Annotated in this window: 113 protein-coding genes, 1 tRNA gene and 1 pseudogene (2 of these 115 cut by a window edge); 70 read left to right on the forward strand and 45 right to left on the reverse strand. The window is 67.3% G+C overall.

From position 1 onward, the window contains the following. From B7R22_RS01385 to B7R22_RS01415, 7 genes are all read left to right on the forward strand, one after another. A protein-coding gene (locus B7R22_RS01385) for a sensor histidine kinase (RefSeq protein WP_116410031.1) crosses the window boundary here: on the forward strand, nucleotides 1–227 show its 3' portion. Its footprint begins 1,513 nt before the window's first position; only the last 227 of its 1,740 coding nucleotides appear in the window; its start codon lies beyond the left edge, outside the window; the stop codon is at nucleotides 225–227. Beyond that, nucleotides 224–976 (forward strand): response regulator, encoded by a 753-nt coding sequence (locus B7R22_RS01390; protein ID WP_116410032.1) that lies wholly within the window; start codon nucleotides 224–226, stop codon nucleotides 974–976. The genes B7R22_RS01385 and B7R22_RS01390 overlap by 4 nt, the downstream gene beginning before the upstream one ends. A 257-nt stretch (nucleotides 977–1,233) precedes the next feature. Further along, on the forward strand, nucleotides 1,234–2,259 hold the full coding sequence (locus tag B7R22_RS01395) for a carbohydrate ABC transporter permease (RefSeq protein WP_116410033.1): 1,026 nt from the start codon (nucleotides 1,234–1,236) through the stop codon (nucleotides 2,257–2,259). Next, nucleotides 2,256–3,077, forward strand: a complete 822-nt coding sequence (locus B7R22_RS01400; RefSeq protein WP_116410034.1) for a carbohydrate ABC transporter permease — start codon at nucleotides 2,256–2,258, stop codon at nucleotides 3,075–3,077. The genes B7R22_RS01395 and B7R22_RS01400 overlap by 4 nt, the downstream gene beginning before the upstream one ends. Nucleotides 3,078–3,125: 48 nt before the next feature. Further along, entirely contained in the window at nucleotides 3,126–4,505 is a 1,380-nt protein-coding gene (locus tag B7R22_RS01405; protein ID WP_116410035.1) for an ABC transporter substrate-binding protein, read from the forward strand. After that, nucleotides 4,502–5,368: a glycerophosphodiester phosphodiesterase gene (locus B7R22_RS01410; RefSeq protein ID WP_172582139.1), complete on the forward strand. Its 867-nt coding sequence runs from the start codon at nucleotides 4,502–4,504 to the stop codon at nucleotides 5,366–5,368. The genes B7R22_RS01405 and B7R22_RS01410 overlap by 4 nt, the downstream gene beginning before the upstream one ends. Before the next feature lie 123 nt (nucleotides 5,369–5,491). Continuing rightward, on the forward strand, nucleotides 5,492–7,558 hold the full coding sequence (locus tag B7R22_RS01415) for a cation:proton antiporter (RefSeq protein WP_116410037.1): 2,067 nt from the start codon (nucleotides 5,492–5,494) through the stop codon (nucleotides 7,556–7,558). A gap of 129 nt (nucleotides 7,559–7,687) precedes the next feature. Here the strand turns inward: B7R22_RS01415 and B7R22_RS01420 are convergent, their stop codons facing one another. The 7 genes from B7R22_RS01420 to B7R22_RS01450 form a co-directional block, all read right to left on the reverse strand. Beyond that, complete coding sequence (locus tag B7R22_RS01420) at nucleotides 7,688–8,602, reverse strand: MetQ/NlpA family ABC transporter substrate-binding protein (RefSeq protein WP_116410038.1); 915 nt, start codon at nucleotides 8,600–8,602, stop codon at nucleotides 7,688–7,690. 66 nt (nucleotides 8,603–8,668) lie between these two features. Beyond that, a complete protein-coding gene (locus B7R22_RS01425; protein WP_116410039.1) occupies nucleotides 8,669–9,430 on the reverse strand; it encodes a methionine ABC transporter permease in 762 nt (253 codons plus the stop codon). Beyond that, complete coding sequence (locus B7R22_RS01430) at nucleotides 9,427–10,578, reverse strand: methionine ABC transporter ATP-binding protein (protein ID WP_253258816.1); 1,152 nt, start codon at nucleotides 10,576–10,578, stop codon at nucleotides 9,427–9,429. Before B7R22_RS01430 ends, B7R22_RS01425 begins: the two co-directional genes overlap by 4 nt. Then, nucleotides 10,535–11,923, reverse strand: a complete 1,389-nt coding sequence (locus B7R22_RS01435; RefSeq protein WP_116410040.1) for an LLM class flavin-dependent oxidoreductase — start codon at nucleotides 11,921–11,923, stop codon at nucleotides 10,535–10,537. The genes B7R22_RS01430 and B7R22_RS01435 overlap by 44 nt, the downstream gene beginning before the upstream one ends. 78 nt (nucleotides 11,924–12,001) lie before the next feature. Then, nucleotides 12,002–12,238: a hypothetical protein gene (locus B7R22_RS01440; protein ID WP_116410041.1), complete on the reverse strand. Its 237-nt coding sequence runs from the start codon at nucleotides 12,236–12,238 to the stop codon at nucleotides 12,002–12,004. 143 nt (nucleotides 12,239–12,381) lie between these two features. Then, nucleotides 12,382–12,747: a type II toxin-antitoxin system death-on-curing family toxin gene (locus tag B7R22_RS01445; RefSeq protein WP_116410042.1), complete on the reverse strand. Its 366-nt coding sequence runs from the start codon at nucleotides 12,745–12,747 to the stop codon at nucleotides 12,382–12,384. An 11-nt stretch (nucleotides 12,748–12,758) separates the two neighbouring features. Beyond that, nucleotides 12,759–12,962: a hypothetical protein gene (locus B7R22_RS01450; protein ID WP_116410043.1), complete on the reverse strand. Its 204-nt coding sequence runs from the start codon at nucleotides 12,960–12,962 to the stop codon at nucleotides 12,759–12,761. A 111-nt stretch (nucleotides 12,963–13,073) separates the two neighbouring features. Between B7R22_RS01450 and B7R22_RS01455 the strand changes: the two genes are divergently transcribed. Continuing rightward, nucleotides 13,074–13,520 (forward strand): DUF4440 domain-containing protein, encoded by a 447-nt coding sequence (locus B7R22_RS01455; protein ID WP_116410044.1) that lies wholly within the window; start codon nucleotides 13,074–13,076, stop codon nucleotides 13,518–13,520. A gap of 48 nt (nucleotides 13,521–13,568) precedes the next feature. Here B7R22_RS01455 and B7R22_RS01460 read toward each other — a convergent pair whose 3' ends face one another. The 6 genes from B7R22_RS01460 to B7R22_RS01485 all read right to left on the reverse strand — a co-directional run bounded on the left by B7R22_RS01460 (nucleotide 13,569) and on the right by B7R22_RS01485 (nucleotide 21,041). Then, nucleotides 13,569–14,666: a diacylglycerol/lipid kinase family protein gene (locus B7R22_RS01460; RefSeq protein WP_116410045.1), complete on the reverse strand. Its 1,098-nt coding sequence runs from the start codon at nucleotides 14,664–14,666 to the stop codon at nucleotides 13,569–13,571. A gap of 38 nt (nucleotides 14,667–14,704) precedes the next feature. Beyond that, nucleotides 14,705–15,502, reverse strand: coding sequence for a ferritin-like domain-containing protein (locus B7R22_RS01465; RefSeq protein ID WP_116281482.1), 798 nt, complete (start codon nucleotides 15,500–15,502; stop codon nucleotides 14,705–14,707). A 149-nt stretch (nucleotides 15,503–15,651) separates the two neighbouring features. Then, nucleotides 15,652–16,344 (reverse strand): lysophospholipid acyltransferase family protein, encoded by a 693-nt coding sequence (locus B7R22_RS01470; protein WP_116410046.1) that lies wholly within the window; start codon nucleotides 16,342–16,344, stop codon nucleotides 15,652–15,654. Then, nucleotides 16,344–17,906, reverse strand: coding sequence for a lactate racemase domain-containing protein (locus tag B7R22_RS01475; RefSeq protein WP_116410047.1), 1,563 nt, complete (start codon nucleotides 17,904–17,906; stop codon nucleotides 16,344–16,346). The genes B7R22_RS01470 and B7R22_RS01475 overlap by 1 nt, the downstream gene beginning before the upstream one ends. Continuing rightward, nucleotides 17,899–20,229 carry an HAD-IB family hydrolase gene (locus tag B7R22_RS01480; protein ID WP_367379170.1) on the reverse strand — a complete coding sequence of 777 codons (2,331 nt, stop codon included), beginning with the start codon at nucleotides 20,227–20,229 and terminating at the stop codon, nucleotides 17,899–17,901. The genes B7R22_RS01475 and B7R22_RS01480 overlap by 8 nt, the downstream gene beginning before the upstream one ends. Further along, nucleotides 20,226–21,041, reverse strand: a complete 816-nt coding sequence (locus B7R22_RS01485) for a hypothetical protein (RefSeq protein ID WP_116410048.1) — start codon at nucleotides 21,039–21,041, stop codon at nucleotides 20,226–20,228. Before B7R22_RS01485 ends, B7R22_RS01480 begins: the two co-directional genes overlap by 4 nt. 82 nt (nucleotides 21,042–21,123) lie before the next feature. On the opposite strand from B7R22_RS01485, the gene B7R22_RS01490 reads away from it, so the two are divergent. From B7R22_RS01490 to B7R22_RS01500, 3 genes are read left to right on the forward strand one after another with little or no spacing between them, the layout of a single operon-like run. Next, nucleotides 21,124–21,894 (forward strand): SDR family NAD(P)-dependent oxidoreductase, encoded by a 771-nt coding sequence (locus B7R22_RS01490; RefSeq protein ID WP_116410049.1) that lies wholly within the window; start codon nucleotides 21,124–21,126, stop codon nucleotides 21,892–21,894. Nucleotides 21,895–21,946: 52 nt separating this feature from the next. After that, nucleotides 21,947–22,711, forward strand: coding sequence for a lysophospholipid acyltransferase family protein (locus B7R22_RS01495; RefSeq protein WP_253258817.1), 765 nt, complete (start codon nucleotides 21,947–21,949; stop codon nucleotides 22,709–22,711). Next, nucleotides 22,708–24,375: an FAD-binding oxidoreductase gene (locus B7R22_RS01500; RefSeq protein WP_116410050.1), complete on the forward strand. Its 1,668-nt coding sequence runs from the start codon at nucleotides 22,708–22,710 to the stop codon at nucleotides 24,373–24,375. Before B7R22_RS01495 ends, B7R22_RS01500 begins: the two co-directional genes overlap by 4 nt. Nucleotides 24,376–24,455: 80 nt before the next feature. Here the strand turns inward: B7R22_RS01500 and B7R22_RS01505 are convergent, their stop codons facing one another. Next, on the reverse strand, nucleotides 24,456–25,217 hold the full coding sequence (locus B7R22_RS01505) for an endonuclease/exonuclease/phosphatase family protein (RefSeq protein WP_253258818.1): 762 nt from the start codon (nucleotides 25,215–25,217) through the stop codon (nucleotides 24,456–24,458). Between the two features lie 215 nt (nucleotides 25,218–25,432). On the opposite strand from B7R22_RS01505, the gene B7R22_RS01510 reads away from it, so the two are divergent. From B7R22_RS01510 to B7R22_RS01525, 4 genes are all read left to right on the forward strand, one after another. Further along, on the forward strand, nucleotides 25,433–27,130 hold the full coding sequence (locus B7R22_RS01510; protein ID WP_116410051.1) for a TolB family protein: 1,698 nt from the start codon (nucleotides 25,433–25,435) through the stop codon (nucleotides 27,128–27,130). Between the two features lie 270 nt (nucleotides 27,131–27,400). Further along, nucleotides 27,401–27,988 (forward strand): MOSC domain-containing protein, encoded by a 588-nt coding sequence (locus B7R22_RS01515; RefSeq protein WP_253258819.1) that lies wholly within the window; start codon nucleotides 27,401–27,403, stop codon nucleotides 27,986–27,988. Nucleotides 27,989–28,085: 97 nt separating this feature from the next. Continuing rightward, complete coding sequence (locus B7R22_RS01520) at nucleotides 28,086–29,060, forward strand: TIGR03557 family F420-dependent LLM class oxidoreductase (protein ID WP_116410141.1); 975 nt, start codon at nucleotides 28,086–28,088, stop codon at nucleotides 29,058–29,060. Nucleotides 29,061–29,106: 46 nt separating this feature from the next. Further along, nucleotides 29,107–29,859 (forward strand): dienelactone hydrolase family protein, encoded by a 753-nt coding sequence (locus B7R22_RS01525; protein ID WP_116410052.1) that lies wholly within the window; start codon nucleotides 29,107–29,109, stop codon nucleotides 29,857–29,859. 130 nt (nucleotides 29,860–29,989) lie between these two features. Here B7R22_RS01525 and B7R22_RS01530 read toward each other — a convergent pair whose 3' ends face one another. After that, nucleotides 29,990–30,769, reverse strand: coding sequence for an FAD-binding oxidoreductase (locus B7R22_RS01530; protein WP_116410053.1), 780 nt, complete (start codon nucleotides 30,767–30,769; stop codon nucleotides 29,990–29,992). Then, a complete protein-coding gene (locus B7R22_RS01535; protein WP_116410054.1) occupies nucleotides 30,738–31,331 on the reverse strand; it encodes a molybdopterin-dependent oxidoreductase in 594 nt (197 codons plus the stop codon). The genes B7R22_RS01530 and B7R22_RS01535 overlap by 32 nt, the downstream gene beginning before the upstream one ends. A gap of 84 nt (nucleotides 31,332–31,415) precedes the next feature. Between B7R22_RS01535 and B7R22_RS01540 the strand changes: the two genes are divergently transcribed. Then, entirely contained in the window at nucleotides 31,416–32,522 is a 1,107-nt protein-coding gene (locus tag B7R22_RS01540) for a hypothetical protein (RefSeq protein WP_116410055.1), read from the forward strand. A 66-nt stretch (nucleotides 32,523–32,588) separates the two neighbouring features. On the opposite strand, the gene B7R22_RS01545 is transcribed toward B7R22_RS01540, so the two are convergent. From B7R22_RS01545 to upp, 9 genes are all read right to left on the reverse strand, one after another. Further along, nucleotides 32,589–33,992, reverse strand: coding sequence for a cryptochrome/photolyase family protein (locus B7R22_RS01545; RefSeq protein ID WP_116410056.1), 1,404 nt, complete (start codon nucleotides 33,990–33,992; stop codon nucleotides 32,589–32,591). Then, a complete protein-coding gene (locus B7R22_RS01550; RefSeq protein ID WP_116410057.1) occupies nucleotides 33,992–34,483 on the reverse strand; it encodes a MarR family winged helix-turn-helix transcriptional regulator in 492 nt (163 codons plus the stop codon). The genes B7R22_RS01545 and B7R22_RS01550 overlap by 1 nt, the downstream gene beginning before the upstream one ends. A gap of 288 nt (nucleotides 34,484–34,771) precedes the next feature. Beyond that, entirely contained in the window at nucleotides 34,772–35,587 is an 816-nt protein-coding gene (locus tag B7R22_RS01555; protein WP_116410058.1) for an NAD-dependent epimerase/dehydratase family protein, read from the reverse strand. Next, nucleotides 35,584–36,048, reverse strand: coding sequence for a MarR family winged helix-turn-helix transcriptional regulator (locus tag B7R22_RS01560; protein WP_216363345.1), 465 nt, complete (start codon nucleotides 36,046–36,048; stop codon nucleotides 35,584–35,586). The genes B7R22_RS01555 and B7R22_RS01560 overlap by 4 nt, the downstream gene beginning before the upstream one ends. 73 nt (nucleotides 36,049–36,121) lie before the next feature. Beyond that, nucleotides 36,122–37,381 (reverse strand): DEAD/DEAH box helicase, encoded by a 1,260-nt coding sequence (locus B7R22_RS01565; RefSeq protein ID WP_172582140.1) that lies wholly within the window; start codon nucleotides 37,379–37,381, stop codon nucleotides 36,122–36,124. A 123-nt stretch (nucleotides 37,382–37,504) separates the two neighbouring features. After that, complete coding sequence (locus tag B7R22_RS01570) at nucleotides 37,505–39,121, reverse strand: AAA domain-containing protein (protein WP_147305262.1); 1,617 nt, start codon at nucleotides 39,119–39,121, stop codon at nucleotides 37,505–37,507. Between the two features lie 337 nt (nucleotides 39,122–39,458). After that, the gene (gene fdhA, locus B7R22_RS01575) at nucleotides 39,459–40,682 is read right to left on the reverse strand and encodes a formaldehyde dehydrogenase, glutathione-independent (RefSeq protein WP_116410062.1); all 1,224 of its coding nucleotides are present in this window, start codon (nucleotides 40,680–40,682) and stop codon (nucleotides 39,459–39,461) included. Nucleotides 40,683–40,805: 123 nt separating this feature from the next. Beyond that, entirely contained in the window at nucleotides 40,806–41,549 is a 744-nt protein-coding gene (locus B7R22_RS01580) for a winged helix-turn-helix domain-containing protein (protein ID WP_116410142.1), read from the reverse strand. A 371-nt stretch (nucleotides 41,550–41,920) separates the two neighbouring features. After that, nucleotides 41,921–42,553: a uracil phosphoribosyltransferase gene (gene upp, locus B7R22_RS01585; RefSeq protein WP_116281497.1), complete on the reverse strand. Its 633-nt coding sequence runs from the start codon at nucleotides 42,551–42,553 to the stop codon at nucleotides 41,921–41,923. 64 nt (nucleotides 42,554–42,617) lie between these two features. Here upp and tadA point away from each other — a divergent pair, with 64 nt between their 5' ends. The 4 genes from tadA to B7R22_RS01605 all read left to right on the forward strand — a co-directional run bounded on the left by tadA (nucleotide 42,618) and on the right by B7R22_RS01605 (nucleotide 46,675). Continuing rightward, nucleotides 42,618–43,100 carry a tRNA adenosine(34) deaminase TadA gene (gene tadA, locus B7R22_RS01590; RefSeq protein WP_301182583.1) on the forward strand — a complete coding sequence of 161 codons (483 nt, stop codon included), beginning with the start codon at nucleotides 42,618–42,620 and terminating at the stop codon, nucleotides 43,098–43,100. 152 nt (nucleotides 43,101–43,252) lie between these two features. Next, a complete protein-coding gene (locus B7R22_RS01595) occupies nucleotides 43,253–44,728 on the forward strand; it encodes a hypothetical protein (RefSeq protein ID WP_147305263.1) in 1,476 nt (491 codons plus the stop codon). 109 nt (nucleotides 44,729–44,837) lie between these two features. Next, entirely contained in the window at nucleotides 44,838–45,941 is a 1,104-nt protein-coding gene (locus tag B7R22_RS01600; RefSeq protein WP_116410065.1) for a DUF4397 domain-containing protein, read from the forward strand. A gap of 5 nt (nucleotides 45,942–45,946) precedes the next feature. Next, nucleotides 45,947–46,675, forward strand: a complete 729-nt coding sequence (locus tag B7R22_RS01605; protein WP_116410066.1) for a class F sortase — start codon at nucleotides 45,947–45,949, stop codon at nucleotides 46,673–46,675. Nucleotides 46,676–46,719: 44 nt separating this feature from the next. Here the strand turns inward: B7R22_RS01605 and B7R22_RS01610 are convergent, their stop codons facing one another. The 3 genes from B7R22_RS01610 to B7R22_RS01620 all read right to left on the reverse strand — a co-directional run bounded on the left by B7R22_RS01610 (nucleotide 46,720) and on the right by B7R22_RS01620 (nucleotide 49,895). Continuing rightward, nucleotides 46,720–47,682: a cation diffusion facilitator family transporter gene (locus tag B7R22_RS01610; RefSeq protein ID WP_116410067.1), complete on the reverse strand. Its 963-nt coding sequence runs from the start codon at nucleotides 47,680–47,682 to the stop codon at nucleotides 46,720–46,722. Nucleotides 47,683–47,782: 100 nt separating this feature from the next. Continuing rightward, the gene (locus B7R22_RS01615; RefSeq protein WP_116410068.1) at nucleotides 47,783–48,454 is read right to left on the reverse strand and encodes a potassium channel family protein; all 672 of its coding nucleotides are present in this window, start codon (nucleotides 48,452–48,454) and stop codon (nucleotides 47,783–47,785) included. After that, nucleotides 48,447–49,895 carry a TrkH family potassium uptake protein gene (locus B7R22_RS01620; protein ID WP_116410069.1) on the reverse strand — a complete coding sequence of 483 codons (1,449 nt, stop codon included), beginning with the start codon at nucleotides 49,893–49,895 and terminating at the stop codon, nucleotides 48,447–48,449. Before B7R22_RS01620 ends, B7R22_RS01615 begins: the two co-directional genes overlap by 8 nt. Nucleotides 49,896–49,958: 63 nt before the next feature. Between B7R22_RS01620 and B7R22_RS01625 the strand changes: the two genes are divergently transcribed. The 4 genes from B7R22_RS01625 to B7R22_RS01640 all read left to right on the forward strand — a co-directional run bounded on the left by B7R22_RS01625 (nucleotide 49,959) and on the right by B7R22_RS01640 (nucleotide 54,655). Continuing rightward, on the forward strand, nucleotides 49,959–50,456 hold the full coding sequence (locus B7R22_RS01625; RefSeq protein ID WP_116410070.1) for an ArsR/SmtB family transcription factor: 498 nt from the start codon (nucleotides 49,959–49,961) through the stop codon (nucleotides 50,454–50,456). 261 nt (nucleotides 50,457–50,717) lie between these two features. Continuing rightward, entirely contained in the window at nucleotides 50,718–54,098 is a 3,381-nt protein-coding gene (locus B7R22_RS01630; RefSeq protein ID WP_216363346.1) for a S8 family serine peptidase, read from the forward strand. Nucleotides 54,099–54,239: 141 nt separating this feature from the next. Beyond that, the gene (locus B7R22_RS01635) at nucleotides 54,240–54,461 is read left to right on the forward strand and encodes a helix-turn-helix domain-containing protein (protein ID WP_116281506.1); all 222 of its coding nucleotides are present in this window, start codon (nucleotides 54,240–54,242) and stop codon (nucleotides 54,459–54,461) included. A 95-nt stretch (nucleotides 54,462–54,556) separates the two neighbouring features. After that, nucleotides 54,557–54,655, forward strand: a complete 99-nt coding sequence (locus B7R22_RS01640; protein WP_003792170.1) for a 30S ribosomal protein bS22 — start codon at nucleotides 54,557–54,559, stop codon at nucleotides 54,653–54,655. Between the two features lie 38 nt (nucleotides 54,656–54,693). Here the strand turns inward: B7R22_RS01640 and B7R22_RS01645 are convergent, their stop codons facing one another. After that, the gene (locus B7R22_RS01645) at nucleotides 54,694–55,446 is read right to left on the reverse strand and encodes an HAD family hydrolase (protein ID WP_172582142.1); all 753 of its coding nucleotides are present in this window, start codon (nucleotides 55,444–55,446) and stop codon (nucleotides 54,694–54,696) included. A 75-nt stretch (nucleotides 55,447–55,521) separates the two neighbouring features. Here B7R22_RS01645 and B7R22_RS18730 point away from each other — a divergent pair, with 75 nt between their 5' ends. The 3 genes from B7R22_RS18730 (at nucleotide 55,522) to B7R22_RS01655 (ending at nucleotide 57,001) form a co-directional block, all read left to right on the forward strand. Then, a complete protein-coding gene (locus tag B7R22_RS18730) occupies nucleotides 55,522–55,791 on the forward strand; it encodes a glutaredoxin family protein (protein WP_172582143.1) in 270 nt (89 codons plus the stop codon). Then, complete coding sequence (locus tag B7R22_RS01650) at nucleotides 55,788–56,087, forward strand: Dabb family protein (RefSeq protein WP_116410072.1); 300 nt, start codon at nucleotides 55,788–55,790, stop codon at nucleotides 56,085–56,087. Before B7R22_RS18730 ends, B7R22_RS01650 begins: the two co-directional genes overlap by 4 nt. 140 nt (nucleotides 56,088–56,227) lie before the next feature. Further along, nucleotides 56,228–57,001: a UPF0758 domain-containing protein gene (locus B7R22_RS01655; RefSeq protein WP_147305266.1), complete on the forward strand. Its 774-nt coding sequence runs from the start codon at nucleotides 56,228–56,230 to the stop codon at nucleotides 56,999–57,001. Between the two features lie 131 nt (nucleotides 57,002–57,132). Here the strand turns inward: B7R22_RS01655 and aspS are convergent, their stop codons facing one another. Then, on the reverse strand, nucleotides 57,133–58,461 hold the full coding sequence (gene aspS / locus B7R22_RS01660; RefSeq protein ID WP_116410074.1) for an aspartate--tRNA(Asn) ligase: 1,329 nt from the start codon (nucleotides 58,459–58,461) through the stop codon (nucleotides 57,133–57,135). Between the two features lie 34 nt (nucleotides 58,462–58,495). Continuing rightward, a complete protein-coding gene (locus B7R22_RS20040; protein ID WP_301182584.1) occupies nucleotides 58,496–58,627 on the reverse strand; it encodes a hypothetical protein in 132 nt (43 codons plus the stop codon). A gap of 151 nt (nucleotides 58,628–58,778) precedes the next feature. Here B7R22_RS20040 and B7R22_RS01665 point away from each other — a divergent pair, with 151 nt between their 5' ends. The 7 genes from B7R22_RS01665 (at nucleotide 58,779) to B7R22_RS01695 (ending at nucleotide 64,326) form a co-directional block, all read left to right on the forward strand. Beyond that, nucleotides 58,779–59,423 carry a histidine phosphatase family protein gene (locus tag B7R22_RS01665; RefSeq protein ID WP_116410075.1) on the forward strand — a complete coding sequence of 215 codons (645 nt, stop codon included), beginning with the start codon at nucleotides 58,779–58,781 and terminating at the stop codon, nucleotides 59,421–59,423. Nucleotides 59,424–59,426: 3 nt separating this feature from the next. After that, entirely contained in the window at nucleotides 59,427–60,047 is a 621-nt protein-coding gene (locus B7R22_RS01670) for a TlpA family protein disulfide reductase (protein WP_253258820.1), read from the forward strand. A gap of 3 nt (nucleotides 60,048–60,050) precedes the next feature. Then, nucleotides 60,051–60,794 (forward strand): cytochrome c biogenesis CcdA family protein, encoded by a 744-nt coding sequence (locus B7R22_RS01675; protein ID WP_437184124.1) that lies wholly within the window; start codon nucleotides 60,051–60,053, stop codon nucleotides 60,792–60,794. Then, on the forward strand, nucleotides 60,778–62,481 hold the full coding sequence (gene resB / locus B7R22_RS01680) for a cytochrome c biogenesis protein ResB (RefSeq protein ID WP_437184125.1): 1,704 nt from the start codon (nucleotides 60,778–60,780) through the stop codon (nucleotides 62,479–62,481). The genes B7R22_RS01675 and resB overlap by 17 nt, the downstream gene beginning before the upstream one ends. Nucleotides 62,482–62,490: 9 nt before the next feature. Then, complete coding sequence (gene ccsB / locus B7R22_RS01685; protein ID WP_253258821.1) at nucleotides 62,491–63,579, forward strand: c-type cytochrome biogenesis protein CcsB; 1,089 nt, start codon at nucleotides 62,491–62,493, stop codon at nucleotides 63,577–63,579. 97 nt (nucleotides 63,580–63,676) lie between these two features. Further along, nucleotides 63,677–63,970: a type II toxin-antitoxin system Phd/YefM family antitoxin gene (locus B7R22_RS01690; protein ID WP_147305267.1), complete on the forward strand. Its 294-nt coding sequence runs from the start codon at nucleotides 63,677–63,679 to the stop codon at nucleotides 63,968–63,970. After that, nucleotides 63,970–64,326, forward strand: a complete 357-nt coding sequence (locus B7R22_RS01695) for a hypothetical protein (protein WP_253258822.1) — start codon at nucleotides 63,970–63,972, stop codon at nucleotides 64,324–64,326. Before B7R22_RS01690 ends, B7R22_RS01695 begins: the two co-directional genes overlap by 1 nt. A 45-nt stretch (nucleotides 64,327–64,371) precedes the next feature. Here the strand turns inward: B7R22_RS01695 and B7R22_RS01700 are convergent, their stop codons facing one another. Beyond that, nucleotides 64,372–65,109, reverse strand: a complete 738-nt coding sequence (locus tag B7R22_RS01700) for a helix-turn-helix transcriptional regulator (RefSeq protein ID WP_116410077.1) — start codon at nucleotides 65,107–65,109, stop codon at nucleotides 64,372–64,374. 170 nt (nucleotides 65,110–65,279) lie between these two features. On the opposite strand from B7R22_RS01700, the gene B7R22_RS01705 reads away from it, so the two are divergent. From B7R22_RS01705 to B7R22_RS01725, 5 genes are read left to right on the forward strand one after another with little or no spacing between them, the layout of a single operon-like run. Beyond that, complete coding sequence (locus B7R22_RS01705) at nucleotides 65,280–66,251, forward strand: ABC transporter substrate-binding protein (RefSeq protein ID WP_116410078.1); 972 nt, start codon at nucleotides 65,280–65,282, stop codon at nucleotides 66,249–66,251. After that, nucleotides 66,251–67,198, forward strand: coding sequence for an amino acid ABC transporter permease (locus tag B7R22_RS01710; RefSeq protein WP_116410079.1), 948 nt, complete (start codon nucleotides 66,251–66,253; stop codon nucleotides 67,196–67,198). Before B7R22_RS01705 ends, B7R22_RS01710 begins: the two co-directional genes overlap by 1 nt. Next, nucleotides 67,195–67,983: an amino acid ABC transporter ATP-binding protein gene (locus B7R22_RS01715; protein ID WP_116410080.1), complete on the forward strand. Its 789-nt coding sequence runs from the start codon at nucleotides 67,195–67,197 to the stop codon at nucleotides 67,981–67,983. The genes B7R22_RS01710 and B7R22_RS01715 overlap by 4 nt, the downstream gene beginning before the upstream one ends. Next, a complete protein-coding gene (locus tag B7R22_RS01720) occupies nucleotides 67,980–69,161 on the forward strand; it encodes an aminotransferase class V-fold PLP-dependent enzyme (RefSeq protein WP_116410081.1) in 1,182 nt (393 codons plus the stop codon). Before B7R22_RS01715 ends, B7R22_RS01720 begins: the two co-directional genes overlap by 4 nt. Further along, nucleotides 69,158–69,592 carry a Rid family detoxifying hydrolase gene (locus B7R22_RS01725; protein ID WP_116410082.1) on the forward strand — a complete coding sequence of 145 codons (435 nt, stop codon included), beginning with the start codon at nucleotides 69,158–69,160 and terminating at the stop codon, nucleotides 69,590–69,592. The genes B7R22_RS01720 and B7R22_RS01725 overlap by 4 nt, the downstream gene beginning before the upstream one ends. A 68-nt stretch (nucleotides 69,593–69,660) precedes the next feature. On the opposite strand, the gene B7R22_RS01730 is transcribed toward B7R22_RS01725, so the two are convergent. Then, nucleotides 69,661–70,698 (reverse strand): o-succinylbenzoate synthase, encoded by a 1,038-nt coding sequence (locus B7R22_RS01730; protein WP_116410083.1) that lies wholly within the window; start codon nucleotides 70,696–70,698, stop codon nucleotides 69,661–69,663. Nucleotides 70,699–70,817: 119 nt separating this feature from the next. Here B7R22_RS01730 and B7R22_RS01735 point away from each other — a divergent pair, with 119 nt between their 5' ends. Both B7R22_RS01735 and B7R22_RS01740 read left to right on the forward strand, forming a co-directional pair. Further along, entirely contained in the window at nucleotides 70,818–72,119 is a 1,302-nt protein-coding gene (locus tag B7R22_RS01735; protein ID WP_116410084.1) for an AMP-binding protein, read from the forward strand. 76 nt (nucleotides 72,120–72,195) lie between these two features. Further along, complete coding sequence (locus tag B7R22_RS01740) at nucleotides 72,196–73,152, forward strand: 1,4-dihydroxy-2-naphthoate polyprenyltransferase (protein WP_437184126.1); 957 nt, start codon at nucleotides 72,196–72,198, stop codon at nucleotides 73,150–73,152. Here the strand turns inward: B7R22_RS01740 and B7R22_RS01745 are convergent. Continuing rightward, a complete protein-coding gene (locus B7R22_RS01745) occupies nucleotides 73,149–73,469 on the reverse strand; it encodes a DUF4229 domain-containing protein (protein ID WP_116410085.1) in 321 nt (106 codons plus the stop codon). The two genes, B7R22_RS01740 and B7R22_RS01745, sit on opposite strands and share 4 nt — an antisense overlap. Nucleotides 73,470–73,571: 102 nt before the next feature. Here B7R22_RS01745 and B7R22_RS01750 point away from each other — a divergent pair, with 102 nt between their 5' ends. The 3 genes from B7R22_RS01750 to B7R22_RS01760 all read left to right on the forward strand — a co-directional run bounded on the left by B7R22_RS01750 (nucleotide 73,572) and on the right by B7R22_RS01760 (nucleotide 77,113). Then, nucleotides 73,572–73,937, forward strand: coding sequence for a PLD nuclease N-terminal domain-containing protein (locus tag B7R22_RS01750; RefSeq protein ID WP_116410086.1), 366 nt, complete (start codon nucleotides 73,572–73,574; stop codon nucleotides 73,935–73,937). Continuing rightward, a complete protein-coding gene (locus tag B7R22_RS01755; protein ID WP_116410087.1) occupies nucleotides 73,934–75,931 on the forward strand; it encodes a thiamine pyrophosphate-binding protein in 1,998 nt (665 codons plus the stop codon). Before B7R22_RS01750 ends, B7R22_RS01755 begins: the two co-directional genes overlap by 4 nt. Before the next feature lie 360 nt (nucleotides 75,932–76,291). Beyond that, nucleotides 76,292–77,113 (forward strand): PPK2 family polyphosphate kinase, encoded by an 822-nt coding sequence (locus tag B7R22_RS01760; RefSeq protein WP_116410149.1) that lies wholly within the window; start codon nucleotides 76,292–76,294, stop codon nucleotides 77,111–77,113. A gap of 61 nt (nucleotides 77,114–77,174) precedes the next feature. Here B7R22_RS01760 and B7R22_RS01765 read toward each other — a convergent pair whose 3' ends face one another. Together B7R22_RS01765 and B7R22_RS01770 are read right to left on the reverse strand one after the other, a co-directional pair. Next, nucleotides 77,175–78,389: an isochorismate synthase gene (locus tag B7R22_RS01765; protein ID WP_116410150.1), complete on the reverse strand. Its 1,215-nt coding sequence runs from the start codon at nucleotides 78,387–78,389 to the stop codon at nucleotides 77,175–77,177. A gap of 207 nt (nucleotides 78,390–78,596) precedes the next feature. Next, entirely contained in the window at nucleotides 78,597–79,568 is a 972-nt protein-coding gene (locus B7R22_RS01770; RefSeq protein WP_116410088.1) for an aldo/keto reductase, read from the reverse strand. A gap of 95 nt (nucleotides 79,569–79,663) precedes the next feature. On the opposite strand from B7R22_RS01770, the gene B7R22_RS01775 reads away from it, so the two are divergent. From B7R22_RS01775 to B7R22_RS01785, 3 genes are all read left to right on the forward strand, one after another. Next, the gene (locus tag B7R22_RS01775) at nucleotides 79,664–80,425 is read left to right on the forward strand and encodes a class I SAM-dependent methyltransferase (RefSeq protein WP_253258824.1); all 762 of its coding nucleotides are present in this window, start codon (nucleotides 79,664–79,666) and stop codon (nucleotides 80,423–80,425) included. Further along, nucleotides 80,422–81,522, forward strand: a complete 1,101-nt coding sequence (locus B7R22_RS01780) for a polyprenyl synthetase family protein (RefSeq protein ID WP_116410089.1) — start codon at nucleotides 80,422–80,424, stop codon at nucleotides 81,520–81,522. The genes B7R22_RS01775 and B7R22_RS01780 overlap by 4 nt, the downstream gene beginning before the upstream one ends. A gap of 127 nt (nucleotides 81,523–81,649) precedes the next feature. Next, nucleotides 81,650–83,011 (forward strand): FAD-dependent oxidoreductase, encoded by a 1,362-nt coding sequence (locus tag B7R22_RS01785; protein ID WP_116410090.1) that lies wholly within the window; start codon nucleotides 81,650–81,652, stop codon nucleotides 83,009–83,011. 272 nt (nucleotides 83,012–83,283) lie between these two features. On the opposite strand, the gene B7R22_RS01790 is transcribed toward B7R22_RS01785, so the two are convergent. Beyond that, nucleotides 83,284–83,772 (reverse strand): YajQ family cyclic di-GMP-binding protein, encoded by a 489-nt coding sequence (locus tag B7R22_RS01790; protein ID WP_116410091.1) that lies wholly within the window; start codon nucleotides 83,770–83,772, stop codon nucleotides 83,284–83,286. A gap of 65 nt (nucleotides 83,773–83,837) precedes the next feature. On the opposite strand from B7R22_RS01790, the gene B7R22_RS19425 reads away from it, so the two are divergent. Then, entirely contained in the window at nucleotides 83,838–84,770 is a 933-nt protein-coding gene (locus tag B7R22_RS19425) for a lytic transglycosylase domain-containing protein (protein ID WP_216363347.1), read from the forward strand. An 85-nt stretch (nucleotides 84,771–84,855) separates the two neighbouring features. Here B7R22_RS19425 and B7R22_RS01800 read toward each other — a convergent pair whose 3' ends face one another. Beyond that, complete coding sequence (locus B7R22_RS01800) at nucleotides 84,856–85,875, reverse strand: LacI family DNA-binding transcriptional regulator (protein WP_116410092.1); 1,020 nt, start codon at nucleotides 85,873–85,875, stop codon at nucleotides 84,856–84,858. Nucleotides 85,876–86,098: 223 nt separating this feature from the next. Between B7R22_RS01800 and B7R22_RS01805 the strand changes: the two genes are divergently transcribed. From B7R22_RS01805 to arfB, 7 genes are all read left to right on the forward strand, one after another. Then, nucleotides 86,099–86,180: transfer RNA gene (locus B7R22_RS01805), tRNA-Tyr, on the forward strand. Between the two features lie 130 nt (nucleotides 86,181–86,310). Further along, nucleotides 86,311–87,723, forward strand: a complete 1,413-nt coding sequence (locus B7R22_RS01810; protein WP_116410093.1) for a dihydrolipoyl dehydrogenase family protein — start codon at nucleotides 86,311–86,313, stop codon at nucleotides 87,721–87,723. 87 nt (nucleotides 87,724–87,810) lie between these two features. Then, nucleotides 87,811–88,011, forward strand: coding sequence for a hypothetical protein (locus B7R22_RS01815; RefSeq protein ID WP_116410094.1), 201 nt, complete (start codon nucleotides 87,811–87,813; stop codon nucleotides 88,009–88,011). Nucleotides 88,012–88,021: 10 nt separating this feature from the next. Then, complete coding sequence (locus B7R22_RS01820) at nucleotides 88,022–89,053, forward strand: aldo/keto reductase (RefSeq protein ID WP_116410095.1); 1,032 nt, start codon at nucleotides 88,022–88,024, stop codon at nucleotides 89,051–89,053. 64 nt (nucleotides 89,054–89,117) lie between these two features. After that, complete coding sequence (gene bla / locus B7R22_RS01825) at nucleotides 89,118–90,086, forward strand: class A beta-lactamase (protein WP_216363348.1); 969 nt, start codon at nucleotides 89,118–89,120, stop codon at nucleotides 90,084–90,086. Between the two features lie 309 nt (nucleotides 90,087–90,395). Then, on the forward strand, nucleotides 90,396–91,208 hold the full coding sequence (locus B7R22_RS01835) for an aldo/keto reductase (protein ID WP_216363349.1): 813 nt from the start codon (nucleotides 90,396–90,398) through the stop codon (nucleotides 91,206–91,208). 9 nt (nucleotides 91,209–91,217) lie between these two features. Further along, entirely contained in the window at nucleotides 91,218–91,640 is a 423-nt protein-coding gene (arfB, locus tag B7R22_RS01840) for an alternative ribosome rescue aminoacyl-tRNA hydrolase ArfB (protein WP_116410097.1), read from the forward strand. Between the two features lie 106 nt (nucleotides 91,641–91,746). Here the strand turns inward: arfB and B7R22_RS01845 are convergent, their stop codons facing one another. After that, nucleotides 91,747–92,412, reverse strand: coding sequence for a response regulator transcription factor (locus B7R22_RS01845; RefSeq protein ID WP_116410098.1), 666 nt, complete (start codon nucleotides 92,410–92,412; stop codon nucleotides 91,747–91,749). Nucleotides 92,413–92,560: 148 nt separating this feature from the next. Between B7R22_RS01845 and B7R22_RS01850 the strand changes: the two genes are divergently transcribed. Together B7R22_RS01850 and B7R22_RS01855 are read left to right on the forward strand one after the other, a co-directional pair. Next, nucleotides 92,561–92,839: a GlsB/YeaQ/YmgE family stress response membrane protein gene (locus B7R22_RS01850; protein ID WP_116410099.1), complete on the forward strand. Its 279-nt coding sequence runs from the start codon at nucleotides 92,561–92,563 to the stop codon at nucleotides 92,837–92,839. A gap of 254 nt (nucleotides 92,840–93,093) precedes the next feature. Beyond that, entirely contained in the window at nucleotides 93,094–93,402 is a 309-nt protein-coding gene (locus B7R22_RS01855) for a hypothetical protein (RefSeq protein WP_116410100.1), read from the forward strand. A gap of 62 nt (nucleotides 93,403–93,464) precedes the next feature. Here B7R22_RS01855 and B7R22_RS01860 read toward each other — a convergent pair whose 3' ends face one another. The 3 genes from B7R22_RS01860 to B7R22_RS01870 form a co-directional block, all read right to left on the reverse strand. After that, on the reverse strand, nucleotides 93,465–93,857 hold the full coding sequence (locus tag B7R22_RS01860; protein ID WP_116410101.1) for a hypothetical protein: 393 nt from the start codon (nucleotides 93,855–93,857) through the stop codon (nucleotides 93,465–93,467). A gap of 185 nt (nucleotides 93,858–94,042) precedes the next feature. Further along, entirely contained in the window at nucleotides 94,043–94,738 is a 696-nt protein-coding gene (locus B7R22_RS01865; RefSeq protein ID WP_253258825.1) for a response regulator, read from the reverse strand. Then, a complete protein-coding gene (locus B7R22_RS01870) occupies nucleotides 94,735–96,348 on the reverse strand; it encodes a sensor histidine kinase (protein ID WP_116410102.1) in 1,614 nt (537 codons plus the stop codon). Before B7R22_RS01870 ends, B7R22_RS01865 begins: the two co-directional genes overlap by 4 nt. Nucleotides 96,349–96,401: 53 nt before the next feature. Between B7R22_RS01870 and B7R22_RS01875 the strand changes: the two genes are divergently transcribed. The 7 genes from B7R22_RS01875 (at nucleotide 96,402) to B7R22_RS01905 (ending at nucleotide 103,170) form a co-directional block, all read left to right on the forward strand. Further along, entirely contained in the window at nucleotides 96,402–97,367 is a 966-nt protein-coding gene (locus B7R22_RS01875) for an ABC transporter ATP-binding protein (RefSeq protein WP_216363350.1), read from the forward strand. Then, on the forward strand, nucleotides 97,364–98,269 hold the full coding sequence (locus B7R22_RS01880) for an ABC transporter permease (RefSeq protein ID WP_116410104.1): 906 nt from the start codon (nucleotides 97,364–97,366) through the stop codon (nucleotides 98,267–98,269). Before B7R22_RS01875 ends, B7R22_RS01880 begins: the two co-directional genes overlap by 4 nt. Nucleotides 98,270–98,348: 79 nt before the next feature. Next, entirely contained in the window at nucleotides 98,349–99,443 is a 1,095-nt protein-coding gene (locus B7R22_RS01885) for an ABC transporter substrate-binding protein (protein ID WP_116410105.1), read from the forward strand. Between the two features lie 147 nt (nucleotides 99,444–99,590). After that, nucleotides 99,591–100,259: a response regulator transcription factor gene (locus B7R22_RS01890; RefSeq protein WP_253258826.1), complete on the forward strand. Its 669-nt coding sequence runs from the start codon at nucleotides 99,591–99,593 to the stop codon at nucleotides 100,257–100,259. Further along, nucleotides 100,256–101,218 (forward strand): sensor histidine kinase, encoded by a 963-nt coding sequence (locus B7R22_RS01895; RefSeq protein WP_116410107.1) that lies wholly within the window; start codon nucleotides 100,256–100,258, stop codon nucleotides 101,216–101,218. The genes B7R22_RS01890 and B7R22_RS01895 overlap by 4 nt, the downstream gene beginning before the upstream one ends. A 233-nt stretch (nucleotides 101,219–101,451) precedes the next feature. After that, a complete protein-coding gene (locus B7R22_RS01900; RefSeq protein WP_116410108.1) occupies nucleotides 101,452–102,732 on the forward strand; it encodes a COG4705 family protein in 1,281 nt (426 codons plus the stop codon). 147 nt (nucleotides 102,733–102,879) lie between these two features. Continuing rightward, nucleotides 102,880–103,170, forward strand: a complete 291-nt coding sequence (locus tag B7R22_RS01905) for a hypothetical protein (protein WP_116410109.1) — start codon at nucleotides 102,880–102,882, stop codon at nucleotides 103,168–103,170. A 42-nt stretch (nucleotides 103,171–103,212) separates the two neighbouring features. Here the strand turns inward: B7R22_RS01905 and B7R22_RS01910 are convergent, their stop codons facing one another. Genes B7R22_RS01910 through B7R22_RS01920 form a run of 3 tightly spaced genes read right to left on the reverse strand, consistent with a single transcriptional unit; the run spans nucleotide 103,213 to nucleotide 106,816 of the window. Further along, entirely contained in the window at nucleotides 103,213–104,253 is a 1,041-nt protein-coding gene (locus tag B7R22_RS01910; RefSeq protein WP_116410110.1) for an ABC transporter ATP-binding protein, read from the reverse strand. Then, nucleotides 104,253–105,773: an ABC transporter permease gene (locus B7R22_RS01915; protein WP_116410111.1), complete on the reverse strand. Its 1,521-nt coding sequence runs from the start codon at nucleotides 105,771–105,773 to the stop codon at nucleotides 104,253–104,255. The genes B7R22_RS01910 and B7R22_RS01915 overlap by 1 nt, the downstream gene beginning before the upstream one ends. Further along, nucleotides 105,773–106,816, reverse strand: coding sequence for an iron ABC transporter substrate-binding protein (locus B7R22_RS01920; RefSeq protein WP_116410112.1), 1,044 nt, complete (start codon nucleotides 106,814–106,816; stop codon nucleotides 105,773–105,775). The genes B7R22_RS01915 and B7R22_RS01920 overlap by 1 nt, the downstream gene beginning before the upstream one ends. A 160-nt stretch (nucleotides 106,817–106,976) precedes the next feature. On the opposite strand from B7R22_RS01920, the gene B7R22_RS01925 reads away from it, so the two are divergent. The 6 genes and pseudogenes from B7R22_RS01925 to B7R22_RS01950 all read left to right on the forward strand — a co-directional run. Then, a complete protein-coding gene (locus tag B7R22_RS01925) occupies nucleotides 106,977–107,795 on the forward strand; it encodes a sensor histidine kinase (protein WP_116410113.1) in 819 nt (272 codons plus the stop codon). Nucleotides 107,796–107,915: 120 nt separating this feature from the next. Next, nucleotides 107,916–108,092, forward strand: a pseudogene (locus tag B7R22_RS01930) (response regulator transcription factor); the annotation flags it as partial. 119 nt (nucleotides 108,093–108,211) lie between these two features. Beyond that, a complete protein-coding gene (locus tag B7R22_RS01935; RefSeq protein WP_116410114.1) occupies nucleotides 108,212–108,970 on the forward strand; it encodes an ABC transporter ATP-binding protein in 759 nt (252 codons plus the stop codon). Further along, nucleotides 108,967–110,391, forward strand: a complete 1,425-nt coding sequence (locus B7R22_RS01940; RefSeq protein ID WP_116410115.1) for an ABC transporter permease — start codon at nucleotides 108,967–108,969, stop codon at nucleotides 110,389–110,391. Before B7R22_RS01935 ends, B7R22_RS01940 begins: the two co-directional genes overlap by 4 nt. Continuing rightward, nucleotides 110,388–111,002: a VTT domain-containing protein gene (locus tag B7R22_RS01945; RefSeq protein WP_253258827.1), complete on the forward strand. Its 615-nt coding sequence runs from the start codon at nucleotides 110,388–110,390 to the stop codon at nucleotides 111,000–111,002. The genes B7R22_RS01940 and B7R22_RS01945 overlap by 4 nt, the downstream gene beginning before the upstream one ends. Before the next feature lie 7 nt (nucleotides 111,003–111,009). Beyond that, on the forward strand, nucleotides 111,010–111,667 hold the 5' portion of the coding sequence (locus tag B7R22_RS01950; RefSeq protein WP_116410116.1) for an ABC transporter permease. Its footprint extends 119 nt past the window's final position; the window shows 658 of its 777 coding nt (coding positions 1–658); the start codon lies at nucleotides 111,010–111,012; the stop codon falls past the right edge of the window.

The following is a 111,667-nucleotide window of genomic DNA, read 5'->3' on the forward strand; positions in this document are numbered from 1 at the left end:
CCGACAACGGACCGGGCATCGACGACGTCGGCCGCGCCTTCGAGCGGGGCTACTCGTCGAAGGCCGCCGGGCCGCACGGGCGTGGATTCGGCCTGGCGCTGGTGGGCCAGAGCGTTCGGCGCCTGGGCGGCAGCATCGGCGTCGAGGCGGACGGGGGCGCCGTGGTGACGGTCACGCTGCCGCGCGGCGCTGCCCGGCAGTCCGTTCGCGAGACGACGCCCGGATGACCGCCGCTCCCGTCAGGGTGCTCGTGGTCGACGACGAGGAGATCACGGCCAGCGCCCATGCCGCCTACCTCGGCCGCGTCGGCGGGTTCGAGGTGGCGGGGATCGCGCACACCGGTCAGGAGGCCATCCGGCAGCTCCGCACCGCGGCAGCACGCGGAACGGAGCATCCGGCCGACGCGGACCCGCGGCATCCAGAACCACGGCCGACGCCGATCGACCTGATCCTGCTCGACATGAACCTCCCCGACATGTACGGGCTCGACCTCTGTCGCCAGATCCGCAGCGCCGGGCTCGAGATCGACGTGATCGCCATCACGGCGGTGCGTGAGATGGCGGTGGTGCGGGCATCCGTGTCGCTCGGCATCGTGCAGTACCTGATCAAGCCGTTCGCCTACGCCACATTCGCCGAGCGGATGCGCAGCTACCTCGACTTTCGGCACACCTTCGACGGTGACCGCCCGGTGGCGACACAGGGTGACGTCGACAGCACGTTCGGGGCCCTCCGTTCGGCGGCGCCGGTCTCTTACGACAAAGGCCTCTCCGAAGGAACGCTTCAGGTCGTGGTGTCAGCGCTCGCCGCGGCTCCCGCGGCGCTGTCGGCGAGTGAAGTGAGCGAAGCGGCGGCCGTGTCGCGTGTCACCGCCCGGCGCTACCTCGAACACCTGGTCGCGTCGGGGGCGGCGGAGAAGACCTCCCGCTACGGGACCCCCGGGCGCCCCGAGGTGGAGTACCGGCTCATGCGGAGCTGAGCGCGCCGGCTGTCCCGACTGCCGTCGCGCCGGTCGTCGTGCCCGCCTGCCGTCGCGCCCGCCCGTTCTACCGCCCGCAGCATCCGGCATCCTCCAGAACTGGTTGCCGCAGGGCAACCTCTCGATGAATTCCCCGGGTGAATCTAAACAGGGGGTGACCGCTCTGCAATAGGTTCGTTCAAGCCGTTTCCTCACCCATTCGGGGGACAGTCTCCGTCTAGCGTGGCTGACGAACTGAACAGCGAAGGTGGTTGCAGATGACGTCGACAGCGACGCGCCCAGCGGCGGGTGAGACATCCGGGCAGGCGGAGACGGGGCCCGGCGCGCGGCCCGGCACCGTGCCTCCCGCGAAGCGGAACGTACCCGATCCGGCCGAACGGGCCCGGGCACGAAAGCTCCAGTCGCGGCGCACGCAGGCCCGCAACTGGCTGCTCTTCGTGCTGCTCGCCGGCCCGAACATCGCCCTGCTCATCGCTTTCACGTACAAACCGCTGCTGCAGTCGTTCTACTACTCGACGCTGCAGTGGAACATCGGCTCGCAACGCGCCATCAACGTCGGGTTCCGCAACTACACCGACTGGCTGACCGATTCGACGACCCCGCAGGTGATCGGGGTGACCGTCGTCTTCACCCTCGCCACGGTCGGTGGCGGCATGGTGATCGGTCTCGGGCTCGCTCTGCTGCTCAACCAGAAACTCAAGCTGCGGGGGCCCGCCCGGACGATCATCGTGGCCCCCTATGTGCTCTCGGGCGTAGCCGTCGGCCTCCTCTGGCTGTTCGTCTTCGACCCGAACTTCGGCATCGTCGCAGCCGTGCTCGGGGCCATCGGCCTGCCGTCCCCGGCCTGGTACAACGACCCGCAGTGGGCGCTGGTGATGGTCATCATCGTGCAGCTCTGGAAGAACGTGGGCTACATCGCGCTGATCTACCTGGCGGGGCTGCAGGCCATCCAGGCCGACGTGCTCGAAGCGGCGGCTCTCGACGGCGCCGGACCGGTGCGGACTTTCCGGCGCATCATCCTGCCCCTGCTCGGCCCGACCTCGTTCTTCCTCAGCGTCACCACACTGCTTTCCTCGCTGCAGAGTTTCGACATCATCCAGGCGATGACGAAGGGCGGCCCGCTCGAGGGCACCACCACGATGATGTACGAGATCTACCGGGAGGGCTTCGTCGCGGGCCGGGCCGGGTACTCGTCGGCCGTCGCCACCATCCTCTTTGTCGTGCTGATCATCGTGACGCTGGTGCAGCTGCGATTCGTCGAACGAAAGGTGCACTACTCATGATGCGCAGATTCCCGATCGGCGGCTACATCGCCCTGCTGGTCGCCGTCGCCGCGATGGTTCTCCCTCTGGTCTGGATGCTGCTGGCCAGCTTCAAGGGCCAGACGGAGATCTACTCCCTTCCGATCCAGTGGCTGCCGTCGTCGTTCGCACCGACGAACTACAGCGACGCGCTCGGCGTGGTGCCGTTCGGGGCGTTCTTCGTCAACAGCGCCATCACCACGGTCGTCGGGGCCGGGATCAAGATCATCCTGGGGCTGATGACGGCCTACGCCCTGGTGTTCATCGAGGTGCCCTTCAAGAAGGTGTTCTTCGCGATCGTGATCTTCGCGCTGCTCGTGCCGCAGCAGATCGTGATCATTCCGAACTACACGCTCGTCGCGAGCCTCGGCTGGCTGAACACCTACCAGGGCATCATCGTGCCCGGCCTGGCGAGTGCGTTCGGCACGTTCCTGTTCCGGCAGCACTTCCTCTCGCTGCCGCCCTCGGTGCTCGAAGCGGCCGCGCTCGACGGCGCGGGCCACCTCCGGCGGCTCTGGGCCTTCGTCGTGCCGATGTCGACCCCGACCATCGCGGCGGTCGCCCTCGTCTCGGTGGTCACCGAGTGGAACGAGTACCTCTGGCCGTTGCTGGTGGTCGACCGCCCGAACATGATGACCCTCCCGATCGGCCTCACCCTGCTGCAGAACACCGACGGCATCACGAACTGGGGCGTGCTGATGGCCGGAACGGTGCTGGTCACCCTGCCGATCCTCATCGTCTTCTTCGTGATGCAGCGGAAGATCGTCGCCGGCCTCACGGCGGGCGCGGTCACCGGTTAGCTCCCCCCAACTTCTTCCCACCCCGCCCTCTTACAGAAAGACAGAACCATGACGCCTCGTTTCGACCTCTCGAATGCCTTCCCCAACGGCGTGACACGCCGCAACGTGCTGGCCTTCGGGGCCGCGCTCTCGGGCACGGCCCTCCTCGCCGCCTGCGCCGGGCCGTCCGTGGGCGGTGATGTCGGCTCTGCCGCCTCCGCCACTCCGGCCCAGGACTGGACGAACATCAAGCCGGCCTCCTCGATCACCTGGTGGACCAACCACCCCGGCAACTCGATGGCGACGGAGCAGACCATCATCGACGGCTTCCAGGCTGCGAACCCGGGTATCGTCGTCAACATGGTCACGGCCGGTGCGAACTACGACGAGATCGCGCAGAAGTTCCAGGCGGCATCCGGAACCGACAGCGTGCCCGACCTGGTGGGCGCGAGCGATGTGTGGTGGTTCCGCTACATGATCAATGAGCAGATCATCCCGCTCGATGACCTCGCGGCGCACCTCAACGCGAACACCGACGACTTCAACAGCACCCTCTACGGCGACTACGAGTACAACGGCAGCCACTGGGCGATGCCCTACGCGCGGTCGACCCCGCTGTTCTACTACAACAAGTCGCTCTGGAGCGCAGCAGGCCTCCCCGACCGCGCACCCGCGACCTGGGACGAGTTCGACGAGTGGGCTCCGAGGCTCAGCGCAGTGATGAACGGCGCGGCACCGCTCGGCATCGGCAAGGGCACCTCCTGGGCCGCGTGGTGGTTCTGCAACATCATGTGGGGCAAGGGTGGCGCCTACTCCAGCGACTGGACCATGAAGCTCGACCAGCCCGAGACCCTCGAGGCGGGGGAGTACCTCCGAGCGATGATCAACGAGAAGAAGAGCGCCACGGTGTCGGCGACCGATTCCGCGGCCGACTTCGGAGCGGGCCTCAGCGCCTGCACCGTCGCCTCGACGGGTGCACTCACGGGCATCCTCAAGTCGTCGACCTTCGACGTCGGTACCGGTTTCCTGCCGGCCGGCCCGAAGGGTGCGTTCACGCCGACGGGCGGAACGGGCATGGCGATCCCGGCGGGCAAGACGCCCGAGCAGCAGCTCGCGGCCGGCATGTTCCTGAAGTACCTCACCGATGCCGAGCAGACGGCGACGTTCTCGGCGGCGACCGGCTACATGCCGGTGCGCACCTCGGCGATGGAGGGCGCCACGATGAGTGCGATCTACACGCAGAAGCCGCAGTTCCGCACCGCGGTCGATCAGTTAAAGAACGCGCGCTCGCAGGACTGGGCGCGCTCGTTCGTGCCGTCGGGTGACAAGTACCTCACCACCGCGCTCGAGCAGATCATGCTGCAGAACTCGGCTGCATCCGACGTCTTCCCGAAGGCGTCTGCCGACATCACCACGTCGTACGAGCAGAACGTGGTGCCGTACCTGTGACCCCGTTGGTCGTCGCTCCCCGGGTCATCGCCCACCGCGGCGCTTCGTCGGTCGCCCCGGAGAACACCATCGCCTCCTTCGACGCCGCGCTCGCGGCGGGTGCCGACGCCATCGAGGTCGACCTGCAGCTCACGGCCGACGGGGTCGCGGTGGTCATCCACGACGACCGCCTCGACCGCACGACCGACCTCGTCGGTGACGTGGAGGGGACGGATGCTCGTTCCCTCGCCTCCGCCGACGCCGGAACCTGGTTCGCCCCGGCGTTCGCGGGTGCCCGCGTGCCCACCTTCGACGACCTTATCGCCTGGGCCGCCCGGCACCCGGGTATCGGATGGCTGCTGGAGTTCAAGGGCCGCTGGGAGGAACGTTCGCTCGCGCCGGAGCTCGAGAAGGTGCGCCTGGCCGGGATGGTGGCACGCACCGTCGTGCAGAGTTTCGACGTCGACACGGTGCGGGCGCTGGGGGCTACGGCTCCGGATGTGCGGCTGGAGGTGCTCGTGTCCGAGCTGCCGGGGTTGCCCGCCCGACGCGAGTGGATGGGTGCTGCGGCTGCGGCCGCCGTCGCCCGGCCCGGCGCGGTCGATGCGGAGGCAGCAGCGGTGGCTGCGGCTGCGGCGACTGCGGAGCTCGTTCGGCTGCTGGGCGAGCTGGGTGCCGCCGGGTGCAACCCGTACGGGCTGCTGCTCGTCGAGCATCCGAAGCTCGCCGCCGATCTCCGGGCGGCCGGCTTCTCGGTGACGCCCTGGACGCTCGATGAGCCCCGACAGTGGGAGCTCGCCGTGTCAGCGGGTGTCGACGGGATCATCACCAACCGGCCCCAGGACCTCGTGGCGTGGGCGGAGGGCGTGGGCACGGGCGCCTGAGCCTGTGCCGCGCGCCGCGGCGGGTGCGGGCGGGCCGCCGCGCCCGCCCGGGAGGCCCTCTGCTCGCCGGCTCCGCGCGGAGTCCGGGCATCCGGAGTCCGGGCGTGACAGGCTGGTGACGTGATGGAACTGTTGATCGCGGGGGTGTTCGCCCTCCTGGGCATTGCCGGCGCCGCCCTGCTCGGGCCCAAGGTGCGGATCGCCTCGCCGCTCGTGCTCGTCGCGCTCGGAATCGCGGTGAGCTTCCTGCCGGTGGTGCCGGCGTTCCAGGTGGAGCCGGAGCTGATTCTCGCGGGCGTGCTGCCGCCGCTGCTCTACTCCGCGTCGGTCTCGATGCCGGCCATGAACTTCCGCCGGGAGTTCGCCGCGATCAGCGGGCTCTCGATCGTGCTGGTGATCGCCTCGTCGGTGGTGCTCGGGCTCTTCTTCGCCTGGGTGATCCCGGGGCTCGACCTCTGGTGGGGAATCGCGCTCGGCGCGATCGTGAGCCCCACGGATGCGGTGGCCACCTCGATCGTCAAGAGATCGCCTGTCTCCTCCCGTGCGGTGGCGATCCTCGAGGGCGAGAGCCTGCTGAACGACGCGACGGCCCTCGTGCTGCTGCGCACAGCCATCGCGGGAGCCGCCGCCTCCGTCTCCCTCTGGGGCACGATCGGAGAGTTCGCCTTCGCGGTCGCCGTCGCCGCAGCGCTCGGGTTCGTGGTGGGCCGCCTGAACCTGTTCGTGCGCGCGCGCATCCAGAACGCCACCGTCGGCACGGTGATCTCGTTCACGGTGCCGTTCCTGGCGTCGATCCCGGCCGAGCTGCTGGGCGCATCCGGTCTCGTCGCCGCCGTCGTTGCCGGCCTCGTGACCGGCCGCCTCGGGCCGCGGGTGCTGTCGCCGCAGAGCCGCCAGTCGGACACTCAGAACTGGAACACCGTCGAGCTGGTGCTCGAGGGCGCCGTCTTCCTCCTGATGGGGCTCGAACTCTCGTCGATCTTCGCCGATGTTGGCCAGGAGCGGCTCGGCGTCGGACCGACCCTGCTGATCGCGCTCGGCGCCCTGTTGCTGACCATCCTCGTGCGGGCCGGGTATGTCGCACCGCTGCTGCGCGGGCTGAAGAAGCGGTCGGAGCGCACGGCGAGCATGAAGCCGCGCCTGACCCAGATGGCATCGGCGCTCGCCGACCCGGCCGCCGCGGCGGAGCGCGCGTCGGGGATGATCGAGGCAGCGCGTGCGGGGCAGGGCGCGGAGCGGCTGCGCGCCCTCGGGGCGGGTGCGGCCGATGCCGGCGATGGCGGTGTGCAGCCGGCGGAAGGCGTATCGCAGGGTCTGTTCACACCGCCGGGCGCCGCCACTTCGCAGGCCCCCGGCGCGGGATGGGCGCCGGGGGAGGTCGTGGGTGGGCCCGGCTTCGGACGGGGCGCGCCCGCACGGAACGGCGGACCGACCTCCGACCTCGCTCTTCGCGCCGACCTCGGCGACCGCGCCCGACGGCGCATCAAGCGGCGGTTGCGGAGGCGCCGCCCACCGACCGTCGCCGACATGACCCGGTTCACCACACGCATCACCCGCACCCTGGCCGACATCGACTACCTCGTGCAGGCGCCGCTCGGCTGGCGCGAAGGCGCGGTCGTCGTCTGGGCCGGCATGCGCGGAGCGGTGACGGTCGCGGCGGCACAGACCCTTCCGCAGGACACCCCGAACCGCTCGCTCCTCGTGCTCATCGCGTTCGTCGTCGCTGCCCTGTCTCTGCTGATCCAGGGCGGAACACTGCCGCTGGTCATCCGGTGGCTGAAGCTCGCACCCGTCGACGCGGAGCTCGCCGCCGACGAACGGGCCCGCCTGTTCACGCTGCTCAGCGAGACGACGCTGGATGATCATCCGGAGGCCGTGGACAGTACGACCACGACCTCGGGGGATTCGGATGACGTGCCGGACGCAGACGCCGATGCCAACGCCGACCGTGCCCCCGTCACGGGCGACGGGACGGCAGGCGGCGACGGTGCGGGTGCCAAAGGCGGGGCCCCGCCGCCCGCGCACCGCACCCCGAAGCAGCAGGCGCTGGCCCTCATCGCGGCGAAGCGCACCGTGCTGCTCGATGCCCGCGACGACGGCACCTTCAACGCCGACACCCTCGACGCGGCCCTCTCCGCCCTCGACGCCGAGCAGATAGCCCTCCAGCTCCAGGGCGCTCCCACCGCCTGACCCGCCCCCACCGCCTCCAACTCGAATCAGGGAGTCGAAATCCGCCCTGAACCAGCGGTTTTCGGGCGGAAATCGACTCCCCGATCAAGGTGAGGGAGGTGGGAGGAGGGGGCGGGGCGGGCAGGCGGGTCAGGGGGCGGTGAGGGGGAGGAGGATGCCCGCGACCGACGGGTCCGTGGCGAGGAAGTCCTGCACGGCCGGGTCCTGGAACGCGGCGACGAGCTTCTTGATGTTGTCGGTGTTTGTGAAGTCCGAGCCGATCGTGAGCTGCCCGGCGAACTCGTCGGGTGCCTGCGGGGCGAAGATCTGCTTCGCGATCGGGATGTTCGCCGCCAGGTAGTACTCGGTGTAGCCGACGGCCGCGTCGAGGTCGGGCAGCGACCGGGACTGGGCGGCGAAGTCGAGCAGCGTGAACTTCAGGTTCTTCGGGTTGGAGGCGATGTCGTCCTGGGTGGCCGTGCCCTTGCTCGTGCCCGGCTTCAGGGTGATGAGGCCGGCGCTGTCGAGGATCCACAGCCCTTGCGCCTCGTTGGCCGGGTCGGAGTACAGCGAGATCGTTCCGCCGTCGGGAATCTGCGAGACGTCGGTGTACTTGTCGCTCCAGAGCCCGAAGCCCCAGCGGAACACCGGCGTCGCCGCCTCCTCCTTGAAATCGGGGTTCGACTCGAGCACCTGCCCGAGCCAGAGCTTGTGTTGGTACACGGTTGCAGCGACTTCGCCGTCACTCACCGCACGGTTGATCGTGTTGCTGTCGCTCAGGCCTTTGAACTGCACGTTGATGCCGTACTTCGGCGCGACGTTCGTGGCGACGAAGTTCACCAGCGCCTGCTCCGAGGCGTTGCCTTCGGCGGTGGCCACATAGAGGGTTGCGCCGGCAGTGTCGTTGGCCGAGGCGGAGGGGCTGAGCAGGGGGATGGTGATCGCGGCGGCGACGCCGACGACGACCACTGCGGCACCGGCGACAATGGGCCAACGGCGGCGTTTCTTGAGCTCGAAACCGAGATCGGAGTCGGGGCCGGAGCTGGTGGAGGGTGTTTCAGACATGGGGGTAGTACCTCTCGTGGATGCTGTGAGAAAAGAAGGAGAAAAAAGGTGGAGCGCGTACCGGGCCTACGCCGGTGACGCCGCGTTCGCCGCTTCGATGTCGGTGCGCGCGATGCGCCGTGCATACCGCCGCCCGCTGGCCGTGGCCGCGTGCGGCGTGGTCATTCGCACCAGCCGGTCGCCGGTGACCTGCACCAGCGCGACGGTCGCAACGAGGATGATGATCGTCGCCCCCATCACCGTGTTGTCGAACCGCTGGTAGCCGTACGTCACGGCCACGTAGCCGATGCCGCCGGCCCCGATCGTGCCGGCGATGGCCGAGTACTCGATCATCGCGATGGTGTTGATCGTGAGCCCGCCGATCAGCGACGGGATCGCCTCGGCGAGCTGCGCGGTGCGGATGATCTGCAATCTTGATCCGCCTGAGGCCTTTGCCACGCGCACCAGCGACGGCGGAACGCTCCGCAGCGAGTTCTCGACGATGCGCGTGAAGAACGCGATCCCGGCGATCGACATCGGCACGACAGCGGCCGCGATCCCTATGTTCGTGCCGGTGATGAACCGCGTGAATGGCACGATCGACGCCATCAGGATCAGGAATGGAAGCGATCGCCCGATGCTGACGATCCAGCTCAGCACCTGGTGGAGCGCCGGGTTCTCGAACAGCCCGCCGGGCGCGAGGTTGTGGATGATCGAACCGAGCGGGATGCCCACCACCACCACGATCGACATGACGATGCCGACCATGATCAGGGTCTCGCCGAGCGCAGGGAAGACGAGCGCGGGGATGTCCGCGAGCGGAACCTGGTTGTTCGCGAGCACACTCATGCGGCGACCTCCGCCGGCTCGCGAACGGTCGCGGACGCCTCCGGGCCGGGAGCAGTGGCAGCATCGCCGATTCCCGCGGGGGAGGCCGCGGCCGCAGTTGTGTGCGACACGTCGCCGGCGCGATCGCTCTGCCGGGCATCCAGACCCAGCGCCGCAGCCGCAGCCACGACAGCCGCCGAGTCCGACGCCCGCAGCCCGATCGTCGCGTTGCCGACGACCGAACCGTTGATCGTCTCGATCGACGCCCCCAACAGCGAGACCGGAGTCGACAGGGCGCTGGAGAGCCGCGTGACCCAGTCGGTCGGCACTGCCGACGACGTGTAGCTGACCACCCAGGCCGCCTCGTCCCGGCCGCCGACCAGCGGCACCCGCACCGGGTTCAACGCCAGCCCGAGCGGCGACGACGCGTCGCGCAACAGGTCGACGACCCGCCCCGACTCCACGATGTGCCCGTGGTCGAGCCGCGCGACCGAGTCGGCGACCTTCAGCACGGTCTCCATCTCGTGCGTGATGAACAGGATCGAGAGCCCGAGGTCGTCGCGCAGCTCTTTCAGCAGCGTCGTGATCGAGGTCGTCGATTCGGGGTCGAGCCCTGAGGTGGCCTCGTCGGCGAGCAGGATCGACGGCCGGAGCGCGAGGGCCCGCGCAATCCCGACCCGTTGACGCTGTCCGCCCGAGAGTTCGTGCGGGTAGTGGTTCGCCCGCGACGACAGCCCGACCCGGTCGAGCAGCTCAGCGACGCGCTTCTTCGACTCCCTGGCGGTCACGCCGAGGTAGCCGAGCGGCAGGGCGACGTTCTGGGCAGCGGTGCGCCGGCTGAACAGCCCGTCGGACTGGAAGATCGTGCCGATCCGGCGGCGGGCGATCCGGAGCTTCTCCTCCGAGAGGGCGGAGAGGTTCTCGCCGTTCACGACGACCGACCCTGAGGTGGGCCGCTCCAGCAGGTTCACGCACTGCGCGAGGGTCGACTTGCCGGCCCCGCTCGGCCCGACGACCGCGAAGATCTCGCCCGCAGCCACGCTGAAGTCGAGGTTGTCGAGCACGGTGACCGCCGAGGGTCCCTGCCCGTAGACCTTCGTGAGCTTCTCGAGCGCGATCATCAGGTCACGACCGGGCGCCCGCGGGTTGCCCCACGCGGTACTGCGCACCGAGGTGCTCGGAAGGCAGCCGGTCGCCCCGGCCGTGCAGCTTGTTGCGGAGCGTTCCCTCGACGTATTCGGTCGGGTACGCGCCCCGCGCCTGCAGCTCCGGGATGATGAACTCGACCACGTCTTCGAACGTACCGGGAGTGATCGCGTAGGCCAGGTTGAAGCCGTCGACGTCGGTGTCGCGCACCCACTCCTCGAGGTGGTCTGCGACTTCGGATGCCGACCCCACGATGAACGGACCGAGCCCACCGATCGCCCCGAGCTTCGCGATGTCGCGCACCTTCCACTCGGCTCCGTCGTTGCCGGGTCCCTGGAAGTTCGCCACCGCTGACTGGATCGCGTTGCTCTTCACATTGCCGATCGGCTCGTCGAGGTCGTACTGCGAGAGGTCGATGCCCATCCAGCCCGACATGAAGACCAGTGCGCCGTCTTCGCTGGCGTACTGCAGGTAGTCCTGGTGCTTCGCGTGCGCCTTCTCGCTCGTCTCGTCGGTGATGATCGTCAGCAGCGTATAGATCTTCGCCGAATGACGGTCGCGCCCGGCGGATTCGAGGGCGTCGCGGATGTTCTTCACCGTCTCACGCAGCAGCTCCTTCGTGGGTGAGGCCACGAAGATCGCTTCGGCGTTGCCGGCGGCGAACCGGATGCCGCGGGGCGAGGCTCCCGCCTGGTAGATCACGGGCGTGCGCTGGGTCGACGGCTCCGACAGGTGGATACCCGGAACCGTGTAGTTCTTGCCGTAGTGCCCGATCTCGTGCACCTTCGCCGGGTCGGTGAACACACCCGTCTCCCGGTTGCGGATGACGGCGTCGTCCTCCCACGACCCCTCCCACAGCTTGTACAGCACCTCGAGGTACTCATCGGCCACGTCGTAGCGGTCGTCGTGTTCGAGCTGGTCGTCGTGCCCCATGTTGCGCGCGGCGCTCGGCAGGTAGCCCGTGACGACGTTCCAGCCGACCCGGCCCTTCGTCAGGTGGTCGAGCGTCGACATACGGCGCGCAAACGGGTACGGATGCTCGTAGGCCGTGCCGGCGGTGATGCCGAATCCGAGGTGATCGGTGACTGCAGCCATCGCGCTGACCAGTAGGATCGGATCGTTCACCGGAACCTGCGCCCCGTGCCGGATCGCCGCTTCGTTCGAGCCGCCGTACACGTCGTACGTGCCGAGTACGTCGGCGATGAAGATGCCGTCGAACCTGCCGCGCTCCAGTAGCTTCGCGAGCTCAGTCCAGTAGGAGAGCTCCTTGTAGCGCCACGACTGGTCCTGGGGGTGGCGCCACATGCCCGACGACTGGTGGGCGACACAGTTCATGTCGAAGGCATTGAAGCGGATCTGCTTGGTCATAGAGACATCCTGAGTGAAGCCGCGCCGTCGCGCATCCGCCCGCGTTACACGGCGTCACAAACCAGACCCCCGAGCGGGCTACGCCTCGATGTCGCCCGCAGCGATCGCGTCGGCGTACTTGCGCACATCCGGGCCCGGCTCGTAGTCGATGAACCGATCCTTGAGGCGCTCGTTGAGGGCGGCGTAGATCTCGTCGGACGGCTTTCCCTGCATGCTGCCGTTCAACTCGACGACGGCGTCGCGGAGCACGTTGTCGGAGTCGGTGAGGACTTTGGCGCGGGCTTCGTCGTTCCAGCGGATCTCTGATGCGTTCATGTCTCCGACGCTACCCGGCCGCGCCCGCCGAGGAACCCCCCTTGCGCACGGGCAGGCCGAGTGTCGGCTGGTTCGGGTGGCCCGGATGAGAAGATTCTCACGCCCCGAATCCGCGGCGCCGCACTCGGCTCGTGAGGATGTTCTTACCCGGCGAGGCGCCCGGCGATCGCCGACAGCTCCCTCAGCTCGCCGCTCGCCACCGCCATGACGAGGTCGTAGGCGTCGTTCTCGGTGAGCGTCAGCGGCGCCCCGTTCACCGCCAGGAAGACGGCGGTGCAGGCGAAGCCGAGTCGTTTGTTGCCGTCCACCAGCGCGTGGTTGCCCACCAGGGACTGGAGCAGGGCGGCGGCTTTTTCGTACAGACTCGGATATGCGTCCTCGCCGAGCACCATCGTCTGGGGCCTGGCGAGCGCCGCCTCGAGCAGACCGAAGTCCCGTACGGCCGGGGGTGCGCCGATGGCGGCGCCGGCTATCAGCACGGCTTCGCCCAGCGTCAGGTACACGGTCACAGAAGTGAAGGTTACTCGCCCAGTCGCTTCAGAGTGGTCTTGTAGCGCGCGAGCGTGTCTGTCAGGGCTGCGTCCAGTTGGCTGGCACGATCCCGGCCCTCCAGGTAGGAATGGATCGCCTCGACCACCGTCTCCTGCATGGACCGACCGTCGTGTTCGGCGCGAGCGCGGAGCCGTGCCGCGTCGGAATCCGTGAGCCGCAGTGTCATCGCCATGGTGAGACGATATCACTCTGATACCGCCGCAACAAGATGCTCTGGCCCGCCGGCGGTGTGCCTCTGCCGGGGGACTGGCGTGCCCCGACGGGCGCGACGTACGGTTGATCGATGGATGAACGTGGGGAGCTTCCGGCCGAGCGCCCGGAGCACGAGTTCTGCGGCGGTGCCGCCCCGGGCAAGGTGGAGGAGCTGACGCGCGCCGAGCATGTCGAGCAGGCGGTGATCGCGTGCGAACGACGGCTGCTCGATCCTGCGGTGCGGCTGGACCCGGATGCGGTCGAAGCGCTGCTCGACCGTGAGTTCCGGGAGATCGGGCAGTCGGGGCGGCTCTGGTCGCGGCCGGAGATGGTGGCGGCGCTCGCGACCCTCGACATGTCCTCGACGCTCGATGCTCACGAGTTCTCGGATCCGCGCGTCGAGACCCTTGCCCCTGAACTGTACCTGCTCACCTATCTGCTCCGGAGCGGATCCGGCCTCACCCGCCGCTCGTCGATCTGGCGGGAGTCGGACGGCAGCTTCCGCTGCGTGTTCCACCAGGGAACCCGCCTGGCCTGACGTCGCGCTCCCGTTCCCGTTCGGGAGGAGCTCAGCCGATGTGCCGCCCTATTCGGCTGACGTGGGCTGTGTTCCTCCCGAACGGGAAGATGCAGCCCCCGCCTCGGCAGTGGGCAGGCTTGAGGCCGGCAGCGCCGCGCCGCCCACCGAACCGCGCACGCGCAGCGCGCCCACCTCGATCCACGCCGTGGCCGACGTCACCCGGCCGAGGTACTCGCCGTCGATCTCGAAGTCCTGCGCCTCGGTCACGGCGAACGTGATCGCGCTCGCCCGCGCATGGCGCACCGACGAGGTCGTGACCGGGGCCGATCCGTCGGCTGCGGCTCGCGCAGCGGGCTTCCGGGGGAGATACGTGGTGTTGGTGCGCCAGAACCAGTGGATCGCCCGGGCCCATTCGCCGGCCCCGAGGGGGCTCAGCACCACTACGTCGAGCTGGCCGTCGTCGATGAGGGCGCCGGGGATCATCCGGATGCCCGCCGGCAGCACGCCCGCATTGCCGAGCACGATCGTGTGTGCCGGAGTCTCGGGCAGCGGGGCGCCGTCGAGCGTGTAGCTGAGGTCGAAGCGGCGATTGCGCACGAAGGAGTCGAGGATGGCGCCGACGTACCCGGTCCAGCCTAGCGTGTCCTTGCCCTTCGGTGAGGTGTTGACCACCATCTGGGCGTCGACGCCCATGCCCGCCATAACGGTGAACGCGCGGCTGATCGTCTCGCCTGAGTCGAGCACGGCGTCCACCCGGCCGACGTCCACCGTGCGGACCGTCTCGCTGAACGCTGCCCGCAGCGCCTTCCGGGCGTTCACGAACGGCAGGCCGATCACGCCGAGCGGCAGGCCGAGGGCCCGGGCGAAGAGGTTGGTCGTGCCGGTCGGCAGGATCCCGAGCGGAACCTGCTGGTGGGTCAGAGCCTGGGCGACAGCGCTGACCGTGCCGTCGCCGCCCGCGGCGATCACCACGTCGGGGGAGGACTCCAGCAGGCGGAGTGCGGCGACGTGGCCCGGATCCTCCACCGTGGTGGCGGCCCAGAGCGACAGAGCCCAGCCCTTCTCGGCCTCCATGGCGGCGACCATGGCGCGGAGTCGCTTCTCGTTGACCTTCGTCGGGTTGTAGACGATCGCAGCCGTCGGCCCAGGCCTTTCGGCAGGCACTCCCCCCGGAGCGGACACAGCAGCGCTCAACTCACCGGTCAGACCGCGGCGATGCCGTGGCCGTCGAGCGAGTCGGCCACGATCGTGAGCCCCTTGAGCCCGGGCATCTTGGCGATGTGGGCGTCGATCGCGTTGATGGCCTTGCGACCGTCGATGCCACCGAAGATGTGGCCCATCACGTGCTTGACCTCGGTCTGGTCCATGATCGTCGACCCGACGGGGCCCCAGAACTTGCCGAGGGCGAACCGCGCGAACTTCTGGGCGAGCAGGCTCTTGCCGAGGCGCTCGCGGGCCTGGGTCGCATAGAAGGCCACGTGGCGTGCCTCCTGCATCGCGATGCGCTTCAGCAGCTCGGCGAGAACCGGGTGGCCCTCGATCTCGGCCAGTCGCTTGTAGGCGGCAACGGCCGACCACTCGTTGGCGGCGCCCCAGATCATGTGCACTGCGATGAAGTCCTTGCCCACCAGGTTCGAGAGCACCGACTGCTTCACGGGATCGATGCGATCCTTCCAGCCGAGCTTTAGGCGCTTCGACTTCAGTTCGTCGAACTCGAGCTCGATGTCGTGCATGCGGAGCACGTCGGCGAGGGCCTCGCCGTGCCAGAACTCCTCGCGGTTCCACATCGTCATGAACCCGGTCACGTCTTTGTCGCGGTGCGAGGGGGTGACGAGCATGTCGCGCATGTAGCAGACCGTGTGGTACTCGACATCGGCCATGTACCGGATGACGCGGAGCGTGTCGTCCGGCAGCGGATTCGTGCGGAACGTCTCGAAGTCAAGGTCTTCCCAGGCGACGTTCTTCGACGTCTTCGTGTAATTGTCGATGTCGAAGGCCATGGGCGCTTGAGGCTGTGCACGTTGCCGGGCGGTGCCTCATCCTCCTGTTTCTGAAAGTGCCAAGTTCTGGCAGTCGGGTTCTTCCTATTGTGCGGGGTGAATCTGAAAATTGTAGCCACGCCAGCTGAACAGCGTCATTTCTGAAGCTGCTACTGCCACACTCGGCGTCTGGTCGCGCCGGTCGGTGTCGCTGTGGCCTTCCACATCCGCCGCCAGCCGGCCTCTGGCCGTCCCTCGGTTTCCCGGGGCACAGCTCCGTCGGCCGGTGATCTCCTAGCGCCGTACCAGCCTCGAGACTCCTCGGCCAGCCCGACCTCGATCGCCTGGGCGATGCTCTCGGTCACTGCGGATGATTCGTCGCCGGAGCCCGCTCGGATTGGTCGGGAGAACAGTACGGAGACGCGGGGTCGCCCGGGTTCGACCGTGATTCGCCACGGCGGGAGGGCCCGGAAGGTGCCGAGGAGTGCCACCGGCACGAGCGGCACGCCGGTGCGGATGCCGAGAGCGGCCGCCCCGAGGTCGAGCGGAGCGAGCGATCCATCGTCGGTGCGGGTCTTCTCGGCGAAGAGCAGCACACTGGTACCGCTCTTCAGCAGGGCGGAGAGCCGGCTCGCCGACCGGAGGCTGAGGGCCTGGTCCACGAGGCCCCGGATGCCGCTCCGCGGTTCGACGGCAACCGAGACCAGTCGCGGCACGACGCTTCGCAGGGCATTCCGCACCAGCGCCTCGTCGAGCTGGGACGGGTGGTTCGCCACGAAGATGAACGGACCGCCCTGCTCCGTCACGTGTTCGAGACCGTACACGGACGGCGTGACGGCGAGCCGGATCGCGAGCCCGGGCATCAGCTGACCTCGGAGATGCTCACCGGTGCACCGTGCACGTAGGTGATCGCGGGGGCGAGCCCGACCGAGTCCGAAGCCATCTCGAGGGCGTCGGCGAGGGTCGAGGCGGATTTGAAGCCGAGGCGCCTGGTCGAGCCGTGGTCGCCGCCCACAAAGATGACGTCGCCGAGGTGCGCGATGGCCGGAGCCGCGGAGTACCAGGCGTGGAACGGGTGCAGCGCATGGTTCGACGAGCTGGTCTGGTAGACGTGCCGGTACCACGGGTCGGCCGCGAACTTCTCCTCGAACTGCTCCGAGATGACGGCCGGGTCGGTGCTCTGGGTCAGCACCTCGGCGAAGAAGTCGATGTAGGCGGGGTCGTGCAGCGGGTGGAACCAGGGGGTCAGCGGGTGGTAGAAGATCGCCGTTCCGCCGGCCCGCACCACGGGCTCCGCGGTGGCCCCGCTGAAGATCTGGCCGAGTCCGAGGGCTGCGGCCGTGACGGGGTTCAGGCTCGACCCGATGGTGCCCGGGTTCGGGATGCCGAACAGCGCGACATCCGCCGGGCGGTCGAACTGGGCGACCTGCTGCTGGGCGAGGAACGCCTCGGTCAGCGGATGCACGGAGCTGGGCTTTCCCGCGACCACCGAGGTGACCCCGTAGCCGACTCCCGAGACCTGCGCGAGGCCGATCCGGGCGCGGGCGGGGAGGATGCGCGTGGCGGCCTGGAGCCCGGCGGAGAGGGCGCGGTCGGTGAGGCTCCACTCCCGCTCGCGCTTGCTGAGGAAGGCGGAGGCCGGGCCGGTGGGCTCCGGGGTGAGGGTGACGTCGACGGTGAAGACGCGCGCCTTGTCGCCGATGGTGTCGACGAGGTCGTCGAACGCGTCGGTGTTCGTCGCATCAGAGCTGGCAGCGCTGGCCGCCGTCCCCGCTGCGAACGATCCCCGGGCCCGCGCCGTCTTCGCACCGATCAGCTTGGTCGCGACGGCCGCAGCGCCCTCGTTGCCGACCGCCGTGGCGAGGCGCACCGAGATGACCAGGTCGCTCGACGCGACCCGCGCGTTGACCTCGATCGGGGTTCCGCCCGGCAGTTCGCCGACCACCTCGAGGTTCTCGTCTTCGGCGTCGTGGCTCCGCACGTGGTCGGGCGCGAACGAGGCGTACACGCGCTCGCCCAGCACGCGCTGCAGGTCGTGCGCGGTGAGGCGGCGCCTGAGCCCTGTCGCCGCGATGAGCTCGACGTCGTCGACGCCGGCTGCCGCCGCCCGTTCCAGAACGAGTTCGATGACGCGCTGCCGCACATCCGGAGCCGTGCGGCTCGTCACCGGCTGCGAGAGGTCTTCGAACACGATCGTGACGCGGGAACCACGCTTCAGAAGCGCGCTGAGCGGTTCGCTGTCGACAGGGGTGTCGAGTGCACGGCCGATCGCCTCATCGAGCGAGCGGATGCCCTGCAGCGCCTCGGGTGGGTACAGCACGCTCGCGTCGATCGGGAGTCGCTCGAGCAGCACCTTCTCGCCCTGGAACACGACGAGCGGAGGAGTCTGCGCATCGACGCTCAGTACGAAGCCTGGTCTACTCATGGGTGATTTCTTTCGGGCTCGGGCCGAGGGCCGGGGTGGAGGATGCGCTCTGCACGATGTCGCCGCGCAGCAGCTCGCCGACGGTGTCGAATCGGCTGTGGTTGTGGTCGCTCCACTGGTGGATGCGCCAGTGTTTCTGGGTCGCGTGCTGGAACAGTGCGGCGTCGGGGTTGACAGCCTGCGGGTTGCCGACGAGTTCGAGCCAGGCGCGGTCGGCGATGCTGTCGCCGTAGGCGTACGACTTCTTCAGGTCGATCCCCTCACGCTCCCCGTAGAGGCGGAGCCACGCGGCCCGGGCTTCGTCGACGAGCGGGGGCTTCGAGAGGTGGCCCGTCCAGATGCCGTCCTTCGAGTGCATGTGGCTCGACACGACCTCGTCGAACAGGGTGACGAACGGCTCGACGAGCACATCGATGGCCCCGGTGACGAGGATCGTGCGGTGCCCGGCCTCGCGATGCTTGCGGATCTGGCGCACGGCCTCCGGGCGGATCCGCTGCAGCAGCACATCGCCGACGGTGTCGTGGATCAGCTGGCGGAGCGCCTGCTCGTCGACACCCTCGTATCGCCGGTAGAACGTGCGGATGAACTCGCCCCGGTCGCGGCGGTCGGCGGCAAGGTACTTCGGGAGCGAACCGAACAGGTTCGCGAGCTCCTGCGGCCACTTCGCGCGATCGAGGCTGGCGAGCCGCACCCAGAGGTACTGCTCGACGATGTTCGAGGCGAGAACGGTGCCCTCGAGGTCGAAGAACGCGGCTGCCTCGGGGTTCTGGGGCAGGGGCTTGTCGACCTGCGCCTTGGCGCGGGGCCGCGAGCTGAAGGTGCGCATCAGTGTCGTGACGGCCGGGAAGTGCACCTCCTGCAGGTAGTTGTCCCAGTCGATCTCGGTGGCGTCGAAGCCGAACTTCTGCCGGGCATCCGGCGGCAGCGTGTCGTTCAGCGCCGCCGTGCGGGAGTCGTCGTAGATGATCTCGGCCTGCGTGTAGTTCTGGTAGAGGTCGCTGTAGGCGCGGAGCAGCTCGAGGTCGGTCTGCCGGGCGGAGGCCTGCCGCATGAAACTGCGGGTGGTCTGGGTGGAGGGCAGGCGGAGCAGCGTGCGCTGGAGCAGCTTGTTCGCGCGTTCGCCGGTGCGGAGGCTCCGGGCGATCGCCCGGGCGCCGGGAAAGTCCCAGTAGGGGGTGCGGATGTGCCCGCGCTGCTCGTCGGGAATCGGGTTCGCGCGGAAGTACTTCAGCACGTTCTCGTAGATCTCGCGGAAGGTCAGCGGGTTCCGCCCGCCGGAGGAGAGGTGGAAGTACTTCGGGTCGGCGGGGGCAGGCGGGTTCGCCGCGACGGCGAGCGTGGCATTCACGACGATGTCGACAGGGATGATGTCGAGGATGCTGTCGGGCAGGCCGGGGAACTCGGGGACGAGCCCGCGGCCGTAGGCGATGATGAGCGGATCCGCCACCTTGAAGCCGTCGATCCAGCCTGGGAACGGGTGCTTCAGGGCGCTCTCGATGATCGCGGGGCGCACGACGGAGAGCCGGTGACCGTTGTCGGCCCACAGCTCCTCGGCGACCCGCTCGCTCATCGACTTCGTGAAGGCGTACACATCCGCCCAGCCGACGCTCTGCGCGCGGGTGCGGCCGTAGTCGACGAGGCGCTTCGTGACCCATTCGGTGCGACCGATCTCGGCCGCGATGGCGACAGCGTGCGGGCCGACCTTGCCGTTGTCGAGTTTCGCGTCGGCGATCATCTTGCGAAGCACTTCGGGCCGGCGGGATGAGGCCTCGACCGTGGTGCGTGCGGCCAGCGCGGCCGCCATCTCGTCACGCCACTGGATGGTGTGCTTCAGGCTGGCCTCAACCACCGTGCCCTTGGTGATGCCGCCGACGTACGCGGTCGACACGTGCACGACGTGCGGGTCGCTGCCCGTCGCGAGCAGTGCTTCGTAGAGGCCGACGGCGCCGCCGACGTTGGTCTTGAAAGCCTCGTCAATGGGCGGGTCGAACGACACGGTCGAGGCGCTGTGGATGAGCACGTCCAGGTCGGCAGGCAGGCCCGCGACCGATCCCATGCTCGATTCGATGACCGAGATGCGCTCGGTCATCGCCCGCTCGACCTCATCCGCCCCGACGCGCTCGCGCCACTTCGAGAAGACGGGCTTTCGCAGCAGGCTCTTCAGGCGGGCCTGTCCGGTGAGCGACCCCTTCGGCCGGATCAGCAGGGTCATCCGGGTGGTCGGATAGTCGGCGAGCAGCTTCTCGAGAATCGCCTGGCCCACGAAACCGGTGGCTCCGGTGAGCATGATGTGCTGGCCCTCGAGGGGGGAGAAGGCGCTCACGCGGCTGCCTTCACGCCGTAGCGCCTGGTCGCCCTCATCATGACCTTCAGCCCGCCCAGGCCCGGAAGTGCGTCGACGCCCTGGTCGACGTCGAAGACTCCAGCGCGCCCCTCGGCGTCACTGAACAGGTACTTCATCATCAATCGGGTCTCCTGGATCGGTTGCTCATGCGTGCCCGTCGGCACCCACGACCGTCGAAGCGACGACCTGGTGAGCTTCCGAGCCGATACCGATTCTTCCAGTCTTCGCACGGTTTCGCCTTCGAAGAACTGCAGATGCCGGTCGCGGAGCTTCTGGAAGGCGGCCAGCACCTCGGCCAGGGCGGGGTTCGGGTCGTTCTTCGACAGCTGGGAGTAGGCCACTCTGCTCACCAGCTCGTCGATGTACCCGCGGGTGACGTGGCCGGCGATGATGTCCTCGCCGATCAGGTTCGAGCGGATCGCCGTGACGATCGGTGAAACCCTGTCGATGGCCTCGCGGGCGAAGCGCACCACACCCGAGCGGGCGCGGCTCTTCACGGGGATGAAGTCGGGGTGCACCGCGATGATGCGGTCGAACGCATCCGCGATCCAGAACTTCTCGAACGCCCAGGTCGCGAGGAACGCCGTGAGCCGGGCGTCCTTGTGGCTCGGAGTCACCAGCACGTCGCGCATGTGGTGCATCGTGAAGTCCTCGAGGTCGCGAAGGTACGCCAGCGTCTGGAGCGTCTGGTGGGTGAGCGGATGCTCGGCGAACGCCGCCAGTGGCAGGGTCGCCTCGTGGCTGCCCGCCGCGGTGCGGGTGTATTCGCGGATGTCGAAGTCAGAGGTCATGGTGGTCTCCGGTCGGGCGAGGATGTGAGTTTTCGTACAGCAGTGCATCAGTCGTTCGTCGCCATCACGTATCGTGATTGCCATGGTTACGGCAATGGTCACGGGTGGCACCTCGGGTATCGGTGCGGCGTTCGCGCGGGCACTGGCAGACCGGGGTGACAACCTGGTCATCGTCGCACGCGACGAAACACGGCTCGCCGAGACCGCCGAGTCGCTGCGCACAGAATACGGCATCGAGGTCGAGACGATCTCGGCCGACCTCGGTGAGCGCACAGACGTGCTGCGGGTGGCCGCTCGCCTCGAAGACACCTCCTCGCCCATCGACATGCTCGTCAATAACGCTGGTTTCGGCGTGCACGCCTCTCTTCTGGCCGTCGACACCACTCCCCACGAGCGGGCGATCGACGTGATGATCCGCGGGGTGCTGATGCTGGGCGCCGCGGCAGGTCGCACCATGCGCACGCGGGGATCGGGAACGATCGTGAACGTGTCGAGCGTGGCCGGATTCGTCACTATGGGGAGCTATTCGGCCGTCAAGGCCTGGGTGGCGTCCTACAGCCAGGGCCTCGCGGTGGAGCTCAAGGGCTCAGGCGTTCAGGTCACGACGCTCTGCCCCGGGTGGGTGAAGACCGAGTTCCACGCCCGGGCGGGCATCCGGGAGTCGTCGATCCCCAACTTCCTCTGGGTCGATGTCGACGAGCTGGTGGCGGCGTGCCTGGCGGACGTGGAGAAGGGCAAGGTCATCTCCGTGCCCTCCCGCCGGTTCCAGTTCCTGATGTTCGTGATCAAGCACGCTCCGCGGAGCGGAATCCGCTGGGCGTCGGGAAAGATCTCGTCCAGCCGCAACGACTGACTGGGTGCCGCACGCGTTTCGGTTCCACAGTCCGAGTGGGTACTCTGGGTTGGTGCAGTTCGGCAACAGATACACCTCTAAGGCCCAAGCGGGCGCCCGCTTCGTCGCCCAGCGCCTGCTGCTGAAGCCGGTCATCTGGTCGATGGTGCATGTGACCATCACCGATCGTGCTCTCCTCAAAGAGGTCAGGGGCCCGTACATCGTGGTGGCGAACCACTCCAGCCACCTGGATGCGCCCCTCATCCTCGGATCGATGCCCTCGCGGCTCTCCCGCTACCTCGCGGCTGCTGCTGCGGCTGACTACTTCTTCGACGTGTGGTGGCGGAAGGGCCTCACCGCGCTGTTCTTCAACGCCTTCCCGGTCGACCGCAGTGCGAACGCCCGGTCGACAGGCTTCACGGGCAAGCTCCTGAAGGCAGGCGTGCCGCTGCTCGTCTTCCCCGAGGGCACCCGTTCCAAAGACGGCACGATCGCCCCGTTCAAGGGCGGCGCCGCTGCGCTCTGCCTCAAGGCGGGCATCCCGTGCATCCCGATGGCCCTCGTCGGCGCCACGCAGGCCATGCCGCGCGGCCGAAACTGGCCCGTGCCCGGCCGACCGCCCGTTCGGGTTCGCTTCGGCCAGCCGCTCATCGCCGCAGAAGGCGAGAACGTCACAGACTTCAACGACCGCATCGAGAAGGTCGTGCGCGAGATGCACGCGGCCGAGTTCGCGCTGTTCCTCGCCGAGACGGGCGCCAACGTCCACAATCACCCCACTGTCGAATCTGCCGATGCAACCGGCGACTCCGACGAGCACCCCCGTGAAGGAGCCGCATGACCGACGTCAAGCACATGAAATGGTGGGGCTGGGGCGTCGAAGGGGTGGGATTCCACCACGAGGACAAGCCGGGATTCGCTCCGTTCGTCGTCAACGCCGTCGGCATCGATGTGTGGCGGGAGCCGGTTCCCCCGGTCGCATTCTCCGAACTCGACGTTCCCGCATCCCAGGCGCCCGCAGAGCTGCTCGAGGCCCTCACGACGATCGTCGGGCCCGAGTTCTCGACCGTCGACGATGAAGAGCGCGTCGTGCACACGTACGGCAAGAGCATCCGGGATCTGATCCGCGTGCGTGCCAGCTCGTTCGCCCGGGTGCCCGACGTCGTGGTCTATCCGGCCGACGAGAGCGCCGTGCAGCGCATCGTCGACCTCGCTGTGTCGCTCGACGCCGTCGTCATCCCGTTCGGCGGTGGCAGCAACATCGTCGGTTCGCTCGAGCCGATGCCCACCGAGACGCGCACCGTCATCTCGCTCGACATGGGCCGGCTCTCGCGCGTGCTCGACATCGACGAGTACTCCGGGCTCGCGGTCATCCAGGCCGGCGTGCTCGGTCCCGACATGGAGGAGCAGCTGCAGGCCCGCGGCTGGACCATGGGTCACCAGCCCGACAGCTTCACCTACTCCACCCTCGGTGGCTGGATCGCGACCCGCTCGTCGGGCATGCAGAGTGACAAGTACGGCGACATCGCCGACATCACCAAAGGCCTCCGGGTCGTGCAGCCGGGCAAGCTGCTGGTCGTGCGCCCCATCCCCTCGTCGGCCACCGGCCCGAGCGTGCGGGAGGCCATCCTCGGCAGCGAGGGTCGTCTCGGCATCATCACCGAGGCCACCGTGCAGGTGCACCGCCTGCCCGAGAGGCGCGAGGTCATCGGCTACCTCTTCCGTGACTGGGATTCCGGCCTCGCCGCCATGCACGACATCAACACCAGCGACGCCGCACCCTCCATCACCCGGGTCTCGGATGCCCGTGAGACCGCGTTCTCGTTCTCGACGTCGAAGGCATCCCACGGCATCAGCGGGCAGGTGCAGAAGGCGCTGTTCGCCTTCCTGCAGAAGCGCGGCTGGAACCTCGACGAGATCTGCCTCTCCTTCATCGGTTACGAGGGCTCGGCCGCCAACGTCGCGCACCAGAAGGGCCTGGTCGGCAGCATCGTGAAGAAGCACGGGGCGATCACCCTCGGCAAGGGCCCGGGCACGCTCTACGACCAGAAGAAATTCGACACGCCCTACCTCCGCGACTTCCTTCTCGACCGCGGCGCGGCGGCGGATGTCTCGGAGACCTCGGCCCCGTGGTCCCGCCTGAAGCCCCTCTACGACAACGTCTTCGCGGCGGCCAACAAGGCCTATGATTCGCTCGGTGAGAGCGGGTGGATCATGTGCCACCTCTCGCACTCGATGCACTCCGGTGCCTGCCTCTACTTCACCTTCGCCTTCACCCACGATGGCGTCGACCCGCTCGCGCAGTACGACGTCGTGAAGTCCGCCATCCAGCAGGCCTTCATCGATTCGGGCGGAACGCTCTCGCACCACCACAGCGTCGGTGTGGAGCACTCCCAGTGGACCGAGCAGGACATCTCGGTGGCCGGCGCCGACCTCATCCAGGGCATGTTCACGGCCGTCGACCCGGGCAAGAACCTGAACCCGGGGAAGGTCCTGCGCCGCTAAGAGGCCCGGCGGGGCCCCGTATCGGCGCCGCCTATTCAAAGCCTGAAGGGGCCCCTTCGCGTTTACGACGGACGCGGGATCTACTCGACGCCGTCGAGGACGGGGTTGTGCGGGTCGCGACCGGCATCCTGCTTGTCGGCATCGGATCTGGTCGGAGCCTGCTGTTCGTGCAGGTTCTGGCGCTTCAGGATCTCTGCCGTGATAAGGATGGGGCGGTGGTCGGAGAGACCCTTCGGCAGGGTCTCGACGAGCTGCACGTCCATGCCCTTGGAGGTGGCGAAGTCGAAGTGGTAGGCGATCGACTTCGAGTAGTAGTAGGTCGGCCCGTCGCTCAGGGAGAGCGAGAACCCTGCCTTCTCGACCTGCTTGATCAGCCGGCTGCGGAGCAGCGGATAGTTGAAGTCACCGGTCATGACCGTGGGCACGTCGCCGGTCAGCTCGGTCAGGTGAACGTGCGCCTGGGCGATCTGCTGCCGGCGGAGGAGGTTCGTCGCCGAGAGCGGTGACGCATGGAACGAGGCCAGCTGCACATCCTGTCCGGACTGCAGGTCGACGAGCCGCGTGGTGAGCAGGCGTTCGATGCCGGGCAGCAGCACGCGGTCGTGCATCGCCTTCCGCAGCGTGAAGGCATGCGAGTCGAGCGCGGTGAACCGGTCGGGGCGGTAGTAGATCGCGAGCCCGAGTTCGCTCTTGTAGGTGGCAGCGCTCAACTGCAGCTCACCGATCTGCTCGGGCATGCGCGTGCCCTCGCCCTCCTGAAGGCACAGGGCATCAACAGGGTGGCGCAGGACCAACTCTTCCAACTCGGCGACGGCTGCATGCCGCCGCAGGTTGTAGCTCATGATCTTCAGGACGAACCACCCAACTCTTGCACCCCTGTCTGTCACCAGTAGTCTAACCAGCTTCGCTGAGGGGCTCGTGCGAACTCTCGCTCGCACACAGCGTGGTATTCGTAGGCGCTCCGCTCCCGGTTTGGTCGTGGGGTTGCGACTTCGAAGACACGTCCTGTAACTTAGCTGATCAATGCTCACTATCTGATTCACGACCTGAGGACGCCATGCCACAGCCCACCCTTTCCGCCTCGCGGCTTCGTCGCCTGATCGCTCTCGGCGGCGCTGCGGTCGCCGTCGGCGCGGTCAGCCTGTGCGCCTCCGGGGCAGCCCTCGCGGTGCTTCCCGCCCTCGAGCAGACGGTGATGACCAGCGTCACCCCCGCGTCGCCGCCCGTGGCCGGCGACCACGCGTCCGGTGAGAGCAGCGTGTCGTCCAATGGCAGGTTCGTCGCGTTCTCGTCGCTCTCCGACGACCTCGTCTCCGTCGGAAACCACGAGAAGTCACAGGTCTACAAGCGAGACCAGCTGACGGGCGTCACCACGCTCGTGAGTGCGGCGATGGCCGGAACCGACTCTGCCAATGCTGACGCGACCGACCCATCGATCTCCGCGGACGGCCGCTTCGTGTCGTTCACGTCCTCGGCCCACAACCTCGCCTTGCCGCTCGACCTCGCCGACGACCACAAGCAGGTATTCATCCGCGACACGGTCACCGGCATGACGCGGAAGATCAGCCTGACGCCGCGTCAGCTCTCCGGAGGCAACGGTGACTCGGAGTGGTCGTCGATCTCCGCAGATGGGTCGAGAGTGGCGTTCCAGTCGGCGGCGACGAACATTCTGCCGGGCCTGGCGACGACGGACACTCAGGTCTACATCGCCCAGAACGCGACCGACCCGGCCATCCAGCTGGGGAGTGCCCGACAGGGTGTTGGTATCACGCTTCCCAACGACGATTCGACGCACCCGTCGCTGTCTGGTGACGGGCAGTCGGTGGCCTTTGTCAGTGCCGCGAGTGACATCACTGCGAAAGCCGGCAATGGTCAGACGCAGATCTACCTGCGCAGTCTGTCCGCTTCGACCACGTCGCTGTTGAGCTACACCGCCAGAGATAGAAATGAATTCGGCCTGGGGCCGTCTGACCACCCGTCGGTGTCGTTCGACGGGTCCCGGGTCGCCTACGATTCCAAAGCCCTCGATCTTGTGACAGCAGGCGTGAATCGCTCTCGGCAGGTATACCTGAACGATCGCATTACCGAGAAGAACATCCTGGTGACGTTCAACTCAGCCAACACGCTCAGTGCCGCGGGTGACTCATCCGTGCCTTCGATCTCAGGCAAAGGCGATGTCGTCGCTTTCACCTCGATGTCACAGGACCTCACAACTGTCCCGACCTTTGCGAAGACGCAGGCGTACATCCGAAGCGTCGACACGTCGACGACGCGGATGGTGAGCGTGCAGCGCGCGAACCCCGCCGCCGGTGGAACGGCTGATTCCAACCAGGCAGCCGTATCGGGTGACGGCAACTACGTCGGGTTCACCTCGCTCGCTCCCGGTCTCGCTGAAACCGCGGCTTCTCTCGACACGCAGACCTACCTCCGGGCGATGGGGGCCGTCGCTCCACCGACCACCACGCCTGCGACCCCGGTGCCCACTCCCACAGTGGCTCCGACCGGGTCGCCTTCCGCCACGGGCGTGCCCCCCACCGGCGGCAGCGCGGGAGGCGGCGAGCGAGGCGCGGGCGGAAGTCGGGGCGGTTTGGGCTCTGGGGGAACACAGCTCGCGTCGACGGGTATGAGCCAGGCGCCGATCATCCTGGCGGGCGTGGCTGCTGCGGCGCTTGCACTGGTCGGCGGGTCGATCCTCTTCGGATCACGGGCGGCTCGCCGAAAGAAGCAGGCAGCGCACCCGGCGGACTCCGAGTAGTTCCGCAGGAGGGTGGCGGTAGCGGCTCGGCCACTGCCACCACCCTCCTTTCGCCCAAGGCTCTCGCGGCCGTCGCTCACTCCCCCCGGGCGTCGGCCGCGAGTCATGACCGGAGCCGCGGCCACCACCCCTACCCCCCCTCAGAGGATGGTCGCGGCTCCACCCTCGACGGCGCCCTGCGCCCGCCGCCCGCGGGCAAACTCCGCCCGGCGCCCGCCGCCCGTAGGCAAGCCCCGCCGGGAGTCACCGGCTCCGGCGTACGCTGGAAGGGTGCAGCAGGCAGGGAACGGTGGCGACGGGGAGCTGGCCTACTGCTACGAGGTCGAGATCGTGCACCTGCTGGCCTCGCCGCTGCACCGGTATGAGGGGCGGCCGGGCGACGGGCCGCGGCCCGTACCGACGGGAGCGCCCGATGAGGTGCGGCAGAGCATCCAGCTGCGGGCGCACCTGGGCATTGTCGGCGACCGCCACTTCGGGCACGCGGCGCACCGCAGCGCCTCTGTGACGGTCATGGCGGTCGAATCGGTCGAACACGTCGAACGGATACTCGGGCTTGCGGAACCGCTCGATCCGTATGCCACCCGCCGCAACATCCTCCTACGCGGAGTCGACGTCGATCTGCTCAAGAAGGCCCGGTTCCTTCTGGACTCCGGCCAGGGTGCAGTCGAGTTCCAGGGGCATCGGCCGGCGAATCCGTGCGCGTGGATGGACGTGATGCTGGCCCCGGGAGCACACCAGGCCCTGCGAGGGCGGGGCGGTGTGCGCTGCGAGCCGCTCAGCAGCGGAACCCTGGCGGTGGGCCGTGCGGTGCTCCGATCATCCATCGCCCTCGAGACCAACGGGGGTGTGCTGTTCTGACGCCATTGGCAACGGGTTGACAGGCTCAGACGGGTGGCGGACCGTGGAAGCGAGCGCAAGCAAGAGCACCACCAAGACACTGCACACAGGAGGAACCATGACCCGGTGGGGATACACGCTGATGACCGAGCAGAGTGGCCCGAAGGAACTGGTGAAGTACGCCGTCGACGCCGAGAACGCCGGCTTCGATTTCGAGGTCTCGAGCGATCACTACTCGCCGTGGCTCGTATCGCAGGGTCACGCGACCTACGCCTGGACCATGCTCGGCGCCGTCGCCCAGGCCACGAACCGGGTCGAACTCGCCACCTATGTCACCTGCCCGACCGTGCGATACCACCCCGCGATCGTCGCGCAGAAGGCGGCGACGTTGCAGTTGCTCGCCGACGGCCGCTTCATCCTCGGGTTGGGCGCTGGAGAGAACCTCAACGAGCATGTCGTCGGCGAGGGTTGGCCGATGGTGGATGCCCGGCAGGACATGCTCGAAGAGGCCGTGCAGATCATCCGGGAACTCCACAAGGGTGAACTCGTGACCTGGGAGGGGGAGTATTTCCGTGTCGACTCGGCACGCATCTGGGACCTGCCCGACGGCGGGGTGCCGATCGGCCTCGCGATCTCGGGAGAGAAGTCGATCGCCCGCTTTGCTCCGCTCGGCGACCACTTGATCTCGACGGAGCCCGAGGCTGATCTGATCTCGGGTTGGAATGCGGCGCGCGGCAGCGACCAGCCCGCCTCCCGTTCGATCGGCCAGGTTCCGATCTGCTGGGGTCCGAACAAGGCCGAGGCGATCACGCTGGCGCACGACCAGTTCCGCTGGTTCGCTGGCGGCTGGTCGGTGAACGCCGACCTCCCGACGACCGCGGGCTTCGCGGGGGCGAGCCAGTTCGTGCGCGAGGAGGATGTGGCCGAAAGCATCGCCTGCGGCCCCGACCTCGACGAGCTCGCCGAGAGCGTCAAGCCGTTCCTCGAGGCGGGCTACACCGACATCGCGCTCGTGCAGGTGGGCGACCAGCGGCAGCAGGAGTTCCTCGACACCGTCGCCGAGCCGCTGCTCGAGAAGCTGCGTGCCCTGTGACGTCGCACTCCTCGGGACTCCGGATGGCCGGCGCCAGGCTCAGCGCATGAGCGAACTGGGCGCACCCACCGTCAGCGACGTCGACCTCACGGGGCAGGCGCTGGTCGGCATGAGCCCGGGCCTTCACGGGGTGCTCGCAGTGCCGGCGGGCGAGGGCCCCTGGCCGGCCGTCGTCATGGTGCACGAGGCCTTTGGGCTCACCGATGTGATGAAGCGGCAGGTCGAACGGATGGCCGCCTCCGGTTTCCTCGTCCTGATGCCCGACCTGTTCGTCGACGGCGGCCCGCGCAAGTGCCTCCGCGCGACGTTCGCAGCGATCACGAGCGGGCGCGGCCGGGTGTGGATCGATGTCGAGGCCGCCCGCTCGTACCTCGTCGGGCGCGAGGACTGCACCGGGCGCGTCGGCGTGCTCGGCTTCTGCATGGGCGGAGGGTTCGCGCTGGTGGCCGCTGCTGACCGCGGGTTCGATGTGGCCTCGGTGAACTACGGCAGGCTCCCGCGCGATCTCGACGATGCCCTCACCGGAGCCTGCCCGATCGTCGGCAGCTACGGCGGACGGGACAACAGCCTCCGGGGTGCCGCGGCGAAGCTCGACGCGGCTCTCGAGGCCCGCGGCATCCCGCATGACGTCAAGGAGTACCCATCAGCGGGCCACTCGTTCCTGAACGACGCCCCGACCGGACCTGCGGCGCTCCGCCCGCTGATGAAAGCGATCCTTGGCGCAGGCCCCGAACCCGAGGCGGCGGCCGACGCCTGGGCGCGCATCGACGACTTCTTCCGGCTGCACCTCGCGGACTGAGCGCGCCCGCTGGCGACGCTGGATCAGGCACAGCCGTCCAACACATCGAGATACGGGCCGACCCGCCGCCCTGCCTGAATTGCGCACGCGGGGCGGGGCGGGGGCGGGGCGCGTGCGGGGCGGGCGGGTGCTACGCCCCGCCGAACCGCTCGGTCAGGATGTGCGCCGCCGGATGCCCGAACTCGACCAGCCACCCCGAGATACCCTCGACGAAGCTGTTCGGCCCGCAGAGGTACGTGGTGGGCGCGGACGCCACGGGCACGGTGAGCATCGCAAGTTCGTCGCGCATCAGGCGCCCGATCGAACGGTCCGCACCTGAAGGTGCCTCCCGGGTGAACGCGTAGTCGACCGTGAGTGACCCGTTCGACGAGTCGACGAGCCGTCGGAGCTCCTCGGTGTAGAACGCGAACTGCGGCCCGCGCACCGAGTACAGAAGGCGCATGGGCGAGGGATGCCCGGCCGCGGCATGCGTGCGCAGCATCGACATCAGCGGCACGATCCCCGACCCGCCGGCGATCAGTTGTACGGGTTCCGTCTGCGAGGCCTTCCAGACGAAATATCCGCCGACCGGCCCCCGGATCTCGAGGTGGTCTCCGATCTCGAGCCCGCGCACGAGGTAGGGCGAGACCTCGCCGTCGTCGAGCTCCTCCACCGAGAACTCCACGTTCACCCCCGACTCAGCGAGACCGGAGGGCGCGGCATCCACCTCGCCCGAGGCGATCGAGTACTCCCGCGACGCGCTGTACCCGTCGGGCGCCGTCACCCGGATGTCGACGTGCTGCCCGGCGAGGTGCCCCGGCCAGCCGGGAACGTCGAACACCAGGGTTCGCGCCGTCGCGGTCTCGTCGTGCGCCGCCACCAGCCGGGCGGCCTGCCACTCAGGAATAGCGTTCCTCTTTCCACGGGTCACCGATGTCGTGGTATCCGTACTGCTCCCAGAACCCCAGCTCGTGGTGGCTCATCAGGGTGATGCTGTTGACCCACTTCGCGCTCTTCCAGAGGTAGAGGTGCGGGATCAGCAGCCGCGCCGGCCCGCCGTGCTCGGCTGCGAGATCGGAGCCGTCGAACTGGAAAGCGATCCACGCCTTGCCGCCGAGCAGGTCTGACGTGCGCACGTTCGTCGTGTATCCGCCGTAGCAGGAGGCCATCGCGAACTCAGGCGCGGTGTCGACGCCCTCCAGCAGGTGATCGAGCGAGACACCCCGCCAGCCCATACCGAACTGCGACCAGCGCGTCACGCAGTGCAGATCGACCGTGAAGTCGTCGACGGGGTTGCCCATCAGCGTCTCCCAGTTCCACGCCTTGAGCGTTCCGCCCGCATCGCGCACCGAGAACGCCCAGTCGTCCTTCGCGATCGTCGGCGTGGGGCCCGCGGAGAGAACCGGGAAGTTCGTGACCTCGTACTGCCCCGGAGGCAGGAGCGGGTTCGCATCACGCCGCCTGCCGACAAAGCCTGGAGAGAAAATGCCCATGACCTCTTCCTTTCGCCCAATGATCTTAAACTCAATCTAGCGAACGGGACGCCCGCGCTGTTCGATCCGGGGGAGGAAGCTCGCATGACGCTCTTCGACTTCGACACGCCGGGCGACGGATTCGAGCCGCCTGCGCCGCGCAGCCGGGCCTCCGTGCTGATCCGCCGCATCGCCCTGATCGTCGTGATAGCGGTGATCATCGGGGTGCCGGTCGGGGCCGTGGCGTGGAGTTTCGTGCACCAGCGCATCGAAGACCAGGTCGAGGTCTGGCAGTACCGCCCGAGCCCGGCGATCAGCGAGATGGCTGCCGAATCCGGAATGAGCGACGAGGGCCGGTTCTACTTCTTCGCCAGCGCGCCGACGGTCGAGAACGCTGCCGATTTCCAGAGCGTCTGCGGTTCGTCGAGCGACGACTTCGTGCTGCTCGGGTGCTACACCGGTTCGAACATCCATGTCTTCGATGTGGCGGATGCCCGGCTGAGCGGCATCCGGGGCGTGACCGCCGCGCACGAGATGCTGCACGCGGTCTATGCGCGGCTGAGCGACTCCGACCGCAACGATCTCGACGTGCTGCTCGAACAGCAGTACGAGGCGCACAAAGACGACCCCGACCTCGCCGCCCGCATGCTGAGCTATGCCACAACGGAGCCAGGGCAGCGCGACAACGAGCTGCACTCCATCTTCGGTACGGAGGTCGCCAGTCTCAGCCCTGCCCTCGAGGCCCACTATGCGAAGTACTTCACCGATCGCAGCAAGGTCGTTGCGCTGAACGCCTCGTTCGAGGCGGTGTTCAACCAGATTCACGACCAGGAGAGCGCACTCGCCGCGCAGGTCAGCGCTGCCGGTGACGCCATCGACCGCGAGAGCGCCCAGTACTCCGCCGACAGCGACACCCTCAGCAACGATGTGGCCGACTTCAACCGCCGGGCCTCGGCGGGCGACATCGTGAGCCGGGCCGAGTTCGACGGGCAGCGCACGGCGCTCGAGGGGCGCCAGGCCGACCTCGCGACCCGTTACACGGGGATCCAGAGCGACATCACCGCGTACAATGCTCTGCGCGACCAGCTCGAGGCGCTCAACTCTCAGGCCCAGGAGCTTGGGCGGAGCCTCGACAGCACCCTGCAGGTTCCGCCGGCCCCGACGCCGGCTCCGACGCCGGCTCCGACGCCGGCCCCAGTCGCGGGCGGGTAGGCGACGAGCCGCGGGTGGGTAGGCGCGCGGTTGCGGCTGATCCCGGGCCGCAACCGGATGCCGGGCTCAGCTGCCCCGAATCGTCTCGTACGCGGCAAGCGCGCGCTTCCGCGAGTCGCCGAGGTCGACGATCGGTTCCGGATACCCGGGCGTTCCCGCCTCGGGCACATACTGGTTGATGTACTCCCCGTTCGCATCGAACTTCTTCGCCTGCAGCTCCGGGTTGAACACGCGGAAGTAGGGCGCGGCATCCACTCCCGATCCTGCAACCCACTGCCAGTTCATCGTGTTGCTGGCCGGGTCGGCATCGACCAAGGTGTCCCAGAACCAGGCCTCGCCGAGTCGCCAGTCGAGCAGCAGGTTCTTGACGAGGAACGAGGCGGTGACCATTCGGATGCGGTTGTGCATCACGCCGGTCTGCCAGAGCTCCCGCATGCCGGCGTCGACGATCGGGATGCCCGTCTGCCCCTGCTGCCAGCGGCCGAGCACCTCGGGGTCGGGGTCGTTCCACGGGAACGCGTTGAAGGCCGGGCGCATGTTCTCGGTGCCGAGCTTCGGCCAGTGGTAGAGCAGGTGGTAGCCGAATTCGCGCCAGCCGACCTCGCGGAGAAAGGATGCCGCACCTTCGGCAGACGACGCATCCCGCACCCCGTGCCAGACCTGGAACGGGCTCATCTCGCCATGCCGGAGTCGCGGTGACATGCGCGAGGTCGCGTCCTGGGAGGGAAAGTCGCGCTCGCGCTGGTAGTCGCCGAGCCCCTCCTTTTCGAAGGCGCGGAGTTCGGCGTGCGCGGCCTTCTCGCCCGGCGTCCAGGTGTCGCGGAGCCCGGCCGCCCAGTCGGGCTTCGTCGGCAGGAAGCCCCAGTCGCCGAGTTTCTCGCTCGACACGGCCTTCGCTCCGGCCGCACCGGTGACGTGGCCGGCCGACGGCGCGGGCAGTGGATGCCGCGGGGTGGGCGCGCCGAGGCACGCCCGCCAGAACGGGGTGAACACCTTGTAGGGCTGGCCCTGACCCGTGCGGAGCGTCCACGGTTCGAAGAGCAGGTTCGCCTGAAAGCTCCGCGCCTCGACGCCCGCCTCCTTCAGACTGGACTTGATAGACGCGTCGAGTTCCCGCTCGGCGAGGCCGTAACGGCGGTTCCAGTACACCGCGCCTGCCTTCGTCTCGCGCTGCAGGTCGGCGATGACGTCGGCAGCGGGGCCGGAGCGAAGGGTGAGGCTGAGGCCCCGGGCATCCAGTTCCTCGGCGAGAGCGGTGAGCGAATGGTGCAGCCACCACTTCGCGGCCCCGCCGTTCGGCCTGATGCCGGGCGAGTCGTCGCTGAAGACGCTCGCGTCGGAATAGTCGGTCTCCTCGTCGAACACGTAGACGCAGACGATCGGTTCACCACGTTCGGCGGCGGCGTGCAGGGCGGGATGATCGCCCACCCGCAGGTCGTCGCGGAACCAGACGATGCTGGGGGAGGCCATCAGGCGTCGGGGGTCTCGACGATGCAGTCGTCGTCCACGCCGCTCACGCCGATGCGGAGCTTGTCGCAGAGCGCCGCCAGCTGGGCGAGTTCGTCGTCGGTGAGCGCCTTGGTCATCTGGCCGGTGATGGAGCGGCCGTGGGTGCGCGCGGCATCCCGATAAACGTCGAAGCCCGTCTCGGTCAGCGCGACGATCGTGCCGCGCCCGTCGGTGGGGTCGACGGATTTGGCGACCAGCCCCCGCAGGGCGAGCCGGTCGACCAGCCGCGAGACGCTCGGCTGGGTGAGGAGCGTGCGGGAGTTCAGGTCGCGGATGCGCATCCGCCGGTTCGGCTGGAACGACAGCGTGTACAGCACGTCGTACTCGGTGAGCGAGACCCCTTTGAAGGGAAAATCTTCTGCGAGAGTGCGCATTACCTGCACCTGGGCGCGGAAGAGGGACTCCCACGAGGCGATCGGCGACACCTTTGTCACAAGGGTTCTGTCAGTCATGACTACAGGGTAGTTCGTCGAAAGCACCTGATCGGGTGGGTTGCCACCAGGGCGGTTAAACGGACAAGAGCCGGTCGTAGAGGCTAACGACCGGCTCTTTCCCTTGCACCAAGAGTGTCCTGCAATCACATTCCGCGCTTCGCTGCCACAGCAAACAACTAACGCTCCTGAACTATATAACGGTTGCGTAACGGAGCGCTAGTTACCCATTCGTTATTTTCCCCAGAGTTTGCCGAGAGGGTCGGTGAGGGCTTCTTCATCGAAGTGCGGCGGACAGCGTGCGCGGAATCAGAGGAGCCCAAGGTGTGCGGCCTGGTAGATGGTGGCGATGGTGGGCTGGAATCCGAGGCTGCGCGCGAGTGAGATGTCCATCTGGCCCTTCCACGGATGCGCCAGCGGCTCGGCAGACCCTCCATAGGGCTGCCCGACGATCTGGGCCATCTCGTAGACGCTGAGAGGCGACTCGTCGGCAATGTTCACGGTGAGACCGTCCATAGCGCCGGTGAGAGCGAGCGCGAATGCGGTGGCGATGTCGGCATGGTGCACAGCGCTGAGTTTCTGTGCGGGGTGCCATCCCATGTTCGCCGCCTGCTCGGGCAGTGCCTCGAGGTGGCCATCACCGTCGCCGTAGATGAAGGGCAGTCGGAGGATTGCGTGGGTCAACCCGCTCTCGCGGAGGAGTTCTTCGGCCGCGATCTTGCTCGCCGGGTAGGCGAGGGTTGGCGAGACGGGGTCACCTTCCGCTCCAGGGTGAGAGCTGTCGGCGTCATAGACGTTCGAGGTGCTGGCCAGGAGGAAGCGGGCGTCCGGAGCAGTCTCGCGGACGGCCGCGATGAGGTTGCGGGTGCCCTCCAGGTTCACCTTCCAGATCTGGTCATCCTCACGGGTGCGGAACAGGGCCGCCAGATGGATGACTGCCGTTACACCCGCAACGGTGGCAGGCAGTGTTTCAGACCTGAGGATGTCGCCCTCGACGCGTGCCACGCCTTGCGGCACGTCTTTGCCGGGGCGGACGAGGGCGCGGCACGGAATGCCGGCTTCGGTGAGACGGGCGAGGAGGCGAGGGCCGACGAGGCCGGTTGCTCCGGTGAGGAGGATTGTCATGATTGCGTGATGCCTTTCCTGTAGTCGAGGAGTCGCTGGGTGGCGTTCTGGAGCAGCCGGTTCATGGTCGCGATGTCCGCCGGGTCCTCTCCGGCGAAGGCGATGTCACCGATCAGTTCCGCCGGATCGGGCAGCGTCAGCCAGAGGTCGAGGCCAGACGGTGTCAGCGAGAGCAACTTCTGCCGCTGGTCTTCAGGATCAGGCGACTGCTGGACGAGGCCCTTTCGCACGAGGGCGGAGATGACCCCGCTCACCGTCGCCCTCTCGACTCCCAACTCGAGCGTCAGGTCGCGCTGCCCTAGATGCTCGACAAGACTCAGTCGGTAGAGGACGTACCACTGGGTGTTGCCCAGATCGAAGGGGCGCAGCACCGCTTCCATGAGCGCACCGCTGGCGAAGAAGTACTTCTTCGCCCAACCACCGGGCATCTCCAGTTCGAATTGCTTTTTTCTGTTAGGCACCAGACAAGTATGTATGGTGCCTAACAGAACGTCAACGAAAAGGTGACCTGCAAACCGGCGTTCTTCTGCTCGGTCATGCCCGCGAGGCTGAGCCCGAGGCGCCATTCTGGAAAGCGGCGCGATCGAAGAGGGAATTCACGTCGACGGTGGCCGGATGGCGCTCCAGTGCTACCGCGAGATGCTGGAAGTAGGGCAGTGTGGCCCAGTCCCGGTGACTGCCGATGACGAAGATCCGGCGACGGGCGCGGCTGACAGCGACGTTGAACAGGTTCGGAGTTCCGGCCGCCCAATTGCGAGCACCGGATGTGTGCCCACCGAGCACGAGGATCACGATGTCCGCTTCCTTTCCCTGCGCTGTATGAATCGTTCCGGCTTGTTTGGAGGCGTCCATTCCGAAACGGATGGCGCTACTTCGGAGTGCACGCGCGACGTCGCTGAACGGAGATATGACCAGAATTTCGGACATCGGATGACCGGCACGTCTGAGAAACCCGAGCACGTCGTCGAGAAGTGCGATCTGTTCAAGCGAGTTGTGACCGTTCCAGCTGATTCCTGCGACATCGAACCAGGCAGAAGGCGGCGCTTCAGAGTCGCCGACCATGAACGCATCCGTTCGTTCCCCACCGTGAACCATCATCCCGCCATAGACGGAGTCGTTGACGACGTCGAACATCGGATTGTCGCATCGGCGATGAACGCGAAGCGGGGCACCGACGGTTATCTCGTCCATGCCGGGAACCTGGATGCGGGCGACGTAGCGCGCGTTGCGGTCGGCAAGCACCTGAGCGGGATTCGACGCCGGCAACCATCGATCAGATGTACCCGTCATCCGCAGCAGTGTGCGCTGGTGAACGATCGGCAGGCTCACGACAGGCTGAAGTTGAAGCGGGTCACCGACGAGAACACTGTTCGAGGTTCTCCAGATCCCACACAGTGCGTGCTGCGGGGCCGCCTGTCCGGCTTCATCGATGAGGAGCCAGCCGAGCCGTTCTGATTGCAGCGACCCGAACACCCTGGGCAGGGAGGCGAAGGTCGTTGTGACTGTCGGCACGACCAGGAAGAGCGACTCCCACGCAGCGCGGACGGCCCGGGCATCCGTTGACCGGGGGGCCGCGTTCATCAGAACGTCATAGGCCGCGAACAGGTTGCTGCGGAGGATTCTGCGCTGGTCATGGATGAAGGATCTGTGAAGATCCAGCGCCGCCAGGAACAGCAACGAGCGGGCGTCGTTGAAGTCTTCGTCCAGCCACGGCGACGTCTTCTCCTTGTCCGTGTTCTCGGAGGAGAACCACTCCTCGGTGGGGACCCGGTCGGGATGGCCGTAGTCACGCATGGCTGAATCGGCGGCGGCCAGTCGTTGCTCGAAGGCGGCCAGCTGATTCTGCAGACGGTCCCGATCCGAACGGATCTCGCGAACCACCCCGTCCGACGATCTGCTCTCGGCGGCGGCGGCCTCTCAAGCGCCGCTCATGGCCATGAGCTTCGCCGTCAGCTCCTCCTGCGCGGCTCTCCATGTCTTCACCGACCGGCCGAGGGTGAAGACTACCTCCAGCGCGTTCGGCTTCGCCGCGGAATGTGCTGCGACGTCGGTCCTGGCTTTCTGCTCGTCGACGGCTGTCGCACTGACTGTCAACCTGCAGAGAGCAGCACTGTTCTCTGCAGCAGACAGCTGGCGTTCGAGCCTGTCCAGCTGTGACCGGTCAGCGGCGATTGAGGCGACAAGACCGGGGCGCTCCCGATGCGCCAGGTGCAACCCCTGCCGCTCGACTCTCAGCCGATCCACGCGGTCTCTGGCCACGAAGAATGCCACCCGGGCCGTACCCCACGGCATGACGTCCTGCCGAGGTGACGCTCCGAGATAGTCACTGAGACCGATCGTCTTCTCCGCGCCCTTCCCGGCTTGCCGTGCACCGAACATCAGTGTGTTGGCGAAAGCGGAACGATTCGATGCGCTACCGAGACGGCCGGATACCAATCCCCACGCCGTGTTCTCGGCGTCTCCGGAACCTCCGGTTTCTGTGCCTCCGTGGGGCTCGCGTCCGCTCCGTAACAACGCCGTCGCAATGTCAGTGAAGTAGTCGCTGACATCCCGGTAGCCCTCAAAGACAGCCTTCTCGCCAGGAATCTCGAGACTGATGTTGTCAACGGCACCGTTGTTCGACGAAGCGATGATGATCTCGGCACCTCGAACCGAATGCCTGAGTTGGCGGACCGAACGCCTTTTGTCGGTCTTGGAGATCCAGCTGTACTCCGTCTTCGTGAAGGCATCCGAAGGCCGGGCGAACTCGGCGAGTGCCTGGGCGCGACGAGTGACAAGGGCGGCCACGATGTCACGGAGCATCGTCGTCTTGCCGGTATCGGGCGGGCCGTTCACCGCGAAGAGGCCATCGGAGGAGTCTGCCACGTCGGCGATGATGCGGTTCACGGCGAACTGTTGAGACACAGACAACGCCTGGGTCGGATCGGCCGGCCACCGCCCGTCCGGAATCAGATCGGGTGCGACCGAGTCGTAGACCACTCCCGGATTCTCGCCGACATCGATGCGTTCTCGCGCTGGTCCCGATCCGAGGTATCGGCGAACGGACTCGGGACCCAGCCCGCGCTTGGAGAGTTCATGGAGATCGCGCGAGAAGAAACTGTTCAAGAAATCGCTCGACTGCTCCGGATCCGGCTGTTCGTCCCGAAGTGGTATCTGTCGGCTACTGATCCAGAGCCCCAGCCCCTCGCCACCCAGGGTGAGTTTGCCCTCGACCCCCGCGAGATGGACTGCGGCCGTCACGAGATCCCACAGATCTTCCTTATCCAGGAGATGAGTCGACGTGCTCACGGTGGTGTCGCCACCCGTCCGGATCCGATTGCGAACGACGACCTCGCGAAAGCGTTCCTTCCACTGTTCCTCGTCGGCGGTGAAGTCCGAGAACACATCCCCCAGCTGACCGGCCCTGAGATAGCGTCCCGTCGCCCACACGCACTGCGAACAGACGAAGCTGTTCTCCACAAGCGAGCCGTTCTGCCTGACCGTCAGCGACATGACAGCGCTCTGTCCGCTCCGGGCATTCGGATTGTCGTCCACTTCGGACGGCAGAACCCTCCACGCTGTCTCCACGTCGAAAACCCCGATATAGACCGTATGTTCCCACACCCTGTGAGGAGGGCAGTCTCGCCATCCTGCTTCCTGCAGCCACGGGAGAACTGCGTCACGTGAACGGTAGTCGCCGACGAACGGTACGTCATCCCGGGATCTGGAAAGCTTCGGAACCGGCTGTGGGGTGAACGCTTCCACAGCGAGCCAGAACGGAATCGGATCCTCTTGTACTTGAACACGCATTGCTCGACCCTAGCGAGTAGCTGGTTGTGAAGGAATTCTCAGCAAATCGTGCGGTGAGCGCCCTGGCGGGCGGAAACGGCGATCACGCCGCGTCGAGGTACCCGTTCGGGTTCAGCACGTACTTCGTGGCGGCACCGGCGTCGAATTCGGCGTAGCCCCGGGGAGCATCCTCGAGGGTGATCGCCTGCGCATTCACGTTCTTCGCGATGTGCACCCTGTCGTGCAGGATCGCCTGCATCAGGCCGTGGTTGTACTTCATCACAGGGCACTGGCCCGTGGTGAACGAGAGCGACTTCGCCCAGCCGGTACCGAGGCTCAGGCTGAGCGAGCCCTTCTTGGCGGCCTCGTCGATTCCGCCCGGGTCGCCGGTCACGTAGAGCCCGGGGATGCCCAGGGCACCACCCGCCGCCGTGATGTCCATGAGCGAGTTGAGCACCGTTGCGGGCGCCTCCGCCGCATCGGCACCGTGTCCCTGGCCTCGGGCCTCGAAGCCGACGGCGTCGATGCCGCAGTCGACCTCCGGGATGCCGAGGATCTGCTCGATCTGGTCGACGATGTCACCCTGGCTGAGGTCGATCGTCTCGCAGCCGAAGCTCCTCGCCTGCTCCAGGCGCCCGTCGTTCATGTCGCCCACGATCACGGCGGCGGCGCCGAGCAGCAGGGCGGATGTCGCGGCCGCCAGTCCGACGGGCCCGGCGCCTGCGACGTAGACGGTCGAGCCGACGCCCACGCCCGCGGTCACCGCGCCGTGGAAGCCCGTCGGGAAGATGTCGGACAGCATCGTCAGGTCGAGGATCTTCTCGAGTGCCTGGTCGCGATCCGGGAACTTCAGCAGGTTCCAGTCGGCGTAGGGCACCAGCACGAATTCGGCCTGTCCGCCGACCCAGCCGCCCATGTCGACGTAGCCGTAGGCGCTGCCCGGGCGGTCGGGGTTGACGTTCAGGCAGATGCCGGTCTTCCGCTCCTTGCAGTTGCGGCAGCGCCCACAGGCGATGTTGAACGGCACAGAGACGAGGTCGCCGACCTTGATGAACTCGACGCCGGGGCCGACCTCCACCACTTCACCCGTGATCTCGTGGCCGAGCACGAGGTTGACGGGGGCGGTCGTTCTGCCCCGCACCATGTGCTGGTCGGATCCACAGATGTTGGTTGCGACGGTGCGGATGATCGCACCGTGGGACACCTTCCGGCCGATGTTCGCTGGGTTCACGCCCGGACCGTCCTTCAGCTCGAACGTGGGGTAGTCGATGTCGATGACTTCGACCACTCCCGGTGCCTTGTAGGCGACTGCTCTGTTGTCTGCCACGATGATCCTCCTTGATCACACGGTCCGGTTGGGGCCGGTCTGGCCAGCCTATGCGGGCACGACCCGAGGAGGAGAGGATCATCCGACTCTTGACAGGTTCGCCGTAGCGGCGGCGACGACAGGCTAGATCAGGTCGGGGGAGGGGGTGCTGGTCTGGCGCACCGAGACGTCGGCGTGACGGTCGAAGCGGTAGCCGACGCCGCGCACGGTGCGCACGATGTCCTCGTAGTCGCCGAGCTTCGCGCGGAGGCGCCGCACGTGCACGTCGATGGTGCGCTCGTTGGGGATGTCGTCGAGGTCTTCGTGGCCAGCGCCCCAGAGAGACGAGATGAGTTCGGCCCGCTCGATGGTGCGGCCCTCGCGGAGCACCAGGTACTGCAGCAGCTCGAACTCCTTGTAGGTCAGGTTCGCGGCTTCGTTGTCGAGCAGCACGCGCTTGCGGGAGAGGTCCACGACCACTCCGTCACGGGCGCGATCGGACGGATCGGCTTCGGGCTCGGTGCTCTGTCGGTGCTTGGCGAGTGCGGCCGGATCCTGCAAGGCGAGGCGCACGACCTCGACGTCACGACCGCCGGATCCGCGCGGCGCCAGGGCAACGGCGGCGTAGGTCTCGGAGCTCGGGGCGAGCTGGGCGACGAGCGCCTTGATCTGCGAGACGATCGAGCCGAGCGAGGTGCCGTCGGCTTCGGCCTTCTCCTCGTCGATGCCCACGTAGACGACGAAGCCGCGGGCCTCGGTGCCGACAGGTACCGCACGGATGTGGGAGACCGCGGGAGCGGCCGACAGCGGCGCCGGGTGGATGGCCGGGGTCTCGGCAGGGGCGACGTAGGCGGTGGTGCGGGGGCTGGTCAGGTGTGCAATGGACACGAGGGTGTTCCTTCGGATGATGATGCTGCGCACCGTCGGCCGCGAGGGGCCTGGAGAGCGGTGCTGTGAGTCGAGTCGGCGGGAGCCGGAGAACGGATGGCGGGGGAGCGGGCATCCGGGAGCCGTATGACGAATCAGACCTGCAGAGTGCGGGTGTGGCAAGCGTCAGGGCCCGGCGAGGGATGTTCTCGTCAGCGACACATTCGACAACGCATGACCGCGCCGCCGGGCATCATCATGCCGGCGTTCCTCAGAGCCTCGAAGGAGGTTGGGGCGGTCGCGTTGTCATACATAGAAATGAGTAAAGCCGATTATCGGCGTCCGTGTCAATTCTTTTGCGTGGATCCGGCCGGGAGCGGCAGGATGAGTTGCTACACCAAGCCGTAGAGCCGGTCGCCCGCGTCGCCCAGCCCGGGCACGATGTAGCCGTTCTCGTTCAGCCGTTCATCCAGTGCGCCGAGCACCAGCGTGACGTCGCGGCCCTCCGTGCGCTTCTCGAGCATCTCCACGCCCTCGGGAGCAGCGAGCAGGCAGATGGCCGTGACGTCGACGGCACCCCGGTCGAAGAGGAAGTCGATGGCCGCGCTCAGTGACCCGCCCGTGGCGAGCATCGGGTCGAGCACGAAGCACTGTCGATCGCTGAGGTCGTCGGGCAGCCGCTCGGCGTACGTCGTGGGCTGCAGGGTCTCTTCGTTCCGCACCATGCCGAGAAAGCCGACCTCGGCTGTGGGCACGAGTTTCACCATGCCTTCGAGCATCCCGAGCCCCGCGCGGAGGATCGGCACGACCAGGGGCCGCGGCTCGCTGAGGGCAACGCCGGTGGTGGTCGTCACGGGGGTCTCGATGGTGACCTCGTTGATGCGCACGTTCCGCGTCGCCTCATAGGCCAGCAGCGTGACGAGCTCTTCGGTGAGGGCCCGGAACGTCGCCGACGGGGTGGTCTTGTCGCGCAGCACCGTCAGTTTGTGCGTGATGAGCGGGTGGTCGGCAACGTGTACTCGCATAGGCTCAATCTACACAGGGGTGCTGCTGCCACGGCACCTTCCCGGAACGGCTGGAGGAGCGCAAGTGCCCACGTCGCTCCCGCCTGCGTCGCCGGAACACGACGGGTGGATGATCGAAGCCCTCGCTGAGGCCCGGCAGGCGTTGCTCACGGCCGATGTGCCGGTCGGCGCAGTCGTCGTCGGCGCGAACGGTGAGGTTCTGGCCCGCGGGCACAACGAGCGTGAGCTGCTGAGAGACCCGACAGCCCACGCCGAGATCATCGCACTGCGGCGGGCGGCCGCGCTTCTCGGAGACTGGCAGCTTGCGGGCAGCACACTCGTCGTGACGCTCGAGCCCTGCGTGATGTGCGCCGGAGCCATCCTGGCCGCCCGCGTCGCGCGCGTGGTCTTCGGCGCGTGGGACGACAAAGCGGGGGCTGCCGGGTCCGTCTACGACGTGCTGCGCGATCGTCGGCTGAATCACCGGGTCGAGGTGCTCGCCGGTGTTCGCGCCGATGAGAGCAGCGAACTGCTCAGCGGCTTTTTCCGCGGGTATTCTCAGGGATAGGGACTGCCCAGCACAACTCCCCCGAAGGGGTTCCAGCGTTTGCGAGCTTTTTCCCCCGTTTGGTCGCACAATAGGACTTCCTAGCACTCTTCTCGCGTTTCCTGCGCGAGTTCGTGGCCGATCCGAAACCGGCCGCAGACGGTGAGTTTTTCGTGGACTCGTCCCTCGATGTTCAAGGCGTGACCGGGGGGTCGGCTGCCAGCGGAGCTGAGCGCGACCCCCTCTCTGTCGAGCCTGCAGTATCCGGTACCCGCGGTGCGCGGCTCTGGTTCGGCCGGCATGCGGTGTCGCTCGGCTGGTTCGTTCCGCTGATCGTCCTCGGTACCGCTGTGCATGCTGCGGCGCTGACCTCCCGCGCCGCCCCGGGTGAGCTTCCCGGGGCGGTCGCGGCGGTCGTCTTCGGAACGCTGGCCGCCCTGCTTCTCTGGATGCTCGCGCGCCGCCTGCATCTCACTCAGCCGGCTGCCGCCCTCGCGGTCTTCGTCTTCCTTCTGTCACCGCTGGCACTCACCGCGCACACAACGGCGTCCCTGCCGAACGCTGTTGCGCCAGTGCTGCTGGCGGGGGTCATCGTCGTCATCGATCCACGGAGATCCACGAGGCTCCGGATGATCGTGGGTGCCATCGTCGCCGCGATCCTGGCTGTCGTGCTGCTCCTCGAGCTGGCCGCGTCGGGTGCGCCCGCAACGTCGTCGGTGATCGGGAGGTGGTGGGCCCTCGATCCTGCGATCCTGATTCTCGGAACAGGCTGCTCGGTCGCGGCTCTCGCGGTGGCACGCCTGAGACCGTTCGGTCTGGTCTCGCTCGGGCTGGTCCTTCTTGCCCTCCGTCCCGGAGCGGACATGCTTGTTCCGGCTGCTGCCCTGTGGCTGCCGCTCGCGGCACTCCTTGTCGCCGGCACCGTGCAGGCAGCGGCCCAGGCCGCCTGGGAGGCCGGTTTCACGGCTGTCTGGCTGGAGATCGTGGCCGGTATCTTCCTGGTCGCCGTGGTGGGCGTGTTCATTTTCGCCGCTCCCGCCCTGGCGCCGGGGTATCGCACGCTGCTGGAGGGTTCGCCGGGTGGGCAGCCTGGGCAACCCGGGGCAGTCCCAACGTTCGCGCAATCCGGTGTAGTTGGGGATGCCGCGGCCGGTGCGACGCCCCCTGCATCGGCCGGTGCGGAGGTTCCGGGGACGGACGATCCGACGGGCCCCGCGGCAGAAGCAGAAAGCGGCCGGGCCCTCGCCGGGGCGCAGACCGCGGCCCGGGCATCCATCGGCCTGCAACTGAGCACAAACCCGCAGCTGCAGCTCTCCGCCGAGGCGACTGCCGAACTGGTCGCAGGCGATGTCGATGTGCGTTCCGTGCTCACGCTCGCGCAGCTGCTTGCCTCCACGCCCGTTGCGGTCTCCGATTTTCCGGCGGTCGCCGGCGAGGTCGGTGCCCCCCGTCGGCAGATCCTCATCTCCTCGCTCGGCGGCCGAGCGTCGACGGGCAGCAGCGCAGTACTCAACGACGTATCGGCATATTTCGAGAACCTCGCGCCGCCTCTCGGGGGGGCGAATGTGGTGAGCACGGACGACGGAGTGCTCGTGATCTTCCCGTTCGGCGAACCTGCCGACCTTTTGCCCGCCGGCCAGGGACCCTGATCGGAGACCTCCGCTCCCGGAGCCCACACTCCACGCTCCACGCTTCTTCCTGCGCCTGTCTCCACCGCCCGGCGGCCCCCACAGCACTCCACATCGAAAGGACCATCCCATGGCATCGCACTCCCGCACAGGCTCGTCGCTCACAGGGAGGCTCCCTGCGGCTGTGGCGGCGGCCAGCATCGCTCTGGCCGTCTCCCTGCTCGGGTTCGGCGGGGCCACAGCTTCCGCCGCGACGACCACCTCCATCGCTCTGGCTCCGGCCGCCGGGGCTCCCACCGCCGCAGTGACGACCGGTTGGTTGCGGCTTGCGCATCTCTCACCCGACACGTCGGCGGTCGACATCCGGCTCTCTGCTCTCGCCGGTGGCACGGTCACACAGTCGCTCTCCAACATCGGCTACGGAGCTGTGTCGGCCTACATGGCACTGTCCCCCGGCACCTACGTCGTCGCGATGGTTCCGACCGGAGGCGACTTCACCCAGCCGATCATCCAGACCTCCGTGACAGTGGTCGCCGGTCAGCCGCTGACCGTCGCGGCCTTCGGAAAGAATGCAGACCTCAGGGCTGCCGCCTACCGTGACGACCTGACCACCCCGCCGGCGGGGCAGTCGCGGGTCCGGGTGGTTCAGGCCTCGACGATCGTGCCGACCGTGAGCGTCGCCACATCGACCGGACGCTCGATCGCAACCGACGTCGCCCAGGGTGTCGCCACCGACTACGCGAGCGTTCCGGGCGGGCCCTGGAAGCTCGACCTCACCGCCGGTGCGGTGCAGTCGACGGCCGATGTCGACCTGGCGCAGGGATCCATCTCCACACTCTTCGTTCTCGACAATGCCTCAGGGGGGCTGGCGCTCAAGCCGGTGCTGGACTCCTCGAGCGCCGGAGACCTCCCCGTGGGCGGCGTGCAGACGGGTGCAGGCGGCACTGCCCTGGTGCACGCGAGTGCCGCCGAGGACAGCAACCGGCGCATCATCGACATCGGAACGGGGGCGGTCTCCGTGCTGGCTGCCGCGATCGTGATCTTCGGACACCGTCGGCGGACTCGGTTGGCGCAGAGCAGCAGTGATTCTCCGCACCAACCGCAGTTTCGCCGCCTGCCCGAGAGCTACCAGAAGCACGACAGGCAGTGGTACGACAACCTCGCCCATGAGCGGCAGGAGCGGGAGCGGGAGGTTCGCGGGGACGCAGCTGCCGGGCCCTCGGAGAGGCGCTGACGGGAATGCGCTTCACGATCGGTTCGGCAGTGGTTCGCGGCGTCGCGGCGCTGATGCTCGCCGGCGTGTTGTGGGGCGTCACCGGATGCTCGACCGCAGTATCGCCCGGGGCGCTGCCGGGCGGGGAATCCGGAACCGGCGACCCTGGTCGGGCCGCACCGGGAACCGCCGCACCGGGAACCACGTCGCCGGGCGGAACGGCAGACCGCGGCGGCACCGGCAGCTTCCAGGATCCCGACCTCGGCACCGCACCCGGGTCAGCGGTGGTCGACGGGTCTGCGAAGCCCGTCCGGGTGCAGATCGCCTCGATAGGCGTCGATTCGGCTCTGGAATCGCTGAAGAAGGATGGCAGCGGCTCCCTGCTACCGCCGGTGGACTTCGCCTCAGCGGGCTGGTACAGCGGGGGAGTGGCGCCCGGCGCTGTCGGCCCTGCCGTGATCGCGGGCCACATCGATTCGTCGGTCGGCCCCGCCGTGTTCTACCGGTTGTCGTCCCTCGCTGCGGGGGATCCCGTGGGAGTCACTCTCGCCGACGGTCGCGTGGCGACCTTCACCGTCGACCGCGTGATCCAGATCGCAAAGGCCGACTTCCCGACGGCAGAGGTCTACGGGGCAGTACCGACCGCGCAGCTGCGACTGATCACCTGCGGCGGCGTGTTCGACGACGACTGGGGGCACTACCTCGACAATGTCGTGGTGTTCGCCTCGGAGACGGCGATCAGCCCTCAGCCCTGATCGGTCCGGAATACTGATCGGCCCGCGATCCGGCCGCGTGGCGCTCAGTCCGAGGCCCGGATGACGATCGCCTCTGTGGGCGTCGCCGGGTCGACGGGTGCGATGTACACGTCGGGTTCGATGTAGATGACCCGCGCGATCGGCACGGCGGTTCGGATGCGCGCTTCGACCGAGTTGATCGCGCTCGCGACATCCTCGAGCCGTGCGCTGGCCGGCATGGCGACCTTGGCCGCCACCAGGAGTTCTTCCGGCCCGAGGTAGAGGGTCTTCATGTGGATGACGCGCTCCACGTCGTCGCCCGCCTCGATGGCGTCGAGGATGGCGCGGGTGTCGACCTCGCCGGCGCCCTCGCCGACCAGCAGGCTCTTGGTCTCCATGCCGAGTACGAGTGCGACGAGGATCAGCAGCACCCCGATCCCGACCGTGCCGATGCCGTCGAAGACCCCGTTGCCGGTGATGATGGCGAGCAGCACACCGACGAAGGCGAGCGCGAGGCCCACCAGCGCAGCGAAGTCCTCGAGCAGCACGACCGGCAGTTCGGGAGCCTTTGCGCGGCGCACGAACTGCACCCAGCTCTGCGTGCCGCGGGTGTGGTTGCTCTCCTTCATCGCGGTGCGGAGCGAGAAGCCTTCGAGAACCATCGCGGCGACCAGCACCGCGATCGGCAGCCACGGTGTCTCGATCGGGTGCGGGCTCCCGATCTTCTCGATCCCCTCGTAGAGCGAGAAGACCCCGCCCACGGAGAACAGGATGATCGACACGACGAAGGCGTAGACGTAACGCTCACGGCCGTACCCGAACGGGTGCTCGCTGTCAGCCGCCTTCTTGGCCTTCCGCCCGCCGAGCAGCAGCAGCAGCTGGTTGCCGGAGTCGGCGAGGGAGTGCACACTCTCGGCGAGCATCGACGACGACCCCGAGAAGACGAAGGCGATGAACTTGATGACCGCGATGCCGATGTTCGCCCCGAGTGCTGCGAAGATCGCCCTGGTGCCGCCGCCTGTGCTCACGTGATGTTCCCTCGTTCGATCGAGCCCTGGGGGCCAAGTTTAGATCCGACAGGCTCCACAGGTCTGCGGGCAGCCGGTAAGCCGGTCGGCGCGGCAGCGGTCAGCGCGGCAGCCGGGCGAACGCGTCGATGTCGGACGCGGTGCCGGAGACGACGATGAAGTCCTCGGCCCCCACTTCCGTGCTCGCGCCGGCGTAGACGAACGGAGCGCCGTGCGACTTCACGCCCACCACCGTGATGCCGAACAGACGACGGAGCCCGAGCCCCTGCAGCGGCCCGCCGCGAGCCACCTCCGGTGGGCGGAGCTTCGCGAGCGAGAGTTCGTCGTCGAACTCGATGAAGTCGAGCACCTGGCCCGACACGAGATGGGCGATCCGGTCGCCTGACTCCGCCTCGGGGTAGATCACGTGATTCGCACCGATGCGCTCCAGGATCGTGCCGTGCGACTTCGACATCGCCTTCGCCCAGATCTGTGAGATGCCGAGATCGACGAGGTTCGCGGTGATGAGCACGCTGCCCTCGACGGATGATCCGACCGCCATGATCGCCACGTCGAAGTCCTGCCCGCCGATCTGCCGCAGGGCATCCAGATCCGTCGCATCGGCTTGCACGACATGCGTGACGCGCGTCGCCCACTTCTGCACGAGCATAGCGTCGGTGTCGATGACGAGCACCTCACGCCCCAGCTGCTCGAGCTTGTCGGCGGCGGCAGCGCCGAACCTGCCGAGCCCGATGACCAGCACCGGAGCGCCGCTCGACCTGTCTCTAGCCAACGATCGGCCTCTCCTCGGGGTTCTGGAACAACTGGCGCCTCTGCCTGAGCGCCAGGGCGGCGGCGAACGTCACTGTACCAATGCGTCCCATGAACATCGTGGCCGCCATGACGTAGACGCCGGCATCCGGCAGCGACGCGGTGAGCCCGGTCGAGAGACCCGACGTTCCGAAAGCGGAGATCACGTCGAACAGCACGTCATCGAGGGAGGCTTTCGAGATCTGCAGGATGACGATGGCCGAGACCGCGATGGTGCTCGCGCCCCAGAGCACCACGCTGACCGCGAGTCGGAGGATGTCGACGGGGATGCGGCGACGGAACGCCTGCACCTGGTCGTTGCCGCGTGCCTCGGCGAAGGCGGCGAGGAAGAGGATCGCGAGCGTGGTCACCTTGATGCCGCCGGCCGTCGACGCTGAGCCGCCGCCGATGAACATGAGCATGTCGGCCACGAGCTTGCTGGAGCCGTTCAGTTGGTCGATGGGAATTGTCGAGAAGCCACCCGACCGGGTCATCGTCGACAGGAACAGCGACTGGAAGCCCTTGTCGAACCCGTTCAGCGGGCCGAACGTGGCCGGGTTCGAGAACTCGAGGGCGAAGAAGAGCAGACAGCCGGCCCCGAGCAGGATGACCGAAGTGACGAGGGTCAATTTGACGTGTAGCGACCACTGGTTGCGCCCGGGTGTGCGGAGGGCCCGCGAGAAGGCGTAGATCACCGGGAAGCCGATGCTGCCGAGAAAGACACCGATCATCAGCACGGTCAGGAAGTAGTAGTCAGTCGCGTACGGCGCGAGCCCGTCGGCGTTGGGGGTGAAGCCCGTGTTCGTGAAGGCCATCGCCGAGTAATAGAGGCTCTGCAGCGCGGCCGTTCCGACGGGGATGCCGTCGATGAGCATCCGCGGGAAGAGGAGCAGGGCGAGGCCGCCTTCGATGACCAGCGCGCTGACCGCGACCGTGGCGAGCAGCCCGCCCACTTCGCCGAGCCGTACGGCCTGGCTCGCGCCCGCAACGCCCGAGTGGGTGCGGGACGGGTCCGCCTCGCCGGCTGCGAGGATGCGCGAGCGGAGGCCGAGGCGCCGGGAGACGACGAGGCCGAGGATCGACGCCAGCGTCAACACCCCGACGGCGCCGATCTGCACGCCGACGTAGATGACCACCTCGCCGAAGAACGACCAGTGGGTGGCCATGTCGACGGTGGAGAGACCGGTGACGCAGATCACGGTGACGGCGGTGAAGAGCGAGTCCGCCAGATTCGTCGACGTGCCGGTCGCGCTCGAGATCGGCAACGAGAAGAGGAACGTGAACAGCACGATCAGGAGCACGAAGACGAGCACCGCGAAGCGCGAGGGTGACCGGCCCGAGAAGTCCTCGATGGCGTCCCGGAACTGCCTCGAACCCGACCGCACACCGTAGCGGGGCGCTCTGACGGGTGCGCCCTGGTCCATGCCCCCCAGCTTGGCACCCGCGCACGGCGGACACAACGCGGCGCGGCGCACTACCCTGTAGCCATGGCCGACATCTTCTCTGTGATAGCTGACCCCACGCGCCGCCACGTGCTCTCGCTGCTGTTGCAGAGATACGTCGCTGCTGACCGCGACGACGAGGGCGCCGAACCGTTCGGCGCGATCGGCGTCTCCGAGCTGGTCTCCCAGTTGGAACTGAGCCAGCCGACGGTCTCCAAGCACCTGAAGGTGCTGCGGGATGCCGGGCTCGTGAGCGTTCGTGAGGTCGGGCAGCATCGCTACTACGCGCTCGAGGCGTCGCCACTCGAAGAGGTCGAGGACTGGCTGATCCCGTTTCTGAGTGCCGACTTCGACGAGGTCGAGCAGGAGGACGGCTTCCGCATCGAGGGGGACCTCGCCGATCTCGTCGAGCAGGGCAAGTCCCAGGCGTCAATCGTGGGGGAGCGGGTCGGCCACTCCGTCGCCTCGGCGACCGGTCGTGCCCGCTCGATCTTCGAAGAAGTCACTCGGAGATTTCCGAACATTACAAGAAGTAGCGATTAGTCGCGGGAATCTCTCATCCGCGCCACATACACGCTGAGAAAGTGCTGTGAGCGCAAGGATTCTGTGCCTGCTCACATCGTTAACACAACTGAAACATAGCTCCCCCCACTAGGGGGCCAGAAACTGCCTAGGGTGGTCGAACGAGTACGGGCCTGGCCTGTGCCCAGACACTGTTCGTTCACAGATTGAGGTTCCTACGTGAGTAGTTCCCGGCGACGTTCTTCAGCGCCCCAGATCCGTCCATTCTCCCGAAGAGGCGGTGTGGTCGCTGCGGTGGCCGCCATCGCGCTCGCTGTCGCCGGTGCTGCCGGCAGTGCTGCAGCGTTCAGCCCTGCGGCGGCGCCGGCGCCGTCGGCCGCCGCGGCCCAGACCGACAAGGCTGTCGGACTGGTTCCGCTGCCGGGTGGAATCACCAAGCCCTCGACCGACTTCACTGCGGGGCGTTACATCGTCACGCTGACGAACCCTGCGGCTTCGACGTACGAAGGGGGCATCGACGGGTTCGCCGCCACAAAGCCCTCGACCGATGACCAGATGAACGCCCGTTCGGCGCCCGTCACCAGTTACACAGACTTCCTCGCCGGTCGCCAGAAGGATGTCGCGGCCTCTGCGGGCGTCGACATCGACTACTCGTACACGCTCGCTGTCAACGCGTTCGCCGCGGACCTGACACCGGAGCAGGCGTCGGCCCTGACCTCTGACAAGGGCGTCGCCCAGGTCACGCCGGATGACCTCAAGCACATCACTGCGGCTGAACCGTCCACCACGTACCTCGGTCTCGACGGTGCGAACGGTGTGTGGGCCCAGAACGGCGGCGTCGCCGACGCGGGCAAGGGCATCGTCATCGGTGACCTCGACACGGGCATCGCTCCCGAGAACCCGTCGTTCGCTGGGGCCCCGCTCGGCACCACACCGGGCGATGAGCCCTACCTGACCGACGTTGTCGATCCACTCCACAAAGACACGGACATCCGTTTCGACAAGGCGGACGGGAACCCGTTCTACGGCGCCTGCGTCAGTGGTGTGGAGTTCACCGCCGCCGACTGCTCCACCAAGATCGTCGGCGCACGCTACTACCTCGACGGTTTCGGTGCGAAGAACATTGGTACGACAGCCACCGGCGAGTACGCCTCGCCGCGGGACGGCGACGGCCATGGCTCGCACACCGCCAGCACCGCCGGCGGCAACAACGCTGTCGACGCAACGATCGCGGGCAACAGCTTCGGCAACATCAGCGGTGTCGCTCCGGCGGCGAAGATCGCGGTCTACAAGGTCTGCTGGTCGGGTCCCGATCCGGTCAGCCAGGACGACGATGGCTGCAAGACTTCGGACATGCTCGCGGCGATCGACCAGGCCGTGCTCGACGGCGTCGATGTGCTGAACTTCTCCATCGGCGGTGGCTCCGCCCAGACGACAGTCTCTCTCACCGACCAGGCGTTCCTCGGAGCGGCCTCGGCCGGCATCTTCGTGGCCGCCTCCGCTGGAAACTCGGGCCCTGGCGCCTCGACGCTCGACAACGCTTCGCCGTGGTATACGACAGTCGCAGCATCCACCATCCCCAGCTACGAGGCAACCGCCACCCTCGGTGACGGCAGCACGTACGCCGGTGGATCGATCACTGTGCAGCCGGGTGACGAGGCGCCCGTCGAGGGCGACCTCGTGCGCGCCGACCTGGTGAAGGTCGATACCGCTGGCGCCGACGACGCACTGCTGTGCGCACCGAAGTCGCTCGACCCAGCCAAGGTCACGGGCAAGATCGTGTTCTGTGAGCGCGGTGTCTACGACCGCACGGCCAAGTCGGCCGAGGTGAAGCGCGCCGGTGGTATCGGCATGCTGCTGGTGAACAGGACCGGCTCGTCGATCGACCTCGACGAGCACTCCGTGCCCACCGTGCACCTCGACGCTCCGTCGTGGGATGCGACCTACGCCTACGCGGCGAAGGCCGGTGCAACGGTCACGTTCACCAAGGGGAACACCGCAGGCGCCTCGCCCGCCGTTCCCGTGCTCGCCGGGTTCTCCAGCCACGGGCCCGTGGTCGCCGATGGCAGCGACATCCTGAAGCCGGACATCACGGCCCCGGGTGTGGCGATCCTCGCCGCGGCAGCGAACGCCGAAGGCGCGGACCCGACGTGGGAGTTCCTCTCCGGAACCTCGATGGCGGCCCCGCACATCGCCGGTCTCGCGGCCCTCTACCTGGGTGTGCATCCGAAGGCCTCCGTCTCGGAGATCAAGTCCGCGATGATGACCACCGCGACCGACACTGTGTCGTCTGACGGAAAGCCCATCGAAGACGTCTTCGGCCAGGGTGCCGGTGAGGTGACCCCGACGAAGTACTTCAACCCGGGTCTGCTCTACCTCAACGGTGTCAGTGACTGGTACTCGTACCTCGAGGGCATCAGCTACGACGTCGGACGCACCCCGCAGCCGATCGATGCGAGCGACCTGAACCTGGCTTCGATCGCGATCGGTTCCCTCACCGGAACGCAGACGGTCACCCGCACGGTGACGTCGACCGAGGCGGGGACCTTCACGGCCCAGGCGGTCGACGTTCCCGGCATCGACACCGTCGTGACCCCGTCGACGCTCGACTTCTCTGCCGCGGGCGAGTCGAAGAGCTACACGGTGACGTTCACACGAACGGATGCCCCGCTGAACGAGTACACGACCGGGTACCTCACCTGGGCGAACGGCGACCAGACGGTCCGCAGCCCCATCGCGCTGCAGCCCGTTCCGATTGCTGCTCCGCTCGAGGTGGCCGGAACCGGCGCCACGGGTTCGGTTGACGTCTCTGTGACGCCCGGCTCGGATGGCGCCATCCCGCTTGCGGTCGAAGGCCTGGCCAAGGCGGACTTCCTCGTCGCTGGCAACCAGGACCCGAAGATCCCTCTCGATGGACACTCGGCCGTCACTCCGCTGGGCGCTGACGCGACATTCGCCGTCGATATCCCGAAGGGTCTCAGTGCGGCCCGATTCGACCTGAAGTCGATCACGACAGCTCAGGATGGTGGTGACCTCGACCTCTTCGTCGACCATCTCGATGCCAAGGGAAAGGTCATCGCCGAGTACTCGTCGGCGACGGGTTCTGCCGATGAGCGTGTCACCATCGCGGCGCCGGAAGCAGGCAAGTATCTTGTGCGGGCGAATGTGTACGCCATCCCTGACGGACAGAATGCAGCGATGGACCTCAACGCGTACTACGTCACGCCGGACAGCGGGGACGGAGCCTTCACGGCGCCGGCCACCGTCGAGGGAGCCCAGGGTACGCCGGTCAGCTACACCGCATCGTGGTCGGGCCTCGACTACTCCTCGAGGTACCTCGGGCTGGTCTCCTACGGCGACACAGGAGTGTCGACTTTCGTCGATGTGACCACCGAGGCAGCGCCGGCGCCGACTCCGACGCCCACCCCCACCGCGACGGCGGGACCGGTTCCGACCGGTGACCCGGGAACGCCCACGGCGACCCCGGTTCCGGGCAACGGGTCGGGTGCCGGGTCGGGCAACGGAAGTGGGGGACTGGCCAACACCGGTCTCAGCACCATCGTGCCGATCGGTCTGGCAGGCATCCTGCTGCTGGCCGGTATCGCAGCCCTCGTCGTACGCCGCCAGCGCCGCGTCGGCCAGGCGAAAAGCAGCGACGAGTAACCGTCACTGAGTACTGAGGGTCGGGTCTCGCATTGGAGGGTGCGGGGCCCGGCCCTTGTTCGGTGGACAGTAGTTCACACCAGCCCCTAGAGTTCACTCAGGCAACATCCATCCGTGTCCTGTCAAGAGAGAAGCGTGCTCATGCCGAACGATCTGGCTGACGTACGTTTCCTGACCGTCGCAGAAGTGGCCGACATGATGCGGGTGTCGAAGATGACCGTCTACCGGCTGGTGCACTCGGGAGAGCTGCCGGCCATCCGGTTCGGGCGCTCGTTCCGGGTGCCGGAGACGGCGGTTGCCGAGGTGCTCGCGCGGCCCGCTTCCTCCCTGCCCCCGGCCGCGGAGAACCAGCAGGCGCGGTAGTGCGCTAGACTGCTGCGAGGCAATTTTTCCTTCTCGGTTGCGCGCGGCAGCATGTTCTCGCCGGTGTGGCCACTCCCCAATCTTGTGAGGTACATGTGGGCTCCGTAATTAAGAAGCGTCGTAAGCGCATGGCGAAGAAGAAGCACCGCAAGCTGCTTCGTAAGACGCGCCACCAGCGACGCAACAAGAAGTAGCTCCTACTTCAGCCAATCAGCGTCAGAACCGTCTCCTCTCAGGATGATCCGGTCTGGCGCTTTTTGTGTCGGTGCGCGCCGGGTGCGGGGTTGCTGCGCTGCCGGCGCTGCCTCGTCAGGGCTATCACCGGCCAGCCCCGGGTGGATGCCTCAGACCGCAGTCGGTCGTCGGGGTTGACGGCCACCGGATGCCCGACCATCCCGAGCAGCGGCAGGTCGTTCGCGGAGTCGGAGTACGCCCAACAGTCTCTGAGATCGACACCATTCTGCGCAGCGAGGCCTCGCGCAGCCTGCGCCTTGGCGGCGCCGTGCAGCATCTCCCCGTCGAGCCGGCCCGTGAAGATTCCGGCGACCGACTCGAAGCGCGTGCCGAGAGCTCCGGTGAGGCCGAGCCTCTGGGCGATGACCTGCGCGACGATCTCGCCGGTGGCCGAGACCAGCCAGACCTGGTCGCCCTGCTCGAGGTGCGCGTGCGCTTTCGCGACGACGTCGGGCCAGAGCCGGGCGGAGATCTGGCGGTCGTAGACGTCTTGACCGAGCCGCAGCAGCTCGTCTTCGGTGTGCCCGGACAGCATCTGCAGGGTGCGGGTCTTGATGCTCTCGGTGTGGCGCATGTTCTCGCCGACCGAGATGAAGCGTGCCTGTTGCCAGGCGAAGGTCGCGACATCCCGCACGTTGAGCAGGCGCAGGCGCCAGGCGCCGAACCCGACGAAGTACACAGTGGCACCCCGCACGAGGGTGTTGTCGATGTCGAAGAACGCGATGGCGGGGCGTCTGTCGGCGGTGGGCATGGCGCCATGGTAGCGAGTCCGGGTTACAGGCGGTCGCCCGGGGTGCGCCGTGATCTGCCGCGCTAGAGTGAAATCGTGGCCCGAACCGAACTCACCCTCGTCTCGAAGCCGGGTTGCCATCTCTGCGACGAGGCGCGCACCGTCGTCGAGTCCGTGGTCGCCGACCTCGCCGGGCGCGAACCTTCGGTTATCGTCGATGTCCGTGAAGTGTCGATCTTCGATGACCAGGCGCTCTACGACGAACACATCGAAGACATTCCCGTCGTGCTGATCGACGGCAGGGTCCACACCTTCTGGCGCGTCGACCCGGCGCGTCTCACCGCAGCACTCCTGGGAGCCTCATGATCCGTCACGTCGTCACGTTCACCCTCGCCGACCCCTCGCCCGAGAAGCGTGCGGAACAGGCGTTGTTCGTCGCCAGCCAGCTGCGCTCGCTGGTGGGGGTCGTTCACGAGATCATCGCGCTCGACGTGGTGACCGACGTGAACGCGACGCCGGGCAACGCCCACGTCGCCCTGATCTCGGACTACGAAGACCAGGCGGCGCTCGACCGGTACCAGGTGCACCCCGACCACGTACGGGTGTCGTCGTCGATCAAGCCGTTCTTCGCGGCGCGGGCCGCCATCGACTTCGAGGTCTGAAAGCAGCAGCTCCCTCCGTGGCCTGAGCAGCCCGCTTCCCCGCCGCGACTGACCTCTCGTCCACAGGCGCCTCGGACGAGCGTTTCTCCACAGTTCGGGGCCGCGCCCGATCCCAGCGGGCACAGCTCTACCGTTGCGGCATGACAACGCCTCGTGAATCGCTCTGGACGGTTGCTCCAGAAGACCGGCCACGCGAAAGACTCGCCCGGCTGGGCCCGGGTGGTCTGAGCGATGCCGAGCTCGTCGCGCTCGTTCTGGGTTCCGGGATGCCCGGGGTGAACGTTCTCGACAGTGCCGGGTCGCTCCTCCGACAGACCGGCGGTGTCACGGAACTGATGGGCATGACCGTCGGCGAACTGCGGTCGCTGATGGGCGTCGGCGTGGCCACCGCGGGACGGATCGTCGCCGTGGCCGAGCTCTGGCGCCGCGCGAACGATCCGCCGCCGGGTGACGTGCTCGAGACGCCCCAGCATGTGGTGCGCGCGGTGCGGGTGTTCCTCGCGGCGCAGCCCGCGGAGCCGGTCCACGTCGACACCGCGCCTGCGCTCCTGGTTGTGGTGGCTGACAGTGAACTCCGGCTCCGACGGGTGGTGCCGCTCGTCGGTGCGCTGGCGGTCCAGCCGCGGCGGGGGGCGTCGGCGTCCTTGCCCGCGCCTCCACCTCCACGTGTGCCGGCCTCCGCTCCCGCATCTGCACCCATGACCATGCACGCGCTCGTCGCCGCGACCCTCCATGAGGTGCTCTACCGCGGGGGTTCGGCGTTCGCGTTGGCTTTTGTTCCCGGCGATCATCCGGAGCGCACCGACGAGCTCCGCGCCATCCGTGACGTGCTGAAGCTGGCGTCGACGACCGTGGGCCTGCGTTATCTGTCGACGGTCGTCGTCACCGAAGACGATTGGGCGCCCCTCGCATGACCCCGGCCTCGGCCCCGGCCCCCACTTCGTCCCCGGCCGAAGGGACGCACAGCGCTCTTCGGGCCAGGTCTTGGAGCGCTTTGCGTCCCTTGAGGGTGCCTGGAGTCTCGGGTGTGGAGGGCGCGAGGCGGCTAGGGGGTGAGGCGGGTCGGGCCGCGGAAGAGGTAGGTGACCTCGCGGAGGTTGCCCTGGTCGAGCATCAGCATCAGCACGCGGGCGAGGCCCATGCCGAAACCGCCGTGCGGCGGAACGCCGTGGCGGAAGAAGTCGAGGTAGTAGTCGAGTTCCCGCGGATCGAGCCCCTTCTGGGTCGCCTGTGCCTCGAGGATCTCGACGCGGTGTTCGCGCTGCGCTCCGGTGGTGATCTCCGTGCCGCGGAAGATGAGGTCGTAGCTCTTCGTGAGGGCCGGGTCCTCCTCGCTGTGCATGTGGTAGAACGGCCGGATACTCGTCGGGTATTCGGTGAGGAAGACGAACTGGTGCCCGAAGGTCTCCTCGACGTGGGCGGCGATCTGGCGCTCGCCCTCGGGGTCGAGGTCGTCGTCTGCACGGTCGATGACGTGACCGCGTTCGGCGACGATCTGCTTCGCCTCGAGCAGCGGGATGCGCGGGAACGGGATGCTCGGCACGACGATGTCGATACCGAAGAGCTCCGAGATCTCGGCCCCGTGCTTCGCGGCGACGGCGCTGAATCCAGCGACGAGCAGTTCTTCCTGCATCGCCATGACGTCTTCGTGACTGTCTATCCAGCTGATCTCCGCGTCGACACCGGTGTACTCGGTGGCGTGCCGCGAGGTGAACGACGGGTCTGCGCGAAAGACCGGGCCGATATCGAAGATCTTGCCGAACCCGGCCGACTGGGCCATCTGCTTGAAGAACTGCGGGCTCTGGGCCAAGTAGGCGGTCGTGTCGAAGTAGTCGAGCTTGAACAGTTCGGCGTTCGACTCCGAGGGGCTCGCCATCAACTTGGGGGTGTGGATCTCGACGTAGTCGCGGTCGATCCAGTAGGTGCGGAACGCATGTTCCAGCGTCGTCTGGATGCGGAAGATGAGAGCGTTCCGAGGCACGCGCAGGTCGAGGAAGCGCCAGTCCATCCGCTTGTCGATCCCGCTGTCGGCGGCGATGGGCGTGGCGGGGTCGGCCAGAGAGGAGACCGTGAGCGAAGCCAGCTTCACCTCGAGGCCGCCGAGCTTGACCCGCTCGTCGTGCTTCAGCTCACCCGTCGCCGTGACGAACGAGCCCTGGGTGAGAGCCGAGATCGTCGTGGCCGGTTCGTCGGCGATCACGATGCCGTCGGCATCCGACGTACGGGGGTTCACCAGTTGCACGGCGCCGGACTCGTCACGGAGAACGACGAACTGCACCTTCTTCTGGTCGCGGACGGTCTCGACCCAGCCGGAGACCGTGACGGTTCCGTCGGCGAGGGCGGGCAGGTCTTTGATGAGAACGCGTTCAGTCACGGGCACTCATCCTATGCCGTCCGCCCGGACGGACTCAGGGGAGACGGCGGAAATACGCGCGGGTTGCGACGTGGCCGTAGCCGTCGGTAGCGGTCTGGATGATGGCCGCGACGATGCCGACGAGGGCGAGGAGTGCGAAAACGGAGAGAACGATGATGAGTGCCATGAGTGAACCTTTCTGGACTCAATACTTCCCTCGACAACTGTTCAGCACAATCTCATTCATCTTGAGTTTTCATGAAGCAGGGCTACATGGTCGGAGACGCATTCAGGTGGCGGGCAGCTTGGTAAGTTCTACGCTCCGTAGACTTGTCGCTGTGGTAGCCAGCCAACTTCATCTCGTGCGTCACGGCGAGGTCTTCAACCCCGAGCACGTGCTCTATGGGCGCCTGCCCGGATTCGGTCTCTCCGAGCTCGGAGTACGCATCGCCCAGTCGGCCGCAGACGAGCTCGTCGAGCGGGGTCGACCCGTCTCGGCGCTCTTCGCATCGCCGCTCCAGCGCGCCCAGGAGTCGGCCGCTCCCCTCGAACGCGCCTTCGGGCTCGCCATCCAGACCGAGGAGCGCATCATCGAACCGACGAACAGGTTCGAGGGAATGAGCCCTGCGATGCGCAACCGCGCCCTCCGCAATCCGAAGAACTGGCACTGGGTGCGCAATCCCTTCCAGCCCAGCTGGGGGGAGCCCTACGTGAGCATCACCACGCGGATGATCGCTGCCATGAACGACGCCTACGACTCGGTCGAGGGCGGCGACGTCATCATGGTGAGCCACCAGCTCCCGATCTGGTCGACGCATCTCCAGGTCACGGGGCAGCGTCTCTGGCACGACCCCCGCAAACGCCGGTGCAACCTCTCGAGCATCACCTCCTTCGAACGTCGGGGTGCCCGGTTCGTCGAGGTCGGCTACGAAGACCCGGCCGGGTCGCTTCTGGCCGCTGCTGTCGACGACGGGGCGGTCTGAGCTGTGGCACTCTTCGGCATCGACATTCGCGCCAGGAAGCGCGCTGCCCTCGCGGTGGCAGCTGCGGCGATCGCGCTCGGCGTGCTCGCCGGATGCTCGAGCGACCCTTTCGCGGCCCAGTACCGAAGCGGTGACAGCAAGCAGTACATCGCCGGAGACGGCACCGTCACCGAGATCCCCCTCGCCGACCGCGCCGCCCCCGTCTCGTTCACGGGCACCACGGAGACCGGCGCGTCGGTCGATTCGTCGCAGTACCTCGGGCAGGTGCTGGTGTTGAACTTCTGGTACGCCGGCTGCGCGCCGTGCCGCGCCGAGGCGCCCGCACTCGAGACCCTCAACACGAAGTACACTGACAACGGGGCTTCGTTCCTCGGCGTGAACGTGCGCGACCAGGCCGCGACCGCCGTCGCCTTCGGCACCTCCTTCGGCGTGACCTACCCGTCGGTGATCGACACCGACGGTGCCGTGCAGCTCGCGATGAGCGGTGTCGTGGCACCGAACGCCGTGCCCACCACCCTCGTCATCGACAAGCAGGGCCGGGTGGCCGCACGGATCCTGGGGCAGGCGACGGCCCCGAGCATCCTCGACACGCTGATCTCAAGCGCCATCGCCGAAACGAGCTGAGGCGTGGTCAACCCCTTCGCCGACGCCGTGCTGAACGGCCAGCTGATCGTCGCCATACCGATTGCGATGCTCGCCGGTCTCGTCTCGTTCGCGTCGCCGTGCGTACTGCCGCTCGTGCCGGGCTACCTCGCCTATGTGGGCGGGCTGAGCGAGCCGGGTGCCCGTAGCAACCGCCGCCGGGTGCTGCTCGGCATCAGCCTGTTCGTGCTCGGGTTCTCGCTCGTGTTCGTGGCGGCGTCGACCCTCTTCGGTGCACTCGGGGTCTGGCTCCTGGTCTGGGGCGAGGTCATCACCCGGGTGCTCGGCGTGGTGGTCATCCTGCTGGGGCTGGTCTTCATCGGGCAGTTCAGCTTCTTCCAGCGCACCTTCAAGACCACCTGGCGCCCCGCGACGGGCCTGGCCGGCGCTCCCATCCTCGGTATCGTCTTCGGCCTCGGTTGGACGCCCTGCATCGGCCCGACCCTCGGCGCGATCCAGGCGCTGAGCCTCACCGGCGGATCCGCCTGGAACGGTGCCATTCTCGGTCTCTTCTACTGCTTCGGCCTCGGCGTGCCCTTCCTGCTCGTGGCTCTCGGGCTCAACTGGGTCACCCAGACGATCAGCTTTCTCAAGCGGCACATCCGTGTCATCAACATCCTTGGGGGAGTCGGCCTCGTGGTCATCGGAATCCTCATGGTCAGCGGTTTCTGGACTGCCTGGACCTACCAACTGCAGGCGGTGATCACCGGTTTTGTCCCGGCCATCTGACCATTACGACTCACCCGATCCGGCCTTCGCCGAGCGCTCCGCCGGCGGCCCCGTCACCGACGGCTCCGGCGGGCCCGACGGAACCGCCGGTGGCGACATCCTGCAGCCGAAGCTCGGTGTCGTGGGCTGGCTCCGCTGGTTCTGGCGGCAGCTCACGAGCATGCGCACAGCGCTGTTCCTCCTGCTCCTTCTCGCGCTCGCGGCGGTGCCCGGTTCGCTCGTTCCGCAGCGGGCCGCCGACCCGAACGGCGTCACGCAGTACTTCGTCGACAACCCCGACCTTGCGCCCGTGCTCGACAAGGTGCAGGCCTTCGACGTGTACACGTCAGTGTGGTTCTCGAGCATCTACCTTCTGTTGTTCATCTCGCTCGTGGGCTGTGTCATCCCGCGGGCGAAACACCACTTCGATGCCCTGCGGGCGAAGCCGCCGCGCACGCCCGCGAGGCTCTCCCGTCTGGCGGGGTTCCAGCAGCGCGAGGCAGGGCCGGGCACGAACGGTGCCGAGGCGATCGAGGCTGCGCGGGCGATGCTCCGCCGGTCGGGGTACCGCACCGTGGTCTTCAGCGCACCGGGCCGGAACGGCGGCGAGGTCACGTCGGTGTCGGCCGAGCGCGGCTACGCGCGGGAGACGGGCAACCTCGTCTTCCATGCCGCGCTGGTGGGCATCCTGATCACCGTCGGTGTCGGCGGCGGGTTCGGATTCAGCGGCCAGCGGGTGCTGGTAGAGAAGGGTCAGACGTTCGTGAACACGCTCAGCGCCTTCGACTCCTTCAACCCCGGTAGATTCTTCACTGAGAGTTCTCTCACCCCCTACACGATGAAGCTCGACCAGTTCTCTGCCACCTACGAGACCAAGGCCGACGGCGCGTTCGGCCAGCCGCTCGACTACAACGCACAGGTCACGACCCAGGAGCAGGGCGGCGCCGAGCAGCAGTCCGACATCAAGGTGAACTCGCCGCTTCGTATCGGGGGCACAGACGTCTATCTCCTCGGCAACGGGTACGCTCCGACGATCACGGTGAAGGATCCGACCGGGAAGGTCGTGTTCACCGATTCGATCCCCTTCCTGCCGCAGGACGCGAGCCTCACGAGTGTCGGTGTGGTGAAGGTTCCGGATGGCCTCACCGAGCAGCTCGGCATGATCGGGTTCTTCTACCCGACCCAGGCCGTCTCGACCACCGGCGCCTTCTACTCGACGTATCCCGACGACGACTATCCCGTGCTGACGCTAAACGTCTATCAGGGCGACCTCGGACTGAACGGAGGAACGCCCACGTCGGTCTACTCCCTCGACACTGACACCCTCACGCAGCTGACCGGCGGGTCGACGGGCATGAAGTCGATCGAGCTCAAGCCCGGCGACAGCCAGGCCCTGCCGAACGGCCTCGGAACCGTCAGCTTCGACACGGTCTCCCGGTTCGCCTCCCTCGACATCCACCACGACCCCACCCAGGGGTACGTGCTGCTGTTCGCCACGCTCGCCCTGCTCGGTCTGCTCGTCTCGCTCTTCATCCCGAGGCGGCGCGTGTGGGTCAAGGCGACGGAGCGGGACGACGGCACCGTCACTCTCGAATACGCCGGCCTGGCCCGGGGTGAAGACCCTCGGCTCGTGCCAGCCGTCGCCGAGATCGCAGACCGCCACACCAAATTGATCGGCAGCCAACCGCCGCCGGAATCTAACGCTTAGGCTATCCACGTGACCCAAACCATCGATGAGTACTCGGTCTTCTTCCTGTATGCCGCCATGGCGGTGTACGCGATGGCCTTCATCGCATTCGCGCTCGATCTGGCCCGTCGTTCCGCCCAAGTGGGCGCCGGCAACAGGGTCGGTGTCGACGGCTCGGTGACCACCGCCGACGAACGTGTACTCGAGAAGGTCGGTGCGGGCGCGCCTGTTGCTGTGAGCGGATCGGCGGTCGGGGGTGGGTCCGCAGTCGTCGGTGCGGCTCCCGCACGCCGGGGCCTGTTCTCGCGCGGCGGCGGTTCGGCATCCATCGACGGTGGTTCCGGTGTCGGTACGACGAAGCGCTCCCTCAGCCTGCGGCTCGGTGTGGCGTTCACGCTGATCGGGTTCCTGCTCGAAGCGACCGCCGACGTGCTCCGCGGCATCGCGGCCGCCCGGGTTCCGTGGGCGAACATGTATGAGTTCTCGATGACCGGGACCGTGCTGATCGTCGGCGTCTTCCTGGTGGTCATCACCCGAGTCGACCTCCGGTTCCTCGGCACCTTCATCACGGGTCTCGTTCTCATCCTGCTGGGCATCTCGACGGTGAACTACTACGTCGGCGTCTCCCCTCTGCCGCCGGCGCTCCAGTCGGCCTGGCTCGTCATCCACGTCTTCGTGGCCAGCCTCGGCACGGCGTTCTTCGCGCTCGGGTTCGCTCTGTCGGCCATCCAGCTGGTGCAGTACCGCCGCGAGTCGATCGTGGCGGGCGCCACATTCTGGCGCCTGAAGTTCATGTCATCCCTGCCCGACTCGAACCGCCTCGAGAACCTCGCCTACCGGGTGAACATCGTCGGATTCGTCTTCTGGACCTTCACCCTGATCGCGGGCGCCGTCTGGGCCGAACGCGCCTGGGGCCGATACTGGGGCTGGGACACCAAAGAGGTCTGGACCTTCATCATCTGGGTGATCTACGCCGGCTACATCCACGCGCGGGCGACCCGCGGCTGGCGTGGATCCCGTTCCGCGGTGCTGGCGATCATCGGCTTCGCCGCGGTGCTGTTCAACTTCGGCATCGTGAACGTCTTCTTCCACGGCCTGCACTCGTACTCGGGCCTGTAGGCCGCCCGCCTACGCAGGGCTGGCTTCCAGATGCGAATGTGGCCCGAATTGTGGCGCAAAATGTGTACACGTTCGAGATTCTCGGTATACTCTTGTCATGTCTCTCGCGGCTTCTTCCCCCATCCTCCCGAGTCGTGAAGCGCGCACGGAGTTGCCCAAGGCGCTGAAGAGATTTCGCGCCGAGGGGTCGGCCTCGGAGCCTCTGATCTTCGGCTCACATCGTAAGGCCGAGGCCGTCGTCATACCCTTCGAGTTGTACACAGCCCTCCTGCCGGCGATCGAGGAGCTCGAGATCGCCGACTTGGTGCGTGAGCGGTCGTCCGCCGGCTCGTCTGTCCCGCTGAGTGATCTGGCCGATCAGCTCGGCCTCGACGCTGCCGACTACCGGTAGTGGCTGAACGACGGCTTGCGCTCACCAGCTTGCCGGGATTCGCCGACGATGTTCATGCCCTGCCGGATCTCCGAACACGCAAGATGGCTCTCGACATGCTGGTCTTCGTTCGCGACGGCAGAGTGAAGGGTGTGCCTTTGGGGCAGCACTCCCGGATCGGAGACCTGAGCGACTGCTACAAGCTGTACTTCGATCCAGACGGCAGTCAGAAGCCTCGCTACCGGCTTGTCTACCGGTTCACTCCGAACGAAATCGAGGCTGTCGCCCTCGAGGCAGTCGCAGTCGGAGAGCGACGGAACCTGGGTGCGCATCTCCAGGCCGCCAGGAGGCTTGACCGGGTACCCGAGAGTCCGTGACGGGCCTTCGGGTTTGCGCGTCTCGTGCACGCCGCGGCGGGTAGCTCAGCGCTGGCCGCGGGCCAGTTTGAGGTAACGGTAGACGGTGGGCTCCGACACGTGCAGCTCGACGGCGGCGTGCGAGACGGCACCCTTCATGAGGAAGATGCCGACGGAGTCGAGCTCTCGAACGGCCTGGACCTTCTCGTCGGGTGTCATCCGTGATCCGTCGACGCCCAGCCGGGAGACTGTTCGGGCCACATTGTCGCGGGTGAGCTCGTCGACGCTGAGGCTGAGGCGCTCGGCGACCTCGGTGCCGGCCGATGAGCCGGCCGATGAGGCGGCGTGCGCCGCATCCGGAGCCTGGCCTGACGACTTCAGGAGGCCGGTGGTGCGGGTGATCGACTCGAGCAGCTGCCGCGCCTCGTGGAGGGGTCCGTCGTCGACGTTGAGGCAGAGCATCCCGATCACCTGGCCCGCGTCATCGCGGACAAAGAAGGTCGAGGAGCGGAAGTAGCCTCCGGTCTGCGATTGCGCCAGGTAGTTCGTGAGGTAGTCGCGCTCGAGGTAGTCGTGGTTCTGCAGGATCTTCAGCACGAGGTCGGTGGCCGGCCCGCCGACGCTCCGGCCGCTCATCTCGCCGTTCTCGACGGCGATGATCGATCGCGAGAGGTCGCTGATGTCGTGCAGCACGATCTCTGTTCGAGCGCCCAGCAGCGAGGCGAGGAACGGGAGGAGGGCGAGGTACGGCTCGAACTCGGCCCTGATTTGCCGTTCTGGTCCGGCGGGTGCGGAAACGGTCATGGGCACATCCTGCCCGACGTCCGAGGGTGGATTGTTTCGTTCCGGTAAAAAGTCATCATCAGCATAATAAATAACTATTATCGTGCGAAAAGTGGACTAATGTAAGGCCCGGAGCGCCAGAGCGTGCTCCTCAGCCTCTTTGCCGAAGACGACCAAAAGGACGAACCTCCATGCGAACCACCCGCAGAACAGCGCTGGCGACCACGCTCGCCGCAGCCTCCCTGGCCATCCTGCTCTCCGCCTGCGGCGGACCCTCCGCACCCCAGCCCGGTGCCGCCGGCGCCTCGGATGCGTCCGCCGGTGGTGGCTCGAGCACCATTCCCGACACCTCCGCGCTGCTCTCGGCCGTCAGCGAGGACGCGACACTCGCCGCCATGGTGCCCGAGGCGATCGCGTCGACGAAGGAGCTGAAGGTGGGCTCGAACGTGCAGTCGGCGCCGAACAACTTTTTCGCAGCGGACGGATCCACGGTCATCGGCTCCGACCACGACATCATCACCGCGATCGGCACCAAACTCGGCCTCGCGGCAACGTACTCGAACCTCGACTTCGGCGCCCTCATCACGAGTCTCCAGTCCGGGCGGGTCGACACGACCATCGCAGCAATGAACGACACCGCCACGCGCCAGCAGTCGATCGACTTCGTCGACTACCTCACCAGCGGCATCACGCTCATGGTGCAGAAGGGCAACCCGGCCGGCATCACCGGGCCTGACACGCTCTGCGGCAAGAACATCGCCGTCGTCACCGGAACCAGCCAGCAGACCTTCGCCGAGGACACGAGCACGAAGTGCGTCGCAGACGGCAAGACCGCCCTGAACATCTCGGTGACCGACAGCGACAGCCAGAACCAGACGCAGCTGCGCACCGGCCGCATCGACGCCATCGTGAACGACCTGCCGAGCGCCGTGTACATCTCGAAGACCACCCAGGACGGCAACGCATTCGAGGTCGTGCCCGGTGACGTCATCGACGGCGCCCCGTACGGCATCGGTGTGAACAAGGACAACCCCGGCCTCCGCGATGCGATCGCCAAGGCTCTCGACCAGCTGATCGAAGACGGCACCTACGGCAAGATCCTGGATGCCTGGGGCATCTCCTCCGGCAAGGTGACCAGCGCGGTCGTCAACGGCGGCAAGTGATGTCGACCCCCTCTGCGCGAGAGTATGTGCGGGATTCCGTGCGGGAACTCCTGCCCCAGGTGCGCCTTCGCCACTGGGGCAGGTGGGTGATCGCGGCGGTCATCCTCGTCATCCTCGGCGCACTCGCCTACGGGGCGTCGCAGGGCGACATCTCCTGGCGCGACATCCCGTACTACGTCATCTCGCCGATCATCCTGCAGGGACTGGTCAACACGATCATCCTGGCCGTCGCGGCCCAGGTGTCGGCTGTGATCCTCGGAGTGATCATCGCCCTGATGCGCATCTCCGAGAACCCGGTGGCGAAGTGGTTCGCGGCCGCCTACACGTGGCTGTTCCGCGGGCTGCCGGTGCTGTTGCAGATCCTGCTCTGGTACAACCTCGCACTCATCTTCCCCCGGCTGCAGCTGGGCATCCCGTTCACGGACGTGGTGTTCGTCGACCTCTCCACGAACGCGGTCATGACCACCTTCGTGGCTGCGTTCCTCGGCCTCATGCTGAACGAGAGCGCCTACATGGCCGAGATCGTGCGGGCCGGGCTGAACAGCGTCGACCGCGGCCAGATCGAGGCCGCCCAGTCGATCGGCGAGACGCCCTTGCAGCGGATGTGGCGGATCGTTCTCCCGCAGGCGATGAGAGTGATCATCCCGCCGACCGGCAACGACTTCATCAACATGCTGAAGGGCACAGCGATGGCCTCGGTCATCGGCTACGTCGAGCTGATCAGGGCGGCGAACAACATCGCCTCGTTCAACCTGCAGGTCATGGAGACGCTGATCGCGGCGGCTTTCTGGTACATGGTGATCGTCAGTGTGGCGAGTGTCGGGCAGTCCTATCTCGAGCGCTCGTTCGACCGCAGCGACCGTGCCCGGGGTGGGCCCACGCGCCGCGCCAGGCGACGTCTCGCCCGTGATCTCGTGACACCACCGCTCGTGAGGAGCCACCCATGACGAACATCCAGGCTGCGCCGCAGCGTCCCCTGCTCGACGCGGTGCGTGTCAGCAAGCACTACGGCTCGAACGAGGTGCTGAAGGAGGTCTCGCTGCAGGTCGCCGCGGGGGAGGTCGTCTGCATCATCGGTCCCTCGGGCGCCGGCAAGTCGACCTTCCTCCGGTGCATCAACCGCCTCGAAGTGCCCGACGCGGGCGAGGTCTGGGTCGACGGGCAGGCGATGGGCTTCGAGGAGCGCGACGGGAAGCTGCACGAGCTGACCGAGCGGAAGCTCTCGAAGCAGCGGGCCTCGACCGGCATGGTCTTCCAGCACTTCAACCTGTTCCCGCACCTCACCGTGCTCGGCAACGTCATGGAGGGGCCGGTGCGCGTGCAGAAACGTGCGTCCAAGGTCGTGGAGACCGAGGCGCGCGCGGTGCTCGAGCGGGTCGGGCTCGGCGACAAGATCGACAGCTACCCGAGCCAGCTCTCCGGCGGCCAGCGCCAGCGCGTCGCCATCGCGCGGGCGGTGGCGATGAAGCCGCTGTTCCTGCTGTTCGACGAGCCGACGAGCGCGCTCGACCCCGAACTGGTGGGCGAAGTGCTCACCGTGATGGCGGGGCTCGCTGCCGACGGTATGACGATGCTGGTGGTGACCCACGAGATGGGGTTCGCCCGCGAGGTCGCCGACCGGGTCGTCTTCATGGCCGACGGCGGGATCGTCGAACAGGGAACGGTCGACGAGGTTCTGGTGAACCCGCGGGAGGCGCGCACGAAGCGGTTCCTCGAGCGGGTGCTGGCGTGAGCGGCGCGGCCGCCGGTGCCTCCGGGGACGCTGGGGCCGTTGGCGCCCCCGCCGCCTCCGCGTTCGACGCCTATCTCAGCAGCTTCGGCGAGGAGCCGGGTTACCTCAACTTCGCGAGCTACGGCCCGCCGTCGCACGCCGTCGCCGAGACGACCGCCGGGTTGCTCGCAACGGCCATCACCGGCGCTCCGGGTGCGAGCGAGCGGATGCACGGTGAAGACCTCCGCGCCCGCGGCGCCTTCGCGCGCCTCAGCGGGTTCGGTGTCGATGCCGTCTCGCTGGTTCCGCACACCTCGCTGGGCCTCTTCCAGGTCGCCTTCGGAATCACCGGCGGCACCGTGCTGGTCGGCCGTTCGGAGTTCCCGGCGAACCTGTACCCGTGGCTCCGCGCGAACCAGGTCGGGCTCTCGGATGCCCAGCTGATCGGCGCGGTCGGAGAACCTGTCACCCCCGACGTCGTCGCCCGCGCCCTCACCCCGGAGGTGACGGCGGTCACGGTGAGCGCCGTCGACTTCCGCACCGGATTCCGCGCCGACCTCGCTGGCATCCGCGACGTGATCGGGCGGGACCGGCTGCTGGTCGTGGATGGGATCCAGGGCTTCGGGGTGATCGAGCAGCCGTGGGCGCTCGCCGACGCGCTCGTGGTCGGCGGCCAGAAGTGGTTGCGGGCCGGCTGGGGCGCCGGAGCGCTCGCGTTCTCCGACGCGGGGCTCGACCGCATCCGCCCGGTGCTCGGCGGCTGGACCGGGGTCGAGCATCCATCGCATTACGACGGCACCGAGCATCCACTGCGAGGTGACGCGCTCGCCTTCGGCATCTCCAATCTGTCGCCGTTCGCGACCGGCTCGTTCGCCACAGCACTCGAGCTGGTCGAGTCGGCCACCGTCACGTCGATCGAGGCGCGCATCGCCGATACCGTCGATCTGCTCATCGCGGCGCTGGCCGAGGTGGGTATCGTTCCCGCGTCGCCTCGTGATCGTGAACTCCGCGCGGGCATCGTCGCGGTTCCACTCGGCGGTGCTGGTGGGCGTGCCGCCGCCGCCGCGCACGCTGCCCTCGCCGCCCACGGCGTCACCACCACGCTGCACGGTACCGATCGGATCCGGATCGCTGTGCACGCCACCACCGACCCGGCCGTCTTCACGACGGTCGCCAAGACTCTGGGAGAGTTCGTATGACCCCGACGACCAGGCCGGCGCTGCCCATCCCGCAGCTCACCGCCATCACCACCAGCCGTGCTCCTGCCGCGGTCGGTCCCTATTCGCAGGCTGTGCGGGTGGGCGATCTGCTGTTCGTCTCCGGGCAGCTGCCCCTCGACCCTGCCACCGGCACCTTTGTGGAGGGCGGCATCGGCGCCCTCACCACGCAGTCACTGCGAAACGCCGAAGCGATCCTGCTCGAGGCCGGAACGACGCTCTCGAACGTCGTGAAGACGACGGTGCTCGTCGCCGACCTGGCCGACTTCGCTGAAGTGAACGCGGCCTACGCCGCCGTGTTCACCGGCCCGGTGCTGCCCGCTCGCGCGGCCTACCAGGTTGCGGCGCTGCCGATGGGGGCACGCGTCGAGGTCGAACTGGTGGCGGCCTGCCCGCCCCCCGCCGCCGCCTGAGCGGTCGACCGGCAACCCGGTAGTCCGGCAACCCGGCGATCCGGTAGCCCGGCGATCGGTCGACTCGGCTACTCCGTGGGAGCGGCGTGCCGACCCGTCGACTCCGACCACCCCTGCAGCACCCCGTAGACGCGCTCCAGACGCTCCCGCCACCACAGGTCGCGGTCGGCGGCAGCGAGGCTCTGCTGCACCAGCGCCTCATCGAGTTCTGGCCGCACCACGGGGATCGAGCCGTCGACGGGCACGAGAGGCTCGGCCGTGACGTCGGCGACCAACAGGGCCGCCGTGGCCAGCCCGCAGTCGTATTCCAGTTCGGGAATACAAGCCGCGAGGTGCGCTCCCATGGCGATTCCGATGGAGGTGTCGAGAGCCGAGGAAACGACCACCGGCAGGCCTGCACGCTGCACGATGTCGAGGGCCGAGCGGATGCCTCCCAGGGGTTGTGCCTTGATGACCAGCAGATCGGCGGCACCCCGGCGGGCGACGTCGAGAGGGTCATCGGCCTGACGGACGCTCTCGTCGGCGGCGACGGGGATGCCCATGTACTTCACCCGCTGGCGGATCTCCCACAGATCGTCCACGCTCGCACACGGCTGCTCGACGTATTCGAGGTCGAACTCGGCCAGCGCGTGGATGGCATGCTCGGCCTCGTCGACGTTCCAGCCGCCGTTGGCGTCGAGGCGGATGCGGCCGTCTGCTCCGAGGCGGTTCCGGGCTTCGCGCACCCGGGCGATGTCATCGTCGAGCGTCTGCCCGTGCTCCGCCACCTTGATCTTGATCGTTCGGCAGCCGGGGTAACGGTCGAGGACGCCGCTGACGTCCTGCACCCCTATCGCGGGAAGAGTCGCATTGACCGGAATGCGGTCGCGGATGAGCGGCGGCGGCGCCACCCACCCGAAGTCGATCGCCGCTGCGAGCCAGGCGGCGGCCTCCTCGTCGCCGTACTCGACGAAGGGGGAGAACTCGGAGGCGCCCTCCGGCCCCCGCAGGATCAGGGCCTCGCGGGCATCCACGCCCCGAAATGTCGTGTGGAGCGGCAGCGAGACGACGCTCGCGAGTTCGAGCAGTTCTGCCAGCGTCGGCAGGGGGCGGAGCGTTGCAGTCATGCCCCATTGTCGCGCCCCGGGAGTCGTCGGGGCGAGCCCACGCCGTTCGGCTGCCTCATTCACGCGTGTCGCCCTGCCTGGGCTCGCGCCGTGCCGGGGGTGCCGCCTAGGGTTGGTGGATGACGAGACGACTCGAGGTGTTGGGCGGGGCCGACCCGGTCGAGGTCGGAGCGGCGCTCCGCAAGGCGCTGGGCGGCAGTGGGCCGGCCATCCTGCCGCGGGAAGTGAGCGCCGCGCCGGCGGCGACCGGTCCGGCGGGGGAGGTGCGTGCAGCGAACACGACCCCGGCCGCCCGCCACGCGAGCCTCGTCGCCGTCGGCGACGAGCATCCGGTGCCCGCAGAGGTCGCGAAGAACGTCGCGCTCGTCGTCGAGACCTCCGGGAGCTCGGGGGTGCCGAAACGGGTCGCACTGAGCGCTGACGCCCTGCTGTCGAGCGCCGCAGCGACCGAGGCTCACCTCGGGGGCGGCGGGCAGTGGCTGCTCGCCCTGCCGTCGCACTACATCGCCGGAGTCCAGGTGCTCGTGCGCTCGATCGTCGCCGGAACCGACCCGGTGGTCATGCCGCCCGGCCACTTCAGCGCCCGCACGTTCGCCGGTCTGGTCGACACGCTCACCTCGCCGTTGAAGTTCTCGTCGATCGTGCCGGCCCAGCTCGCCCGGCTCGTCGATGCGGCAGAGAACGACGACCGGGTGCGCGAATCCCTCGGCAGGCTGGATGCCCTGCTGATCGGCGGACAGGCTGTGCCCGCGGCACTGTTCTCCCGGGCGACCGACCTCGGGCTGAGAGTGATGCGCACGTACGGCTCGAGCGAGACCGCCGGTGGCTGCGTCTACGACGGGCATCCGATCGGCCGTACCGCGGCGCGTATCACAGCAGGGGAGCTCGAGCTCTCGGGCCCGATGCTCGCTGAGGGCTATCTCGGCGACGACGAGCTCACGGCGCGAAAGTTCTACACCGACGCCGGCGTGCGCTGGTACCGGACGGCCGACAGCGGCGACGTGACGGGCAGCCCTGTCGCAGGCACCCCTGTCGCGGGCACCCCTGAGCCGGGCACCGGATCGGGCAGCCCCGGAGTGACGGTCACGGTCACAGGCCGGATCGACAACGTCATCATCTCCGGCGGCATCAAGGTCGCCCTCGACCGGGTGGAGCGCGCCGTCCAGGCCCAGGAGGGTTTCCACACTGCGATCGTCGTTCCGCAGCCGAGCGCGGAGTGGGGGCAGGCACCGGTGGTCGTCACGTCGGAGCCATACGGGCCCGGTGCCCTCGACCAGCTCCGCACCCGGGTCACCGAGCTCGTCGGCCGGGCTGCTGCGCCCACGCGGATCGTGCTGCTGCCGAGCATCCCGACCCTGAGCTCGGGCAAGCCCGACCGGCTCTCGGTTGCGAGGTCGCTGGCCGCGCATCCACTCGACTGAACGGCCACCGCGCCAAGAAGGTGGCCGCAGTCACCGACCCAGCCGATGACCCTGCCCGCGTCACTAGAATCTTCTGGTGGCGCAAACCAAGAAGAAGACGTCGGGTCACCCGGCCGGCAATAAGTATCACTCGGCCCCGAATGCACTCGTGAAGCCGACCCCGGCGATGTGGATCGCGGGTGCCCGCATCCGCACGCTCCCGCTGGCGGTGGCTCCGGTCGCCCTCGGCACGGGGGCTGCGGCGCTGCTCGTCGGCGGAGTCGGGTCGCTCGACTGGGGCCTCGTGCTGCTCTGCCTCGCGGTGGCGCTGTTCCTGCAGATCGGCGTGAACTACTCCAACGACTACTCGGACGGAGTTCGGGGCACAGACGAGTTCCGGGTGGGGCCGCCGCGCCTCACCGGGTCGGGCGTCGCCAACCCGAAGCGGGTTCTCGCCGTCGCGCTGGTGTTCTTCGGCCTGGGGGCTCTCGCCGGCATCGCGATCGTGATCCTCACCGGGTACTACTGGCTGCTCATCCCGGGAGCCCTCGCCATTGCAGCCGCCTACTTCTACACCGGTGGCAAGCGGCCCTACGGCTACTACGGGTTCGGCGAGGTGTTCGTCTTCCTGTTCTTCGGCGTGGTGGCGACGGTCGGCACGACCTACATCGTGGCGGGAACCTTCGACACGATCGCGGTGTACGCGAGCGTCGCCGCGGGAGCGATCGCCTGCGCCGTGCTGATGGTCAACAACATCCGGGACATCGCACAGGACAAGGTCGCGAAGAAGCGCACCCTTGCGGTGCTGATCGGCAACCGAGCATCCAGGATCGTGTTCGTCGTGTTCCTGGCGATTGCCTACGCGGTGCTGTTCTACTTCTCGCTGCTGTTCCCGCTCGCGCCGCTGGTGTTCTTCACGCTGCTGCTGACCCTGCCGGCGGCCATCATCACGCTGACAGCCACGACATCGAAGGAACTCATCCTGGCGCTGAAGCTCACGAGCTTTGCGGGGTTGCTGTTCGGCCTCGGCCTGGGGGCCGCGATCGCGTTCTAGCGGGGTGAGCTGCCCGGCTGGTCGTCGGCGGCCGTGTCGGCATCCACCACCGCGTCCTCGTTCTCCTCGTCGGAGCCCGCCTTCTCCGGCGCACGTTTCGCGGCTCTGCCCTCGCCGTGCCGTGCCTCGTAGAGGCCGGCGGCGAGCTCTTCACGCGGCTTACGCAGGAAGATGTACGACGCACAGAGGGAGATGACGGCTGCGAGAGCAGCCGCGATCCACGGGGTCATCTGCGTCAGCAGCAGCACAACGAGCACCACCACGAAGATGCCGAGGCGGATCAGCGTGTACACCAGCCACGTACGTCCTGTTTTCACGTATGCAGCTTAGGCGACCCGGTCTGACCGCCCGCTGCAAGCCGTCCGGGCACATTCGAAGACCGGGAGCAAACCCTCAATTTCAAGGCGTATGGTTTCCCTATGGCACGTCTCCTGGTTGGTGTAGCCGCACTCGCGGCAGCTTTCTACGTGTATGCGCTCGTCGACTGCCTGCTCTTCCCGCGATTCCGGGTTCGGGGGCTCCCGAAGATCGCCTGGGTGTTCATCGTGGTGCTGTTTCCGGTGATCGGCGGGGTGCTGTGGTTCCTGGTCGGCCGGGGTCGCAAACGGTCGGCCCGCGACCCTGTCTACCGAACGATCGGTCCTGATGACGATCCCGAATTCCTCGGCGGGCTGAAGCCCGATCCGGTGACCGACGCGCAGCTCCGCGACCTCGAACAGCAGCTGGCAGAGGTCGATGACGACCCCGACAGCAAGAAGACCGACAACGGCAGAACAGAACGGTGAACGCGGCGGCCGGCCCCGCAGGCAGCCCCTCGTCCAGTCCCGCTGCGGATTTCTCCCTCGCCGTTCTCGGTGAACTCGTCGCCCTCGGGGTGACGGACGCGGTGCTCACCCCCGGGTCCCGTTCGCAGGCTCTTGCCCTCACTCTCGCCGAACTGCACCGGGCACGGATGCTCGACCTCCAGGTTCGCATCGACGAACGTGTCGCGGGGTTCACCGCGCTCGGTCTCGGCGTGGAGACGGGCCGGCCCGCCATCGTCGTCACCACGTCGGGCACAGCCGTCGCGAACCTCCTCCCGGCGGTGCTCGAGGCGCACCACAGCCGGGTTCCGATGCTGCTGCTGACCTCCGATCGCCCGGAATCGATGCGCGGCACCGCCGGCAACCAGACCACGTGGCAGCCCGGCATGTTCGGCCGGTTCGTGCGGCTGGCGGTCGACGTGCCGGCGCCCTCCGGTGAGGCCGGCGAGGGCGCGCTCGCGGCCCGGCTCGCCGCGTCGGCCGTCGAGGCGGCCCTCGGCACGCGCACCGGCAACCCGGGACCGGTGCACCTGAACCTGCAACTGCGGGAGCCCCTCTCGGGAACGGTGCCCGACCTGGTGGCGCTGCTCGCGTCGGGGGAGTGGATGCCCGGGGGTGGCGCTGGCGTTCTGGCTGAGTCTGCGGACGTGGGCGAGTCTGCCGGTGTGGCCGCACCTGCATCCGGCGCCACGGCTCGCGCGGTCGTTGTCGGCGCAACGCAATCGGCGGCCCACGGACGATCCGTGGCGAATAGCGCGGAGGATTCGGCTGTGGCCGCCCGTTCGGTGTTTGCGGAAGCGGCAGCGGCAGACGCGGACGGCAACATTAACACGCCGCTCGCGCTCCGGCGTGGGCCGCGCACCGTCGTCATCGGCGGGCACGACGCCGGCCCGGGCGCTGAGGAGCTCGCGCATCGCGGCGGGTGGCCGCTCATCGCTGAGCCGTCGAGCGGATCCCGGTTCGGGCGGAACCTGATCGTCGCCTACTGCGAACTGCTGAACGATGCCGACTTCGGCGGGCGCGTCGAGCGTGCGATCGTGTTCGGTCACCCGACGTTGTCACGCGAGGTTCCTGCGCTCTCGCTCCGCGACGACGTCGAGACCATTGTCGTGACGCCCGCCGCCGCATCCGTTCTGCCCGGCGAGGTGGTCGTCGATGCGTACAACCCCGGCCACCGGGTGAGCGCGTTCGTGACTGCCGTCGAGGTGGCCTCCGCTGGCGCCGCCGGAACCGCCGGCACAGCTCCCGTCGCGGGCAGCGACGAGCGCGACTGGCTTCGCTCTTGGGTTCTGGCGAGCAGGGCGGTGCTCGAGGAACAGAACGTCGACGATCCGATCCCGGCTCCGAACATCGAGTTCGCGAACTCCCCTGACATCGCGGAGCGCCGCGCCTACCGCCTCGCCGAGACGGCAGCCCTCAAGGCGACCGTGACCCGACGTACCCTGGCGCTCGCCGTGTGGCAGGCGACCTGGCCGCACGATCGACTGGTTCTGGGTGCATCGCGCCTGATCCGGGACCTGGATCGGGCCGTCCCGGGCAAGAACATCCGCGTGCACGCCAACCGCGGGCTCGCCGGCATCGACGGAACCGTGTCGACCGCCATCGGCATCGCCCTGGCGAGCCAGCGCGATCCGGCGACGCGGCACGGGGTCACCCGCGTGCTGCTCGGTGACCTGACGCTGCTGCACGATGCGGGGGCACTGCTGTTCGGAACGGGGGAGGCCCGCCCGCGCATCCAGCTCATCGTGGCGAACGACGGCGGCGGAACCATCTTCGACACCCTCGAAGTCGCGGCCACCGCCGACAGGGCCGCCTTCGACCGGGTCATGCTGACCCCGCAGACCGTCGACCTGGAGGCGCTCGCGAAGGCCTACGGCTGGGCCTACTCCCGCGCCACCACCCGCGTCGAACTGGACCGCGCCCTCACCGCCCCCCTCGACGGTCCCGCCCTCCTCGAGGTCCCTCTCCCCCGCTGACCCCGCCCCGCCCGCCGCCTCCGACACCGCCACCGCGATCGAGGGGGCAGTTCCGTCCCGAAACCGTCGACGGAGGGGTCCGAACTGCCCACTCGATCGGGGATGCGCGGCATAGGCTGAGGGAACGCGAAACGGAAGGCGGGCAACGTGGCCACGAAGAAGTCGAAGGGCTCGAAGTCGAAGGGCTCGAAGTCGAAGTCGAAGTCGAAGCCCACGTCCGAGGAGCAGGCCGCGAAGGTGAAGGACGCGAAGGCGCAAGCCGCCGAGGCGGAAGCCCAGCGGGCGAAGAACCCGGCCGATCCCACCGCCGGCACACCGGCCCTCCCCGCCACCGCCTGGGTTGCCGACCCGACACCGCGGCTGCGGGTCGGCGCGGGCTTCCGTCTCAGCGACACAGACACGCGGGCGACCCCCGGCTACGAGGGTCGCAAGTCCGACGGGGAGCGCGACCTCGCGTCGGCGGCCGCGGAGGTCGACAGCCTGCAGGAGAAACTCTTCGCCAACAGCCTCTTCGAGGGCCCCGACCAGCACCGCTCGATTCTGCTCGTGCTGCAGGGCATGGACTCCTCGGGCAAGGGCGGCATCGTGCGCCATGTGGTCGGATCCGTCGATCCCGGCGGCGTCACGCACGCCTCGTTCAAGAAGCCCACCGATGAGGAGCTCAGCCATGACTTCCTGTGGCGCATCCGCAAGCGCCTGCCGGCCGACGGCCAGATCGGCGTGTTCGACCGGTCGCACTACGAGGATGTTCTCGCCGGCCGCGTGCTGAACCTTGCGAGCCCTGAAGAAATCGACGGCCGCTACGGCGTGATCAACGATTTCGAGCGCGAACTCACCGAGCAGGGCACCACGGTGGTCAAGGTCTTCCTGAACATCAGCCCCGACGAGCAGAAGGCCCGCCTCGGCGCGCGGCTCGAACGCCCCGACAAGCAGTGGAAGTACAACCCGAACGACATCGACTCCCGCCTGCTCTGGAACCAATACCAAGACGCCTACCAGGTCGTCTTCGACCGCACCTCCACCGAGGCAGCTCCCTGGCATGTCGTGCCGGCCGATCACAAGTGGTATGCCCGGCTCGCGGTGCAGCGCCTGGTTCTGGATGCCCTGCAGCACCTTCACCAGAGCTGGCCGCCCGCGGACTACGACATCGAGGTCGAGAAGGCCCGCCTGGCTGCGAGTTAGCGGATGCCCGGGGCCGGCGGTGGCGCATGCCGAACGGCCGGCGCCACCCGAACGGTCGGCTCTAGCCAAACGCCTCCACCATCGGCCGGAACTTCATTTTCGTCTCGAGCAGTTCGTGCTGCGGGTCGGAGCCAGCTACGATCCCGGCCCCGGCGTAGGCGGTGATGCTCCCCGAATCGTCGACCTGGGCGCAGCGGAGCGCAACCGCCCACTCGCCGTCACCGTCGGCGCCGACCCAGCCCACTGGCCCCGCGTAGCGGCCCCGGTCGAAGGGTTCGAGGCGCTCGATGAGCGCCAGCGCATCCCGAGTCGGAGTGCCGGCCACTGCCGCCGTCGGGTGCAGCGACGCGATCAGGTCGAGCGAGGTGCTTCCGTCGCTGAGGGCGCCTTCGACGTCGCTGGCGAGGTGCCAGAGGTTCGGCAGCTTCAGGGTGAACGGGATCTCGCTTGCGATCAGGGTTGTCGAATGGGGTGCGAGCGCGGTCATGACACTGGCGACCGCGAAGCGATGCTCGTCCAGATCTTTCGCGCTAGTCGCGAGGGCGACGGCCTGGTCGTGGTCGGCCTCGGCGTCGCGTCCGCGCGAGATCGTGCCCGCGAGCACGCGGGCGGAGACCGTTCCGTGGTCGACCCGCACGAGCGTCTCGGGGCTGGAGCCGATGAGGCCGTCGACCGCGAACGTCCAGCAGTCGGGGTAGCCGAGCGCGAGGTCGAAGATCACCCGGCGCAGGTCGGAGTCGGCCGGCAGGCGCCCCACGAGGTCGCGGGCGAGCACGACCTTCTCGAGGTCGCCGTGGGTGATGCGCTCGACAGCCTCCTCGACGGCGGCGCGATACGTGTCGGGGTTCGCCGCACCCGGCAGGAGCGAGATGCGGTACTCGGCCCCGAAGCCCGTGGCGGGGGGCAGCGCGGGGGCGACAGAGCGCTCCGGATGCCTGGGGGGCACCGTCTCGCCCTCCGCCAGCACGCGCACCCGGGTGAGCCAGAACACCCCGTCGCGCTTGCCGATCACGAGCTCGGGAACGATGAGCACGCTGGTGAGCGCGGACTGCCCCGAGAACGCGAACGCCCCGAAGGCGATGAGGCCGGTGCCCGGCGTGCCGAGCGGGTCGACCACGGTCGCGGCAGCGGTGACCTGGCGCCATGTCTCGCAGGCGTCGCGGAAGCGGGATTCGCCCGTGAACTCCAGCCGCAGCGCTTCGCCTCGGCCGGCCATGCCCTGGCCCTTGCGGATCCAGAGCAGCGGATGCCGCGCGTCGAGCAGCGGCACGAGCATCCGGATGTCGCCGACCGGGAACGTCTCGACGTGCAGGCGGGGAACGGCGGGGGCGTCGGGGGAAGCGACGAGAGAATCGGTCACACCTTCAGCGTACGCTCGCCGTGCCGACCGCAGCCTCCCACCCGGGAGGAGTACAGCCAAGGTGACCTCGTATACGGCGCCACATCGCCTGAGCTCCTCCCGAAGCGAAGAGGGCGCGCGGCCCTACCAGGCGTACTGCTCGGGCGCCGTCTTCGTGCCCGGGAAGATCTCGTCGAGCCGCGCCAGCGCCTCCGCATCGAGTTTCACGTCGAGGGCGCGGAGTGCGGCATCCAACTGCTCCTGCGTGCGCGGCCCGATGATCGGTGCCGTGACCGCCGGCTGGTGCAGCAGCCAGGCCAGCCCCACGTCGCCGGGTTCGTGCCCGAGCTCCTCGGCGAACGCCTCGTACTGTTCGATCGCGCCGTGGTTGGCCTCCAGCGCATCCGCAGCACGCCCCTCGAGCCGGCGCACGCCGGCGCGCTCCTTCTGCAGCACCCCACCGAGCAGCCCGCCCTGCAGAGGGGACCACGGGATGATCCCCAGACCGTTCGCGACGGCCGACGGAATCACCTCCAGCTCGATGTCGCGCGTCAGCAGATTGTAGATCGACTGCTCGCTGACAAGACCGGTGAAGTGGCGCCTGCGAGCCTCCTCCTGGGCTGTGGCGATGTGCCAGCCGGCGAAGTTGCTCGATCCGTTGTAGACGATCTTGCCCGCCGTCACCGCGACCTCCATCGCCTGCCAGATCTCGTCCCACGGGGTGTCCCGGTCGATGTGGTGGAACTGGTACAGGTCGATGTAGTCGGTCTGCAGGCGCTTCAGGCTCGCATCCAGCGACATCCTGATGTTTCGGGCCGACAGTTTCGTGTCGTTCGGCCAGTCGGTCATGTTGGCGTACAGCTTCGTGGCGAGCACCACCTTCTCGCGGCGTCCGCCGCCCTGGGCGAACCAGCGGCCGAGGATCTCCTCTGTGGCCCCGCGCCCGAGCGAACCGCCGTAGCCGTTCGCCGTGTCGAAGAAGTTGATGCCGTGTTCGAGGGCGGAGTCCATGATGCTGAACGAGTCGGGCTCGGAGGTCTGCGGCCCGAAGTTCATCGTTCCGAGGCACAGGCGGGAGACGGTCAGGCCGGAGCGGCCGAGGTGGGTGTATTCCATGAAACCCAGTCTGCGCGGGATGCCCGGGCGCGCAACCCCTGTGCGCATCCTGAGCCTTTGCCGAATGCCACTCAGACGCACCGTAAACTGGAGAAGTGTCCAAGGCCGACCTCAGCAAGCAACCCGCGCAGGTTTCTGCGATGTTCGACGATGTGTCGACCCACTACGACCGCACGAACAACGTGCTCTCGGTCGGCAACGCCCTGTTGTGGCGGGTCGCCACGACGAAGGCGGTCGCCCCGAAGCGCGGTGAGCGCATCCTCGACCTCGCTGCCGGCACAGGCACGTCGAGCGCGAGTCTCGCCGCCGGCGGAGCGCAGGTCGTCGCCGCCGACTTCTCGCCCGGCATGATCGAGGTGGGCAAGAAGCAGCAGGTCGGCAACCGCAATGTCGAGTTCGTGGTGGCAGACGGCATGGACCTCCCGTTCGCCGACGACGAGTTCGACGCCGTGACCATCTCGTTCGGCCTCCGCAACATCGTCGAGCCGCGCACGGCGCTCGCCGAGCTGTACCGGGTGACGAAGCCCGGCGGGCGCATCGTCATCTGCGAGTTCAGCACACCCCCGGTGGGTGTCGTGAAGTTCGGCTACTCCACCTACCTGCAGCGTTTCATGCCCGCGATCGCCAAGCTCGCGTCATCCAATCCCGATGCCTACACCTACCTCGCCGACTCCATCGAGGCCTGGCCGAACCAGAAGACGCTGGCAGGCTGGATGAGCGCCGCCGGGTTCACGGAGGTGGGCTACCGCAACCTCACGTTCGGCATCGTCGCGCTGCACCGGGGCACGAAGCCGCGCACCCCCGCGGGTGCCGCCGCTCCCACCGACGCCGCACCCTCAGTAGGCTTGACCTCGTGAACAAGGCCAACCGGCCCGGGAACGCGTCCGGGGCTTCCACTGCGAGCAAGAGCACCCGCCGCAGCCCGTCCTCTTCTTCTCCGTTCTCGCTTGCAGAACGGCTGTTCTCGACGGGCGACGACCGCCGCGCTGCGAAGGCTGTCGAAGACGGCATCGTGAGGCTCGAAGACCAGCTGCTCGCCGAGACCGTCTTCCACGACGGCATGGCGGAGGTCTCCGCGCGCTACCTGCTCGACGCGGGCGGCAAGCGTGTGCGCCCGCTGCTCGCGTTCCTCACCGCCCAGCTCGGCGAAGGAGTGACCGACGACGTGGTCACGGCCGCGACATCCATCGAGCTGATCCACCTCGCCTCGCTCTACCACGACGACGTGATGGATGAAGCGGAGCAGCGCCGCGGCGTACCGACAGCCCACACCGTGTGGAGCAACTCGATCGCGATCCTCACCGGCGACCTGCTGTTCGCGCGCGCCTCGAAGCTCCTGTCGATTCTCGGAGAACGGGCCATCCGCCTGCAGGCCGACACCTTCGAGCGGCTCTGCCTCGGGCAGCTGCACGAGACGGTCGGGCCCCGCGCGGGCGAGAACGAGGTCGCGCACTACCTGCAGGTGCTCGCCGACAAGACGGGGTCACTGATCGCGGCATCCGCCCAGCTCGGCATCCTCGTGTCCCGCGCGCCGAGCGAGTACGAGCAGCCCGTGTTCGACTTCGGCGAGAAGATCGGCATCGCGTTCCAGCTTGTCGACGATGTGATCGACCTCGCCCCGCCGAGCGACGAGACAGGCAAGACGGCGGGCACCGACATCCGGGCCGGCGTGGTGACGCTGCCGCTGCTGTACCTGCGACGGGATGCGGCGACCGACCCGGCCGCCGCCGATCTGCTCGCGCGGCTTGCCCCCGAGGCGATCGCGTCCACTCCTCCCACGCAGGTCGATGCGTTGGTCGCCGAACTCCGTGCCCACCCCGTGACGCTCGAGACCCAGGTCGAGTCGCGCCGCTGGGCGGCCGATGCGGTTGCCGCACTCGACCCGCTGCCCGACGGCACGGTGAAGAAGACCCTGATCCGTTTCGCAGCCACGATGGTGGAGCGATCCGCCTGACCCTCCAGAATCGCCTGACCGGCCGGAGCCACTGGCCCGCCGGGCCGGGCCGCGGCTCCGAACAACCCGTCGGAACCACGCCCACCGCGTAGCCGCAGCCCCACACAACGTAAGGAACCACACCCTCATGACCAAGCTCCGCCTGGCCATCGTCGGCGCAGGACCGGCCGGCATCTACGCCGCCGACCTGCTGATCAAGGCAGAACGCTCGTTCGATGTGTCGATCGACCTCTTCGACCACCTGCCCGCGCCCTACGGCCTGGTGCGCTACGGCGTCGCCCCCGATCATCCGCGTATCAAGGGCATCATCGGCGCGCTCCGTGAGGTGCTCGACCGAGGCGACATCCGGTTCTTCGGCAACGTGCGCTACGGGATCGACCTCACCCTCGACGACCTGAAGAAGCACTACAACGCGGTGATCTTCGCGACCGGTGCGATCAAGGATGCCGAACTCGACATTCCCGGCATCGATCTCGACGGCTCCTACGGCGCGGCCGAGTTCGTGAGCTGGTTCGACGGGCACCCCGACGTGCCGCGCACCTGGCCGCTCGAGGCGCGCGAAGTCGCCGTGCTCGGCAATGGCAACGTCGCGCTCGACGTGGCGCGCATCCTCTCAAAGCACGCCGACGACCTGCTCGTCACCGAGATCCCCGCGAACGTCTACGAGGGCCTGAAGGCGTCGCCGGTCACCGACGTGCACGTGTTCGGTCGCCGCGGCCCCGCGCAGGTGAAGTTCACGCCGCTCGAACTCCGCGAGCTCGGCGAGGTGAACGACGTCGACATCGTCGTGTACGACGAGGACTTCGACCTCGACCCCGCCTCGGAGGCCGCGATCGCCTCGAACAAGCAGGTCATGGTGATCAATCGCGTCATGAACCAGTGGCGCACGCGCCCTTCCAGTGCGGCCTCCCGTCGCTTGCACCTGCACTTCTACGCGCGGCCTGTCGAGGTTCTGGGCGCCGATGGCCGCGTGGCGGGCCTCCGCATGGAGCGCACCCGGCCCGACGGCGCCGGCGGGGTCGAGGGCACGGGCGAGTTCCGGGACTTCCCGGTCCAGGCGCTGTACCGCGCGGTGGGGTACTTCGGTTCGCCGCTCGACGGTGTTCCGTTCGATTCGCTGCACGGCGTCATCCCGAACCGCGAAGGGCAGGTTCTGGATGATCACGACCAGGTCATTCCGGGGGTCTACGCCACCGGGTGGATCAAACGAGGCCCCGTCGGGCTGATCGGCCACACGAAGAGCGACGCCATGGAGACCCTCAGCCATGTCGTGCGCGACCAGGCCAACTGGTGGACGCCCGCCGACCCCTCCGAGGAGTCGGTCGTCGCGCTACTGAAATCGCGCGGTGTGGACTATACGAGCACTGAGGGGTGGCACCACCTCGACCAGTACGAGCTCGGCCTCGGCGAGGCCGCCGGCCGCACCCGCATCAAGGTCGTCGAGCGCGACGAGATGGTCGCGGTCTCGAACCAGCAGCCCGTCGGCTAGCGCGCCGCCGCGACATCCACTTCACGGAGGGGCCCGCCACGTCGGTGGGCCCCTCTTTCGCGCCCTCTTGTGCCCGCCAACCGCGCCCATGATCCGACGGGTATCGGTGCCTGTAAGTGAGACGCTTGCGGACTTGTGAGACGTGCGTGCGGGTCTCAGCTGCCCGCACGCGTCTCACTTACGGGTGCTGGGCGCGAAGTCCGCGCGCTTGGTGCGGCGCGCGTCCGCTGGCGCGGTGCGGGCGGCAGGCGGGCGGGCCGCGAAGGGAGGCGTCAGCGGAAGTTGACGAACTGCACCGCGACCTCGAGGTCGGCGTTCTTCAACAGCGCCATCACGCCCTGCAGGTCGTCGCGGCTCTTCGACGAGACGCGCAGCTCGTCACCCTGGATCTGGCTCTTGACCGTCTTCGGAGACTCATCGCGGATCAGCTTCGAGATCTTCTTCGCCGCCTCCTGCTCGATGCCGTTCTTCAGCTCGGCTTCGAGCCGGTACTCCTTGCCGCTGGGGTACGGCTCGCCGGCATCCAGACTCCGCAGGCTGATGCCGCGCTTGATGAGCTTCGCCTCGAACACCTCGAGGATGGCCTTGACCCGCTCCTCGGAGTTCGCCTTCATCAGGATCTTCTCACCGCTGTAGTCGATCGAGGCGCCGATGTTCTTGAAGTCGTAGCGCGACTCGACCTCCTTCTGCGCCTGGTGCAGGGCGTTGTCGGCCTCCATCTTGTCGACCTTACTCACGATGTCAAAACTTGAATCTGCCATGCTGCGATTCTACCGGCGACGGCCCTGTCGGGCATCCTCCAAGGCTCTGTCGCTAGGGTCGGACGGTGGCAGAACGGCGAACGACGGGCACCCAGGCGAAGCGCCGGGCCGCTGCGCGCAGGGTGGCAGCGCGGCGCCGGGCGCGAACGGCGCGAACGGCTCGGGCGGGCATCCAAAGCCGCCGCCGACTGCGTACGACCCTCATCGTGGTGAGCGCATCCGCTGGCGTGCTTGCGCTCCTCGTCGCGGGGGTGTTCGCCGCCGGGCCGCTTGGCGAGGCTCTCCGGCAGGTGGTCGTCTCGGCCGAGGGTGGTACGGCTCCGGATGCCCAGGCCTCCGTCGAGCTTCCGCCACTGTCGACCGCGGTCGCCGCCCTGCCGGATGCTGCGGGCGCTTCTGGTTCGCTGCCAGGCCTCGCGGGCAACACGGATGTCGCGTGGGCAACGCGCATGGCGGACGCGACGAACGTGAGCGTGCGCGCCATCCAGTCGTACGCGGGTGTCGCCCTGGCGAAGCAGGCCGAGAATCCGGGCTGTCACCTCGGCTGGAACACTCTGGCGGCGGTCGGCTCGGTCGAGAGTGGAAACGGCACGCACGGCGGCAGCAGCATTGCCGCCGACGGGAAGGTGTCGCCGCCGATCTACGGCATCGCGCTCGACGGGGTGGGCGTGACCAACATCCCCGACAGCGACGGCGGTGCCATCGACGGCGACCCGAGCATCGACCGGGCGGTCGGCCCGATGCAGCTCATCCCCGAGGCGTGGCGCAACTGGGGCACCGACGGCAGCGGTGACGGCGTCGCCGACCCGCAGAACTTCGACGACTCGGTGCTTGCGACCGCGAACTACCTCTGCCACGCGGGCGGCGACCTCTCGACGCTGGCCGGCTGGGAGCGCGCGATCGCGGCCTACAACGACGCGACCCCCTACGCGCTGAAGGTCTCGTCGGCCGCCGTCACCTTCGCGGCCACCGCGGCCCGCACGGATGCCGCGGGCTGAACCGAGATCCCGAAAATCGTCGCTCTGCGCCTGGCTCAGCGACAGTTTTCGGGGATTCGATGAGGTGCCGGGCGTGGCGGCGGAATCAGCTAGGCGGCGGCGGAGCCGTCGAGGTGCGCACGATGAGCTCCACGGGGAGGGGGATGTTCGTGGGGGTCGGGTCGCGTCGGCCCGGGTGGAGTTGGTCCATGAGGATCTCGACCGCGTGTGCGCCCTGGCGCTCGGGGAACTGCGCGAAGGTCGTCAGGCCGAAGAAGTCCGAGTGCTCGTGGCCGTCGATGCCGATGATCGACACGTCGCCGGGCACGCTCAGCCCGAGGTCGCGGGCGGCGAGGATCGACCCCATCGCCATCTCGTCCGACGCCGCGAAGAGGGCGGTGGGCCGCGCCACCGGGTCGCTGAGCAGTGCGGTCGCCGCCTGGTATCCACCCCGGATGGTGAAGTCCGCCGGCAGGAAGTAGCGCGGCGACGGCTCGACACCGGCCGTGCGCAACGCGCGCTCGTAGCCCGCCCGGCGGTTCGTCGGAAGGTGGAAGTCGAGCTCGAAGCCCGACTCGCCCCCGATCATCCCGATGCGCCGGTGACCGAGGCCGAGCAGGTGCTCCGTGGCGAGGAGGGCCACGCCGACGTCGTCGATGCTGAGCGTCTGCACGCCGGCCAGCGGGCCGCCGATACCCACGATCGGCTTCTTCAGGTCGAGCAGTGACTGCAGTTCGCCCGAGGTGAGTTCGATGGTGAGGGCGAGAACGGCATCCACTCGCTTTCGCAGCAGGAAATGCTCGAACACGCTCCGCCGCTCGTCGTCGCCGCCCGTCAGGCCGTAGAGCGTGAGGTCGTAGCCGTTCTTCAGCAGCGCGGAGCCCGCGCCTTCCAGAACCGAGGAGTAGAACCATCGACTGATGAACGGGACCACGACTCCCACGTTCTTCGTGCGCCCGCTCGCGAGGCTCGATGCGGGGGAGGAGACGACGTAGCCGAGCTCGCTGGCCGCCTCGTGCACCCGCATCCGGGTGGACGGTGAGACGTGTCCGTTGCCGCTCAACGCGCGGGAAACAGTTGCTGTGGACACGCCAGCAAGCGCGGCGACAGCATCGATTCCTGGCATAGCGTCCTCGCTCGTGAGCGCTCCACGTGAGCGCGCAGGGATGTGAGATGAGTTTAGCGACCGCTGACCGGGCCGGTGCGCAGAGACGGCGTCCGCGGGGATTCGATACGGATTCGGTATCTTCGACGGCACGGATGCCCGCCGATTTCGCCCACGCCGCTTCAGTGAGTATTCTTGTCCGAGCGCCTTCGGTTGTGTTGTACGACGTGGTCGGGTGCGCCTCGGCAAGTTACCCTAGCGGCCAAAGGGATCTGACTGTAAATCAGACGGCTGAGCCTTCGGGGGTTCGAATCCCTCACTTGCCACCGAAAGAAACACCGCGAGAAGCCTCGAGATCACTGTGATCCGGGGCTTCTTCGCGGTTCACGGCATTCACTGACCGGTCCCGGATAGGGTCGGCTCGAACCCAGTTTCTGCCGACCGAACGAGGACCTCATGCCAGACACCTCCGCGCACTACGACGTCGCTGTCATCGGGGCCGGACCGGCCGGAACGGCGGCAGCGCTCCGGGCCGCAGAGCTCGGCGCCCGGGTCGTGGTTCTGGAGGCCGCACGCGTCGGCGGAACGTGCGTGAACACGGGCTGTGTTCCGACCCGTGTGCTGGCGAAGACGGCGCGCCTCATCCGTGAGACCCGTCACGCCGACGTCTACGGCGTCGAGGTTCGGGAGCCCGAGATCGACTGGCGGTCGACCGTCGCACGCGTCACCGAGCGTGTCGACAGGGTGCGCTCCATCAAGCGCGAGGCCGAGCGGTTCGCGGCGGCCGGAATCGACCTCGTGCACGAAGGTCGCGCGCGCTTCGTCGACGACTCGACTCTCGTTCTCGATAGTGGGCGGCGCATCACGGCGATGTCGATCCTGATCTGCGTCGGTGGGCACTCCCGCCGGCTCCCGATCGCGGGCAACGAACTCGCCACGGTGCCCGAGGAGGTGCTGGCCATGCCCGACCTGCCGAGGCGGGTCGCCGTCATCGGTGCGGGCAACACGGGGGCGCAGCTCGTCACCGTCTTCAACTCCTTCGGGTCGGAGGTGACCCTGCTCGACGTCGCGCCGCGGGTGCTGATGGCGTCGGACGCGTCGATCTCGGATGTCGTCGCGGCGTCCTTCGCAGAGCAGGGCGTCGACGTGCGAACCGGGATCGACGGTGTCGACAGTCTCGCCCGAACGGCGGCTGGCGCGATCGCGCTCACCTGGCGAGAAGCCGGCCAGACAGCGACGAGGGATGTCGACGTGGTGATCATGGCCACGGGCTGGCCGGCCGACGTCGAAGACCTGGGGCTCGAGAACGCGGGGATCGACGTGGTGCGGTCCGCCATTCCCGCCGACCAGTACTTCCGCACCATCGTTCCGCACGTCTTCGCTGTGGGCGACGCGAACGGGCGCGACATGCTCGTCCAGGCTGCGCAGTTCGAGGGTGAGGCCGCGGCGGAGAACGCGGTGCTCGGCGCCAACCGGCGCACCCCCCACCACCTGCTCCCGGCCGGTGGTTTCACCGACCCCGACTATGCCGGAGTCGGACTCACCGAAGCCGTGGCCCGGGACCGCGACCCCAGCTGCGTCGTGGCCACGGTGCCCTACTCCCGGGTCGACCGTGCGGTGATCGACGACCGGGAGACCGGATTCCTGAAGCTCATCGCGGACCGCCGCCGCGAACTCATCCTCGGTGCCCACGCGGTGGGTGAGAACGCGATCGAGGTCATCCAGTCGGTCACCACGGCCATGGCCGCGGGAGTGGATGTCTCAACCCTCGCTAACGTGAGGTTCGCCTATCCCACCTACAGTGCCGTGATCGGCATGGCCGCCCGGGCCCTCCTCTCCGAGGAGGACAACTCGGAGATCGCTCCGTGACCCACCGCAGGTCAGCCGGTACTCAGCCGACGGGCAGCGGCCACCCCGAAGCGGTGAGCCGTCGGCGTCGAGAGCGAGCACCGAGGGATGCCCGGCCCTGTCATCCTCCACGCCCTCGACCGTCACCCCGATACGCAGATCCTGTGTCGCGCCGAGCCGCAGCCCCAGCAGATCCTTCAGCACGGTGCTGCTGCTGCTTTCGGCCTGAGCCGCGCAATCGTCATCGTGGCCGCACTCCAGGCTCAGGCGGGCGCGCAAGGGGTCGGCGCGGAGCGCCAGGAGGTCTAGCGTCGGGGCTATGGAATACAGAACCCTCGGGAATTCAGGCGCGATCGTGTCGGAGCTGGCACTCGGAACGATGACCTTCGGCGCCGAAGCCGACGAAACGACGTCGCACGCCATCCTCGACACGTACGTCGAGCACGGCGGCACCTTCGTCGACACCGCCGACGTCTACAGCGCCGGAGTGTCGGAGACGATCATCGGGCGATGGCTCGCCCAGAACCCCGGGAAGGCGGGGCAGGTGGTTCTGGCATCCAAGGGCCGGTTCCCGATGGGGGAGGGGCCGAACGACCTCGGGCTGTCCAGGCGGCATCTCCGCAGGGCGCTCGACGCTTCTCTCGCGCGACTCGGTGTCGACCACATTGACCTCTACCAGATGCATGCGTGGGATGCCTTGACCCCGATCGACGAGACGCTGATGTTTCTCGACGACGCGGTCACGGCCGGCAAGATCGGCTACTACGGATTCTCGAACTACCTCGGCTGGCAGCTCACCAAGGCCGTGCATCGTACGGCAGCGCTCCATCTGGCGCCGCCGGTCACACTGCAGCCGCAGTACAGCCTGCTGGTGCGCGACATCGAACACGAGGTCGTGCCGGCCGCTCTCGACGCGCACATCGGGCTGCTTCCCTGGTCGCCCCTCGGCGGCGGCTGGCTGACCGGCAAGTACATGCGCGACGTGCCGCCGACCGGCGCATCTCGTCTCGGGGAGAACCCGCAGCGCGGCATGGAGGCGTGGGATGCGCGGAACGGCGACGAGCGCACCTGGAACATCATCGGCGCCGTCGAGAGCATCGCAGGAACCTACGACGCCACGGCCTCCCAGGTCGCCCTCGCGTGGCTGCTGGCCCAGCCGGCGGTCACCAGCGTGATCCTCGGGGCCCGTACGGTCGGGCAATTGGTCGATAACCTGGGGGCATCCGCGTTGCAGCTGAGCGGTGCAGAGCTCACCCGGCTGTCGGATGCCAGCGCGCCGCGCGTCGACGACTATCCCTACGGCGCTGCGGGTGTCGCGCAGCGCGACCGCAACCTCTCGGGCGGGCGCTGACACCAGCGCCCCCGCGGCCGTCCGCCGGCGTCTCCTCGCGGGCGGCGCATGCAACCCTTGGTAGATGGATCCTGTCAAGCTGCCTATCCATTCTCGACGCACCAGAGCCGTCGCGACTCTCGCCGTGGCCGGGATGCTCGTGCTCGGCGTCGCCGGGTGCAGCACTGCGCCCAGTACAGCGCACGTGGACGCGGCCTCGCCCACGGCTGCGGCGAGCAGTGCCGCGCCCGACCCCGCTCCGACCGCGCCAGATCAGACCGCGGCGCTCGCGGCCCTGGAGCAGCAGTTCGGCGCCCGCGTCGGCGTGAGCGCCATCGACACGGTCACAGGGGAGCAGCTCTCGTTCCGTGCCGACGAGCGGTTCGGCTACGCCTCCACTCTGAAGGTGTTCGCAGCAGCCGCGTTCCTGCACGATGTGCCCGCCTCGGAACGGCAGACTGTCGTCACGTACACCGCCGCCGACGTCGAAGCGGCGGGGTATTCGCCCGTGACATCAGAGAGCATCGGCACGGGCCTCACCCTGTCCCAGCTCGCCGAGGCGGCTGTCCGCCGCAGCGACAACACGGCCATGAACCTCATCCTCAACCGGCTCGGCGGCCCGGCAGCGCTCGACGCGGCACTTCGCGAGCAGGGTGACGACGTGTCTGAGGTCGTCAACTCCGAGCCGGCGCTCAACGTGATTGAACCCAGCAGCACCGACGACACCAGCACCCCGGCCGCGTTCACCGCGAACCTGTCCCGCCTCATCGACGGGCCGTACCTGGCGACGGATGACCGCGCAATTCTCCTCGAGTGGATGACCGGCAACACCACCGGCGACACCCTCATCCGCGCCGGTGCTCCGTCGGGCTGGAACGTGGCCGACAAGTCGGGCGGCGCCGGCAGCATCCGCAACGACATCGCCGTCGTCACCCCTCCGGGCGGGCATCCGATCGTCGTCACGATCTTCACGAACACGCTCGACCCTGACGCTGCGTACGACGACGCGCTCGTGACCGGCGTGGCCCGCGCGGTGCTCTCGGGTCTGGAGTGACACCCGAACCGCGCGCAGCGTCATTAGGCTTTCGGCATGACCGACCACGCGGTGCCAAACCTGCCGTCTCGCAAATTCGATGACACGATCGCCTTCTATGGAGGATTCGGATTCGACCTGGCGTATCGGGCTGATGATTGGTTGATTCTCCGTCGGCGGGAGCTCCAGCTGAGAAGTCCGCCGGGAGACCGCGGTTGCATCCGGTGCGCTTGCAGCGCTGGGGGCAACGCGCGGGATTCCTCGTCGACCCTGACGGGACGCAGCTGCATCTGATCCAGAACGATGCTGACCGCGCGTAGCGTTGACGGCATGATCACCTTCCCCAACGGCATCCGCGTTCCGTCTCTCGGCCAGGGCACCTGGAACATGGGCGACTCGTCGGCCGGACGAGCTGCGGAGCTCGACGCGATCCGCACCGGCATCGACCTCGGCCTGACCGTGATCGACACCGCCGAGATGTACGGCAACGGTCGTAGCGAGGAGCTCGTCGGCGAGGCCATCGAGGGTCACCGCGACGAGGTCTTTCTCGTCAGCAAGGTGCTGCCCTCGAACGCGTCGGCAAAGGGAACCGGCGAGGCGTGCCACGCGAGCCTCCGCCGCCTGGACACCGACCGTCTCGACCTGTACCTGCTGCACTGGCGCGGCCGGTATCCGCTCGACGAGACCGTGGCCGCCTTCGAGACGCTTGTCGCCGACGGGTCGATCGGGGCGTGGGGTGTCAGCAACCTCGACACCGCAGAAGTCGCAGAGCTGCCGCCCGGATGCCAGACCGACCAGGTGCTCTACAACCTGACCCGCCGCGGACCCGAGTTCGACCTGCTGCCGTGGGCCGCGTCGGCGGGGATGCCCGTGATGGCCTACTCGCCGGTGGAGCAGGGGCGACTGATCGGTGACCCTGCGCTCGCCGCCATCGCGCGGCAACTCGGTGCGACGCCCGCGCAGGTCGCGCTGGCGTGGACCCTGCGGAGCGGCTCCGTGCTCGCGATCCCGAAGGCGTCGACGGCCGAGCATGTTCGCGAGAACGCCGCGGCCCGCGACATCCACCTCACCGAAGCCGATGTCGAGCGGCTGGATCGCGCCTTCCCGCCGCCCACCGGGCCGGTGCCGCTCGAGATGCTCTGAGGCCGGTGCATGGATCTCGTCGTGTCACCCGCTCTGACGATCCCGTCGTCGGAGCTCGGCTGGCGGTTCTCGCGCTCGTCAGGCCCGGGCGGCCAGCACGTGAACACCTCCGACAGCAGGGTCGAACTGATCTGGGACGTCGCCGGTTCGGCGGCCCTGTCCGAGAGTCAACGGGCGATCATCCTGTCGCGACTCGAACGGCGACTTGTCGCCGGCTCGCTGACGGTGATGGCTTCGGAGCGCCGGTCCCAGTTGCGCAATCGCGAGACGGCGTTGGCGAGGCTGGCGGAGATCATCGCTGCTGCGCTGGCTCCGGATGCCGCCCCCCGCCGCCCGACCAGGGCGACTCGTGGGTCGAAGCTCCGCCGGCTGACCGCCAAGGGGCAGCGCGCCCAGACGAAGCAGCAGCGGCGGCGCCCCTCCGAGGAGTGACGGCCCGTGCGGATGCGCCCAATTCAGGTGGAGCGCGTCTGCAAGGTTGGATACGCCTCGGTGACGCTCCCTGCCTGAATACGAGACGCTTCTGACCTGAATGCGGTCAGGGGCCGCCCAACCAGTGGTCGATGCGGTGGTGGTCGGGGGTGAAGCCGTGCCCGACACCCCACAGCACGGCCTGGGTTCGACTGGCGACGCCGATCTTGCGGTAGATGCTGCGGATGTACGACTTCACCGTGTTCGGGCTGAGATAGGTGAGCGTCGCGACATCCGCATTGTTCTTGCCCTGCGTGATAAGGGCCAGGATCTCGGATTCGCGATCGGTGAAGCCTTCCCGGCGCCCCGGCCAGTCCAGGCCGAGAGCGCTGCCCGCCCGCCGAGGCGGTGTGCTGACCACGATCTCGCCGGCATGCACCGCCTCGAGGGCCGCAACCAGGTCCCTGGCGGGCAGCGTCTTGGAGAGGTAGCCGTGGATGCCGAGTTCCAGCGCGTTCTGGATGAGCTCGGGTTGGAAGTTCCAGGTGTAGACGACGACGCGGTCTGCGCGCGTGTTCTTCACCAGAGCGGCGAGCTCCTGCTGGTCGGACTCGGGCTGCGCGAAGGAGTCGTACATCACGATGTCGACATGGTCGTCGAGATTCGCGTTCGCATCGATCTCGGCCACCAGGACCCGGTCGCGGTACTCGTCGAACATGTGCGCCAGCCCGGTCAGCACCACGTCGTAGTCGTCGACCAACGCGACGAGCAGAGGCTTCCGAACGCGTTCCATGATTCCAAAGTACAACAGGATGCCTCGGCCGAAACCACCCCTAGGGGTGTCGCGATACGCCCCCAAGGCTGGTTCGCTGGAACAACAGAGCCACCCAGCGGCACAAGATCCCTTGTCCGTCACGGTGGACCCAACCAAAGGACACATCATGCTCGGTCTCATCATCAGCCTCATCGTCGTCGGCCTGATCGCCGGCGCTCTCGCCCGCCTGATCATCCCGGGCAAGCAGAACCTCTCCATCCCGCTCACGATCCTGCTCGGCATCATCGGCTCCTTCGTCGGCGGATTCCTCGGCTTCCTGATCTTCCAGCACGACCCGATGGATGGCTTCTTCCAGCCCGCGGGAATCATCGGTTCCATCATCGGCGCGGTCATCGTGCTGTTCATCTGGACTCGTCTCGCCGGTCGCGGCGCCGTCCGTCGCTGACCGCCTTCGTCAACAGACAGAGAGAGGATCACGCGCATGCGCAGAAAACTGGTCATGATCGGATTCGGGATCCTGATGCGGTTCCTGGCCTCCAGGCGGGGCTCGGCCGCCCGGGTCTCCCGGGCGCGCCGCTGACCCCGCTCCATTGCGTTCGGTGCGCCTCCGGTCGCGTTGATGCTGCTGGGGGCCTGAGGCCTGAGTCTCAGTGCCCGCTGCATGCGTCGCCCGGCCACGCCGGCGAGAACTTCGCCCGGGTGGTCCCGGAGCACGGCGGCCGGGATCGAGTTGCGCCCGACAGCCTCCGCGAGGTGTACTTCACGGGTGGGCTGCCGCCGGTGGGGTTCCCGGTCGATGACATCTACGCGGCGACCTACGACCGGATGCGCACCCTCACTGAGCACTACTACGACCGCCTTCCGGGCGACCGCGAGCGATTCGCCACCGTGCTCGAGGCAAGCGGCAAGGGCCTTCTGCGCACCCCTGGGGGTGAGGTGATGTCCCAGAGGACGCTTCGCCCGATCGGGCACCAGCTGATCAGCCACGGCCGGCGGTGGATCACCTGAATCGGCCCTGAACGAGTCCCCCCCGTAGTCGCGGTAGCGCGCCGTTTTCGCCCCGGGGGAGGTCAGTTGGGTCTGTGGGGGTGTGTGACGGGAAAGAGGAGCATGTCGCGTTCGATTCGGAAGGCTTCCTCGCTGACATCTCCATGAAGGCGCCGGTCGCCGAGGATCGCGAGGTCTGCCCGAATTCTTTCCATGTCGACTTTCGGCGTCGGGGTCGGGGTTAGTGTCGTCCGGTGCCGGAACTGTTGGTGCTGTTTGGTCCAGGAACGGTTTGACCAGATGATGAAAAACACTGCCAGGGCTGCGGGAATGGCTAGCAGCAGTACAGATGCGGGGGCTGCTGTTGTCTGGGGGACGGAGGAGGTCTGGAGCAGCAGTTCTGTGAGCCAGTACAGTGCGCCGCCCGCGAGCCATTGCCAACGTTCACGAGGAAACGCTCTCTGCGAAACGACCATCAGATCATCCTGATCGTGAGAACCCGTATGGGTGGCTAGGACCACCCTCCGGGAGAAGGAACGGCAACCGCCGCACTGGGAATTCTACGACCAGGATCAACGATCGTGAAAGGGCTTGCGCAGGTGACTACAGCCGGAATTTGCGGCTTTCCGGCCGATCTGCGCGGTGCTCGCGGGTGCCGGGTTCAGCGTCGGCGGGCTGAGTACCGATGCTCCGGTCGGCCGGTCTGTCCGTACCGGAGCTCGAGTGAGACAGCTCCGATGTCCTCGAGCTGGGAGAGGTAGCGTTGCGCCGTGGTACGACTTATACCGACCTGCACGGCGACCTCGGACGCCGAGAGGCCTGGTCTGGTGTTACCGATCGACTTATAGACAAGCTGCAGGGTGGGCGAGAGGTGCTCGAGTTGCGGAGCATCACCATCAGACCGTGTCGGTCGGAGCAAGTCGAATAGGTGATCGATGTGTTCCTGGCTGGCATCCGGTGGCCACTCGGCGATCTGGGCGCGCGCGGCACGCACCGCTCCAAGGCGCTCGGCCAGTGCAGTGAGGCCGAAGGGTTTGACGAGGTAGTGAACCACGCCGAGCTGGATTGCGGTGCGCACGGCCTCGACGTCTGTAGCGGCAGAGATGACAATCACGACGGGCACGCGTGTTCCGCCGAGGAGGGTGCGTGTCACTTCGAGTCCATCTCCGTCGGGGAGATAGATGTCCATGAGCACCAGATCGGGCTGGAACCGGTGGGCCATCTCCAGAGCGTCGGTCGCCGTGTGTGCTTGGCCGACCACGCGGAACCCCGGTACTTTCTCGACAAAGCCTTGGTGAACGGAAGCGACTCGAAAGTCGTCATCGACGATGAGGACCGTCAGCACCTCGTTGATCACGATGTCACCCCAGGTGTCGGGCTGGGCGCCGCCGATCGTGGAAGCACGATCATGAACGTGGCGCCGGGCGCTTCTTTCACGGAGATCGTCCCGCCGAGATTGAGCACGGTTCGCTCGACGAGTGAGAGACCGAGTCCACTGTGACGCACGAGCGAGCCACGTTTGGTGGTGAACCCGTTTCGGAACAGCTGAGGCACAGCTGTCTCTGCGATGCCTGGGCCGTTGTCATTGACGAGGATCTGTAGTCCGTCAGCGGTTTCCACGATACTGATCAGCACACGGCGTGGTGCTGGATGTGCGGATACCGCATCGAACGCGTTGTCGATCAGATTCCCGAGGATCGTCGTGAGAGCTTGCACGCGGTCTGGTACTGCCCCGACTGACGTAGCCGGATCGATTGTCAGTTGGATTCCACGCTCGTTGGCCTCTGCGGCTTTCCCGAGCATCAGACCGATCAGTTGAGGCGCAGCGATGCGGGTGCGGAGGGTCTGGTCGAGATCCGCCGCTGTGCCCTGGATCTCATGGACGTACTCGAGCGCTTCTTCGGGCCTCCCGAGTTCCAGGAGGCCGGCGATACCATGAATCCGGTTGCTGAACTCATGCTGCTGGGCACGCATCGATTCAGTCAGGCTGCGTTCGCCGTCGAGTTCCACCGTCAGAGCCTCCACGATCGTCCGATCCTGAAGGGTCACGACCACACCGTGTGGGTGACCCGAAAGAGTCACCGGCATCCTGTTCACGACAAGCCAATAGTCATCGGTGAGCACGACCTGATCGGTGACGACGCTTGTTCCGGTCAGTGCGTCGCGCACCGGGCCGGGCGGTAGTACGTCTTCCACCCGATGACCGACGACGTTGTCGGCGAGATGCAGCAGCCGCTGGGCCTCGTCGTTGTTGACACTGATCCGACCGGTTGGGTCGATCGCAATAACGCCCTCTCGTATTCCGTGCAGCGTCGCCTCTCTCTCCTGCAAGAGCCGGGCGATCTCATCGAGTTCCAGACCGAAGGTCCGCTTTTTCAAGAGCGCCGACAGCCCGAAGGAAGCCATCCCACCCAAGAGCAGCATCACGATGAACCAGACGCCATACGAAGGCAGCTGTGCCAGCAAGGCGCTGGAGACCGAATCTTCCCTGATACCCACCGAGACTTCGCCGATGAAGACGTGCTCCGCGGAATAGAGCGGTGCGATCGCGTTGGCAGTGGTACCCGTTACGCCATTGTCGACCCGGAGGTGCACCTGTCCGTCTGTCGCGACAAGAGGTTCAGACACCGGCTTGCCAATGAGTGCGGGGTTGGGATGAGAGACACGAACGGAATTCGCGTCGATGACGACAACGAACGCAGAACCAGTTTCGGCGGCGGTGACCATGGCGAGTTCCTGAACGTGCGCATCGCACTCCTCATCGCGCGAGTCGAGGCAGGACTGAACCGAGTCGTCTTGCGCGAAAGTCTGCGCGATGGATGCCGCTCTGGCCTGATACTCGTCGTCGAGATGACCGCGCGCCGTCGCCGTGAACAGAAGGAAGCCGATAGCCGTGGAGGCGGTGAGGATCGCCAGATGTGCAAGAAACATCTGGGTTGAGAGTTTTCTGATCCGCCTTCGCATCATTCTCTGATTGTCGCACTCGATGGTACGAGCAATATGCGCAGAACCGTCGCCTCATGCGCACAACGGGCGGATGGCGCAGAAGAGAGACAGCGCCAGCATGCTGCTGCGAGCATCATGCCGCAGAGGCATTGAAGCGTCGCACTGACAGAGAGGTCAAGCACATGGGTGACAACACCCCCAAGCGCACGCCGGTGGCCCCCGGCGTAGCTGACGAGGGAGCGCGAATCGATATCGTCGGATTGACAAAGAGGTTTCTCACACCGAAGGGCGAACCCTTCACAGCGATCCGAGACGTGTCCCTCTCCGTGGAGCCGGGCCAGTTCTGCGCAATCGTCGGACCGACAGGATGCGGTAAATCGACAACCCTCGCGCAGGTCTCCGGGCTGGAACGGCCAAGCGGCGGCTCGGTGCAGGTCGGCGGCCACATCGTCGATGGCATCACCGACGGCGTCAGCTACATGTTCCAGGCAGACTCGCTCTTCCCGTGGAAGACAGTCCTGCAGAACGTGATGATCGGGCCCGTCCTCCTGGGAACGTCGAAGAAGGACGCGATGGTCCTCGCGCTGGACTGGTTGCGGCGGGTCGGTCTGAGCGGCTTCGAGGATCGCTACCCACATCAGCTCTCAGGCGGTATGCGCAAACGCGTCGCGTTGGCGGCGGCGCTGATCAACAACCCGCGCATCCTGCTGATGGACGAGCCGTTCGGCGCGCTCGATGTGCAGACCAAAGCGATCATGCAGACCGAGCTCCTCGGGCTCTGGGAGGAACTTCGCCCGTCGGTCCTCTTCATCACCCATGATCTCGACGAGGCCGTGGCGTTGTCTGACCGTGTCGTCATCATGACGACCAGTCCCGGAACAGTGAAAGACGTGTTCGATATTGATCTGCCTCGCCCGCGCGGAGATGTTCAAACGCTCCGGCACGAGAAACGGTTCATCGAGTTGCAGACACAGATCTGGGAGTCCCTGCGGGACGAAGTACAACGAGCGTACGAGCGCACAACAGGAGTGGCAGCATGAGCGCAACAATCCAGCGCAAGACCGTCCCCGCATCAGTGGACAGCGCCAACGCCACGGTTGCGTCCCAAACCGAAGCGGAGCTGCAGGCATCGGCCAGGCGCGCCCGGAGCCGAAACCAAACGTGGGTATGGACCGGTCGTATAGCCGTCGCCGTCATCTTCGTCGGCGGATGGCAACTCCTCGCGCAGAACAAGATCCTTGACCCGTTCTTCTATGGCGAACCCACCCTCATCTGGGATTCGCTCGTCACCCTCTTCACCGTGGGCACCGCGTTCGGTTCGATTTGGGACCAGCTCTGGGTGACCGTGCAGGAGGCTCTTTTCGGGTTTCTTCTCGGTACAGTCGCAGGCGTCATCTTCGGCATCCTGCTCGGCTCGAACCGGTACCTCTCGAACGTGTTCAACCCCTACATCAAGGTGTTGAATTCCATTCCCCGCATCGTGCTCGGCTCGATCTTCATCGTCGCCTTCGGGTTGGGGATCTTCCCGAAGATCTTGCTCGCGGCCGTACTGGTGTTCTTCGCAGTGTTCTTCAACGCCTACCAGGGAGTGCGGGAGGTCGACCAGAACCTGGTCGCAAACGTGCGGGTGCTCGGAGCGTCACCCCTGCAGGTGGCACGCCATGTCACCATCCCCTCGGCCATGACCTGGATCATTGCCAGTCTGCACACCGCATTCGGCTTCGCCATCATCGGCGCACTCGTCGCCGAGGTACTCGGCGCGCAGAAGGGCATCGGTCTGATCATCAGCCAGTCCCAGGGCCGATTCGACCCCAACACCGTGTTCGCCTGCATGGTGATCATGGCCATCGTCACCCTCGGCGCGGAATACCTCATCACTCTTCTCGAGCGCTCGGTGCTGAAGTGGCGCCCGCCGGTGCGGTCCGACATCCAGGCGATCTGACCCAGCAATCTATCCCAGCCCCACAGAACCTCGCCGCGTACATCCATGCACGGCGATACCGAAAGGAAACGCACACAAGATGAAAAAGCGCAGCATCGTCGCTGTCGCATCCGCAGTAGCAGCACTGTCGCTGGTACTCGCAGGCTGCAGCGGTAACGGCACCCCCACCGCAACAGGCTCCGATGGAGCCGCCTTACCCACCGTCTCCATGATGGTCGGCGGCATCGACAAGCAGATCTACCTGCCCTACCAGCTTGCCGAAAGCCTCGGCTTCTACAAGAAGTACGGCGTCAACATGCAACTGTCGACCGAGCAGAACGGTGGCGTCGGGGCAGAGGAGGCGATGGTCTCCGGCCAGGTCAATTTCTCCGGCGCCTGGTACATCCACGCACCCGACTTCCAGTCCAAGGGCAAGAACATCATCAACTTGGTGCAGCTCGCGGGTGCCCCCGGAGAACGGATCATGTGCACACCCGCCGCAAACGTCAAGACACCCGCCGACATCCGAGGCAAGAAGATGGGCGTGACCGACCTGGGGTCTGGCACGGACCAACTCACCCAATTCGTCGCCTCCAAGGGCGGCGTATCGAAATCAGACTACACAACCGTCGCAGTGCACGCCGGGGCGACCGCGATCGCCGCCCTGCAACGCGGCGAAGCGGACTGCGTCATGACAACGCAACCGACAGTCGCTGCTCTCGAATCGCAGGGCATCGCCGTCTCAGCACTCGACCTGGCAACCACCGAAGGAGCACAGCAGAACCTCGGCGGCGCGTGGCCCGCCGCAGGTCTGCTCGCCGACGCCGACTGGGGGAGCAAGAACCAGGACACCGTGCAGAAAGTCGTCACCGCCCTGGTGGCCACGATGGATTGGATGCACACGCACACCGCGAAGGATGTCGCGGACGCGCTGCCCCAGGACTTCGTCCAGAACAGCACCGTGTCAAAGGATCAGTACATTGCAGCTCTTCAAGCCGATTACGGGCAGTTCCTCCCGGACGGCCTGATGCCCACCGGAGGCCCGACGACGATCTTCGCAATGGAGAACGCCATCGGCACCGACGTCAGCAAGGTGCCATTCGCATCAACCTTCACCCAGCAATACGCCCAGGCCGCGCTCAAACAGCTCGGAATCACACCGACGACCAAGGCCGCCGACACCACAACCGGCTGAGTCGGAAGCAGCGATGGGCCCACGTGAAACTCCGCGTGGGCCCATCGCCTTTCTCACCCGTGCGGATCTCGTTCGCGGAAGCCGTCAGGGATTGTCAGGTTCACCGTGACGGTCTCGTCGGGTTAGCGTGCTGGTATGAGAATCCTCGTGGTCGAAGATGATGTGCGGATTGCCGATGTTCTGCGGCGGGCGCTGGGCGAGGCCGGTTACGCGGTCGACGTCACGCACTCTACGACTGCTGCCCTCGAGGCTTTCGCGCTCGAAACCCATGATCTCGTGATCCTCGACCTGCTGCTGCCGGGCCTGCGCGGTGGCGGTATGGAGGTGTGCCGATTGATGCGGGTAGAGAGCAGTGATGTCCCGATCCTGATGCTGACGGCCGTCGACTCGCCCCGAAACCGAGTACTCGGATTGGATGCGGGGGCGGATGACTATCTCACCAAACCGTTCCACCTCCAGGAGCTGCTTGCTCGAGTGCGGGCCCTTCTGAGGCGCGCACCCCGCGCAGACCATCCCATCGTGTCCGTCGACGGAGTGTCCCTGAACCCGGCGACCCGAGTCGCCATCCGAGCAGAGCGGACAATCCCGCTCACAGGCAAGGAGTTCGCCGTGCTGGAGTACCTGATGCGTAACGCCGGCACCATCGTCAGCGCATCAGATCTGATCGATCATGCCTGGGATGGAAACTACGACGGCTATAGCAACGTCGTACAGACCTATATCCGCTACCTCCGTCAGAAAGTCAACGAGCCGGGCGAGTCCGACTTCATCAGGACTCACCGCGGCATGGGGTACTCGGTGGGGCAGCTCACATGATGTTTCGGCAGGCCACCATACGCCTGACGCTCCTCTTCAGTGCGGTTCTGCTCGTGGTCTTCGGTGCTTTCGCGATCGGGGTCTACGTGTTCGTCGTCGCGTCATTCGACTATGACAACGCGGCAGGTGATGCCGTGGACGCGGCCGAGCAGAGTTTCGCCGATCTTCGCGACGGGCTTCTTCTCGGCTATGTTGCTGCTGTCCTTGTGTTGCCTGTCATCTGCCTGGTGATGGTGCGGCTGGTGCTCAGGCCGGTTCGGCGCGGCTTCGAAGCGCAGGAGCGGTTCGTCGATGATGCTTCCCACGAGTTCAGAACCCCACTGAGCATCGTTCAGGGGGAGCTCGAGCTGGCAATCAGCCGACCTCGCACCGAGGATGAGTACGTGGACGCGATCACCACCGCCCTGGACGAGGTCGAGCAGCTGAACAGTCTGACCGCAGACCTGCTGCTTCTCACCCGCAACAGCAGCCTTGAACTCTCCGCGTCATTCCGCCCGGTGGACCTTCGGGTGATCGTGGAACGGGCAGTCGACTCCTTCTCTCGCGGGGTCGACTCGCCTCGGGTGCAGGTCTCCACAATGAGTGCGGCTACCGTCGGGTCGGAGACCCTCCTGGTGCGGGCAGTCGTCAACGTCATCGACAACGCCCTGAAGTTCTCGCCAAAACACGGCGCGGTCCTCGTCACCATGAAGTCCCACTCCGACCGGACCACAGTGATCGTGTCAGACGAGGGGCCTGGCTTGACGGCTGAGGAGCGGGCACACGTCTTCGAACGCTTCTGGCGGGGCGAGGCATCCCGCACCCTCCCTGGGCGAGGACTCGGGCTGGCCCTGGTGAAACAAATCATGCAGGCGCACCGTGGATCTGTCGAGCTGACGTCCCGCCCTGGCCGCGGTACCCGAGTGGTGATCGAACTACCATCGACCGGGGATGGTGAGCGAAAAATGAGATCAGCCTGAGAGAGGCATGCTGGCCAGGAAACGCGCTGCTGAAACAATTCTGGGAAGAGACACTCGGTAGTCGTCAGCCGATGGATGTGGCCAAAGCCCGACTGACCGGGAGATCTCCAGAAAGCGAGATCGAGCAGGCGGTTCCTCTCGAGGTACCTTCTCGTGCTTTCTGTCGTTCGTCTCATCAACCGTATGCCGCATCGAACGGACTCGGGCACACCCGGTTCCCTACGATCCCCCCTATGACATCCTTCGCCGCGCCGGGAGCGCAGACCGCCCGTCAGCTGCTGAGCAAGGTTCCGGCGATCACCGTCTGGTTCTGGATCATCAAGATCCTTTGCACAACCGTGGGTGAGAGCTTCGCGGACTACATCAACCTCGCGCTCGGCGTCGGGCTACTGGCCACGGCGGGTATCTTCACCGTTGTCACCGCGGCTGTTCTGGCGCTGCAGATGTCGAGGCGGCAGTACCACCCCGGGTTCTACTGGCTGACGGTTGTGCTGATGAGCATCACCGGCACCCTCTACACCGACATCCTCACAGACCAAGCCGGCGTACCCCTCTGGGTGAGCTCGGCACTGTTCGCCGTCGTGCTTGCCATCGTGTTCGCAATCTGGTTCTCGCGGGAACGAACTCTGTCCATTCACAGCATTGTGAGCGTGCCGCGGGAGGCCTTCTATTGGCTCACCGTCCTGGTGACTTTTGCTCTCGGAACAGCTCTAGGCGACTGGACACTGGAGCTGACCGGCTGGGGACCGGGCGTGTCGATCCTGCTTCCGCTCGCGCTCATCGCAGTCACCGCCGCGCTCTGGCGATTCGGGGCCAACCCCGTTCTGACCTTCTGGGTGGCGTACATCCTCACCCGCCCGTTGGGTGCGAACACCGGCGACTGGCTCGGACTCACACCTGCCGAAGGCGGTCTGGGACTGGGCACTTTCACGACCTCGATCATCTTCCTTGCACTGATCCTTGCCACCGTCGTCTACCTCTCCATCAGCCGTGCCGACGTCGACCGGGCAGCGGCCGCTGACCCCCGGGCAGACTCCCGCAGCGTTTCGATGAAACGCCGCCGCAGAGCACACCTCATCCTCGGCGCCGCCGCTCTTGCCACGATCGCGCTCTTGGTCACGACAGCAAGCCTGCCCCACGAGAGTTCGCTCGCTGCCGAAGGATCGGCACCGTCGTGCTCGGCCTCGTCGACGCCGCTCACCCCGTCCGAGGCCCAAGCCGCCGTGACGGCCAACTACCCCGCCTCGAACGTCATCGAGTTGCAAGGCATCGTGACGGACACGCTCTCGCTCGTCACGCAGGGCGACCAAGCGGGAGCGGCATCTCGGGCGACGGATCTTGAGACAACCTGGGACGACAACCAGGCCACCCTGAATGCTGCCGACTGCCGAGCGTGGACGTTCCTCGACCAGCAGATCGACCCCGTTCTGAAGTCAGTTCGAGCTGGCACACCGGACCCCGCGACGGAGACGAGAGCGCTCAAGCAGCTCTCAACAACGCTGGGGACATCGTGATTCGCTGAAGGTGTCCGTGCGAATCCCGCGTACACACATCGGCCTCAAAGTTGGGGATTGCTGACCCTCTCATCCTGGTCTCACGGACCTGTTCGTAGCGTCGAATGATCGGGTACTCCCATCCGATATCGAACAAAGGAACTCCCCATGAAGAAAGCCCTCACGTGGACTCTCGGGTCAGTTGGTGCCGCGGCCCTGCTCATCGGCGGCGGCTTCGCCCTCGCTATCCCCGCAGTGGCCTCAACTCCCGCACCCGCTCCTTCCTCAAGCTCAGGCACTGACAACGGCAGTGCGAGCGACGCCGAGACAGCGGATGACGGCGCGACTGTCGGTGCCTCGACCGACAGCGAGACAGCCGACGATGCCACCGCAGTCGAGGACGGAACGAGCGACGGCGAGACGGCCGACGACACCACCCCCGCAACGCCTGGGAAGTAGCGGAGGCCGAGGAGCTGGGCGGCCCATCGGTTGCCCGGCCCCTCAGGCCGGGTAGACGACCACCCCGCCAGCGACGCTCACCCGGGCATTCTGCCCCGCCCCGTATCTTTCGGGCGCGGACGTCACGTACGGAATACTGACGGGCTCCCCTCCCGCACCGAGCGAGACGGTCACGTCGAGTTTCGAGCCCACTGCCTGCACGCCGGTGACCGTGGCATTGGGAAAGGTGCTTTCGACGTCGATGGTGAGCTGGGCGGGCCTGATGAGGGCCTGGTGCGGCCCGCTCGACGCTCGATGGTCGTGCCTGATGGGATGCGAGCCGAGCGCAGTGTGCGCCGCTCCGTCGCTCACCTCGCAGGCCAGAAGGATCGCGTCTCCGAGGAATTCGGCGATACCGGCCGTGTGCGGGTCGTCGAAGACCGCCGCGGGCGGTCCGGCCTGCGAGATCCGGCCGCCGGCGATGATGGCGACCTGGTCACCGAACGACAGGGCCTCATCCTGGTCGTGGGTGACGAGGATCGTGGTGACGCCGCTCTGTTCGAGGGCCTCGATGACCGCTCTCCGGGTGGATGCCCGCAGCCCCGTGTCGAGCGCGCTGAACGGTTCGTCGAGCAACACGACCTCGGGTTCGGGCGCCAGTGCGCGGGCCAGGGCGACCCGCTGCTGCTGGCCTCCGGAGAGCTCGTGCGGATACCGGCCGAGCAGGGTGCTGCCGATGGCCACCAGGGCAGCGACCTCGGCCACCCGTGCCGAGCGCTGTGCCGTTCGGGGCAGTCCGAAGCGGATGTTCTGCTCGACCGTGAGGTGCGGGAACAGGGCCCCATCCTGCGCGACATACCCGACCCCCCTGCGGTGTGCGGGAACAGACGAGGCCCCGCCCGCCAGAACGGCGCCGCCGAGGCTGATCTGTCCGGCATCCGGAGCATCGAACCCGGCGATGAGACGGAGCAGGGTGCTCTTGCCGCTGCCCGACGCGCCGACGACGGATGTTCGTGAGCCGCTCGGCACGGTCAGGGTCACGTTCTGCAGAACCGGCTGCCCGCCCAGGTGCTTCGTGATGCCGGTGAGAACAAGTGTTGACATCAGCGAACACGCTTTCGGGTCTGCAGGAAGAGAATGGCCACCGAGGGAAGCGACAGCGCGATGAGCAGCAGCGCGTAGGGGGCTGCGTCGGAGTAGGCGACAGACGAGCTGGCCGACCAGAACTGGGTGGCGAGGGTTCTCGTACCGCTGGGGGCGAGCAGAAGTGTCGCGGTGAGTTCGTTGGCGGCCCCGAGCCCCACCAGCGCAGCCCCTGCGCCGAGGGCGGGGAGGATGAGGGGCAGGGTCACCTGAGCGCGAGCCACGAGGGGTGAGCGGCCGAGCGACCGGGCGGCCTCTTCGAGGGAGACCGGCGCCTGGGCGATGCCGGCACGGAGGCTCACGAGCGCGCGCGGCAGGAAGATGATGACGTAGGCGAGCACCACGGTGAACACGGACTGGTACAGCGCCGGAACGACCCGGATGGTGATCGTGACGAGCCCCAGCGCGATGATGATGGCCGGCAGGCTGCTGGCGAGGTAGGAGGAACCTTCCAGAAAGCGGGGAAGGCGACCCGGGTGGCGAACGGTCAGCCACGCAATGGGGAGCGCCACGAGCACGGTCACGACGGCGCCGGTCGCGGCCAAACCGGCCGTCTGGATGATCGCCCCCGGCAGTTCGCGTTGCGACCAGGGGTCGCCGATGCTGAGCCAGCGCAGGAGGCTGGCGGCGGGAACGCCGATCGCTGCGACCAGCAGCACCACCAGCCCGGCGAGGGCGAGGGGCGTCGCCCGGCCGAGCCTCTGCTGCACCGCGGCTCTTGCCGCACCCGATCCGACCCGGGAATACCGCGCCGTGCCGCGCGTCACCGATTCGCCCAGGAGCAGAATGAGGCAGAGCCCGGCGAGCACAATGCCGAGCGCGCTGGCGGCGGGGCCTGCGAAGGTGGACTGGTACTGCACCACGATCGCGGTGGTGAACGTGTCGAACCGGATCAGCGCAAACGCTCCGTACTCCGACAGCAGGTGCAGGGCGACGACCAGGCCGCCGCCCCAGCCGGCAAGTCTCAGCTGGGGCAGAACGACGCGCGCAAAGACCCTCCAGGGCCCCAGCCCGAGTGCCCGGGCGGACTCCTCGAGCGCGGGGTCAAGCCGGCGGAGCGTGGCGACCGCGGGCAGATAGACCAGGGGGTAGTAGGCGAGAGTCGCGACGAGCAGGCCCCCGCCGATGCCGCCGATGGAGGGGATGGCGCTGACCCAGCCGTAGCTGCTCACGAACGCCGGAACGGCCAGCGGTGCAGCCAGAAGCACGGCCCAGACGCGACGGCCGGGGAGGGTCGTGCGTTCGACGAGCCACGCGCCGCCCACCCCGAGCAGGATCGTCACGGGAACGCCGAGAACGACGAGCAGAACGGTGTTCACCAGCAGTTCGCCGACCTTCGGCCGGAACACCAGAGGAGCAAGCGTCGGCCAGCCGACCTGGAACCCGATGGCGACCACGTAACCGACGGGCAGAAGCATGATGACGGCCAGTACCGCCACCGCGACGAGCAGGAGTGACGGCCTCAGCCGCCCTGCGGCCATCAGATGAGGCCGGCCTGGGTCATGAGGTCGGTGACCTCGGTGCTGTTCAGCGTCGAGGGGTCGATGGCGGGGGCATCGAGGGTGTCGAGGGCGGGCAACGCCGTGTTCGGGGTGACATCGCTGGCCACGGGGTATTCGAAGCTCGTACCGGTCTGCAGGATCGTCTGGCCGGCGGTGCCGGTGATGAACGCGAGGAACGCCTGCGCAGCGGCCTGTTTCTTGCTCGAGGCAAGCACTCCCCCACCCGAGATGCTGACGAAGGCGCCCGGGTCCTGGTTCTTGAAGTAGTACAGCCTCGTGTTGCCGCTGTTCTCCTTCGTACCGGCCTGGTCGATTGCCCAGTAGTAGTGGTAGATCACACCGGCCGGAACCTGGCCGGCATTGACGGCCTTCATGACCGTGCTGTTGCCCTTGTAGTCGACGTAGTTCGTCTTCATCGCTTTCAACCAGGCGAGCGTCGCGTCGGAACCCTTCAGGTCGAGGTAGGCCGAGATGATCGCCTGGAAGTCGGCTCCGCCCGGCGATGCGGCCCAGCGACCTTTCCACGCCGGGTCGGCGAGGTCGCTGAGGGATGCGGGCAGGTCTGCCTCCGGCAGCAAGGACGGGTTGTAGACCAGCACCGTGGAGCGGGCCGCGATGCCGGTCCACTTCGCGGTCGAGGGCCGGTAGGCATCCGGAACCTGCGCCTGTGTCGACGCGTCGACGTCGGCGAAGAGGCCTGCGTTCTCGACCAGTGACATCGCCGGCGAGTTCTCGGTCAGGAACACATCGGCGGGGGAGGCCGCGCCTTCGGCGACGAGCTGGTTCGACAATTCTGAGTCATCGCCGTTTCGCAAGGTCACGGTGACACCGGTCTGGGCCGTGAAGGCATCTGCCCAAGCCTGGGTGAGTTCTTCGTGCTGGGCGTTGTAGACCGTGATCGACGTACCAGCCAGAGACGTGGAGTCGCCCGACGCGGCGGGTGCAGCCGGTGAACCGGCGCAGGCGGAGAGGGCGAGAGCGACGGCCGCGGAGACGGCGACGATGACGGGGAGGCGTTTCATGGATCCTTCGGGCTTTCACACACAATTTCGGGGCAAGGTAAGGCTACCCTCATTCTCGCGGTGCGGCATCATCACAGAGAAGTACGCCGCCAGTCCTCACAATCAGTGATGTACGCCGGAGCCTGCCGTGGGAATACTTCTCGCGGTTAGAGTTACGCGTGTGTTGGTCTGGTTCGAGAGACGCCCGCGCGTCACCGACGCGGGCATAGCGCTAGCGGCCGCCCTTGCCCTGTTCTGGGCGCTCGGAGTGCTCGTGCGAAACCGCCGGTCATCGGCCGCCGCGAGAGCCGATCGAGACCGCGACCGCATCCTCGCCGAGGCGCGCCTCACCCAGGAACGCGAACGTGCCCTGCTCAGCCGTGAGATGCATGACATCATCGGTCACGCCCTTGCCGTGGTCATCGCGCAATCCGATGGCGCCCGCTATGCGAAAGCCACCAACCCGCAGGCTGAGACGGCCGCCCTGGAGACGATCAACCGCACGGCCCGTTCTGCACTCGACGACGTGCACGAGCTGCTCAGCGTGCTGCGAGAACCCGGAGACGCCACGACAGCCGGAATCAGCACAGGTGACCTCGACCTGCTCGTCAACAGTGTCCGACAAGCTGGTCTCGAGGTGACAGTGCACGAGACGGGCATCCGGATGCCACTGACCGCAGCCCACGACCTGACGATATTTCGCGTGCTGCAGGAATCGCTCACCAACGCCATCAAGCACGGCGGCCGCGGAACAGCAGCGACCGTGAGACTCGACTGGGGCCCGAATGACGTGTGCTTCGGCGTCACGACAGTGGAGACATCTGCCGCCAACCCGCAGGCCACCGGCCGGATCTCGCTTCCCGGCCAGGGACTCATCGGCATGCGCGAACGAATGCGACTCCTCGACGGAACCGTCGAGGCCGGCCGCCGAACCGACGGTGCACCCGGGTTCCGGGTCGATGCGCGCCTACCCTACAGATCTTTGGGGGCACCGCGGTGAGCACGTCTATCCGGGTGGGACTGGCAGATGACCAGCCCCTCTTCCGCGCCGGAATCGCAATGGTCGTGAACTCCCAACCTCCACCGACCCGGAGTTTCTGCTCGCGGCCATCCGTACCCCGCGCGCGAACACAACATCTTCGATCTTGTCGCGTCAGGCCTGAGCAACGCCGAGATCGCAGCATCCCTCCATCTCAGCGAGACGACGGTGAAGACCCACGTCAGCCGCATCCTGACGAAGCTGGGTCTGCGCGACCGGGTACAGCTCGTGATCTTCGCCTACGAGAACAGCCTCATCGGCACCGACCGACAGGCACGTCATCACAGAGATGTATGCCGAAGATGCTCCGCTGTACTGATTCGCCGGGGCGGCACTTCTCCTTAACGTGGAACTATCCCACGAGAAGGAGTCTTTCGATGAGCGACGTATCCACCACCCGGGTTGCCGCCGCAGCGGTCGGCGTCAGCAAGGTCTACGGCAGCGGCACCAGCGCCACCATCGCTCTCGACGCGATCGATCTCGAGATCACCAGCGGCAGCCTGACGGCCATCATGGGCCCAAGTGGTTCGGGCAAGTCGACTCTGATGCATGTCTTCGCCGGGCTCGACACGGCCACCAGCGGGAAGGTCAGCATAGGCGACACCGACATCACCCACCTCGATGACAACGCCCTCACGCTTCTTCGACGTCGCAGCCTCGGTTTCGTCTTCCAGGCTTTCAACCTCGTGCCCACGCTCAGCGTGCTCGGCAACGTCACCCTGCCGTTCGAGCTCGACGGGCGAAAGCCCACGACCGACGAGCTGGCCTGGGTGCGACTGCTGCTCGGCCGGCTCGGAATCGGAACGCTCGAAACGCGCCGCCCGCATGAGCTCTCCGGTGGGCAGCAGCAGCGTGTCGCGATCGCCCGTGCCCTGGCGATGCGTCCGCAGTTGATCTTCGCCGACGAGCCGACCGGCAACCTCGACTCCCGCTCGAGCCGTGAGGTGCTCGGGCTGCTGGGCGACCTGACCCGCGAGTTCCAACAGACCGTCGTACTCGTGACGCACGATCCGGTTGCCGCCTCGCACGCCGACAGGGTGATCTTCATCGCCGACGGCCGCGTGGTCCAGGATGTCACGAAGAGCGATGCGAAGACCCTCTCCGACATCATCCTCAGCCTCGAGGTCGCGGCGTGATCGCCCTTGCCCTCCGGGAGCTCTGGCACGGCGGCCGCCAGCACACGTCAAGCGTGCTCGTCGCGTTCATCACCTCGGTGTTCGCCACCATGATGATCGAGATGGACATCGTGCTGCGGGTGCAGTCCATCGGCGGCCAGTTCATTCAGCACGGCTACGTCGTCGCGCTCCTCGACGTGCTCGACCTGCTGTTCTTCTTCATCGCCGTGTTCGTCGCCTGTATCGTCACCGCGAACACGTTCGGCATCATCATGGCCGGGCGAGCCAAGCACATCGCCCTCATGCGCCTACTCGGCGCGTCAGCGAGTACCCTTCGCGGCGCCATTGCGATAGAAGGCGCTGTCGTCGGATTCGTCGGAGGCGTGCTCGGGCTCATCGTCGGCCTGCTCGTGACGCAGATCGCGTACGGTGCCCTTGTCTCATCGGGCACCTTCGTGAACGTGTCGATCGACACCCTCTCCCCGCTTCTCGTCGCACCGGTTCTGGTCGGCGTGGTCAGCACCACGGGTGCGGCCTGGTTCGGCTCGCGTAAGATTCTGAACGTCTCGCCCATCGAAGCGACCGGCGCCACACAGGAGCCGAAAGCCGTGACGGCCAGCGAGATGCCCCGCCGACTCCGCACCCTGGTGATCGTTGCCTTCGTCGGCGGTATCGTGCTGCTCGTCGCAGGGGTCGCCGTGGGGCTGAAGAGTCCGCTCGGGCTGCTCATAGCGGCCCCCGGCGGGGCGTTGAGCTTCGTCGGTTTCGTTCTCGGCTCGTCGTTCTTCATTCCCGCGATGTTGAAAGCCGCCGGCCATCTCACCGGCCGGTCGACGCCCAGTGTGCTCGCCAGCGCCAACGCTCTGCGCTACCCCGCGAGGTCTTCGCGATCGACGATCGGGCTCATCATCGGGGTGACGCTCGTGACGATGTTCACCGTCGCCGGGCAATCGTTCCTCGCCGAGAGCGGTCCCGTCGCGGCCGCGGCAGATCCTGCCGAAGCGGCGGGCGACCAGGCCTTCCTGCAGCTCACCACCGGCATTCTCGCGGTGCTCATCGGGTTCTCGCTCGTGGTCGCCGCCATCGGGCTCGTCAACTCGCTCACACTCAGCGTGATCCAGCGACGTCGCGAGATCGGGCTACTGCGCGCCCTCGGGTTCACAAAAGGACAGGTTCGCACGATGATCCTGGCCGAGAGCATCCAGCTCACCGTCGTCGGCGGCGCCACCGGCCTCGTACTCGGCGTGTTCTACGGCTGGGCCGGCGTCCTCACCGCGATCGCCAGCGACCACCACATCGGCGGGATCTTCCTGCCCACGATTCCGCCGTGGATCATCATCAGCATCATCGCCGGCGCCGTCATCCTCGCCATCGTCGCGTCGGCCGTTCCGGCACGATCCGCCGTGCGAGTCTCCCCCGTCAGAGCATTGGCCATCGAGTGATCCATATCCACACCGCCAGCCTTCTCGACCCCACGCCTCTCCTGGAAGGAGTGGGGCCCTGGGCGTTGATCGTCGTCATGGCCATCGTCTTCATCGAGACGGGCCTGCTGTTCCCGTTCCTGCCCGGCGACACCCTCGTCTTCACAGCCGCCCTGCTCGCCGGGCCACTCGGCCTGCCGCTCCCGCTGCTGGTGGTCGGTACAGCGGCCGCCGCCATCCTCGGCGACCAGACCGGGTACCACATCGGCCGACGGTTCGGGCCGAGACTGTTCAAGCCCGACGCGCGCATCTTCAAAACGAAATACCGCGACCAGGCCGACGAGTTCTTCACCCGTTACGGCGGCCGCGCCCTCGTTCTTGCGCGCTTCGTGCCGCTGGTGCGCACATTCGTGCCGCCGATCGTGGGAATGTCGAAGATGCCGTTCCGCTCGTTCCTGCTCTGGAACGGCATCGGCGGCATCGCCTGGGCTCTCATTCTCACCCTCGCCGGCTACTTCCTCGGCGGCATCCCGTTCGTCAAAGACAACATCGAAGTCATCGCCGTGCTCATCGTCATCGTCTCCGTGCTTCCGATCGCGATCGACATCCTCCGTCGCCGGCGAAAGGCCTGACGGCCGCGTGGACGTTCTGGCCGGGTTGGTACCGACCCTCGTCGCGGTGCTCCTCCTCGCCGCGATCGCCGGCCTCGGTCTCACTGCGGCGCGTGTGCCCCAGGCCTCCACGCCGCTCTGGGCGATCCTCCGCGGCGCCGCGCAACTCGCCGCCCTGAGCCTGGTGCTGGCGGGAATCCTGGGCAACCCGCTCCTCGTGGCCGCAGGCCTGGTGGTCATGTTCTCGGCGGCCGTCTACACCGTCTCCCGGCGCATCCATGCCGATCGGCGACAGACCGCGGCCATCGGCGCGGCAATGATCACCGGCAACCTTGCGGTACTGATCATCGTTTTCAGCACCGGTGCGATCGAGTTCTCTCCGCGCTACGCCCTCGCGATCGGCGGAATCGTCATCGGCAACACCATGAGCATCGCGACCCTGACAGGACGCACGTTCCGCTCCTCGGTGCGTGACCACTGGGACGAGGTCGAAGGGTGGCTCGCGCTTGGCGCCGGCCCGCTCGAGTCGACCCGTTCGCTAGCCCGCACCGCCATCCACTCAGCCCTCGTCCCCTCGATCGACCAGACCAAGACAACCGGCGTCGTCGTCCTCCCCGGAGCATTCGTCGGCGCCATCTTCGGCGGCGCATCCCCGCTGGAGGCGGGCCGGTTCCAGATCGTCGTGC

The sequence above is a fragment of the Subtercola boreus genome, assembly GCF_003399635.1.
Classification (GTDB): Bacteria; Actinomycetota; Actinomycetes; order Actinomycetales; family Microbacteriaceae; genus Subtercola; species Subtercola boreus_B.

Bases quoted from the DNA above. Each gene is read 5' to 3' on its own strand.
- B7R22_RS01470 (WP_116410046.1), bottom strand. From the start codon at position 16,344: ATGCCCGGGCTCGCGATCCGGCTCGCCGTCACGCCGTCCGTGTACGGT.
- B7R22_RS01540 (WP_116410055.1), top strand. From the start codon at position 31,416: ATGACGCTCTTCGACTTCGACACGCCGGGCGACGGATTCGAGCCGCCT.
- B7R22_RS01800 (WP_116410092.1), bottom strand. From the start codon at position 85,875: ATGCCAGGAATCGATGCTGTCGCCGCGCTTGCTGGCGTGTCCACAGCA.
- upp (WP_116281497.1), bottom strand. From the start codon at position 42,553: ATGCGAGTACACGTTGCCGACCACCCGCTCATCACGCACAAACTGACG.
- B7R22_RS01490 (WP_116410049.1), top strand. From the start codon at position 21,124: ATGGTTACGGCAATGGTCACGGGTGGCACCTCGGGTATCGGTGCGGCG.
- B7R22_RS01880 (WP_116410104.1), top strand. From the start codon at position 97,364: ATGAGCGCAACAATCCAGCGCAAGACCGTCCCCGCATCAGTGGACAGC.
- B7R22_RS01450 (WP_116410043.1), bottom strand. From the start codon at position 12,962: ATGGCGATGACACTGCGGCTCACGGATTCCGACGCGGCACGGCTCCGC.
- B7R22_RS01730 (WP_116410083.1), bottom strand. From the start codon at position 70,698: ATGACTGCAACGCTCCGCCCCCTGCCGACGCTGGCAGAACTGCTCGAA.
- B7R22_RS01725 (WP_116410082.1), top strand. From the start codon at position 69,158: ATGACCCCGACGACCAGGCCGGCGCTGCCCATCCCGCAGCTCACCGCC.
- B7R22_RS01735 (WP_116410084.1), top strand. From the start codon at position 70,818: ATGACGAGACGACTCGAGGTGTTGGGCGGGGCCGACCCGGTCGAGGTC.
- B7R22_RS01505 (WP_253258818.1), bottom strand. From the start codon at position 25,217: ATGAGCTACAACCTGCGGCGGCATGCAGCCGTCGCCGAGTTGGAAGAG.
- B7R22_RS01400 (WP_116410034.1), top strand. From the start codon at position 2,256: ATGATGCGCAGATTCCCGATCGGCGGCTACATCGCCCTGCTGGTCGCC.
- B7R22_RS01690 (WP_147305267.1), top strand. From the start codon at position 63,677: ATGTCTCTCGCGGCTTCTTCCCCCATCCTCCCGAGTCGTGAAGCGCGC.
- B7R22_RS01625 (WP_116410070.1), top strand. From the start codon at position 49,959: ATGGCCGACATCTTCTCTGTGATAGCTGACCCCACGCGCCGCCACGTG.
- B7R22_RS01455 (WP_116410044.1), top strand. From the start codon at position 13,074: ATGGATGAACGTGGGGAGCTTCCGGCCGAGCGCCCGGAGCACGAGTTC.
- B7R22_RS01820 (WP_116410095.1), top strand. From the start codon at position 88,022: ATGGAATACAGAACCCTCGGGAATTCAGGCGCGATCGTGTCGGAGCTG.
- B7R22_RS01645 (WP_172582142.1), bottom strand. From the start codon at position 55,446: ATGCCCACCGCCGACAGACGCCCCGCCATCGCGTTCTTCGACATCGAC.
- B7R22_RS01860 (WP_116410101.1), bottom strand. From the start codon at position 93,857: ATGGTCGTTTCGCAGAGAGCGTTTCCTCGTGAACGTTGGCAATGGCTC.
- B7R22_RS01440 (WP_116410041.1), bottom strand. From the start codon at position 12,238: ATGAACGCATCAGAGATCCGCTGGAACGACGAAGCCCGCGCCAAAGTC.
- B7R22_RS01845 (WP_116410098.1), bottom strand. From the start codon at position 92,412: ATGGAACGCGTTCGGAAGCCTCTGCTCGTCGCGTTGGTCGACGACTAC.
- B7R22_RS01935 (WP_116410114.1), top strand. From the start codon at position 108,212: ATGAGCGACGTATCCACCACCCGGGTTGCCGCCGCAGCGGTCGGCGTC.
- B7R22_RS01910 (WP_116410110.1), bottom strand. From the start codon at position 104,253: ATGTCAACACTTGTTCTCACCGGCATCACGAAGCACCTGGGCGGGCAG.
- B7R22_RS01900 (WP_116410108.1), top strand. From the start codon at position 101,452: ATGACATCCTTCGCCGCGCCGGGAGCGCAGACCGCCCGTCAGCTGCTG.
- B7R22_RS01650 (WP_116410072.1), top strand. From the start codon at position 55,788: ATGATCCGTCACGTCGTCACGTTCACCCTCGCCGACCCCTCGCCCGAG.
- B7R22_RS01810 (WP_116410093.1), top strand. From the start codon at position 86,311: ATGCCAGACACCTCCGCGCACTACGACGTCGCTGTCATCGGGGCCGGA.
- B7R22_RS01405 (WP_116410035.1), top strand. From the start codon at position 3,126: ATGACGCCTCGTTTCGACCTCTCGAATGCCTTCCCCAACGGCGTGACA.
- B7R22_RS20040 (WP_301182584.1), bottom strand. From the start codon at position 58,627: ATGGCACTCATCATCGTTCTCTCCGTTTTCGCACTCCTCGCCCTCGTC.
- B7R22_RS01715 (WP_116410080.1), top strand. From the start codon at position 67,195: ATGACGAACATCCAGGCTGCGCCGCAGCGTCCCCTGCTCGACGCGGTG.
- B7R22_RS01390 (WP_116410032.1), top strand. From the start codon at position 224: ATGACCGCCGCTCCCGTCAGGGTGCTCGTGGTCGACGACGAGGAGATC.
- B7R22_RS01550 (WP_116410057.1), bottom strand. From the start codon at position 34,483: ATGACTGACAGAACCCTTGTGACAAAGGTGTCGCCGATCGCCTCGTGG.
- B7R22_RS01535 (WP_116410054.1), bottom strand. From the start codon at position 31,331: ATGGGCATTTTCTCTCCAGGCTTTGTCGGCAGGCGGCGTGATGCGAAC.
- B7R22_RS01850 (WP_116410099.1), top strand. From the start codon at position 92,561: ATGCTCGGTCTCATCATCAGCCTCATCGTCGTCGGCCTGATCGCCGGC.
- B7R22_RS01920 (WP_116410112.1), bottom strand. From the start codon at position 106,816: ATGAAACGCCTCCCCGTCATCGTCGCCGTCTCCGCGGCCGTCGCTCTC.
- B7R22_RS01765 (WP_116410150.1), bottom strand. From the start codon at position 78,389: ATGCTCGTGCCGCTGCTCGACGCGCGGCATCCGCTGCTCTGGATCCGC.
- B7R22_RS01420 (WP_116410038.1), bottom strand. From the start codon at position 8,602: ATGTCTGAAACACCCTCCACCAGCTCCGGCCCCGACTCCGATCTCGGT.
- B7R22_RS01475 (WP_116410047.1), bottom strand. From the start codon at position 17,906: ATGAGTAGACCAGGCTTCGTACTGAGCGTCGATGCGCAGACTCCTCCG.
- B7R22_RS01465 (WP_116281482.1), bottom strand. From the start codon at position 15,502: ATGGCCTTCGACATCGACAATTACACGAAGACGTCGAAGAACGTCGCC.
- B7R22_RS01485 (WP_116410048.1), bottom strand. From the start codon at position 21,041: ATGACCTCTGACTTCGACATCCGCGAATACACCCGCACCGCGGCGGGC.
- B7R22_RS01815 (WP_116410094.1), top strand. From the start codon at position 87,811: ATGCCCGGCCCTGTCATCCTCCACGCCCTCGACCGTCACCCCGATACG.
- B7R22_RS01710 (WP_116410079.1), top strand. From the start codon at position 66,251: ATGTCGACCCCCTCTGCGCGAGAGTATGTGCGGGATTCCGTGCGGGAA.
- B7R22_RS01750 (WP_116410086.1), top strand. From the start codon at position 73,572: ATGGCACGTCTCCTGGTTGGTGTAGCCGCACTCGCGGCAGCTTTCTAC.
- B7R22_RS01785 (WP_116410090.1), top strand. From the start codon at position 81,650: ATGACCAAGCTCCGCCTGGCCATCGTCGGCGCAGGACCGGCCGGCATC.
- B7R22_RS01895 (WP_116410107.1), top strand. From the start codon at position 100,256: ATGATGTTTCGGCAGGCCACCATACGCCTGACGCTCCTCTTCAGTGCG.
- B7R22_RS01605 (WP_116410066.1), top strand. From the start codon at position 45,947: ATGCGCTTCACGATCGGTTCGGCAGTGGTTCGCGGCGTCGCGGCGCTG.
- B7R22_RS01915 (WP_116410111.1), bottom strand. From the start codon at position 105,773: ATGGCCGCAGGGCGGCTGAGGCCGTCACTCCTGCTCGTCGCGGTGGCG.
- B7R22_RS01415 (WP_116410037.1), top strand. From the start codon at position 5,492: ATGGAACTGTTGATCGCGGGGGTGTTCGCCCTCCTGGGCATTGCCGGC.
- B7R22_RS01500 (WP_116410050.1), top strand. From the start codon at position 22,708: ATGACCGACGTCAAGCACATGAAATGGTGGGGCTGGGGCGTCGAAGGG.
- B7R22_RS01700 (WP_116410077.1), bottom strand. From the start codon at position 65,109: ATGACCGTTTCCGCACCCGCCGGACCAGAACGGCAAATCAGGGCCGAG.
- B7R22_RS01525 (WP_116410052.1), top strand. From the start codon at position 29,107: ATGAGCGAACTGGGCGCACCCACCGTCAGCGACGTCGACCTCACGGGG.
- B7R22_RS01510 (WP_116410051.1), top strand. From the start codon at position 25,433: ATGCCACAGCCCACCCTTTCCGCCTCGCGGCTTCGTCGCCTGATCGCT.
- B7R22_RS01545 (WP_116410056.1), bottom strand. From the start codon at position 33,992: ATGGCCTCCCCCAGCATCGTCTGGTTCCGCGACGACCTGCGGGTGGGC.
- B7R22_RS01875 (WP_216363350.1), top strand. From the start codon at position 96,402: ATGCGCACAACGGGCGGATGGCGCAGAAGAGAGACAGCGCCAGCATGC.
- B7R22_RS01655 (WP_147305266.1), top strand. From the start codon at position 56,228: ATGACAACGCCTCGTGAATCGCTCTGGACGGTTGCTCCAGAAGACCGG.
- B7R22_RS01565 (WP_172582140.1), bottom strand. From the start codon at position 37,381: ATGCGTGACTACGGCCATCCCGACCGGGTCCCCACCGAGGAGTGGTTC.
- B7R22_RS01425 (WP_116410039.1), bottom strand. From the start codon at position 9,430: ATGAGTGTGCTCGCGAACAACCAGGTTCCGCTCGCGGACATCCCCGCG.
- B7R22_RS01770 (WP_116410088.1), bottom strand. From the start codon at position 79,568: ATGGAATACACCCACCTCGGCCGCTCCGGCCTGACCGTCTCCCGCCTG.
- B7R22_RS01600 (WP_116410065.1), top strand. From the start codon at position 44,838: ATGGCATCGCACTCCCGCACAGGCTCGTCGCTCACAGGGAGGCTCCCT.
- bla (WP_216363348.1), top strand. From the start codon at position 89,118: ATGGATCCTGTCAAGCTGCCTATCCATTCTCGACGCACCAGAGCCGTC.
- B7R22_RS01395 (WP_116410033.1), top strand. From the start codon at position 1,234: ATGACGTCGACAGCGACGCGCCCAGCGGCGGGTGAGACATCCGGGCAG.
- B7R22_RS01620 (WP_116410069.1), bottom strand. From the start codon at position 49,895: ATGGACCAGGGCGCACCCGTCAGAGCGCCCCGCTACGGTGTGCGGTCG.
- B7R22_RS01870 (WP_116410102.1), bottom strand. From the start codon at position 96,348: ATGATGCGAAGGCGGATCAGAAAACTCTCAACCCAGATGTTTCTTGCA.
- B7R22_RS01705 (WP_116410078.1), top strand. From the start codon at position 65,280: ATGCGAACCACCCGCAGAACAGCGCTGGCGACCACGCTCGCCGCAGCC.
- B7R22_RS01905 (WP_116410109.1), top strand. From the start codon at position 102,880: ATGAAGAAAGCCCTCACGTGGACTCTCGGGTCAGTTGGTGCCGCGGCC.
- B7R22_RS01555 (WP_116410058.1), bottom strand. From the start codon at position 35,587: ATGACAATCCTCCTCACCGGAGCAACCGGCCTCGTCGGCCCTCGCCTC.
- B7R22_RS01790 (WP_116410091.1), bottom strand. From the start codon at position 83,772: ATGGCAGATTCAAGTTTTGACATCGTGAGTAAGGTCGACAAGATGGAG.
- B7R22_RS01885 (WP_116410105.1), top strand. From the start codon at position 98,349: ATGAAAAAGCGCAGCATCGTCGCTGTCGCATCCGCAGTAGCAGCACTG.
- arfB (WP_116410097.1), top strand. From the start codon at position 91,218: ATGGATCTCGTCGTGTCACCCGCTCTGACGATCCCGTCGTCGGAGCTC.
- B7R22_RS01835 (WP_216363349.1), top strand. From the start codon at position 90,396: ATGATCACCTTCCCCAACGGCATCCGCGTTCCGTCTCTCGGCCAGGGC.
- B7R22_RS01635 (WP_116281506.1), top strand. From the start codon at position 54,240: ATGCCGAACGATCTGGCTGACGTACGTTTCCTGACCGTCGCAGAAGTG.
- B7R22_RS01520 (WP_116410141.1), top strand. From the start codon at position 28,086: ATGACCCGGTGGGGATACACGCTGATGACCGAGCAGAGTGGCCCGAAG.
- B7R22_RS01435 (WP_116410040.1), bottom strand. From the start codon at position 11,923: ATGACCAAGCAGATCCGCTTCAATGCCTTCGACATGAACTGTGTCGCC.